This window comes from Streptomyces sp. NPDC102406 (assembly GCF_044765725.1).
GTDB lineage: Bacteria > Actinomycetota > Actinomycetes > Streptomycetales > Streptomycetaceae > Streptomyces.
Genome location: NZ_JBIWKP010000013.1, coordinates 1 through 87,134, shown reverse-complemented (window position 1 = coordinate 87,134; position 87,134 = coordinate 1). Strand labels below are relative to the sequence as shown.

At 72.4% G+C, this 87,134-nt stretch carries 70 protein-coding genes and 1 pseudogene; 39 read left to right on the top strand and 32 right to left on the bottom strand.

The genetic code is table 11. From position 1 onward, the window contains the following. The first annotated feature begins 233 nt into the window (after positions 1-233). Positions 234-1,262, top strand: coding sequence for an N-acetyl-gamma-glutamyl-phosphate reductase (gene argC, locus ACIRF8_RS33615; RefSeq protein WP_404221238.1), 1,029 nt, complete (start codon positions 234-236; stop codon positions 1,260-1,262). Beyond that, positions 1,259-2,410, top strand: coding sequence for a bifunctional glutamate N-acetyltransferase/amino-acid acetyltransferase ArgJ (gene argJ, locus ACIRF8_RS33610; RefSeq protein WP_404221236.1), 1,152 nt, complete (start codon positions 1,259-1,261; stop codon positions 2,408-2,410). The genes argC and argJ overlap by 4 nt, the downstream gene beginning before the upstream one ends. A gap of 49 nt (positions 2,411-2,459) precedes the next feature. Here the strand turns inward: argJ and ACIRF8_RS33605 are convergent, their stop codons facing one another. Together ACIRF8_RS33605 and ACIRF8_RS33600 are read right to left on the bottom strand one after the other, a co-directional pair. Continuing rightward, on the bottom strand, positions 2,460-3,467 hold the full coding sequence (locus ACIRF8_RS33605; RefSeq protein WP_404221234.1) for a hypothetical protein: 1,008 nt from the start codon (positions 3,465-3,467) through the stop codon (positions 2,460-2,462). A 155-nt stretch (positions 3,468-3,622) separates the two neighbouring features. Next, positions 3,623-4,267 carry an FMN-binding negative transcriptional regulator gene (locus tag ACIRF8_RS33600; protein WP_404221232.1) on the bottom strand — a complete coding sequence of 215 codons (645 nt, stop codon included), beginning with the start codon at positions 4,265-4,267 and terminating at the stop codon, positions 3,623-3,625. A gap of 385 nt (positions 4,268-4,652) precedes the next feature. Between ACIRF8_RS33600 and ACIRF8_RS33595 the strand changes: the two genes are divergently transcribed. Beyond that, complete coding sequence (locus ACIRF8_RS33595; RefSeq protein ID WP_404221230.1) at positions 4,653-6,005, top strand: lysine N(6)-hydroxylase/L-ornithine N(5)-oxygenase family protein; 1,353 nt, start codon at positions 4,653-4,655, stop codon at positions 6,003-6,005. Positions 6,006-6,246: 241 nt separating this feature from the next. After that, a complete protein-coding gene (gene argB, locus ACIRF8_RS33590; protein ID WP_404221228.1) occupies positions 6,247-7,200 on the top strand; it encodes an acetylglutamate kinase in 954 nt (317 codons plus the stop codon). 15 nt (positions 7,201-7,215) lie between these two features. On the opposite strand, the gene ACIRF8_RS33585 is transcribed toward argB, so the two are convergent. Further along, complete coding sequence (locus ACIRF8_RS33585; protein WP_404221226.1) at positions 7,216-7,968, bottom strand: thioesterase II family protein; 753 nt, start codon at positions 7,966-7,968, stop codon at positions 7,216-7,218. 290 nt (positions 7,969-8,258) lie between these two features. On the opposite strand from ACIRF8_RS33585, the gene ACIRF8_RS33580 reads away from it, so the two are divergent. Then, positions 8,259-8,723, top strand: a complete 465-nt coding sequence (locus tag ACIRF8_RS33580) for a nuclear transport factor 2 family protein (protein ID WP_404221224.1) — start codon at positions 8,259-8,261, stop codon at positions 8,721-8,723. A 308-nt stretch (positions 8,724-9,031) separates the two neighbouring features. Here ACIRF8_RS33580 and ACIRF8_RS33575 read toward each other — a convergent pair whose 3' ends face one another. Both ACIRF8_RS33575 and ACIRF8_RS33570 read right to left on the bottom strand, forming a co-directional pair. After that, on the bottom strand, positions 9,032-9,628 hold the full coding sequence (locus ACIRF8_RS33575; RefSeq protein ID WP_404221222.1) for a ScbR family autoregulator-binding transcription factor: 597 nt from the start codon (positions 9,626-9,628) through the stop codon (positions 9,032-9,034). A gap of 180 nt (positions 9,629-9,808) precedes the next feature. Further along, positions 9,809-10,966, bottom strand: coding sequence for an aminotransferase class V-fold PLP-dependent enzyme (locus ACIRF8_RS33570; RefSeq protein ID WP_404221219.1), 1,158 nt, complete (start codon positions 10,964-10,966; stop codon positions 9,809-9,811). Positions 10,967-11,381: 415 nt separating this feature from the next. Here ACIRF8_RS33570 and ACIRF8_RS33565 point away from each other — a divergent pair, with 415 nt between their 5' ends. The 6 genes from ACIRF8_RS33565 (at position 11,382) to ACIRF8_RS33540 (ending at position 22,919) form a co-directional block, all read left to right on the top strand. Then, a complete protein-coding gene (locus ACIRF8_RS33565) occupies positions 11,382-11,867 on the top strand; it encodes a hypothetical protein (protein WP_404221217.1) in 486 nt (161 codons plus the stop codon). 223 nt (positions 11,868-12,090) lie between these two features. Further along, positions 12,091-17,382: an amino acid adenylation domain-containing protein gene (locus ACIRF8_RS33560; protein WP_404221215.1), complete on the top strand. Its 5,292-nt coding sequence runs from the start codon at positions 12,091-12,093 to the stop codon at positions 17,380-17,382. Continuing rightward, entirely contained in the window at positions 17,379-18,455 is a 1,077-nt protein-coding gene (gene gntD / locus ACIRF8_RS33555) for a guanitoxin biosynthesis L-enduracididine beta-hydroxylase GntD (RefSeq protein WP_404221213.1), read from the top strand. Before ACIRF8_RS33560 ends, gntD begins: the two co-directional genes overlap by 4 nt. Positions 18,456-18,496: 41 nt before the next feature. Next, positions 18,497-19,792, top strand: coding sequence for an ATP-grasp domain-containing protein (locus ACIRF8_RS33550; protein WP_404221211.1), 1,296 nt, complete (start codon positions 18,497-18,499; stop codon positions 19,790-19,792). Further along, positions 19,789-21,639, top strand: coding sequence for a hypothetical protein (locus ACIRF8_RS33545; protein ID WP_404221209.1), 1,851 nt, complete (start codon positions 19,789-19,791; stop codon positions 21,637-21,639). Before ACIRF8_RS33550 ends, ACIRF8_RS33545 begins: the two co-directional genes overlap by 4 nt. Beyond that, positions 21,636-22,919, top strand: a complete 1,284-nt coding sequence (locus tag ACIRF8_RS33540) for an MFS transporter (RefSeq protein ID WP_404221207.1) — start codon at positions 21,636-21,638, stop codon at positions 22,917-22,919. Before ACIRF8_RS33545 ends, ACIRF8_RS33540 begins: the two co-directional genes overlap by 4 nt. Before the next feature lie 49 nt (positions 22,920-22,968). Here the strand turns inward: ACIRF8_RS33540 and ACIRF8_RS33535 are convergent, their stop codons facing one another. The 13 genes from ACIRF8_RS33535 to ACIRF8_RS33475 all read right to left on the bottom strand — a co-directional run bounded on the left by ACIRF8_RS33535 (position 22,969) and on the right by ACIRF8_RS33475 (position 36,350). Beyond that, positions 22,969-23,439, bottom strand: coding sequence for a hypothetical protein (locus tag ACIRF8_RS33535; protein ID WP_404221205.1), 471 nt, complete (start codon positions 23,437-23,439; stop codon positions 22,969-22,971). Continuing rightward, on the bottom strand, positions 23,439-23,645 hold the full coding sequence (locus ACIRF8_RS33530; protein WP_404221203.1) for a hypothetical protein: 207 nt from the start codon (positions 23,643-23,645) through the stop codon (positions 23,439-23,441). The genes ACIRF8_RS33535 and ACIRF8_RS33530 overlap by 1 nt, the downstream gene beginning before the upstream one ends. Before the next feature lie 14 nt (positions 23,646-23,659). Next, positions 23,660-24,925 (bottom strand): helix-turn-helix domain-containing protein, encoded by a 1,266-nt coding sequence (locus tag ACIRF8_RS33525; protein WP_404221201.1) that lies wholly within the window; start codon positions 24,923-24,925, stop codon positions 23,660-23,662. Positions 24,926-25,344: 419 nt separating this feature from the next. Further along, positions 25,345-26,166 (bottom strand): BTAD domain-containing putative transcriptional regulator, encoded by an 822-nt coding sequence (locus ACIRF8_RS33520; RefSeq protein WP_404221199.1) that lies wholly within the window; start codon positions 26,164-26,166, stop codon positions 25,345-25,347. A gap of 162 nt (positions 26,167-26,328) precedes the next feature. Continuing rightward, positions 26,329-27,195 carry a 4'-phosphopantetheinyl transferase family protein gene (locus ACIRF8_RS33515; protein WP_404221196.1) on the bottom strand — a complete coding sequence of 289 codons (867 nt, stop codon included), beginning with the start codon at positions 27,193-27,195 and terminating at the stop codon, positions 26,329-26,331. Next, positions 27,192-28,907, bottom strand: a complete 1,716-nt coding sequence (locus ACIRF8_RS33510) for a beta-ketoacyl synthase N-terminal-like domain-containing protein (protein ID WP_404221194.1) — start codon at positions 28,905-28,907, stop codon at positions 27,192-27,194. Before ACIRF8_RS33510 ends, ACIRF8_RS33515 begins: the two co-directional genes overlap by 4 nt. Before the next feature lie 12 nt (positions 28,908-28,919). After that, positions 28,920-29,633, bottom strand: coding sequence for a phosphopantetheine-binding protein (locus ACIRF8_RS33505; RefSeq protein WP_404221192.1), 714 nt, complete (start codon positions 29,631-29,633; stop codon positions 28,920-28,922). A gap of 80 nt (positions 29,634-29,713) precedes the next feature. After that, entirely contained in the window at positions 29,714-29,905 is a 192-nt protein-coding gene (locus ACIRF8_RS33500) for an acyl-CoA carboxylase subunit epsilon (protein ID WP_404221190.1), read from the bottom strand. 86 nt (positions 29,906-29,991) lie between these two features. Next, positions 29,992-32,019 carry a condensation domain-containing protein gene (locus ACIRF8_RS33495; protein ID WP_404221188.1) on the bottom strand — a complete coding sequence of 676 codons (2,028 nt, stop codon included), beginning with the start codon at positions 32,017-32,019 and terminating at the stop codon, positions 29,992-29,994. A 133-nt stretch (positions 32,020-32,152) separates the two neighbouring features. Next, positions 32,153-32,995 (bottom strand): 4'-phosphopantetheinyl transferase family protein, encoded by an 843-nt coding sequence (locus tag ACIRF8_RS33490; protein ID WP_404221186.1) that lies wholly within the window; start codon positions 32,993-32,995, stop codon positions 32,153-32,155. Positions 32,996-33,020: 25 nt separating this feature from the next. Then, positions 33,021-34,406, bottom strand: coding sequence for a hypothetical protein (locus tag ACIRF8_RS33485; protein ID WP_404221184.1), 1,386 nt, complete (start codon positions 34,404-34,406; stop codon positions 33,021-33,023). Next, positions 34,403-35,389 (bottom strand): SRPBCC family protein, encoded by a 987-nt coding sequence (locus tag ACIRF8_RS33480; RefSeq protein ID WP_404221182.1) that lies wholly within the window; start codon positions 35,387-35,389, stop codon positions 34,403-34,405. Before ACIRF8_RS33480 ends, ACIRF8_RS33485 begins: the two co-directional genes overlap by 4 nt. 115 nt (positions 35,390-35,504) lie before the next feature. Further along, the gene (locus ACIRF8_RS33475; protein WP_404221180.1) at positions 35,505-36,350 is read right to left on the bottom strand and encodes a BTAD domain-containing putative transcriptional regulator; all 846 of its coding nucleotides are present in this window, start codon (positions 36,348-36,350) and stop codon (positions 35,505-35,507) included. Between the two features lie 346 nt (positions 36,351-36,696). Between ACIRF8_RS33475 and ACIRF8_RS33470 the strand changes: the two genes are divergently transcribed. After that, positions 36,697-37,374 (top strand): ScbR family autoregulator-binding transcription factor, encoded by a 678-nt coding sequence (locus ACIRF8_RS33470; protein WP_404221300.1) that lies wholly within the window; start codon positions 36,697-36,699, stop codon positions 37,372-37,374. A gap of 61 nt (positions 37,375-37,435) precedes the next feature. Here ACIRF8_RS33470 and ACIRF8_RS33465 read toward each other — a convergent pair whose 3' ends face one another. Then, the gene (locus tag ACIRF8_RS33465) at positions 37,436-38,656 is read right to left on the bottom strand and encodes a serine hydrolase domain-containing protein (protein ID WP_404221178.1); all 1,221 of its coding nucleotides are present in this window, start codon (positions 38,654-38,656) and stop codon (positions 37,436-37,438) included. A gap of 335 nt (positions 38,657-38,991) precedes the next feature. Here ACIRF8_RS33465 and ACIRF8_RS33460 point away from each other — a divergent pair, with 335 nt between their 5' ends. Next, the gene (locus tag ACIRF8_RS33460; RefSeq protein WP_404221176.1) at positions 38,992-39,768 is read left to right on the top strand and encodes a MerR family transcriptional regulator; all 777 of its coding nucleotides are present in this window, start codon (positions 38,992-38,994) and stop codon (positions 39,766-39,768) included. Positions 39,769-39,787: 19 nt separating this feature from the next. On the opposite strand, the gene ACIRF8_RS33455 is transcribed toward ACIRF8_RS33460, so the two are convergent. Then, positions 39,788-40,525 (bottom strand): helix-turn-helix domain-containing protein, encoded by a 738-nt coding sequence (locus ACIRF8_RS33455; RefSeq protein WP_404221174.1) that lies wholly within the window; start codon positions 40,523-40,525, stop codon positions 39,788-39,790. A 253-nt stretch (positions 40,526-40,778) separates the two neighbouring features. Between ACIRF8_RS33455 and ACIRF8_RS33450 the strand changes: the two genes are divergently transcribed. Beyond that, entirely contained in the window at positions 40,779-41,447 is a 669-nt protein-coding gene (locus tag ACIRF8_RS33450; RefSeq protein ID WP_404221172.1) for a DUF4097 family beta strand repeat-containing protein, read from the top strand. A gap of 67 nt (positions 41,448-41,514) precedes the next feature. Here ACIRF8_RS33450 and ACIRF8_RS33445 read toward each other — a convergent pair whose 3' ends face one another. From ACIRF8_RS33445 to ACIRF8_RS33435, 3 genes are read right to left on the bottom strand one after another with little or no spacing between them, the layout of a single operon-like run. After that, a complete protein-coding gene (locus ACIRF8_RS33445) occupies positions 41,515-41,916 on the bottom strand; it encodes a DUF6009 family protein (RefSeq protein ID WP_404221170.1) in 402 nt (133 codons plus the stop codon). Further along, entirely contained in the window at positions 41,913-43,451 is a 1,539-nt protein-coding gene (locus tag ACIRF8_RS33440) for a phage/plasmid primase, P4 family (RefSeq protein ID WP_404221168.1), read from the bottom strand. The genes ACIRF8_RS33445 and ACIRF8_RS33440 overlap by 4 nt, the downstream gene beginning before the upstream one ends. Further along, positions 43,448-44,548, bottom strand: coding sequence for a bifunctional DNA primase/polymerase (locus tag ACIRF8_RS33435; RefSeq protein ID WP_404221166.1), 1,101 nt, complete (start codon positions 44,546-44,548; stop codon positions 43,448-43,450). The genes ACIRF8_RS33440 and ACIRF8_RS33435 overlap by 4 nt, the downstream gene beginning before the upstream one ends. A 3,702-nt stretch (positions 44,549-48,250) precedes the next feature. Here ACIRF8_RS33435 and ACIRF8_RS33430 point away from each other — a divergent pair. The 5 genes from ACIRF8_RS33430 to ACIRF8_RS33410 all read left to right on the top strand — a co-directional run bounded on the left by ACIRF8_RS33430 (position 48,251) and on the right by ACIRF8_RS33410 (position 53,653). Next, positions 48,251-49,138, top strand: coding sequence for a ParA family protein (locus tag ACIRF8_RS33430; protein WP_404221164.1), 888 nt, complete (start codon positions 48,251-48,253; stop codon positions 49,136-49,138). Then, positions 49,135-49,749, top strand: coding sequence for a hypothetical protein (locus tag ACIRF8_RS33425; protein WP_404221161.1), 615 nt, complete (start codon positions 49,135-49,137; stop codon positions 49,747-49,749). Before ACIRF8_RS33430 ends, ACIRF8_RS33425 begins: the two co-directional genes overlap by 4 nt. Positions 49,750-50,413: 664 nt before the next feature. Beyond that, on the top strand, positions 50,414-51,541 hold the full coding sequence (locus tag ACIRF8_RS33420; protein ID WP_404221159.1) for a bifunctional DNA primase/polymerase: 1,128 nt from the start codon (positions 50,414-50,416) through the stop codon (positions 51,539-51,541). Then, on the top strand, positions 51,538-53,127 hold the full coding sequence (locus tag ACIRF8_RS33415) for a phage/plasmid primase, P4 family (RefSeq protein ID WP_404221156.1): 1,590 nt from the start codon (positions 51,538-51,540) through the stop codon (positions 53,125-53,127). Before ACIRF8_RS33420 ends, ACIRF8_RS33415 begins: the two co-directional genes overlap by 4 nt. A 148-nt stretch (positions 53,128-53,275) precedes the next feature. Further along, entirely contained in the window at positions 53,276-53,653 is a 378-nt protein-coding gene (locus ACIRF8_RS33410; protein ID WP_404221154.1) for a DUF6009 family protein, read from the top strand. 11 nt (positions 53,654-53,664) lie between these two features. On the opposite strand, the gene ACIRF8_RS33405 is transcribed toward ACIRF8_RS33410, so the two are convergent. From ACIRF8_RS33405 to ACIRF8_RS33380, 6 genes and pseudogenes are all read right to left on the bottom strand, one after another. Continuing rightward, on the bottom strand, positions 53,665-54,936 hold the full coding sequence (locus ACIRF8_RS33405; protein ID WP_404221152.1) for an AAA family ATPase: 1,272 nt from the start codon (positions 54,934-54,936) through the stop codon (positions 53,665-53,667). 112 nt (positions 54,937-55,048) lie between these two features. Then, a complete protein-coding gene (locus ACIRF8_RS33400; RefSeq protein WP_404221150.1) occupies positions 55,049-55,372 on the bottom strand; it encodes a phosphopantetheine-binding protein in 324 nt (107 codons plus the stop codon). A 233-nt stretch (positions 55,373-55,605) separates the two neighbouring features. Beyond that, positions 55,606-55,995 (bottom strand): annotated as a pseudogene (locus tag ACIRF8_RS33395) (RNA-binding protein); the annotation flags it as partial. A gap of 293 nt (positions 55,996-56,288) precedes the next feature. Beyond that, positions 56,289-57,461: an RNA polymerase sigma factor gene (locus tag ACIRF8_RS33390; protein WP_404221148.1), complete on the bottom strand. Its 1,173-nt coding sequence runs from the start codon at positions 57,459-57,461 to the stop codon at positions 56,289-56,291. Further along, positions 57,458-57,865 carry a YciI family protein gene (locus ACIRF8_RS33385; RefSeq protein WP_404221146.1) on the bottom strand — a complete coding sequence of 136 codons (408 nt, stop codon included), beginning with the start codon at positions 57,863-57,865 and terminating at the stop codon, positions 57,458-57,460. Before ACIRF8_RS33385 ends, ACIRF8_RS33390 begins: the two co-directional genes overlap by 4 nt. 106 nt (positions 57,866-57,971) lie before the next feature. Beyond that, positions 57,972-58,460 (bottom strand): hypothetical protein, encoded by a 489-nt coding sequence (locus ACIRF8_RS33380; RefSeq protein WP_404221144.1) that lies wholly within the window; start codon positions 58,458-58,460, stop codon positions 57,972-57,974. 319 nt (positions 58,461-58,779) lie between these two features. Here ACIRF8_RS33380 and ACIRF8_RS33375 point away from each other — a divergent pair, with 319 nt between their 5' ends. The 5 genes from ACIRF8_RS33375 to ACIRF8_RS33355 all read left to right on the top strand — a co-directional run bounded on the left by ACIRF8_RS33375 (position 58,780) and on the right by ACIRF8_RS33355 (position 64,462). After that, positions 58,780-60,006 carry a cytochrome P450 gene (locus ACIRF8_RS33375; RefSeq protein ID WP_404221142.1) on the top strand — a complete coding sequence of 409 codons (1,227 nt, stop codon included), beginning with the start codon at positions 58,780-58,782 and terminating at the stop codon, positions 60,004-60,006. Positions 60,007-60,285: 279 nt separating this feature from the next. Beyond that, entirely contained in the window at positions 60,286-61,314 is a 1,029-nt protein-coding gene (locus ACIRF8_RS33370) for a hypothetical protein (protein WP_404221140.1), read from the top strand. An 11-nt stretch (positions 61,315-61,325) separates the two neighbouring features. Continuing rightward, complete coding sequence (locus ACIRF8_RS33365) at positions 61,326-62,471, top strand: hypothetical protein (RefSeq protein ID WP_404221138.1); 1,146 nt, start codon at positions 61,326-61,328, stop codon at positions 62,469-62,471. 36 nt (positions 62,472-62,507) lie between these two features. Continuing rightward, the gene (locus ACIRF8_RS33360) at positions 62,508-63,788 is read left to right on the top strand and encodes an MFS transporter (protein WP_404221136.1); all 1,281 of its coding nucleotides are present in this window, start codon (positions 62,508-62,510) and stop codon (positions 63,786-63,788) included. Beyond that, on the top strand, positions 63,785-64,462 hold the full coding sequence (locus ACIRF8_RS33355) for a 2OG-Fe(II) oxygenase (protein WP_404221134.1): 678 nt from the start codon (positions 63,785-63,787) through the stop codon (positions 64,460-64,462). Before ACIRF8_RS33360 ends, ACIRF8_RS33355 begins: the two co-directional genes overlap by 4 nt. 22 nt (positions 64,463-64,484) lie before the next feature. Here the strand turns inward: ACIRF8_RS33355 and ACIRF8_RS33350 are convergent, their stop codons facing one another. Next, complete coding sequence (locus tag ACIRF8_RS33350) at positions 64,485-65,972, bottom strand: esterase/lipase family protein (RefSeq protein WP_404221132.1); 1,488 nt, start codon at positions 65,970-65,972, stop codon at positions 64,485-64,487. 20 nt (positions 65,973-65,992) lie between these two features. Between ACIRF8_RS33350 and ACIRF8_RS33345 the strand changes: the two genes are divergently transcribed. The 9 genes from ACIRF8_RS33345 to ACIRF8_RS33305 all read left to right on the top strand — a co-directional run bounded on the left by ACIRF8_RS33345 (position 65,993) and on the right by ACIRF8_RS33305 (position 79,930). Then, entirely contained in the window at positions 65,993-68,134 is a 2,142-nt protein-coding gene (locus tag ACIRF8_RS33345) for an AAA family ATPase (protein WP_404221130.1), read from the top strand. A 125-nt stretch (positions 68,135-68,259) separates the two neighbouring features. Beyond that, entirely contained in the window at positions 68,260-70,611 is a 2,352-nt protein-coding gene (locus tag ACIRF8_RS33340; RefSeq protein ID WP_404221128.1) for a WD40 repeat domain-containing protein, read from the top strand. Positions 70,612-70,867: 256 nt separating this feature from the next. After that, positions 70,868-71,560: an RES domain-containing protein gene (locus ACIRF8_RS33335; RefSeq protein WP_404221126.1), complete on the top strand. Its 693-nt coding sequence runs from the start codon at positions 70,868-70,870 to the stop codon at positions 71,558-71,560. A gap of 542 nt (positions 71,561-72,102) precedes the next feature. Continuing rightward, on the top strand, positions 72,103-72,528 hold the full coding sequence (locus tag ACIRF8_RS33330; protein WP_404221124.1) for an XRE family transcriptional regulator: 426 nt from the start codon (positions 72,103-72,105) through the stop codon (positions 72,526-72,528). 210 nt (positions 72,529-72,738) lie between these two features. Further along, positions 72,739-72,984 carry a hypothetical protein gene (locus ACIRF8_RS33325; RefSeq protein WP_404221122.1) on the top strand — a complete coding sequence of 82 codons (246 nt, stop codon included), beginning with the start codon at positions 72,739-72,741 and terminating at the stop codon, positions 72,982-72,984. Further along, positions 72,981-74,600 carry a helix-turn-helix domain-containing protein gene (locus ACIRF8_RS33320; protein ID WP_404221119.1) on the top strand — a complete coding sequence of 540 codons (1,620 nt, stop codon included), beginning with the start codon at positions 72,981-72,983 and terminating at the stop codon, positions 74,598-74,600. Before ACIRF8_RS33325 ends, ACIRF8_RS33320 begins: the two co-directional genes overlap by 4 nt. Then, positions 74,601-75,176, top strand: coding sequence for a transcriptional regulator (locus ACIRF8_RS33315; protein ID WP_404221117.1), 576 nt, complete (start codon positions 74,601-74,603; stop codon positions 75,174-75,176). It abuts the gene before it with no gap. 221 nt (positions 75,177-75,397) lie between these two features. Then, positions 75,398-78,997 (top strand): DNA polymerase III subunit alpha, encoded by a 3,600-nt coding sequence (gene dnaE / locus ACIRF8_RS33310; RefSeq protein WP_404221115.1) that lies wholly within the window; start codon positions 75,398-75,400, stop codon positions 78,995-78,997. A 144-nt stretch (positions 78,998-79,141) separates the two neighbouring features. After that, positions 79,142-79,930, top strand: coding sequence for a SigB/SigF/SigG family RNA polymerase sigma factor (locus ACIRF8_RS33305; protein WP_404221112.1), 789 nt, complete (start codon positions 79,142-79,144; stop codon positions 79,928-79,930). A 105-nt stretch (positions 79,931-80,035) separates the two neighbouring features. Here the strand turns inward: ACIRF8_RS33305 and ACIRF8_RS33300 are convergent, their stop codons facing one another. After that, a complete protein-coding gene (locus ACIRF8_RS33300; protein ID WP_404221110.1) occupies positions 80,036-80,221 on the bottom strand; it encodes a DUF5302 domain-containing protein in 186 nt (61 codons plus the stop codon). A gap of 141 nt (positions 80,222-80,362) precedes the next feature. Next, entirely contained in the window at positions 80,363-81,322 is a 960-nt protein-coding gene (locus ACIRF8_RS33295; RefSeq protein WP_404221108.1) for a threonine/serine dehydratase, read from the bottom strand. 205 nt (positions 81,323-81,527) lie between these two features. Here ACIRF8_RS33295 and ACIRF8_RS33290 point away from each other — a divergent pair, with 205 nt between their 5' ends. The 6 genes from ACIRF8_RS33290 to ACIRF8_RS33265 all read left to right on the top strand — a co-directional run bounded on the left by ACIRF8_RS33290 (position 81,528) and on the right by ACIRF8_RS33265 (position 86,392). Beyond that, the gene (locus ACIRF8_RS33290; RefSeq protein WP_404221106.1) at positions 81,528-81,842 is read left to right on the top strand and encodes a WhiB family transcriptional regulator; all 315 of its coding nucleotides are present in this window, start codon (positions 81,528-81,530) and stop codon (positions 81,840-81,842) included. Between the two features lie 164 nt (positions 81,843-82,006). Continuing rightward, entirely contained in the window at positions 82,007-82,225 is a 219-nt protein-coding gene (locus ACIRF8_RS33285; protein WP_404221298.1) for an acyl carrier protein, read from the top strand. Then, entirely contained in the window at positions 82,225-83,463 is a 1,239-nt protein-coding gene (locus tag ACIRF8_RS33280) for a beta-ketoacyl-[acyl-carrier-protein] synthase family protein (protein WP_404221104.1), read from the top strand. Before ACIRF8_RS33285 ends, ACIRF8_RS33280 begins: the two co-directional genes overlap by 1 nt. Before the next feature lie 67 nt (positions 83,464-83,530). After that, positions 83,531-84,391 (top strand): alpha/beta fold hydrolase, encoded by an 861-nt coding sequence (locus tag ACIRF8_RS33275; RefSeq protein ID WP_404221101.1) that lies wholly within the window; start codon positions 83,531-83,533, stop codon positions 84,389-84,391. Between the two features lie 845 nt (positions 84,392-85,236). Beyond that, positions 85,237-85,923, top strand: coding sequence for a replication/maintenance protein RepL (locus tag ACIRF8_RS33270; RefSeq protein WP_404221099.1), 687 nt, complete (start codon positions 85,237-85,239; stop codon positions 85,921-85,923). Between the two features lie 52 nt (positions 85,924-85,975). Beyond that, positions 85,976-86,392: a hypothetical protein gene (locus tag ACIRF8_RS33265; protein WP_404221096.1), complete on the top strand. Its 417-nt coding sequence runs from the start codon at positions 85,976-85,978 to the stop codon at positions 86,390-86,392. Positions 86,393-87,134: the final 742 nt, after the last annotated feature.

The window sequence follows — 87,134 nt, the reverse complement described above, 5'->3', positions numbered from 1 at the left end:
CTCCGTCGTGGTTGCGGGGGCCGCGCCGACATCTGCCGGGGGGCGTCTTGTCGCGGGGGGGGGGGGGGGGGGGGGGGGGGGGGGGGGCGGGGGCCGGGGCGGGGGGGGGGGGGGCGGCCGCCCCCCCCCCCCCCCACGGCCACGTCCGCATGCTTGTCATGCGCATGCCGACAACCATTGATGGCCGGCCCGCGCCCGCGTTAGAACGACATGTCTGTCAACGGGGAGGACTCATGACCGTACGAGCAGCCGTGGCGGGAGCCAGTGGATACGCGGGAGGTGAGCTCCTGCGCCTGCTCCTGACCCATCCCGGGGTGGAGATCGGCGCGCTGACGGGGCACTCCGCCGCCGGACAGCGACTGGGCGCGCTCCAACCGCACCTGGCCCCGCTGGCCGACCGTGAGGTCGTGGCCACCACGGCGGACGCCCTCCGCGGCCACGACGTCGTCTTCCTCGCCCTGCCGCACGGCCAGTCCGCCGCGATCGCGGAGCAGTTGGGCGAGGAGACGCTCGTCATCGACTGCGGCGCCGACTTCCGCCTCGCCGACCCGGCCGCCTGGGAGACGTTCTACGGGACCCCGCACGCGGGCACCTGGCCCTACGGACTGCCCGAACTCCCCGGTGCCCGAGCGGAGTTGGCCGGGGCGCGGCGCATCGCGGTACCGGGCTGCTACCCGACCGCCGCCCTCCTGGCCCTCTTCCCCGCCTATGCGGCCGGGCTCGCCGAACCGCAGGCCGTGGTCGTCGCGGCCTCCGGGACCTCGGGGGCGGGCAAGGGCGCCCGGACGGACCTGCTCGGCAGCGAGGTGATGGGCTCGATGCGGCCCTACGGCGTGGGCGGCACCCACCGGCACACACCCGAGATGAGCCAGCACCTGGGCGCGGCGGCGGGAGAACCGGTCACCGTCTCCTTCACACCCACCCTGGCCCCGATGCCCCGCGGCATCCTCGCCACCTGCTCCGCCGCCGCGCGCCCGGGGGCCGGCGCCGACGACGTACGGGCCGCGTACGAGAAGGCGCTGGGCGACGAGGTGTTCGCCCGGCTGCTGCCCGAGGGGCAGTGGCCCGCGACCGGCGCCGTGCTCGGCTCCAACGCCGCCCGCATCCAGGTGGCCCTGGACCCCGTGGCCGGCCGGATCATCGCGGTCGCCGCCATCGACAACCTGGTCAAAGGCACGGCCGGCGGGGCCGTGCAGAGCATGAACATCGCCCTGGGCCTGCCGGAGACGCTTGGCCTTTCCACGATCGGAGTCGCACCGTGAGCGTCACCGCAGCACGAGGCTTCACCGCGGCGGGCATGGCCGCCGGTATCAAGGAGAACGGAAAGCAGGACCTGGCCCTCGTGGTCAACGAGGGGCCGCGGTACGACGCTGCGGGGGTCTTCACCTCCAACCGGGTGCAGGCCGCGCCCGTGCGGTGGACCCGTGAGGGCGTCGCCGACGGCGTGCTGCGCGCGGTGGTCCTCAACTCCGGTGGCGCCAACGCCTGTACCGGCGCCCAGGGCGCGCGGGACACCCGGGCCACCGCCGAGCGGGTCGCGGACCGGCTCGGCGTCGGACCGGCGGACGTCGCCGTCTGCTCCACCGGGCTCATCGGCGTACCGCTGCCCATGGACCGGCTCCTTGCGGGCGTCGACGAGGTCGTCCTGCGACGGTCGAGGTCGGGCGGCGAGGACGCGGCCGTCGCCGTCATGACCACCGACACGGTGCACAAGACGGCCGCGGTGACCCGCGACGGGTGGACCGTGGGCGGCATGGCCAAGGGCGCGGGCATGCTCGCGCCCGGACTCGCCACCATGCTCGTCGTGCTCACCACGGACGCCGTCGCCGAGGCCGCGGACCTGGACCGGGCGCTGCGGGCCGCCACCCGCACCACCTTCGACCGGGTCGACTCGGACGGCTGCATGTCCACCAACGACACCGTCCTGCTCCTGGCGTCCGGCGCGAGCGGGACCACCCCGGAGCACGGCGCGTTCGCCGAGGCGGTCCGCGAGGTCTGCGCCGATCTGGCCCGGCAGCTCGTCAAGGACGCGGAGGGCGCCGACAAGGAGATCCGCATCGAGGTGGCGGGCGCCGCGAGCGAGGACGACGCCGTCGAGGTGGGCCGCTCCGTCGCCCGCAACAACCTCCTCAAGTGCGCCCTCCACGGCGAGGACCCCAACTGGGGACGCGTCCTGTCCGCCGTCGGCACCACGTCGGCCCGCTTCGACCCGGACCGGATCTCCGTCGCCATCAACGACGTGTGGGTCTGCAAGGACGGCTCGCCCGGCGAGGACCGCGCGCTGGTGGACATGGGCGGCCGGGAGGTCGGCATCCGCGTCGAACTCGGCGCGGGCACGGACTCCGCCGTCATCTGGACCAACGACCTCACCGCCGCCTACGTGCACGAGAACAGCGAGTACTCCTCATGACCCCGGGCAGGGGGGCGCCGACCCGGCACCGGTAGGACGGGCCGCGCCGTCAGGTGCGCCGCGCCTCCAGCTCGTTGGCCAGCCGCAGCCAGTGGTCGGCGCAACGGCGGGCCGCCTGGGCGAGGAGGTCGGCGCGGTGGCCGGGGACGCTGCGTGCCAGGCGGAGCCACTTGGCCTCGTCGCCGATCGAATGGGCGCTCAGCATCCGCAGCAGGGTGCGTCCGGCCTCGGTGCGCAGGGACGGGTCCTTGCAGACGCTCGGCAGGAGCGATCCGATGGCCGCCGCCGGGACGCGGGCCGTGGCCCGGCCCGCGCCGGTCGCCACCGGCGCCTCGGGCAGCGCCGCGCCGGGGTGGCCCGGCGCCCGGCCCGCGGGCAGCGGGCCCTGGCCCTGGCGCATCCGGTCCCGTACGTCCTTGGCCGTGGCCGTGGCGATCCCGGCGACCGCGGCGATCTCCCGCAGCGTCGCCGTGGGGTTCGCGGCGATCACCTGACTGGCCCGGAGCCGTCCCTCGGTGGCCCGCAGCGGGCGGACCCGGCCGTCGCGGCCGATGCGCGTGTTCAACTGTTCGTCCCCTGCGGTCGAACGGCGCCGGATGGCGGCGACGGTACCGGCGGAGAGACCGGCGTCGGCGGCGATCCGCCGGTCCGACCAGGACGGACGCGCGCGCAGCAGCCGCTCGGCCGCGGCGGCGCGGTCCGCCTGGGTCAGCGGCAGCCCGTGCGCGATGTTGAGCCGGGTGGCGAGCGCGAAGGCGTCGGTGTCGTCGCCGTCGTCGCCGTCGAAGAACTCCGCCTCTATGGTGTCGTCACCGCGCAGGCGTGCCGCCCTGACCCGGTGCATGCCGTCGATGACGCGCAGCGTCGCACTGTGCACCAGGATCGGTGGCAACGGCGCGTCCAGCTCGGCGAGTTGCCGGACCCGCTCAGCGTCCTCGCCGTCGAGCCGCGGCGAGTCGGAGTCGAGCAGCGTGTGCAGCGCCAGAGTGGCCCGTCGGCGGCCGGAGCCGTCCGGAGCCCGAGTGATGTGCGCCGTGACCGGCCGAAGCCCCGTCAAGAGACCCTCCTCCGTTGTGGCGCCGGCCCAGGCCGGTCCGCGCGGGCTGTCCCGCCGAGAAAAACATACCGGGTCACTGGTTTGCAACGAGGGCGGGCGGCAGGTCAGGGCGGTCTCCAGCGCGGCTCGGGCGCCGCCCGAGTTCGGGCGGCCGGCTACGGCAGACGGCTCATCAGACCGGCGGTCTCCCGCTTGTAGGTGCAGGCGCTCTGCCCGAACGACTCGCGCACCCGCTCGCGCACCTCGCCGGGCTGTTCCTGGCTGAGCTTGAACATGCCCTCGGCGCCGGTCACGGTGAACCGGAAGGCGCCCACGGCCGGCACGATCTTGCGGAAGTAGTCGAGCGAGCGGGTCATGTCCCAGCCGTCGCCGAAGGCCCCCTCGAAGGCGCGCACCGTGGACTGCACCACGTCCAGCGTCTCCTCGATCGAGGAGATCTTCTCCACCACGCCGCGTACGTGGACCGAGGTGAAGTTCCAGGTCGGCGCGGCCGGGCTCTTCTCGTAGACGGTGGGCGACACGTAGGAGTGCGGGCCGGTGAACGTCAGCAGCAGGACGCCGCCCGTCTCCAGCGCCGCCCAGTGCGGGTTCGCCCGGTTCATGTGCCCGAGCAGGGTGACGCCCGGCAGGTCGCCGACCGGGTCGGCGGAGGTCTCCGGGTCGAAGATGACCGGCAGGTGCGTGGCGAACGGGCCGTCCTCGGCGGCGCCGTTGGACACGGCGAGCGCCAGCGGATTTCCGCGTATCAGGTCCACCATCCACGAACTGTCCGGTTCGCGATAAAAGCTGGGAACGAACATCCGGATGCATCCTTTCGGCCATGCGCTCACGGCACGGCGCTGCCACGGGAAATGACGGATCGCATTCTGTGCGGGCGCCTGTTCCACAGGTCGTGCCACGCGGGGGAGCCAAAGGCCCGGGCCGACCATATCGCCCGTCCGTGGACAGGACAATACCCGGCCATTTCTCGTGGCTCGGCAGAGTGCGTACGGCGCAAAAGGCGCGCTTTCACCTGGGACTCCACCGCCGCTCGACCATCCCTGGACGAACTCTCTGGAATTTGTTGCCACTATCTTGGCAAGCTTTTGCCAAGCCTCCGCCACACCCATCACGCGGAAAACGGCGAGAGCACGCCTCTTTCGGCCAACCAGTCGAGCAATCCCGACGCAATGGGGGAGAATTTCCATGGACACACCGGGCAGCCTCAGCCAGGAGATCTACGACGTGGTCGGCATCGGGTTCGGCCCGTCCAACCTGTCGCTCGCGGTAGCCCTGGAGGAGCAGGGAGCCGGCTCCGCGCAGCATCCGGTCACCTCCCACTTCTTCGAGCGGCAGCCCAGGTTCGGCTGGCACCGGAACATGGTGCTTCCGTCGACCACCATGCAGATCTCGTTCCTCAAGGACCTCGCGACCTTCAGGAACCCGCAGTCCCGGTTCAGCTTCATCTCGTTCCTGCACGCCTCGAACAGGCTCGTGCAGTTCGTGAACAACCAGGACTTCTTCCCGACCCGGCAGGAGTTCCACCAGTACCTGGAGTGGGCCGCGGCCGGTCTGAGCGACCGCGTGACCTACGGTGCCGAGGTCACCGCGATCCGCCCGGTCGCGGAGCCCGGCGCCGCGTCGGCCGGCCTCCTGGAGGTCGAGGCCCGCGGCGCCGACGGCACCGTCAGCGTGGTCACCGCCCGCAACGTGGCCATCTCCACCGGCCTCGTCCCGCGCCTGCCGAAGGGCGTCACGGCGGACGACCGGGTCTGGCACAGTTCGGAGTTCCTGAGCAGGTTCGACGCCCGGGACCCGAAGGAACTGCGCAGCGTGGCGGTGGTCGGCGCGGGCCAGAGCGCCGCCGAGATCACCCGCTTCCTGCACGACTCCCTGCCGCACGCCCAGGTGTGCGCGGTCGTCCCCTCGTACGGCTACTCCGTGGCCGACGACACCCCCTTCGCCAACCAGGTCTTCGACCCCTCCGCGGTCGACGACTACTACTACGGCACCGAGAACGCCCAGGACGCCTTCTGGCGCTACCACCGCAACACCAACTACTCGGTGGTCGACTCCGACGTCATCCGCGACCTGTACCGGCGCTCGTACGACGAGCAGGTCGGCGGCGTGCGACGCCTGCACTTCCGCAACCTCACCCGGGTCGCCGAGGTGCGGCGGACCGGTGACGACACGCAGGTCGTGCTGCGCTCGCTGCTGGACGACAGCACCGAGGAGCTGGCCGTCGACGCCCTGGTGTTCGCCACCGGGTACGACGGCCTCGACCCGTCGCGCCTGCTCGGCGACTTCGACCGGTACTTCCTGCGCGACGCGGCCGGCCGGCACCGGGTGGAGCGCGACTACCGCCTGGTCAGCACGCCGGAGTTGAGCAGCGGCGTGTATCTCCAGGGCGGCACCGAGCACAGCCACGGCCTTTCCTCGTCCCTGCTGTCGAACATCGCGGTGCGCAGCGGCGAGATAGCCGACTCGATCGTGCTCCGCCGCACCGAGCGCGAACTCGACCGTCCGTTGTCCGATGACATCTCGACCTCGGTCGTGTGAGAAAGCGCGGCTCCATTCCCGCTCAAGCCCCTCACCGGTCATTCTCGATCGCGCGTCGAGCGCATCGCGCATTCCGGCCCTGGTGTCCCCCTTCCACGTATCAATGGAATTCCCTTCCGCTCGCCCGCGACAAAGCGCGATGATGCGGCACAGCCGAATCCTGGCCGACAGGAATTCAGGCTCCGGGGAAACGCGTCGAAGTCGAGCGTTTCGTTCTGTACCCAGCGCAGAAGAGGTCCTGATGTCCCTCAGCACACACCCGGCCCTGTTCAAGGCCCAGTCCGTCGGCGACGCGCTGCCCTGGCTGGCTCAGCACCAGGGACGCACCGTCGTCATCAAGCTGGGCGGGCACGCCATGGTCAACGAGGACCTGACGGCCGCCTTCGCCCGCGACATCGCCTTCCTGCGCTACGCCGGGCTGCGCCCCGTGGTGGTGCACGGAGGAGGACCGCAGATAGACGCCGAGCTCGCGCGGCGGGGCCTGAGACGCGAGTTCAAGGGTGGCCTGCGGGTCACCACCGAGGCCGCGATGGACGTGGTGCGGATGGTCCTGGCCGGTCAGGTGCAGCGCGAACTGGTGGGCCTGATCAACCGGTCGGGGCCGCTCGCCGTCGGCATGACAGGCGAGGACGCCGACACCGTGCTCGCCGTACGGCACCGGCCATGGATCGACGGGGAACCGGTGGACGTGGGCCGCGTCGGCGACATCACCGGCGTCAACACCGGGGCGCTGGACAGCCTGTTGGCGGACGGCCGCATCCCGGTGGTCTCACCGCTGGCCCGCAGCGTCGAGGACGGCCGGGTCTACAACGTCAACGCCGACACCGTCGCGGCGGCGCTCGCGACCGCGCTGGGTGCCGAGCGGCTGGTCATGCTGACCGACGTCGCCGGCCTGTACGCGGGCTGGCCCCACAGCGAGGAGGTCATCGCGCGACTGACCGCCGGGGAGCTGGAGAAGCTGCTGCCCGAACTGCACGACGGCATGGTGCCCAAGATGACCGGCTGCCTGAACGCCGTACGCGGCGGGGTGGGCGCGGCCCGCGTGATCGACGGACGGATCCCCCACTCCGTACTCCTGGAGATGTTCACCGACGAGGGCGTCGGCACCGTGATCCTGCCGGACCCGGACGAGACCCCCTCGGCCGCGGCCGACGAGCGCCGACTGCTGCGCCATCAGGTCGCCGACGCGGCCTAGCGATGCCCGCAGGCGTCAGAGCGCCGCCGCCGCGCGGTCGGTGAGCGCCGTCGCCCGCCGCACCTCCCGCTGGATGCGGGCGGCCACCTCCGGCAGCCGGTCCTGGAAGTAGAAGTGGCCGCCGTCGAAGAGGTGCAGGCCGAGGAAGTGTTCGCAGACGGCCGCCCAGCCCTCCAGCCGGTGCGGCGGCGCGACCTTGTCGCGGCTGCCGCCGAAGACCGAGAGGGGCACCGGCAGCGGCGCGGCGAGCGGCGGCGTGCGCCAGGTCTCGCTGATGCGCAGGTCCGCGCGGATGGTCGGGGCGAACAGCTCCCACAGTTCCTGGTGTTCGAGCACGATCGAGGGGGTGCCGCCCATGGCCGCCAGTTCCCCGCGCAGCTCCTCGTCGGAGAGCAGGTGCCTGCGGTGGGCGTCGCCGTCCGGGTGGAGAGTGCCGCGCGCGGACACCCCGAGCCAGACCGGCGGGGTCCGGCCCGCGTCGAGGAGCCGGCGCGTCAGCTCGTACGCGATCATGCCGCCCATGCTGTGCCCGAAGAAGGCGTAGCGCCCGGTGAGTTCACCGTCCAGCTCGCGCAGGTGGTGGTCGAGCAGGGCCTCGGTGCTCGCCGACGCGGGGCGCCCGTCACGCGGCCCGCGGCCGGGCGCGTCGGGGCAGCGCACCTCCCAGCCGGCCGGGAACTGGGAGGGCCAGTCCCGGTACGCCAGATGCGAACCACCGGAGTGGTGGAACACGAACAGACGCAACTCCGGCTCTTCCGCCCTGGGCATGGCGACTCCCTCGCTGAGGCACTCCCTGCGATGTCCGACGGTCGGGCCGGGACGTTCGGACGATAGCCGGGCGCCCGGCCCCCGGGCGCCACGCACCAGCGGCTCTCCACCGGTTCTCGTCGTATCCTCGCGCGCTCCGTTCGAGGACAGGCTCTCAAGGAGGACTGGACGGGCGTGCGATGCCGGGCCCGGATGCTGTCCGGACCGAGTCCGGTCGCATGGAGCGCTCCGAGCCAGGCTCCGGACTCTTCCTGGCAGTTCCGGTTACGGACGAGAGCGAGGGCCGGACCATGACCGTCGAGTTGGCGAGCGCCGCCCGACACACGCTCGGCGGCGTCGAGTTCGCCGCCCTGTACGCGCAGGCACAGAGCTTCTACGGACAGCAGATGCGGATTCTGGACGCGCACGACACCGCTGCCTGGGCCGCGACCTTCACCGACGACGCGCTCCTGGAGCTGCCGTCCCTGTCCGGGCCGCTCCCGGCCCGTAGCGGGCTCGCGCTGTGGACGCGCGAGAAGGCGGCGGCGCGACGGCTGGCAGGTGACCGGCTCGCCCACTGGATCGGCGTGCTGACCGTACGGCCCCAGGCCGACGCGACGTTGCGCACACGCTGTTCGGCGCTGGTGTACGCGGTGCCGCCCGGCGCGGAGTCCAAGGCCCTGCACGTGTGCGTGATGGAGGACGTGCTGACGCGCGAGCGCGAGGACACGTGGCGCATCGCGCACCGCCGGGTGACCCGGGACGACCTGGCCTGAGAGGACCCGGCCTGAGAGGGCCCGGCCTGAGAGGAGAACTGCCGTGACGCACTCAACGCCTACGCCCACGCCCTCGCCCTCGCCCGGCGAGGCGCCCCTGCCCCGCGGCGCGCTGGTGGCCGCCGCTCTGGAGGCGCATCGCGCGCTGTCGCGCGGTTCCGGTACGAGCGTGCCGCTCAGCGTGCTGGAGCCGGCCTGCGACGCCCAGCGGTTCGCCGCGTTCGTGCGGGTGTACGCCGCGCAGACCGACCAGCCCGACAGAAAAACCGACCGGTCTCGCCGATTCCCGTTCGCGCCCGGCCCCGACGTCACCCGCGAGCCGGAACCCCGTCGGCCCACTGAGGCAGCAGCAACTCCCAGAAACGGTCGATCTTCCGGCGCGTGAGCCAGGCCGGATCCCGGCAGCCCAGCACCTCGAAGCCGACGGTCACCGCGACGACGATCGGCGCGATCTGCGCACAGGACATGCCCTCGGGAAGGTAGCCCTCCCGCTCGGCTCGCTGGAGCGTGCGCTCGACCCACCGCTGCCACTGCTGCCGCAGGTCCACGTCGCCCCGCGCGCGGGCCGGGTCGCCGGAGAGCGCGAAACCGGCGCGCACGACGGCGTCGCCCGCGATCCCGCCCATCAGGCCGTGCGTCGCCTCGACCAGCGCTCGAAGCGGATCGGGCGTCTCGTCGGCCCTGCCGGTCGTCCGCTCCACGGCCACGGCCGCCTCGTCCAGGACGGCGTCGACCAGCGCCCGCTTGCTCGGGAAGTGGAAGTGCAGGGCGCCGGTGCTCACCCCGGCACACCGGCTGATCGTGGTGAGCGAGGCGAGCGCGAACCCGTCCCGGGCGAAAACCTCGGCCGCGGCGCGGACCAGCAACCGCCGGGTCCGGACCGCCCGCTCCTGCTTGACCATCATGCTCCTCCTGGCTGCGGGGCGGTCCCGGCAGGTCCCTCCTCCGTCACCGCCGCGCTCCACCGCTCGCTGCGCCTTCACTGATGCGGGTCGCCGCGACGCACGTCGCGGCAGGTCGGCGTACGGACCCACTCCGGAGAACAGTAACAAACCGCGCATGCGGTTTCTAGGGTCGGGGCGCCGTCACACACCTCCCACCAGCGTCAGAGCGCCACGGGCGGGCACCGTGGCGCGGCGCGGACGAGCGCGCGGGTGCGGTACCTCCTGCGCCAGGATCTCGTGCAGCGCGGCGCCGAAGCGCTCGATGTCCCGCGGTGAGTTGTCCTGGTGGAGGGAGGCGCGCAGCGCGGTGGTGAAGCCGGGTCCCGGCCGGTACAGGGGGGTCTCCTGGGCGACCGTCTTGCGCACGTCGATCCCCCGGGCCGCCAGCCGGCGCCGGATGTGCGCCGCGGGCAGCCGCTCGTGCCGGAAGGCGAGGATGCCGGACTGGAACCGCCCGGGGACGAGCAGTTCCGTACCGGGCGCCTCCTCCACGGCGGTGCGCAGCGCGGCCGTCAGTGTCTCGTCCGGCGTCTCGGCCCGGTGTTCGGCGAGGGCCGCGCTCAGTGCGACGACGGCCGCTCCGTGCGGCGGCACCAGCGGCACGATCCCGGGCGGGGCCAGCGCCTCGCGCAGCCTGCGGGAGACGTGGGCGAACCCGATGAACCGCGGTCCCCGAAGGAACCGCCAGCCGTCGCCGGTCAGCAGATCACAGCCGATGCGCTCCACGTCCACCGGCAACTGCCCCACGGCGTACGACGCGTCGACGGCGTACAGGCAGCGATGGGGCGCGAGGATGCGGCCGATCGCCTCGACGGGGTTGATGATGCCGAACCCCGCCGGCACCTGGGGCACCGAGACGAACGCGACGTCGTCGTCGATGTGCGCGGCCATCCACTCCGTGTCGAGGTCGCCGTCCGGACGCAGCGGTACGACGTCCAGGCCGCACCGGGTGCGATCGCGTGCCGCGTGGAGGGCGGTCAGGTTGGCGACGCCCTCGTAGGGCGTCGTCCAGATCCGGTCGTGCGGGCCGAGCGGCAGGCGTGACACCACGGTGGAGAAGGCGTCGGCCGAGCCGGTGAACAGCACGGTGTCGCCGGTCGGCGCCCGCAGCAGGTCGGTCAGGCGCGTGCGGAGCTGGTCGTGCACGACATCGTCCAGGTACTCCTCCAACTCGTAGGGACCGTAGCGGTCTTCGTGACGCGTCCACTCGATGAGGGCAGCGCGAGCGGTGGTGGGCATGGGGCCCAGTCCGGCCGCGTCCAGGTGGACCCTGGGGTCGCCGTGGGCCGTCGCAGTCATGTCCGGGGCCTCCCCCCGTTCCATGGGGCAACTATGTGCCAATGAGTTGGCAGCACCTTGCCAACTCCCCTTGCGTCTTGGCAACATGCGCTCCGGTGGCGCTCTAGCGGAACGACCGAAAAGGGATAACTCGGTTCGGCCCCCCTCGCCCTCCCGATGCGTGCCGGATGCGTTCTCCAGCGGTTGCCCAGTCTTGCCAAGGCGTTTCCCGCCGGGTCATCGATCGGCTACTCCGCAGGCCAGACGCGGTTCACCAGCGCTTTTCACGCTTTCTGGGCCATGTGTACAGCGACTCTGGCGCCCAAGTCGAGCCGTAATTGACCGATTTGCGAGCGATTCCCGAGAACGCCTTGCCAATCTTCTTGGCAGAAGGTTGCCAAGCGGAAAATGCAGAGTTGTCACAGAGGAGTCAGCCATGAACCGCATCGCCCGGATCGCCGTCACCACCGCCGCCGTCGCCGCCACCGCCTTCACCGGCGTCGGCATCAGCACCACGGCGGCGTCGGCCCTCGGCCACGACGCGACGGTCTCGGCGATCACGGCGATCACGGCGGCCCCGGCGGACGACTGGCCGGTCGCCCCCGCCGACGACTGGCCGGTGGCCCCGGCTGCCGCCCCCGGCGACGACTGGCCGATCGCCCCGGCCGTCGCCCCGCGCGACGACTGGCCCGTCGCCCCCGCGGTCGCCCCCGGCGACGACTGGCCGATCGCTCCCGCCGTCACCCCGGCCGTCGCCCCGCGCGACGACTGGCCGATCGCCCCGGCTGCCGCCCCCGGCGACGACTGGCCCGTCGCCCCCGCCATCGCCCCCGCCGTCGCCCCGCGCGACGACTGGCCCGTCGCCCCCGCGGTCGCCCCCGCCGACGACTGGCCGATCGCCCCCGCCGTCGCCGCCGTCTGATCCGCCCGCCCGTGCGCGACGGGCGCGCCCTCGACAACCCCCGCCGGCCGCAGGCCGCAGCGGGGGTTTCGGCTGTCCGGCGCGTGGTCGCGGCGCGAGACGCCCCCGTGACCAGCCGCTCCACCACCGCTCAAGTCTTCCGAGACAGGGCCTCCAAGCCCTGTTGCCACCATCTTGGCAAGAAGTTGCCAAGCCCAGAGCGCCCGTCGTTAGGAGCTAAGTGATGTCGGTCCTGTCGGTCTCCGACCTCGTCGAGCAGCACGTCCACCTGCGGCCCGACGCGACCGCGGTCACCTACCCGGCCGGCGCCGGTGATGTGTCCCTCACGTACGGCGAACTGAGCGAGGCCGCCAACCGCCTCGCCGCGCACCTGCGGGCCAAGGGCGTGGGCCGCGGGGACCGGGTGGTGACCTCGGTCGCGCCCGGCCCCGCCATGGTGACCGCGTTCCTCGCCGTGGTGCGGACCGGCGCGGCCTACGTGCCGGTCGACCCGGCCAACCCCGCCGAGCGCCGCCGCCTGATCGTGCGGGACAGCACCGCACGGGCCGTACTGACGCAGAGCGCGGCACCGGAGGACTACCGGGGCCTCGACACGGTGGTGGTCGACCTCGACGCCGAGGCCGACGCGATCGCCGCGCGCCCCGCCGCCCTGCCCGAGCCGGCCGCGGGCCCCGACGACGCCGCCTACGTCTGCTACACCTCGGGAACGACCGGCACCCCCAAGGGAGTCGTCGTCCCGCACCGCGCCGTCGTCGACTTCGCCCGGTCCTACGACTACCTGCGCCTGGACCCGACGGACGTGGTCGCCCAGGCCGCCAACCCCGCCTTCGACGCCGTGACGTTCGAGATCTGGACGACGCTCGCCGCCGGGGCCCGCCTGGTGGGCCTGGCCAAGGAGTCCGTGGTCGACCCCGGGCGCTTCCAGGAGGCGGTCGCCGCCCACGGCATCACCACGATCTTCCTGACCACCGCCCTGTTCAACCTCATCGCGCGGGAACGCCCCGCGGCCTTCGCCCCCCTGCGCACCGTGCTGTTCGGCGGCGAGGCCTGCGACCCGCGCCGGGTGCGCGAGGTGTTCGCGGCGGGTGCGCCCGAGCGGCTGCTGCACGTGTACGGGCCCACCGAGACCACCACCTTCGCCACCTGGCACGAGGTCGACGCGCCCGCCGAGGACGCGCGGACCATCCCGATCGGCCGGGCCCTCGGCACCACCGTCGCCGTCGTCGTCGGCACCGACGGCGCCCCGGTCGCGCCCGGCGCCACCGGTGAACTCCTCCTCGGCGGCCCGGGCCTGGCCACCGGCTACCTCGACCGCCCCGAGCTGACCGCGCAGCGCTTCGTCGAGGACACCTTCACCGGCGGCGGCGGCAGGCTCTACCGCACCGGCGACGTGGTCCTGCTGCGCGAGGACGGCGCGCTGGAGTTCGTGGGCCGCGTCGACAACCAGATCAAGCTGCGCGGCTTCCGCATCGAACTCGGCGAGATCGAGGCCCAGTTGACCGGCCACCCGGGCGTGTCCGCCGCCGCGGTCACCCTGCACGAGACGCCGGACGGCGACAAGCGGCTCGTCGCCCACGTGGTGCCCGCGCCGCCGGCCGCCGCCGCGGCCGAGCCCGACGCGCAGATCACCGAGTGGAAGGAGATCTACGAGACGCTGTACGACGACGCCGGATCGGAGGGGCTCGGCACCGACTTCGCTGGCTGGAACAGCAGTTACGACGCCCGGCCCATCCCCCTGGAGCAGATGCGCGAGTGGCAGGGCGCCACCCTGGAGCGGGTCAGGGAGCTGCCCCGCCGCCGCGTCCTGGAGATCGGCGTCGGCACCGGCCTGCTGATGGGCCACCTGGCCAGGGACCCGGAGTGCGAGGAGTACTGGGGCACCGACTTCTCCGAGCGGGTCATCACGGCGCTCACCGCCCAGACCCAGGCCGACCCCGAACTCGCCGCGAAGGTCCGCTTGCTCCGCCGCGGCGCCGAGGACACCAGCTCCCTGCCCACCGGCCACTTCGACACCGTCGTCATCAACTCGGTGATCCAGTACTTCCCCGGCCTGGACTACCTGCGGACCGTGATCGAAGGCGTCCTGCCGCTGCTCGCCCCGGGCGGCGCGCTGCTCCTCGGCGATCTGCGCAACCTCGACCTCGCCCGCTGCTTCCAGACCGGTGTGGAGCTGGCCTCCCCCGGCGGCGCGGACAAGACCCGCGACGCCCTGCTGCGCTCCGTCGACGAGCGCGTGGAGCTGGAGACCGAACTCCTTCTCGCCCCGGCCCTGTTCGACGCGCTCGCCCGTGAACTGCCCGCGGTGCGCGCCGTGGACGTACGCGTCAAGCGGGGCCTGCACCACAACGAGCTGACCCGCTACCGCTACGAGGCCGTGCTCTCGACCGCCGCGCCGGTCGCCGACCTCGCGACCGCGCCCGTCCTGCGCTGGGGCCAGGACATCGCCTCGGCCGCCGCGGTCACCGCCCACCTGGAGGCGGTCCGGCCCGCGACGCTGCGCCTCGCCGCCGTGCCCAATCGCCGGGTGCACGAGGAGAACACGGCGCTCGCCGAGCTGGAGGCGGCGGCCTCGCTGCCCGCCCTCGCGCCGGACCCCGAGGAGCTGTGCGCGGCCGGTGAGCGCCTGGGCTACCTGGCGCTGCCGACCTGGTCGGGGCAGGGCGCCACCCTGCTCGACGTCGTCTTCGTCGACCCGGACCGGGTGCCGGCCGGTGCGCTGACCGGGGTGCACACGGCCCCGGTCGCCGCCGCCGAGACCTGCGCGAACACGCCGAACGCCTTCGACCGCACCGTGGGCCTCGACGTCACCCTCAACGGCTACCTTCAGGAGCGGCTGCCGGACTACATGATCCCGTCGGCCCTGATGCTCCTCGACGCGCTGCCACTGAACGCCAACGGCAAGGTCGACCGCAAGGCGCTGCCCGTACCGTCGTTCACCGCCGAGCCGACCGGCGGCCTGCCGGGCACCCCGCTCCAGGAGATCGTGCGCGATCTGTTCGCCGAGGTGCTGGGGCTGCCGCGCGGCCAGGTGCACGCCGACTCCGACTTCTTCCACATCGGCGGGCACTCGCTCGCCGCGGCCCGCCTGCTGTCCAAGGCCCGTACGACGCTGGGCGCCGACCCCGGAAGCAGGGCGGTGTACGAGGCGCCGACCCCGGCCGCGTTCGCCGCGCTGCTCGGTGACGCCCCCGCCCCCCGCACCGGGCCCGGCGGCGCGGACGGCTCCGTCACCCTGCCGCTGCGGCTGCACGGCGCCCTGAACGAGCGGGCCCTCGACGCCGCCCTCGACGATCTGGGCCACCGGCACGAGGCGCTGCGCAACTCGCGGCTCGGCGTGGCCGGGACCCTGCTGCACGCCGTCTCCGCCGACGAGCACCTTCTCGAACTGTCCCTGCCCGCCGACGCGGTCGACCTGTGGTCGCACGTGCCGCTGGCGGCGGAGTTCGCCCGGGCCTACGGCGCCCGCGCCACCGGCGACACCCCGCACCGCTCCCCCGCCGTCCGCTCGTCGGCGCCCCGCGCGAGCCACGGCGACATCGCGCCCACCGCTCTCACGGACGCTCCCGCGGCGGCACCGGCCGACCCGCGCTACAGCACGCTGGAGACCGAACTGGCCGCGGACCTGCACGCCCGGCTGACCGCGTTCGCCGCCGAGCACTCCGTCACCGCGTTCATGGTGGCGCACGCGGCGCTCGTCGCCCTGCTCACCCAGGTCGGCGCGGACACCGGCCCGCGCGGCGAGATCACCGTCGCCGCCCCCGTCCCGGCCCGCGACAGCGAAGCCCTGCGCGACGCCGTCGGCCCCTACGGACGCACCCTGGCCCTCACCGTGGACGCGGCGGCGGACACCAGCTTCACCGAACTGCTGCGCCTGGTACGCGAGACGGACCTCACCGCCTACCGCCACCCGGGCCCGCTCGCCCTGCCGGGCGGTGTCGCCCTCGCCGTGCTCCAGGAGACGGACGCGCACTTCGAGGCGGCCGGACTGACCGTGCGCCCCGAGCCGCTGCGCCCGGTGCTGCCCGGCGCCGACCTGGGCCTCACCCTGACCGAGCGGCAGACCACGGCGGGCACCGGCGCCGGGATCCGCCTCACCACCGCCTACCTGGCCGCGTCGGTCGACGAGGCCACCGCCGCCTCCCTCACCGACCGCTTCGTCGCCGTACTGGAGGCCGCGCTCACCGACCCGGCGCTCCCCCTCGGCCGGCTGCGCCCGGCACCGGACCGCACCGGCGCGGAAGGCACCTGGGCGGGCGCGGACGCCGCACTGCCCCCGGGCGATCCGGCCGCGCTCATCGCCGCCCAGGTCGACCACGCCCCCGGCGCGGAGCTCCTGCCCGGGCTCACCTACGGCGAACTGGGCGCCCGCGCCGACCTGTTGGCGCACGCGCTGCTCGAACACCGGGCGGGCCCCGGCACCTCGGTGCTGACCGCGCTCTCCTCGCCGGCCGCCTTCGCGGTGGCCGCCCTCGCCGTCGCCAGGACGGGAGCGGCGCTGCTGCCGGTGAACCCCGCGCAGCCGGTCCCCGCACTCCCCGCGCACCTGCGGCCCGTGGTGCTGCTCCTCGACGGACCCGCCGACCTGCTGCTAGCGGACGTGCCCGGCGCGGCCCGTCTGGTGCGCGACGAGGCAGCCGAGGCGCCGACGGCCGGGCACTGGCCGTTCACCGACGCCGACCGGCTGCGTCCCGCGTCCGCCGACGACCCGCTGCTGCTGATCCCCACCGACGAGGGCACGGTCGTGTGCGGCTCCGCCGCCGTCGCCGCCGCGACCCTGGCCCGGCCCGCCGAGGCCGCCTGGCTGGTGCACGGCTACCCGGACGGGGACGCGGCGCTCGGTCTGCTCGGCGCCCTGGCCTCGGGCGCCCGGGTGCACGTGGCGAACGCCTCGCTCACCCGGTCCGTGCCGCACGAGGTGCTCGGCTGGCTGCGCGCGACGGGGGCCCGCACCGTCATCGGCGGCGCGGACGAGACGCTGTGCGCGCTCCTCGCCCTGGCCCGCGCCGAGGGCGCCGAACTGGCCGTCAGCGGCGGCTGGGCGGAGGCCCGCCTGGTCGTCGAGCAGACCGGGGAAGGACCCGCCAGGCCCGCTCCCGGCTACCGCGCCCACATCCTGGACGCCGCGCTGCGCCCGGTGGCCCCCGGCGAGACGGGCGCCCTGTACATCGCGGGTGTGGGGGTGGCCCAGGGCTACGCCGGGACGCCCACGACGACCGGGGAGCGGTTCCTGCCCGACCCGTTCGCCGCGCCCGGCACGACGGCCCGGATGTGGCGCACCGGCCAGGCCGCCCGGCTGGAGGACGACGGCCGGCTGAGCGTCCTGGACGGGCCCGCCGAGGACGACCCGTACACCGACGAGTTCGCCACCTTCGTCGTCCTGTCCGACCCCCAGGGCCACCACGCGCTGTGGCCGGCCGCGGTCCCCGCCCCCGAGGGCTGGCACGAGACCCACGCCGAGGACCTCTACGAACTCTGCCTCGACCACCTCGGCAGCCGGCCGGGGGAGCCCCGGTGACCGCCGCCCGCGCCACCGCGCCCGCCACCGCCATCGACCCGCTTCCGGAGAACGCCATGACCCTCACCGCACCGGCTCCCGCCCCGATCGCCGACGACATCCGCACCGCGGCCCACCACCACGCGCTCGACCTGACGCCGCGTGAGGCCCGCGCCGCGCACGCCCTGGCGGCGGCCTGCCTGAAGACGTACAAGGCGGCCGACGACCCGCGCTTCCTCGACGAGGCGCCGGTGCTCGCCCACGAACTGCCGATCGCGGTACGCCGCCACCTCAACAGCGCGCGGCGCGACGAGGCCACGCACGCCACCCTCGTCCGCGGCAACCTCGTCGACCAGGAGACGCTCGGCGCCACCCCGCGGCACTGGAGCGAGGCGGACACCGAGGCGAGCCAGGTCTACGGCTGCCTGCTGGTGCTGTACGCGGCGCTGCTCGGCGACGTCACCGGCTGGGCCACCCAGCAGGCGGGCCGCCTCGTCACCGACATCCTGCCGAGCAAGGGCTACGAGAACAGCCTGGTCTCCGCGTCCAGCGCCCTCGAACTGGCCTGGCACACCGAGGACGCCTTCTCCCCCTACCGCGCGGACTGGGTGGGCCTGCTGGCGCTGCGCAACACGGCCGGGGTCGCCACCACCGTCGCCCACGTCGAACCGCGGCGGCTGCCCGAGCACATCCGCCGGGTCCTGGCCGAGCCCCGCTTCATCGCCCTGCCGGACTCCGCGCACGAGTTCGCCGACGGCGCCTTCGTGCCCCGGCCCGTGCCCATCCTCGAAGGCGCCGCCGATCTGCCGGTGCTCCGCATCGACCGGGACTTCTTCCGCGCCCAGGACGGCGACGCGGAGGCCGCCGAGGCGCTGGCCCACGTCGTCGCCCACCTCGACGCCCACCTCACCGACGTCGTCGTACCCACCGGCGCGGTCTGCTTCGTCGACAACCGCAACGTGGTGCACGGCCGGCGCTCCTTCCGCGCCGGGTTCGACGGCGGGGACCGCTGGCTCAAGCGGGTCAACCTGGTGCGCGATCTGCGCCGCACCCGCCCAGGGCGCCTAGACGGCGCCACCCGCGTCATCGGCTGACCGCCCCCTCCCCCGCCCGTACCGAACCCAGGAGCCTGATCATGAACGCCACCCTCACCCTCGTCCCCGCGCTCGCCCCCGCCGCCCCCGTCGCCCCGGTCGCGGTGCCCACCGTCCTGTTCGTGGAGAGCCGCCGGGCCACCTTCACCGACCACGTCCTGGACCGCGACGACGTGAACGTGGTCCTGCTGCGCTTCGACTCCGTGGAGCTGACCGACGCGTACCGGGAGCGGACCGCGCACGTGCCGACGTTCACCCTGAACACCTCGGCCCCCCTGGAGGACGAGGCCGCCCGCTACCTGCGCTGGGTGAAGGGCACCCCGTCGCTGCCGCGGCCCCGCTTCTTCTGCAACCCCAACGAGGCGTTGCAGGCCGACGCCCAGCGCTTCGCGGAGCTCGTGGACCTGCCGCACCTGAGCCAGGAACAGGTCGGCTGGGTCCGCGACAAGACGACGATGAAGGACCGCTACGCCGAACTCGGCATCCCGCACGCCCGCTACCGCGCGGTCGCCTCCAAGCAGGACGTGGTCGCCTTCGGCGAGGAGTCCGGCTGGCCGGTGATCCTCAAGCCGGTCGACGCCGACTCGTGCATCGGCACCTACCGCCTCGACACCCCGGCCGATGTGGCGGGCGTGCCGGACCTCGCCCCGGCCCTGGAGTGGATGGCGGAGGAGTACATCCAGGGGCAGGAGTTCCAGCTCTGCGCGGTGATCGCGCGCGGCGTGGTCCTGGACGCGTACCTGTCGAAGAACCCGGTGCCGATCCTGGAGGTCCTCGACGGCAAGATCAACGCCAACATCACGTACGCGCCGAGCGAGGAGATCCCCGTCGACGCCCGGGAGCTGGCGCAGCGGCTCACCGACGGCCTCGGCATCCCGCACGGCTATCTGCACGGCGAGTTCTTCCTCAGGGACGACGGCTCGTTCGTGATGAGCGAGGTCGCGGCGCGGCTCAGCGGCTGCGAGGTGCCGATGAACCACGGCCTGGCCTACGGCTTCGACTTCCTCCACGTCATCCTCGACACCTACGTGGACCGGGTGCCGCACCCGCGCTACACCCGCGACCGCGCGGTGGGCGACCTGCTGCTGCCCACCGCGCCGGGCCGGGTGACGCACATCAGCTCCGAAAAGGAGCTGCTGCGGCTGCCGGGCGTCATCGGCGCGCACCTGACGGCCGCCGTCGGCGACGTCCTCGACCCGCCGCGCGCCTCGCACGCCTCCACCGGCTACGTCCACGTGGAGGGGGCCACCGCCGCCGAGGTGGAGGAGCGGATGCACGCGGTGCTGCGCCACTTCGAGCTGACGGTGGCCCAGGCGGGCGAGGGGTCCGCGTCATGAGCGTCTTCACCGCGCACACCGAACTCGACGCCTACGCACGGGCGGTGCAGGCGCTCGGGCCGGACGGGCCGCTGCCGGTGTGGACCGGGGACCGCGCCGACCTGCTGGAGGGCATCGCGCTCGCCGAGCAGGTGTACACCGGCCGCCGCGCCCCCGCCCCGGCCGACACCGGTCTGATCCTGGACCCGGCGCTGCCCGAGGCGCTCCTCGCTCTCGCCCGGCCGCTGGCCCGCCGCTGGGTGCGGGACGCGCGGGAGCTGCCCGCCGAGGGGTCGGTGCTGCTGCTCGGCACGTACGCGCGGCTGCGCGGCGACGAGATCCAGCCCCTGCTCGACGCCGCGCACACCGCGGGGCGGGCGGTGTTCCAGGTGACGGGCCGTGACGTGCACAGTCTCAGTTGGGTGGTGGCCAAGCAGTACGCGCGGGTGGCGGCGGACGCCGAGGTCGGCGTCGTCTCCGAGCTGGACACGGCCGCCCCGGCGGCGGGCGCGGACGTGTGGTGCGGCGCGCAGGACGTGCACCGCCTGGACGTCAGGGACCTGGCCCTCGGCCGGGTGTGGCGCCGGGTCCTCTTCCACGGCAACGGCAAGGACGACCAGTTGAACCTGGGCCAGTTCACGCTGTGCGGGGCGAGCCCGGTCGCGGCCGCCCCCGGGGCCCCGGGCCCCAAGTGCGCCTACGGCCTGGGCTGCACCAAACCCATGGACAAGCTGATCCCGGCCCGCTCGATCCGGGCGGCCGAGCTGGTGCTCGCCAACTGCTTCAGCGGGGCGACGGCCGGGCACGCCATGTACGACCCCAAGTACCTGATCCTGCTGAACGCGCTCGACGGACCGGCCCAGACCGTCCTCGCCACGCTCACCGCCTGCGACGGGCAGCGCCCTGAGAACCTGGTGTGGCTGGACGGTGCCCGCGGCGCCGGCAACACGGCGTCGGCCGTCAACGAGGCGCTGGGCGACATCAATCCGTACCCGGCGTTCACGCAGGTGGGCCTGGAGTCCTCGGGAGCGCCCGCACCGCGGACCGCGGTCGGCGAGGAGCCGGGTCCCGGCGACGGTCCCGACGTGCACGCGCTCGGCGCCCGGCTGACCGGGCTCCTCGACAGCGGACTGCTCGGCCCCGACCACCCGCTGCGGCCCCGGCTGCGCGCTCTCGCGGACACGCTGCTGCACGACGTGGTGCGCACCGTGGCGCTCGCCGCGCCGGAGGCCGCCGAGTCCGCGGCGGCGATCGCCCGGGAGACCACCTCCCTCGACCTGGCGCTCGCCCACCGCTTCGCCAAGCACCACGACGACCCGGTCCTGCGCTTCCCCACCTACTTCGGTGAGCGCAGCGTCGCCGACGCGCCCTACGACCTGGACGTGCCCTGCGCCTGCGGGCGTCCGCAGCGGGCCTACCGCAGGCGCGGCCGGGTGCCCGCGATCACGGACACGGTGCAGGTGGTGTGCGCCCGCTGCGGCGACGTCGCCAACTCCCACGACGGAGCGGCCCTGTTGGAGGTGACGGCGTCCGACACCGTCGTCGCGGGCGGAACCCTGGACGTGGTCGTGGAGACCGTGGCGCGGCGGGCCGGCACGGTCAACCTGGGCATCGTGCTGCCGGTCTACCTGGACGCGAAGGCCGGCCCGGTGCTGCGCCGGGTGGAGGCGAGCGCGCCCGGTGAGCGGGTGCGGACCACGTTCACGCTCGCGGTGGCTCCCGCGGCGACGCCGCAGGCATACTATTTCTGCCCCTACGCGGTCCAGGACCTGGGCATCTCGGTCTCGCGGGTGCACTTCGCCGTCGGCCCGGCGACCGGTACACGGACGATGGCCCCGGGGGCCGGAGCGGAGCTCGCGCGCGCATGAACGGCACAACGGACAGCACCGGCTCCTGGGCTCCCCTGCGGCACCGGTCGTTCCGGAACCTGGCAGCGGGGCGCCTGCTGGTGTACTTCGCCAACGCGATGGCACCGGTCGCCCTGGCCTTCGCGGTCCTCGACACCACGGGCCGGGCCACGGACCTCGGCATCGTGGTCGGGGCGAGGTCGCTGGCGAACGTGGCGCTGCTCCTCGTGGGCGGAGTGGTGGCGGACCGCGTACGGCGCACGCTCGTCCTGCAAGGGTCGGCGCTGGCCGCGGCGGGTGTGCAGGCGGCCATCGCGGTGAGCGTGCTCCTCGACGCGACCTCCATCCCGCTGCTCGTGGTGCTCAGCGTCCTCAACGGCGCCCTCGCGGCCCTGTCGCTGCCCGCCTCCGCCTCGCTCACGCCGCAGACCGTGCCGCACGACATGCTCCGCCCGGCCAACGCGGTGATGCGCATGGCCACCAACATCGGTGCGATCGCCGGATCGTCGCTGGCGGGCATCGTCGCCGCTGTCTTCGGCCCCGGCTGGGGTCTGCTCGGCAACGCGGTGGCGTTCTGCGGAGCCGCCGCCTTCTTCACCGCGGTGAAGGTGGCCGACGAACGACCCACCGCGCCCGCCGAACGGGTCCGCCCGCTGCGCGAACTGGCCGAGGGCTGGAAGGAGTTCACCGCACGCCGCTGGGTGTGGATCGTGGTGGTGCAGTTCATGGTCGTCAACGCGGTGGTCGCGGGCGGCATCCAGGTGCTCGGCCCGGTGGTCGCCGACGACACGTTCGGGCGCGGGGTGTGGGGCGTGGTGCTGGCCGCGCAGATGCTGGGCGCGGTGGTCGGCGGAGTGGTGGCCGCCCGGTCCCGGATCCGGCACGCCCTGCTGGTCGGCGTCGCCCTCGTGGCGATCGAGTCGCTGCCGCTCGTGGTGCTCGCCGAGGCGCCCGGCGCCCTGCTGCTCAGCGTCGCGATGTTCGCGAACGGCGCGGCCCTGGAGCAGTTCGGAGTGGCCTGGGACGTGTCGTTGCAGGAGAACATCCCGGCGGACCGGCTGGCGCGGGTCTACTCCTACGACGCGCTCGGCTCGTTCGTCGCGCTGCCGCTCGGCGAGATGGCCGCGGGCCCGGTCGCCACCCACTTCGGTGTGCGGACCACGCTGCTCGCGGGCGCCGCCCTGGTGGTGGGCGTGACGGCGGCGGCACTGTGCAGCCGCCAGGTGCGGACCCTGACGACGGGCCGCCCCGTCGGCCGGACCGCCGCTCAGGAGCACGCCTCCGAGCCGGCCGCGACGTGAGCACCCCGGGGCATGGCGGGCCCCGGGGCGCTCATGTCATCACCGACACTCAGCCGCTGTGGGCGAAATGGGCGTCGATCTCGTCCGCGGTGGCGGCCGGGTCGGCCACCAGGGCGGAGCGTTCGTCGTCGGTGTGGTGGCGCGTGGACACGGCGGGGCAGCGACGGCAGGCCGCGAGACCCGCCTGCCCCCACCACTTGCAGTCCGCCCGCAGATGGCACCGAGGGACGCTGTGGGACTCCTGCTCGGGAAAGCCCGCCACGACCCGCTCGATCAGGGTGCAGTCGTTCCCGCGCCGGTTGGCGCACGAGGCGACGCAGTGCGAGGCGAACCGGAGGATCCTGCGGGGCTCGATGTCCGGGGGCACCATGCCGAGCGCGGTGGCGGCCGGCACGGGTTCGGCCAGGTAGGCCACCTGTCCGTCCGCGCCGGAGCGCACTCCGAGGAGCACGGACTCCGGTGCGTCGGCGACGCCGCTCGGACACCACGAGGTGCCCGCGCCGTCCTCGGTGCCGGTCATCAGACCCTGCCGACGGTGGTGGGTGCCAGCTCACCCGAGTCGGCGGACCGCTCCGCCGCGACGGCCTGCTGGAGGCTCTGCTCCAACTGCGTCGGCGAGGAGATGCACTGGGGCGCGGCGGTGGCCGACTCCGTGCCCGCGAGGACGAGGCCGGTGGCCAGCGCGGCGGCCGCGGCGATGCCCGCGGTGGTACGGGAGTTCTTCATGGGTGTCCCTCCGTCTACGTGGATGCTGCCTGACCGGGCAGCGTGGCCGACGGCGCTGCAGAGGGGGTCGAACCGTGCTGGAGCTCGGAAAGCGTCTTGGCGAGGATGCGCCAGATCTCGGCGGCGAGGTCGATCATGGCGTCGGCCTGGGCCTGTTCGGCGAGCGCGCGCAGCCCGTCCACGCCGCTCATGTCGCCTGCCAGGACGCGCAGTTGGTGGCGCAGGACGTCGAGCCTGACCTGATCGACGTAGGTCATGCGCAGGGGCCTGCCCTCCAGTTCGGCGAGCAGGACGCGCGCCTCGTCGTACCGTTCGGTCCGGAAGGCGATGTCGGCCTTGAGCGCGGTCAGTTGCTGGCGCAGTCCGTCGCTGCCGACGAAGGCGAGGGCCTGTCCGGCGGCGACGGCGCATCCCTCGGCGGCTTCGGGGTCGGCGGGTGTCTTCAGCAGGTACAGCCGTCCCGCGCTCAGCCGCAGCCGCAGCCACAGCACCAGGTCCTCACTGCTGGGGAAGCGGTCGAGCGCCTGTTCCAGGTAGTGCTGCGCGCCCTGGTAGTCGCCCTGGCGGGTGCGGACGGAGGCGGCGGTCCAGACGGCCTCCGCCCACAGGGTGTCGGTGCGGCCCTCGACGAGGGCGGTGAGTTCGTCGGCGTGCGCGCGGGCGTCCGGCAGCCGGCCCGCCTCGGCCTCCACCGACACCAGCGCGAGGAGCACCCCCGCCCGGTCCTCCACGCCCAGGGAGTGCTCCCGGGCGAGGCGGTGGGCGGTGCCGGCGGCGTCGAGGGCCGCGGAGATCTCGCCCAGCGTGCGCAGGCAGCGCGCGAGCCGGTTCAGGCCGCGCACGCGCAGTGCGGGGACGTCGACCTCGTCGCCGAGGCGGACCAGGTCGTCCAGGTAGGCCCGCTCCGCCGCGTGATCGCCCTGGAGCCTGCGGTGGCGGGCGAGTTGCCACAGGGTCTGCCAGCGCAGCACCGGTGATTCGTGGGCCTCGGCGGCCAGGGCGTCGCGCAGGGTGTCCATGGCGTCGTCGGCGCCGGTGGAGGCGGCGAGGGTGAGCGCGTTGGCGAGGGAGCCGCCCGCGGGTTCCTCGAAGTCCTCGGGCTGCACGCCGAGGCGCGCGGCGAGGTGGGCGACGGCCCGTTCCGTGGGCTGACGGGCGCCCGACTCCAGGCGGGAGAGGTAGCCGGTGGACATGCCGTCGCCGGCGAGGGCGGTCTGGGAGAGTCCCTGCGCGAGGCGCATCTTCCGCAGGCGTCGGCCGAACGCGGGCTGTCGGAGCATAAGCGGCTTCCCTCCGGGAACACGGGCACCGCGGCGGGCGGCGGGCCGCGAGCGGCCGGTGTCTTGATGACCGCGTCGAGCGTAGAGCGGCGGGCAACAGCCGGGCAAACGTTTGCCACGGCCGTGCCCCGGCCCTCGGGCCCGGCTCACCTGTTTCTCCAGCGGAGGTCCAGCGGACGTCCAGCGGATCAGGGCAGGATCTCAAGAACCGTCGGCCGGCGCACGCGCCCGCGCCTCGTCCAGCCTTTCGGGGGTCGCCCATGACGTACTTGTTTCCTGTGCACCGCGATGTGCTCCGGGGCAGCGGCACCTCCCGGGGGGCGGGGCGGTACATGGCATCCGACGACGACTGGCCATGACGCACCGAACCCCCGGCCGGGAGGGGCCGGGGGTCCGGGGGTCTGTGCCGGGCGGCGGTCTCAGGCCGCGAACAGGTCGAAGGTCGAGCTGTTGCGCGGGCCCGCGAGGACGTCCAACTGCGGGTCGACGGCGAGCATGGCCTGGTGCATGCGCTGGAGCTGCGGGGACGGCTCGACGCCGAGCTCCTCGACCAGGGCGCGTTGCAGCCTGCGGTAGGCGGCGAGGGCGGACGCCTGCCGTCCCGAGCGGTACAGGGCCAGCATGGACTGCGAGTGCAGCCCCTCGTGATGCGGGTGACGTACCGTCAGATCAGTCAGTTCGGCGATGAGTTCGGCGTGCCGGCCCAGACGCAGATCGGCGTCGATCCGGCGTTCCACGGTCACCAGGCGACTCTCGCGCAGTCGCCTGACCTCGATGTCCAGGACCGGCCCTGCCTTCACGTCCACGAGGGGGGCGCCGGACCACAGGTCGAGCGCGGACCGGAAGCGGGCGGCGGCCACTTCGTTGTCCCCGGTGGCGAAGGCGGTCTGGCCCTCCCGCGCCAGCTTCTCGTACCGGTAGACGTCGACGCTGTCCTCCGGGATCTGCAGCAGGTAGCCGCCGTGGCGGGTGGCGAGGACGTCGCGGACGCCCGCCGGGGCGCCGGGGCCCATGGCCGTACCGAGCTTGCGGCGCAGTTGCAGGATGTAGGTCTGGAGCGTCGTCAGCGCGCTCGCCGGCAGCGCGGTGTCCCACAGCTCCTCCATGAGCGTGGGCACGGGCATGACCCGGCCCGGATACAGCGCCATGAGCGACAGGATCTGCCGGGGCTTGCCGGCCGTCGGGACGATCGAGGTGCCGTCCACCTCGGCGCTCAACGGACCGAGAATCTTGATCTGCACGGCGTCCTCCACCCTCATCGAGTTCCTGGTCCGAGTTCCTTCCGGCGTCCCAAAACCGCGCCGTCGAGCACGCTAGCGGGGACCGCCGTCCGGCGCGTTTTCCTCTAGCTGCCCTCTAGCCGAAGTCCACGCGCCTTGGTGCCCGTATCCCGTGGGCAGCGCTCACGGGGCGGGGCTGCCCAACGGTTCGGGCAGGTCGATGTGGTGCGGGGCGGCGCGGGACCAGGGGAAGCCGTGGTGGAGTTGCAGGGCGACCGGTTCGTCGGCGCCGGTGCTGGCGGGGACGGCGATCGCGACCAGCACGTCGGGGACCGGCTCCAGTTCCAGGAACCGCCAGCGGGCGAACGGGTCGCCGGGCGGTGCGCGGAAGCCGGTCACGCCGCTGCCGTCGGCGAGGGTGAAGGCGAACTCGTCGAAGGGCAGCCCGAGTCCGAGACCCCGTGCTTTGGAGTAGGCCTCCTTGAGGGTCCACAGCCGCAGCACCCGGCGGTCCCGGTCGCGGCCCGGCGCGGCGTGGGTGACCCACTCCCGCTCCTCGGGCGCGAAGGTGGAGGCGACGGTGTCGAGGGCCTGCGCGTCCCTGCCGAGGAGTTCGACGTCCACACCGACCCGGTGCCTGCGCACGATGCCGAGCAGGTTGTAGCCGTTGGCGTGCGACAGGTTGAAGTCCAGATGGCCGCCGCCGCGCGGCAGCCCGCCGGGCAGCGGTCGCAGGAAGGGACGGCCGCGCGGGGAGCGCCAGATCACCAGCTCCGCCTCGGCGAGCCCGGCCTCCAGCGCGAGCGCCCGCCGGACCAGGGTGTGGGCGACGAGGTACTGCCGGTGGTCGCGTTCGAAGAGGAACTGGCCCGCGGTGCGCTGTTCCTCCTCGTCGAGCCAGTTCTTCGCCAGGACGCTCGCCAGGTCCGGTGGGAGATCGTCGTTCGGGCACAGCCAGATCTTCACGGGCGCGGTGGTCCCGGCGAGCGGCGCGGGCGCGGCGGCGTACGGCTGCTCGGTCACGGTGGTCGCGGTCATGGTCGTGGTCATCGGGCAAGGCCGTCGCTCGTCGGGCGCGCGGCGCCCGGCGGGCCGGGCAGCATCGCGGAGCCGGGCAGGGGCACGACAGGGCGGCCGTGGGTCTCCTCGCCGCGCGTCACGTCGACCCCGGCGAGCCAGAGCCTGGCCAGCGCCGCCAGATGGCCGCCGCGGCGCAGGGCCGCGAGGTAGGACGCGGTCTCGGGCAGCTCCGCGTCGAGGAGGTCGTCCGCGCCGCGTCCCCGCAGATCGGCGCTGTGCGCGGGGTCGCCGGGTGCGCCGTCCGGCGTCCCGGCGAACTCCCTTAGCCTGTCGGCCATTTCGTCCGTCGTACGGCAGATCAGGGCGAGTCGGCAGGGCAGGGCGGCGCGGCCGATACGTAGTTCCCTCGCGAGGTCGGCGAGTGCGGGCAGGGCTGCGGCGGGGTCCCCGGGCGCGCTCAGCCGGTCGGCGAGCCGCCGTGCGGTGGCCGCCAGATGGAGCGGGGTGGGCGCCGACAGCAGGATCAGGTGGGGCTCTGGGGACAGCGTCGTGACGGTGTCCAGGGTCCGGGGGTGGTGCTCGGGCGGCTCCTCCAGGAGTACGTGGGCCGCGGCGCCGTGCTCCCCGCGGACGGCGACGGACGCGCGGCGTGGCAGCGGGTGTCCTTGCGGGTCGCGGGGGCGCGGCCAGGCGACCGCCGCGGCCCGGCCGGGCGCCGGGAGCAGGGTGCCGTGACCGAGCTGGAGGACGGCGCGGCCGAGGGCCGCGAACCCGGTGGCGGCTCCGGCGTCACCGGCGCCGTCCCGTGTCTCGCACACGGCGGCGTCGGTGGGGTCGGTGGGGGCGAGGCCCGCCGCCGTCCGGGCCCGCCGGGTGAGGCGGGCGTCGGTGTCGCCGGGCGCGGCGCGTCCGGCGTGGGCGACGGCGGCGCCGCGCACGACCGCGTGCACCGTGTCCCCCGCGGCCCGCGCCGCGGCGAGGGGCCGGACGAGCACGGCGCCCGCGCAGGCCACGGGGACCGCGTCGACGGCGGCGACCAGGGCCGCCGCGCAGTCGCCGGTGCGCAGCGCCGTGGTCGCGAGGTGCAGGGCGGTGAGGAAGGACGGCGCGCCGTTGTCGACGCAGTGGCTCGGTCCGCGCAGGTCCAGCAAGGCGGAAAGACGTCCGGGCAGGGCCCCGCCGCAGCGTGCGGTGGCGGCGGTGTCGTCGGCGGCGCCGAGGTGGCCGTGGGCGAGGAACACGCCGACGGAGCGGGGCTCGCCGTCCGCCGTGGTCAAGGCGTCGAGGCGGGCGCCGACGTACCCGGCGCCCTCCAGGGCCCGCCAGACCGTCTCCAGCAACGCCCGCTCCTGGGGCGCGAGCCGGGGCGCGGTGTCCGGGGCGATCCCGAAGAAGGGGGCGTCGAACCGGTCGGCGTCCGGCAGGGGGGCGGCCCGCCGCTCGCCGTCACCGGTCAGGGCGAGGCGCCAGTAGGCGTCGAGATCGTCCGCGTGCGGGAACCACCCGTGCAGGGCGGTGATCGCGTACGCGTCCGGCACCGGCCGGCGCGGTTGCGGTACCGGCGCCGTGGGTGGACGGGTGTCGTGCGCGGGGGCGGCGTCCGCCGGCGGCGGCCCGGCCGGTGGTTCTCCGGCGGGTGGTTCTCCGGCGGGGGCGCCGGGGCGCCCGGTCAGCAGGGTCACCGCCTGTTCCCGGGCCAGCGTGCCGCTCTTGAACCGGGTGAGTATCTCGCTGGTGTCCATGGGGGTCCTTGGTCAGGCGGGCCGGGACGCCAGCAGGGCGGTCGCCTCGTCGACGGTGAGCATGTCGGCGCGCACCGCGTCGAGCAGCGCGGTCACCTCGTCCGCGGTGAGGGCCGACGGGGCCGTCGGGGCCGCGGCGGCCACCGGCCGGGGAGCTGCCGGTACGGCGCCGGTCGGGGCGCCCGCGATGTAGGCGGCCATCGCCGCGAGGTCACGGTGCTCGTACAGCGTGGCGGGCCGCTCGGACAGACCGAAGGTGGCGTTGACGCGGGCCACGAACTCGCCCGCGAGCAGGGAGTCGAGGCCGAGCTGGGGAAAGGGCACGGACGGGTCGATGTCGCGCGGGTCGCAGCGCAGGATGTCCGCCAACTGCCCGCGCAGCGTGGCGCGCACCTCGGACTCCGCGCCGGTCCCGGTCTCCGGGCCGACGGGGCGGGGCGCCGGAGCCGTGAGCTGGGCCAGCACGTGGTGGGCCAGGGCGTCGGGGGTCGGGTGGTCGTAGAGCGCGGCGGCCATGACGCCGGTGCCGTAGCGGGCGTTGACGGCCGCCACCAGTTCGGCGATGCGGATGGAGTCGAGGCCGAACCCCTGGAAGCTCCGGTGCGGGTCGATCCGGTCGGTGTCGACGCGCAGGACGGCGGCGAGTTCCCCCACCACGGTGGCGCGTACGTCGGCCGCGGCGCCCTCGAGCGTCTCCTGCCACGTGGTCCGGGACTCGCTGGTCATGCTGGACCCTCCTGGATCGGTGTCGTTCTCCTGCGTACGGGCGGGGCCGTCCGGTGCGGGCCGGGGCCGCGCGGGTCCGCTCAGCGCCAACTGTGCGGTGCCCGGTAGTCGTCCATCCGCGGCTGCCGACGGCGGGGGTCGGAGCGCCGTTCCGCGCGGCTCGCCCTCGCGCGCAGGGCCAGCAGGACGACCGTGAGCACGGCGAGCTCCTCGTCGCTCGCGCGGCCCCGCTCGACGCGGATGCCGAGCCTGCCGTGGTTCACCTCGCCCATGGCCCCTCCTGTGGCGTGGGGGCCAGCGTCCACGCCGCCGCTCGACGTCCGCTCTCGTCCCGCTGGAGCCGGTCGCGCGCACCGCGTCAGCCGTCGCGGGCGCGACGCCTGACCAGGGCGCGGGCGAGCGCGTCCGCGCTGCTCTCGGCGTCCCCGACCCCCGTCATGACCACGGTCGTCGCGGTGGTGGCCGAGGCCTGGGCCCGGCCGATCGCGTACGCCACGCACGCGGCGGGCCCGCTGCCGCACACCACCAGCCGGCCGCGCGGGCCGAGGAGCCGCGTCACGGCCGCGGGCAGGGCGTCGGCCGGCTCCCCCGGGCTCAGCGTCACGACGTGTTCCGGTCCGTCGTAGGCGCGTACCAGTGCCTCGTGGGTGCCGGGCGCGACACCGGGCACCGTGATGAGGCAGATGACGTCCGCGTGCGGTCCGCCGCGGCGCAGCACCCGTGCCTCGGCGCCCGGCGCCACGGGCGAGTGCCGGGCCACGCGCGGCACCTCGGAGTTCTCGAGGAGGGCGAGGACCTCGCCCACGGTGCCGCCGGGACCCGACCGCTCGGACAGGCTGCGCAGCAGGTGCACGCACTGCGACAGGGTCTGCGCGGCGTCGGCGTCGGAGAGTTCGGCCCGGTCGTGCGTCGCCGTCAGCAGCAGTCCGCCGACGGCGTCGTGCTGGGCGACGAGCGTCACCGGCAGGCTGGTGTCCGTGCCCACTTCGCGCGGCACGTCCACCTCGATGTCGCGGGCGGCGAGTTCGGACAGCAGCGCGGGCGGCAGCTCGGGCCGGCTGTCGAACCGTACGAGGGTGTCGGTCAGCCGCGGGTCGTCCCCCCGCCCGCTCCAGCCGCGGACCCGGTCGCCGGAGACCCAGGCGTACGCGCTCAGGTCGAGCACGGCGTCACGGACCTGCCACAGCAGCTCCTCCACCGGGGTGGCCGGGTCGACGGTCACGGTCATCGGGAGGGCGCTGCCCAGGAGTCCCGGTACGGCGGCGGCGTCCCGCAGGGCCAGGTCACGGCCGGAGAAGTGCACGTCGAAACTGACGAGGGAGGGCCCACGGGTGCCCGCCGCGCGGTACAGCAGCAGCGCCCAGACCGCGTGCAGCACACTGCTCTCCCCCGCGCCCTGCAGCGCGGCCCAGTCTCGCAGCCGTGCCGTGTGGTGGGGCCGCAGCCTGCGCTGGACGCGGCCGGTGCCGCCCTGGTGGGTGACCCCGCCGGGCCTGCCGGGGCTGACCGCGGCGTGGCGCGGCGGGCCCGCCGCCGTCCAGAACCGCCGTGCGCCGTCGATGCCGCGGCCCGCGACCCAGTCGGCGTGGTCGCGGATGTCGGGCCGCCGCTCGCCGCCCGGCACCGAGCCGTCCGCGAGGTAGGCGCGGTAGAACTCCCGCACCAGCAGGTACGCGCCGCGTTCGTCGAGCAGGGCGCGGTGGTAGCTCATGAGGACGCGGGTCGTCGCCCGCGCCGTGTGCGGGCCGTCGAGCAGGGAGAGCCGCAGCAGCCCCGGCCGGTGCAGCGCGAACTCCCGCTCCCGGTCCCTGCGCAGCAGTTCGCTCCAGCCGATGGTGGCCGCGGTGTGCCGGGCGATCTCCAGGGACGCGTGCTCGTGTATGACCAGCCGGGGCGCCGCGGTCCAGTCGAAGGAGGCGCGCAGCACGGCCTCCCGGTCGGCCACGGACTGCCAGGCGGCCGTGAACAGCGGCACGTTCAGGGGCCCCGCCCACGTCCAGCAGAGCTGTTCGACGTGTCGGCCCGGTCCTGCGGGGCTCGCGAGGGCGGCGGTGAGCAGGTCGCGCTGATGGCCCGTCACCGGGATCGACTCGGCGCCCGGCGGTTGCAGCAGATCCGCCAGGAGTTCCTCGACGGCCGACGCCCGTGCCGCCAGGGGCGCGGTGGCGTCCGGGGTGAGGCGCAGCAGGTGGCGGCCGGTGCCGTCGTCGTCGAGGGAGACCGTGCAGCTCCGGTGCCGCAGCGCGAGGCGGGCGGCGACGGCCTCGGCCTGTGCCGCTTCGACCGGTTCGCACAGCTCGAACAGGACCGGCGCGGCGGGCGACGCGCCGCCGGGTTCGTGGAGCACGACGGGCACGGTGTCGGCGTGCGGCTGATGGCTGTTCATGCGCTGCTCCGGACCACGGGCGCCACGGTCGCGGTCGCGTGGTGGCTCCGCTCCCCGCCCTCCTGTTCGTTCCGTCGGTGGGCGCGGTACGTCGCGCCGTGCGGGGACGAGGAGCGCGTGCGGCGGCGGGGCCTCATCGTCCGGCGGGGTCCCCCGGCCCCGGGCACTCTACGGCCGGCAGGTGCGCGGCGAACGGTGCCACCAGTTCCCCCGGAGTCCGTCGCGAGCGGGCTTCGAGGAGCCGGCCGCGGTGGGCCTCGCTCACCAGGTAGCGACCGCCGACCAGATGGGTGGCGAAGGACCAGTCGCGCGCCTCGGCGGCGTGCCCGGCGAGCGTGGCGCGCCCCTCGCCGTCCCAGGTGAACCCCACGGCGTTGAACCGCCGCCGCATGCCCTGCCCGAGCGCTTTCGTGTACGCCTCCTTGAGCGTCCACAGCCGAAGGAAGCGGGCCCGGCGTTCGTCCTCGGGCAGCGCGTCGAGCTCGGCGGCCTCCTCGGCGGTGCACACCTGGTCCCGCAACAGCGCGTAGGAGGCCTGCCGTTCAGTGGATTCGGTGTCGACGCCGACGGGTCCGCCGGTGCTGACGGCGACGACGACCAGCTCCTCCGTGTGGGCGAGGCTGAGGTGGAGCTCTTCGCCGTATCCGCGCAGCACGGGTCGGCCGCCCGGCTGGTAGGCGAGGTCGAGGTCGGCCGGGGCGGCCTCCAGGACGGCGGCGGCCGTGTACTTGATGACCATGCGGGACACGGCGAAGGTGAACCGGCCCGCGGCGGTGGGGCTCTGCCGGTAGCGCGGCCAGTCCTGCCCGAGGATCGTGCGCAGGTCCGGGTCGAGGAGGGCGGCGTACAGCCACTCGCCCCAGGTGGTGTGCACCACGACCCGGCCGGTGGCGCGGGCCCGTTCGTGGACGTGCTCCCAGGGGGCGTCGGGGCCCGGCAGATGCACGGGTGGCGCCACGGACCGGTGCGTGGTCATGTCAGTCTCCCGGTTCACTCGTGCCTCACCACAGCAGCTTCGTGGCGCGGGCGTCGCAGTCGACGCCGCGCCGGGTCCGCTCGGCCAGTTCGGTCCACACCCCGGTGTGCGGCGCGGCCTGGGGTCCGGGCAGCGGGGTGCCCAGCCGGTGTGCGAGGCGTTCCAGCGCGAGCAGGATCCAGTCGGGGCCGCCGAGGAAGGGCTCGCGGCTCCGCGCGGCGGCGCGCGCGACCCCGAGGGCGGCGCCCGCCAGGAGCACGGTGGCGCACCGGTCGGCCAGGGCGCGGGCCGCCGGGTGGGCCGGGTCGTCGGGCTGGGCCGTCGCGCACGCGCGCAGCACCGCGCGCTGCTCCACGGCGAGGCGCCGCGCGGTGCGCGCGAGCGCGGTCACCGCCGGGTCCCGCGCCTCGGCGTCCGCGAGGCGGGCCGTGTCGGGCAGGACCGACAGGAGGGCCCGGCCCCAACGGGCGCCGCCCGCGGGGGCGGTGAGCCGCGCCGCGGGACGGTCCAGCCGGAACAGGTCCGGGAGTAACGGGTCCTGGCCCCCGGCGGCGACGGCGGCACGGCCGGTGCGTTCGGCCGGTTCGGTGGGTTCGCCGGAGTCGGCGGGCTCGGCGGGCTCGGCGAGGGTCCGCACCAGTTCCGCCAGTCGGGTCCGGTGCGCCGCCGCGGCGTCCCGGTCGACGCCCGCCGCGGGCCGTTGCGCGTGGAGTGCCGCGAGGGCCCGGCGTTCGGTGGTGTCCGGGCCGAACCCGGTCTCGTGCAGGACCAGTTCGAGGTCGTCCAGCAGATCGGCGACGAGCTGGGGGACGAGGTGGCCGACGACGGCGACGGGCAGGGTGTCCGCCCCGTCGTCGGGGTGGGTCGCGCGCAGGGCGGTCGCGGTCAGGCACTCGCAGGCCAGCAGGTCGGCGAAGACGGCGGCGAGGGCCGGCTGCCACTGACGCACGGCGGGCTCGTGCGGCGCGCGGGCGTCCACGAGGCGGGCGGTGCTGTACAGCGCGCCTCCCGTCGCCGCGATCAGCGCCGCGGGTCCGAGCAGGGCGCGGGCGCCCTCGTCCGGGCGGGCCGGGGTGGCGGTGAGGAGCCGGGCCGCCCAGGCGTGCCCGAGCGCGAGGTCGCGGCGGAGCAGGGGGCGCAGCACGCGGACGAGCCGGTCGGCGTCGGTGCCCGGGCCCTCGCTCCGGGGCACCGCCCGGGCCAGCACGTCGTCGTGGGCATCGGGGCTCTGCGCGCGCCGCGCGGAGGCGAGCGCGGCGCGCCCGTAGGGGTTGGCGGGGTCGTCGGGGTCGCCGAGCAGCGCCTCCAGGCGCGGCGCGGACGGCGCCGCGTCGCGCGGCTGCCGTCCGGCGGCCCGGGGCGACGGCGTACGGACCATCGTCGGCCTCCCCTCGTCCTCGGTGGTTGTCATCGCAGTCGGCGTACGGGGCTTTCCGCGTGCCACTTGATCAGGGCGAGCGTTTCCCGGTCGGTGCCGGTGAGCCACTCGCCGACGCGCAGGCGGGCCGGTGCGCCGTCGACCGGCGGGCCGGGCGCGAGGGCCTGTGGTCGCAGCAGCACCTGGTGCGTACTGGTCACGGTGAGCCCGGACGCGTCCGGCACGAGGGACCACTCGCCGCTGTGCGCCGCGACCAGTTCGTGTGCGACCTGCTCCTTGTGGACGATGCGGCCTGCGTGGGGGAAGCACAGCCGTACCGAGGTGACGGTGACCGGCTCGCCGGTCGGCGGGGCGCCGAGGCCGAGGGTGACGCGCTGGACGCCGGGCCGGTCCTCGCGCACCGTCGCCTCGTCGACGTGCGGCAGGAGTTCGGGCCAGTCCCCGACGCGGTGGAGGAGGTCGTAGACCAGCTCGGGAGCGCCGTCGACGCGGGCGCTGTTGGCCAGCGACAGCAGCGACTCGTCGAAGGTGTCCCAGCGTTCGGCCGCGGCCTTGATCTCTTCGACCTGGTCGAGCTGGTCGCGCACCTGTCGTGCCACGGCCTGCGGGGTCTCGAAGGGTCCGGGGCCCAGCCGCTCGTAGTGCAGGGTCAGCAGGCAGCGCCCCTCGCCCGCGGGGTCGTCGCGCTCGACGCTCCAGGTGCCGGACGCCTGCGGACCGGGTCCGGACGCCGGGTCGGTGGCGTCGGTGGCGTCGGTGGCGAACTCCTCGAAGGAGACGGTGCGCTCGGCCGGTCGCAGGGTGCGCCGCAGCCGCGCGCCGCGCACCTGATCGTCCGTGCAGGTCCATACGAGGAGTTCGTCCGTGCGGGCGTCCGCGTCCATGCGTTCGGCGTGGACGCAGGACCGCAGGAACAGCGGCCAGCGGGGCGCGTCGGCGAGCAGCCCGTAGACGACCGACGCGGGAGCGCCGACGGACACGGTGTGCCGGGCGGAGCGCCCGCACCGTCCTGACATGAGGGCCCTCCTCCGGTGTGCACAGGTGCTGTCATGCTGGGCGGCTCGCCTGGAGCGTCCTTCGAGTTCCGGCGGAACCACGTCGCACGGCGCGGCCGGTGCCGCGCCCGCTCGGTCAGCCCGCTCGCGTGAGCCCGGCGGCGGAGGTCTGGGCGCGCTCGGCGAGGGTGAGCGGCGCGGCGGCGGTGTCCGGGCCCGAGACCAGGATGGCGCGCTGCAGTTTCACCAGCGGCGCCGACGGTTCGAGGCCGAGCGTGCGCACCAGGGTCGTGCGCAGCCGCTGGTAGGCGCTGAGGGCCTCGCCGCGCCGCCCCGAGCGGTGCAGGGCCAGCATGTACTGGCCGCACAGGTTCTCGTGCGTGGGGTACCGGCTGATGAGGACGGTCAGTTCGGCCAGCAGCCCGCGGTGCCGGCCGAGCCGCAGGTCGGCCTCGATGCGCTGGTCGAGCGCGCACAGCCGGCTCTCCTCCAGCCGCTTGATCTGGGGCTCCAGGTGGACACCGGCCTGGATGTCGGCCAGCGCGGACCCGCTCCACAGGGCAAGGGCCTCGCGCAGGCGCCGGGCGGCCTCGGGGTAGTCCTCGGCGTCCATGGCCCGGTATCCGGCGCCGGCGAGCCGCTCGAACTCCTTGACGTCGCTGGTTCCTTCCTCGCTCCTGAGGAGGTAGCCGCCGGGCACGGTCATCAGGACGTCCTTGGCGCACCGCTGCTCGGTCCCGCCCGACCGCTCAAGGGCCGCGCCGATGAGTTCGCGCAGTTGCAGGACGTAGGTCTGCAAGGTGGGGCGCGCGCTGCGCGGTGGCTGAACTCCCCACAGCTCCTCGGTGAGCACGCTGACCGGCACCACCTGATTGACGTTCAGCGCGAGCAGTGCGAGCACCTGTCGGGGTTTGGGCGCGCTCGGGGTGACCGAGACGCCATGCTCCCGTACGGCGAGTGTGCCGAGTACGTCGATGTCCATGAGGTCTCCCCGTTCGCCTGCCGCTCCGCGCTGGAGCATTCCTCTTGTCGTCGCTAGTAAAAAACGGGCCGGGCGGTTTGTCAACGCATCGGGCCGCAACCCTTCGAGGCCTCGTAGAGCCGTCCGCGCCCAGAAAAGCAGGTCAAACGCGCAGGGGCGAGTGATTCAGACCCCTCAAAACAAACCAGTTTGGCTGTTTTTTTGCCGGTGCCCTGCTCGGAAGATCACAGAGACCGGATCTGCCCCACCCCTGCTGGGGTGTCGACGGAGCGGCTAAGATACGAACTTGACGGTTTTTTTTCTCGACGGGATGCTCCCGGCACGCGCCCTGGAGGTGGTGGATCTCATGGCCAAGCAGGACCGCGCCATCCGCACACGACGGCATATCCTCGCCGCCGCGGCGAGTGTCTTCGAGGAGCGCGGCTACCAGGCCGCGACGATCACGGACATCCTGCGGACCGCAGGCGTGACCAAGGGCGCTCTCTACTTCCACTTCCAGTCGAAGGCGGACCTCGCCTACGGCGTGATGGAGGCTCAGGGGCGCCGCCTGGGCTCCGTCCCCGGGCGCGCCTGCAAGATGCAGGAGCTCGCCGACACCGTGCTGTTGCAGACCTACCGGTTGCAGCACGACGCACTGGTGCGGGCGGGTGTCCGGCTCGCCATGGACCAGCAGGCGGCCGAACTCAACCGCGGCGTCTTCTTCAGCGACTGGAGCAAGGGCACGACCGACCTGCTCGAAGTGGCCAAGGCACAGGGCGAACTGCTGCCGCACATCGTGCCGAAGGAGACGGCCGAGCTCCTGGTGGGCGCCTACGCGGGCGTGCACTCGATGTCGCAGGCCGTCAGCAATTACGCGGACCTCGACCAGAGGACGTCGGTCCTGCTGCGCCATTTCCTGCCCAGTGTCGTGCAGTCGTCCGTGCTCACCACGATCGACCTGTCCGGCGAGCGGGGCGCGGAGGTGTTCGCGGAGGTCGAGGCGATCATCACCGACGCGTACGACGCCCCGGTCCTGACCGCCTGACCCCCGCTGACCGGTCCGCGACCGGGCCGCCGCGGCCAAGGTGGCACGGCGGCCCGCGGAATCAGTCGACGGCCTGGTAGAGCATGGTCCAGAAGTCGGTCATGACACGCGCCGAGTCCGCGGTGGACAGGCCGACCTGGGTGAGCAGAACGCCGGTGACCCGGTGGGTGGGGTCCGCGTAGGCGGTGGTTCCGGTGCCGCCGAACCAGCCGAACTGGCCGACGGGCGCGTAGTCGGGCCAGAGGCGGACCGCCATGCCGAAGCCCCAGCCGCCGGTGACGCCCTGCCCCGACGAGACATGGGCGACCTTGGCGAACATCGCGTCCCGCGCCGCCAGTTGCGCGGGCGTCAGGCGGTTGGTGGTCATCAGCTCGACGGCGGCCCGGGACAGAATGCGTTCACCGCCGTACGTGCCGTGGTCGAGCAGCATCCGGAAGTAGGCGAGGTAGTCGTCGGCGGTGGAGACGAGCCCGCCCCCGGCGCCCTGGAACTCGGGTGGCGTACTGGCCCGTCCGCCCTCCGCCTCGTCCCACACGGCGAACTCGCCGCTGACCGGATCGGGCCCGTACAGGGGCGGCAACCGGTCGATCTTGTCGGCGGGCACGTGGAAGGCGGTGTCCTTCATCCCCAGCGGATCGAGGACGCGTTCGCGCAGGAAGGTCTCGAGGGACTGTCCGGCGACCCGGGCGACCAGCACCCCGAGCACCTCGCTGCTGAGGTCGTACTGCCACCGCGCCCCGGGCTGGTACTGCAACGGCAGTTCGCCGAGGCGCCGCATCCACTCGTCCGGTTCGGGGGCCGGTCCCGACGCCACGCTGTAGTCGAGGCGCTCGACGGTCGCGGCCCGGATCGGTGCGGTCATCGAGTCGAAGTCGACGCCGAGCCCGAAGGTGGAGGTGAGCAGGTCCCGTACGGTGACGGGCCGTTCGGCCGGGACGGTGTCGTCCAGCGGGCCCTCGGGGTCCTTCAGCACCTGCCGGTCGGCGAGTTCGGGCAGCCACGGGTCGACCGGGTCGTCCAGCCGCATCCGGCACTCGTCGAGCAGGATCATGGCGCCCGCCGTCGTGACCGGTTTGGAGGTGGACGCCATCCGGAAGATCGTGTCGCGGAGCATCGGCGGGCCGCCGTCGGGGCGCATGGTCCCGAGCGTCTCGACGTGCGTCCGGTCGCCCCGGCTCATCAGGGCGACGAGTCCGGGGATTCTCCCGGAGTCGACGTGCCGTGCCAGCACCTCGCGCAGCCGACGCAGTCCCGTCTCGGAGAAACCGTTGCCGACGTCCATGTCCATCTCCTGTTCCGGTGCGGGCGTGCGCGGCAGCCCCGTCGGCTGCGCGTCCGTTCCGCCCGACCTTGCGAAGAGCCTGCAAGGTTGACCCGAGGTCAAGGTCAAGGTCGCCATGCGGTCGCCGTCCGGAAATGGCCATACCGCGTCACGCACGGCCCGGGGGCGCGTGGCGGGAAGCCCGGACCAGGGAGAAGGCGGACGCGTATTCTCTGCCGCGTGATCGTCTTCCCGACCGCGCGATCGCCGTGCGATCGCCGTGCGATCGTCCGGCCGACCTGGTCGCGGCGCCCGGGGGCGCGGTCGCCCAGGCTCAGGAAAGGTGCGCCGAACGCATGGCAGAAGGGCTCACGATCGGTCAGGCGGCGTCCTTCGCCGGAGTGACGATCAAGACCGTGCGCCACTATCACCGGCTCGGCCTCGTCGCCGAACCGGAGCGCGACAGTTCCGGCTACCGCCGTTACCGTTCGGGCGAGTTGTACCGGCTGGTGCAGGTGCGGACGCTGGCCGCGGCCGGTGTGCCGCTGGCCGAGATCGGCGACCTGCTCGACAGCGACCCGGCGACGTTCGCGGCCACCTTGGACGACGTCCACCGCCGGCTCACCGAGCGGATCGAGGACCTGACGGCGCGCCGCGACCGGCTGCACCGCCTCGACCACGGCGATCGGGCCCTGCTCCCGGACCGGGCGTGCGCGGTCCTCGACCGCTTGGACGCGTTCGGTTTCAGCCCCGGTTACGTGGCCGCCCAGCGGGAGGCGATGGTGCTGGCCCGGGCGCTGATCCCGGAGCTCTTCGACAACTTCCTGACCCAGTTGGAGCATCTGCTCGACGACCCCGAGACGGTGGAGCTGACCAAGCGTGGCTGGGACGCGCGGTCCTGGGACCCGGACGATCCGCGGATCGAGGAGCTGGCGTCCGCGCTGGCCGACAAGCTGCTCACGAACCGGGGGCTGCTGGCCCTGCCGACCGGCTTCCGCGACCAGTCCGACGCCGTTTCCCGGTACGCGCTGGTCAACCACCACCGCGAGGACCAGTCGCCGTCCATCGCCCGGCTGACCGCCCTGGTCGAGGCGAATCTGCGGGCCGCGGGCATCGCCGTTCCGCACCAGTGACCGCCCCGGACCCGACGGTTCAGGCGGTGCTCTCGGGGGGCGCCACCGGCTGCGAGTGGAGGACGTCGCGGGCCTGGTCGGCGGCGCGGGTGATGCTCTCGGAGACGAAGTCGAGGAAGCGGGCCATGTTCTCCAGGCGGACGGCGGCGGGGGTGCCGGAGCCGAGCGGGGTGACGCCCTGGCGCGCGGTGACGGCGAGTTCGGCGGTGGCCCGGGCGCTCGCGATCATCGACTGGTACATGACGTCGTTGTCGACGACGTAGCGCTCGCGGCGGCGTTCGTCACGCTCTCTGCGCACCAGGCCCTGGCTCTCCAGGAACGCGATCGCCTTGGAGATGGTCGCCGGGCTGACCTGGAGGCGCTGGACGAGTTCGGCCGCGGTGAGGCTGCCCTCGTCGGTGACGAAGAGGCAGGCCAGGACGCGGGACATCATCTTGGGGGCGCCCGACGTCATCATGACGGTGGTGAACACCTCCTCGTACTCGCGCACCGCCTCGGGGTCGCGCCCGTAGGGCAGCGGCGTCGTCTGTGCCCCCCGGGGCGCGGCCGACCGCTTGCGGCGGTGGGCGCGGTGTTCGGTGGCGCGGTGCGCGATCTCGGCACGGTAGGCGGTGGGGCCGCCGTTGCGCATGACCTCGCGGGTGATGGTCGAGGTCGGGCGGTCCAGGCGACGGGCGATCTCCGCGTACGCGGCGCCGTCGGCCAGCCCCAGCGCGATCTGCTGGCGTTCCTGCTGAGTGAGCCTGCCTCCGGGCATCGGGTCGCTCTCCTTCGTGCCTGCGTGTCGTGGACGCCCAGCATAGCTTTCACCACATCTCATTGCAACAGCAACACGGACCGATGTTGCATTCTCCGTAAGACCCATTGCAACGATTAAGCGCCGTCTAACTGCAATTACTCCACAGATACGCAACGATGCTGTTGCCAAGTTCATGAATGCAACGTAGCTTTTCCCTCATCGGAAACAGCGGACCGCGCAGCGGGACGCATCACGGACCAAGGAGAGCGCCATGCAGAAGTTCGCCACCACCGCCCCCGTCGCCGCCGTCCTCGACATCCCCGCGGGCCGCATCCAGTTCATCGCCGCCGACCGGGCCGACACCAGGGTCGAGGTGCTGCCCGCCAACGCCGCCAAGAGCCGCGACGTGAAGGCCGCCGAACAGGTCACCGTCGGGTACGAGGACGGGGTCCTGCGGATCGAGGCCGCACCGGCGAAGAACCGGCTCCTCGGCACCCCTGGTTCCGTCGAGGTCACCGTCCAGGTGCCGACCGGTTCCCGCGTCGAGGCGAGGGCCACCGCCGCCGAGTTCCGCGGCGTGGGCCGGCTCGGCGACGTCGTCCTCGACGGCGGCCACGGCACGGTCAAGATCGACGAGGCCACGAGCGCCCGCCTCAGCGCTCTCGACGCCGACATCACGGTCGGCCGGCTGACCGGTCCCGGTGAGATCAGCACCATGCGGGGCAACGTGAACATCGACGAGGCCACCGGCGGCGCGCTCACGCTCAGCACCCAGCAGGGCGACATCACCGTGGTCGCGGCTCCCGGTGTCTCCGCGTCGCTGGACGCGGGCACCACACTCGGCCGGATCGCCAACTCGCTGCGCAACGACGGCGGTTCGCCCGCCCTCACCGTCAAGGCGACGGCCACCCAGGGCGACATCACGGCCCGCAGCCTCTGACCGGTCCGAGCACGGCTCCTCCCCCGCCCCTGAGGACCCCTCGGTTCGAAGACGGGCGCTTAAGGCCTCACAGCGGCAGCGAGACTCCCCGCACATGGCGGCGCGGGGAGGGAGGGCTGCCCTCCGACCGCTCGGTCTTACGGCCTTTACTGCCCGGCGACAGCGTGCGCGGGTCGACGGCCTCGGCCGGGGCGCCCGTGGCGTAGAGGCCGTCGGGTGCCGCGTCCCGGTCGTGCGGCAGCAGCCAGAACACGCGGCGGCGGAAGGTGCCCGACGAGCGGGACGGTTTGGCCTCGGGCCCCAGCAGCGCGTACCCGACCATGCGGCCGTCGCGGTGGTACGCGGGCCGTCCCTTGCGTGTCGGCAGCCGGTCCAGGCTCTGGCGGACGTAGTCGAGGCCGCCGATGTCCTCGAGCCAGACCAGGCCGGCCTCGTGGACGATCTCGTCCTCGGCGATGAGGGCACTCATGCTGTCTCCTCGTCGGCGGCCAACCCGATACCCGGGTAGTACTTGCGCTGATTGGACAGGATCATCTCCTTCGGAGACTCCAGCCCCACTGCCTCGCGTACCCGCGCCGCGAAAGAGCGGGACGAGACAGCCGGTGCCCCGTCATTGTGACACCAAGCCTTGTACGCCGCGTAGAGTCCGGCCTGTTCCGCCCTCAGGGCCGGCTCGAGCCGACAGGACTCGGCCAGGAAGCGTCCGACGTGGTCCTCGGTCTCCGCGTACGCGGTGGTGGCGATACGCACCCGCTCCGGGCCCAACAGGCCCTTCTCCCCGCCGAGATAGCGCCGGGCCCCCGTGATCAGCCAGTTGAGGATGCCGGGCCCCTCCTCGCTCACCAGGACGTCCGCCAGGTTGTCCACCTTTCGCTCGTCGGCCACCACCCGCTCGAACGGGATGAGCCGCATCCGGCGCCAGAACGCGAAGCCGCCGGTGCCGACCTCGGGCCGGTGGTTGCCGAGCAGCCAGAGCTTGTGCGTGGGCTGGAAGCTGAAGAAGTCCTGCCGCATGCGCCGCGCCTTGATGCGGTCGCCGCCGGTCAGATGCTTGATGCGGGCCTCGTCGAACCGGTCCCCCGGCTTCACCTCGCTGCACACGATGACCCGGCGGCCGTGCAGTTCGGCCAGGTCGGTGGGGTGGCCCTCGAAGGGGCGGGCCATGAGGAAGCCGGGCGGGGCGGCGTCCGCGTAGTCACCAACGAGGCGCATCACCACGTCGAGGAGAACCGATTTGCCGTTCTTGCCGGAGCCGAAGAGGAACGGCATGACCTGGGCGCCGACGTCACCGGTGATGGAGTAGCCGAGCAACAGGTGCAGGAAGCCGATCATCTCGGCGCCCTCGGGCCCGGCCCCGAAGGTGTCGGTGAGGAACCGGTCCCAGCGCGGCGTACGCATCGGCTCGGGCGCGACGGTCGTGGACCGTGAGTGGAAGTCCCGGGTGGGGACGGGCGCGTGGATCGCTCCGGTGCGCAGGTCGACGACGCCGCCGGGCGTGCACAGCGCGTACGGGTCAGCGTCCAGGAGCGCCGAGTTGAGGACCATGCCCGGGGCGGTCCTGGCCTGCGCGAGCATCGCGTTGATGCCGCTGGTGCTCAGCGCCCGGCGCCGGTGCTGCTGCAACGCGTTCGCGCTGTACACCCCGCGCGGATCGGTGGTGGCGACGGCCTCGGCCAGGTCTCCCGCGGCCCACAGCACGGTGTCGTCCTCGTCGATCTGCCAGCGGGTGCCGTCCCAGCGGAACCAGCCGAGGCCGGGGACGTGCCGGTAGTCGCGGGAGTAGAGCTTGACGAACAGCTTCGCGTTGCCCCGGTCGCTGAGCGAGTCGGGCAGCAGCCCTTCGGCGGTGGCCTCGCCGCCGCCCGGCCGGGCGGCGGCGTGCGAGGCCGTACGCCGGGAGGCCTGGGCCGGGACGGGCTCGGTGGGCTCCGCTGGCCGGGCGAGGATCTGGGCGGCCACCGCCTCCGCGTCGAAGTCGAACAGGGTCCTTTCGTCCGGGCTCATCCGCGGCCTTTCGGGGTCAGCGGACGTAGCCTGCCCGCGCGCAGACCACCTCGGATGATGGCGGCGCACCGCTGGTGCTGCCCCGGGCGCGCGCCTTCGGCCGCCTCTTCGAGGAGCTGCCGGGCTTCGTCCGCGCCGATGTGCCCGGCGGCGACGAGGCCGCCCGCCGTGTACGCGGCCCGGTTCAACTTCTCGGAGAATCCCGCCCCTTCGGCCACGGCGGCGCAGGACGCCACCTCGGCCAGTACGGAGGCCAGGGCGCCCCTGGCCGCTCCCCGGCCACCTCCCGCGGCCGCGACGGCCTGCAGGGCGCGCGGGGGCACCGGGCGGGGCGCGGAGGCCGGAGCCTGCGGCAGATGCCCGGTGCGCTCGAGGTCGCGGGCCAGCCAGTCGGGCAGCGGGGCGGGTTCGCGGACCGGTCCGACGGGCTCGTAGGGACCGGCGTCGGTCACCGTTCCCGGCGCGACGATGTAGCCGCCGTACGCCCGTACGTCGACCTGCCAGGCCAGCGCGCGCCCGGCGCCGGAGCCGGTGGAACACTGCCAGCGGATTCTGCCGGCGGCCCGGTACCACACGTGCAGGCCTCCTGAGGGCGTGCGGACACGCAGGGTGCCGGTGTCCTGCGCCGGGCTGGTGACGCCGCGCAGGGCGGCCAGCACGCCGAGGGTGTGGAACCCGTTGGTCAGTCCGGTGAGGTCGATGTCGTCCTGGATAGCGATGCCCGGTAACAGGCGGTCGCGGGCGGGCAGTTCGCGTATGTGCGCGTCGATGTCGATGACGACCAGGCCCGCGGCACCGCACGCGACGCCGACACCGAGGCCCGGGTGGTCGCCCCACCACTGCTCGATCCTGTCGAAGTCGAGCGTGGCCGCATGGAACCCGTGACACCAACGGCCCGCCGCCGCGCAGGCACACCCCTGGTAGGAGTGTCCTGCCTCCCGGCAGGCACCGCAGTTGGCCGCGGGCGTCTTGCGTCCCGGCGCCAGCGGGTGAACCGGCCATCCCTGACTGGCGCACCATCGCGCGGTCCTCAGCGACCGCGCGGAAGACACGCTCCGGCCTGAGTAGCTGGGCGAGTTATGCAGCTCAGAGGCCATCTGCACCCCCCGTTAGCGACCGAAGCGACCGAGCAACGGAGACAGCGTAGCGAAGCTGGTGAGCCGGGTGAGCTTCATGGGAAAACAAAGATTCGACTTCGGAGAGAGGTACAGCGACCCACGGTGAATCAGCCAGCGACCCACGGAAGTTGGGTCGCTGGGAGAGTAGCTGAGAAACCCCCAGCTCAGAGCCGCATCCACCCCCGTAAAGCGACTGAAGCGACTCAAGCTCTGTATATATGAGCCGTACGCGCACACGCACACACACGCCAATGGCTCCATATACCCAAACCTTCGGTCGCTTCAGTCGCTGCGCCCGCCATGACCCCCCTCTGACCTGGGATTCTTTCCCGTCCTCACCGAGCGACCCGACAACCGCACGGTCGCTGCCCCTCAGTCGCTCGCTCGGGCACGCACTCCGGCCCCTAGAGCGACTCAAGCGACGCTGGACCGGACATGGGCCGACAGTCGTTTTCGGACACCACTCCCCCGGCGACCCCTTGAGGCCACTCGAACACCCAACTACTTGAAACCTCAATGAATTCTGTGAGAGCCATTCTGCGCGTCGCGGCGGGGTCGCGCTCTTCACCTTCCAGGACGGCTTCTCCCGCCCTCCGAGACGTCCTTCCGCCGCCGATGCCTCGAAGCCTTGCTCCGACGAGTTCCGGGGCAGGCCTCTCCCCCGCCCCCGCCACCGGCCGCTGAGCGCCCTCGCCGAGCCTGACCTGCGCGGCGGCAGGGGCCTTCGGCCAGCAGGCAGAGTCAGAGGGTTCGGGGCTCTCCCCCGCCGGTGCTTGTCGTACGTCTTCAGCACCCGTACAGGGCCCTTGCTCGGCCTTTCGGGGCACCTAAGTGCCCTGACGCTGACGAGCCGCGCGGCGGGCGGCTCGAACGTTGGGCGGCAGGACGACAGAGCACCCCAGGAGTCCGCCCCCTGTATGTCTGGCCGTCCGCTGAGCCAGAGACGATCCAGGACCGGTAATCCATCAGGGGGCGACTCCAGCCGGCTGCAAGGCGAGGCGGGCGCTATGAACTCCTCCGGGGTCTGGGTGCGCCGCCGCCTCGCTGCCGAATCGCGCACCCCGCTACCGACTTGCCGGGGACCTGCGAGATCCCTCCTCATCGGCCCCGGGGGCAAGCCCGTCCGGTTGGAGCCCTTGCTGCGGCTTCTGAGTCACTTCCTGGTCTACGTTCCCGATCGGCGGAGGGGGCAGAACTGCTCGGCGTAGATGTGGCTGAGTGCCGCGCGGGGAGGTGACTTAGACGCGCGGAGGAGGGCGAGTGCGGGGCCGACTTGGTGGTGATGAGGGAGGGCTGAGCTGTCTCGACTCGGCGGCTTCAGCGATGTCGGAAAGCTCTGGGATGGCGGCTGTTTTCGGCACACTGGGAGCCGTCGGGATGACTGTTCCATCTCGCACTTGCCGCGTTCAGGACGCCGTTCGGGCCCGCTGGCGCCTCCCGAAGTTCGACGTGACGAGTCCATGAAGGCGCCAGAAAGCGCATAGGTGAGCAGGTCAGATTCCAACTTCAATAGCCGCCTGGGCCAGGACCATCACTGCCACTGCGGCGACTCTCAACGCCGAGCTTACTGCTTGCGTTTCGACGCAGTCTGATGCCTTTCTCTGAGGTAAAGCTGCGGGAGACAAGTGGTCCCATGGACGCCACAAGGGCACAGCCAGAGAGACCTGGCAGATGCATGGTTACGTGTGGAAGTCCGGGTACAGGTCGGGGCTACTTCCCTGTCAGTACGGCCGCAAGCATCCACACTTCGCGGCGCGGGAGACATGAGAACCACGGCAGGCCAGGCCACGAGAACGACCACAGAACGACATCTCAGCCGACATGCACCACGGCCTCTCCTCCACTCCGAAACGCCCACGCCAGACGGCGCGCGCTGCACTCACCGTGCCCTGGTCTCTCCGTGCAAGTGACCCTGCGGACGATGCAGGATGCGTCCGCGATCTGCGCTGATTCCGTCTCCGACGACACCAATTTTCGCGCCTACAACAGCTACCAAAGAGCTGGGTTCGACCACCGGATCCCCCATAGATCTGCATGCTCACTCGCCCATCGAGCCAGCCCAGGGAGACCACTTTGGATCACTCAGGAGCTCGACCTGGAGCAGATAAAAGCCTATGATCCACGAAGCTTCTCACGGCAGAAAACCGCCTCTGACCAGGCAAAACAAACATCGCTGCAAACATGGACGCAAGCTTGCAGACAACTAGAGGAGCAAGCATTAAGACACATCGATCACCATGCCCGGTGAGACGCTTGTCTACTCGTTTGTTCCTACGCAGGTCAGATTGCCGGGAGCAAGGCGTGTCTCCCGACGTTGCAGCCTGTAGTAGTTCAGATGGAGAGCACTACCTCACTCAATGCGCGGTTCACTACCCTGGACCCTGCAAGCAGTGCAGCATGGCAACCAGCTACGTACTAAGTTGGGAAGACTACGGGCAAGTCAGCAATGCGAGCAGCCAGGAGGCACACATATTTGCAAGCAAGTTACTCAGTAAGTCGACTTACGGGGCGGCAAGCGCAGTAAGTGACTTGCATGCGGACACACTTGTAGGCAGGTCTACCTACGGGCCTGCAAAGGGGTTTACTGACCGATCTGCAAACCTGCCTGGTAGTGGATACGCCACCAAGCAGAGCAACAGGTCTGCAAATAAGTTGCTCAGCCAGCTTGTAAGTAGACTGCTCAACAAGTACACAAACCTAGTTGTCGGCAGACAGAGCAGTAAGTTTGCTCATCGGGTAGTTCATAAGCGCCAGTACAAAATGGCTTACTGACCCTGCAACAGGTTCGTTCACTTACTTGTAAGCAGGACGACCCACAAATACGCAAGCAAGTTGCTAAGTAGGCCCGTCTATCAAAGTGTCTGCCAGTTTGCAGACGAGCCTGTCCACACGTTCGTAAGTCCCTCGGACCACAAGGGACGTAGCAGGCTTGTGAGCAGCTCTGCTAGTACGTATGCCGACAGGCCTGTAGGTCAGCAAGCAACTCGATGACCAAGCAAGCAGACCCACAGGTCGGCAAGTCAAGTCCCATGCGCACCCACCCACCAATGCACACACGGACCAGCAAGTCTGCTTACACACAGGCCAACCAGCCAGCCCACCCATCGGCAGCGCCACCAGTAACCAGGCAGGCTAGCCAACACATCCCCAACCTCACCTGCCCACAAGCTGCCCCACCACCCGACCAACCAGCCTGCCCACTCACCCAAAACCTTGTTGAACTGCATGTATGTCGGCGTGTGGGTTGATGAGTGACCATGCCTGCCTGCTAATGTGATCCCCGACTTGCGACACAACTGCTCTGGAGGTGACTGCTCTTGTGGGGGCGTCAGTTGATGTCTCTGCTTGGCAGTCGGCAGGCATGAATGTGGAGTGCCAGACGTCTTGAGCGGTTGGACGAACGACGTGGATGCATGCTGGGGCACCTGCCGGTCTCCCAACCCGCCGATCCGCAGTGAGCTGCGGGAAAGGGGACCGAGTGGCCGTTTCAGGGGCCCGGACAGCCGCTGCGGGCCCTACCTGGACCTCTTATGGGGCTCTGCCGAGCGCAGGATCGTTCTGAGCGAAGTTTGACCATCCATACCGACCCGAAACGGGCATGTCTCGCCCCCTCTTCGGATCTGAACCAGAGTGAGAGGACCCATGGCCAGTCCCTTCGATGCGCCTGACGCTCAAGCGCAGATGTCCGGCATCCCCTGGGAGTCGCTGTCGCACATCTTCATGTTCGGCAACGGCAAGGGAGGCGTCGGCAAGTCGTCCGTCTCCGCGAACGCCGCAGGCAAGGCCGCGCGCAGCGGACTGCGGACGCTCATCATCGACTGCAACGCGCAGGGCAACATCGCGCGCGAACTCGGCTACAAGCGCGCCGAGTGGAACGACGGGGGAGCGGGGCTGCTCGAAGCGCTGCGCACGGGAGCGCCGCTGAACCCCCGGCAGAACGTGCGGGAGAACCTCGACGTCGTCATGGGCGGCCCCGCGCTCGGCGACGAGTTCGGCATCTTCTTCCACACGCTGCTGGCGAAAGAAGGCCCGCACGCCTACCTGCGGCTGCTGATGTGCCTGCTGCCGATCGCGCACCAGTACCAGATCATCATTCTCGACACCCCGCCGGAGAACCCCTCCCTGCAACGCCTGGCGCTCTCCACGGCGCGCTGGCTGGTCATCCCCGTCAAGAGCGACGGCGGGGCGGAGGACGGGCTCGCACAGATCGGCCTGGAGTTCTCCTACGTCAAGTTCGTCAGCCAGATCAACCCGCACATCGCGCTGCTCGGGGTCCTGCTCTTCGACACGGGGCGCAACTACACCGGCATCCACGCCGACGTGCGGCTCCAGGTGCAGAAGGTGCTGGGCGAGGAAGCCCATATGTTCAAACACCTGATCGGGCACACCGAGTCGGTGGCACGGCTCGTACGCAAGCGCGGTCTGCTGGTGCAGGAGCTGGCGGACCGGCGGGCGGGCGGGGACCGGTCGATCCCCGAGACCGCCGAGGGCCTCGCCGCCGACTACGAGGGATTCACTGAAGAGATGTTCGCCAGGGCGCTCGAACTGAGGAAGGAAGCCGCAGCATGACACCGCCGAAGAGCAAGAACACGCGGGCCGACGAGAACGACGAGCAGAACATGTCGGACGAGGGCGTCGGCAACCTGTTCAGCGGGGGAGCGGCCCCGTCCACGGCCCTCGCCGGCTGGGCCACGCCTCCGTCCCCGGCGCCCGCCGCGCCCGTCCAGCCCGTGGCCCCGCGCCCCGTCGCCGTCGTCCCGGCCCCGGCCCGGGAGGCCGTCGAGGAGCCCGCACCCGCCCACGACGACTCGGCCACCGCCAAGCCGGTCGGCTTCTACGTGTCCTCGAACGTAGCGAACCGTTTCCGCAAGCTGGGCAAGCAGAGCGACCTGACCCACACCCAGATCGTGTTCCTCGCGGTCGAGGCCGCCGTGGAGAAGGGGCTCGCCCAGGTCGTCGAGGACGCGCGGCGCGCGCCGAAGTTCCAGTCCAAGCTGTTCGCCGTGGCGCCGGACAACAGCGACCTGCGCGGGCTCGGCCCCGTCCAGCTCCAGTACAAGCCCACCCGCGCGCAGCGGGCGGTCATCGACGGGCTCGTGAGCGAGGCCGGGCTTCCCGACCACACGAAGTTCCTGGCGATCGTGCTCGACCAGTACCTGCCCGGGCGCCGCGACGCCTGAGGGAGTGCGCCCGAGGGACCGAGGGACCGAAGCGTGTCACAGCAGCGCCGGTGCGAAGACCTCGCACCGGCGCTGCTGCGTGCTCGCGAGAGGCCGGAAGGCCGCCGCAGGGACGGGACCCAGGGACCAGGGACTGAAAACGCAGGGCCGGGAAAGGGCCGGTCCCTCTTCAGTCCCTGAGGTAAACGTGCAGGTCAGCGCGTTGCCCAGTACCTCAACAGGGACTGAAGGGACTGAATCTCGCAATTATGAGCTGTACACGTACTTTTACTTGTGTATGCGTACGCGCGTACGACTCACATACATAACTGGCTCATAATTGCCGAGTTGAGTCCCTTCAGTCCCTGTCTGGACTAACGCCCCCCTTCTGACCTGCGGAAATACCCAGGGACTGAAGGCAGGGACGGACGGTCCCCAGCCCTCTGGTTCAGTCCCTGGTCCCTGCCGACCCCCTTCCGGGTGCTTTTTCGGGCCGCCGGAGGGGTCAGGGACTCAAGGGACCGAGGACCGGACAAGTGCGGCGCGCGCCGGGAGGTGCACCGCCGGAACTTCCCAAACGCCTAGACTCTTTCCGGAAACACAGTCCCTTCGGTCCCTGGCGTGGCGTCACCAGCCCGCTGAGCAGGCGCTTGTCGACAGGAACCGCCGATTACGAAGGATCCGCGTGCCGCGCTCCGGTGAGTCTTCGGCCCCCGCCCTCGCGGGTAGGCAGGCCACGCCGCACGCCGCCGCCCGCTGGTGCGCCGCGCAGGGCTGGCCCGTCCACCCCCTGGCGCCGGGCAGGAAGACCCCCGCCGCCAACTGCGCCCGCTGCAGGCTCAGTCCTCACCCGCCCCGAGAATGCCCCTGTGTGCCCGCTGGACGGCCTTGCCACGGTTTCCACGGGGCGACCACCGACCCGGCCCTCGTGGACGCCTGGTGGGGCTCCAGCCCCTCCAGCGGGGTCGGGGTCGCCACGGGCCCGGCCCGCCTCGTCGTCCTGGACATCGACGCGCACCACGCCCAGGCCCCCGACCGCAGCCGCCTCCTGCCCGGCATCGCCATCCCCGAGCAGGTCAACCTGACGGGCCTCGCCTCCGGCTTCGACACCCTCGCCCTGCTCGCCGCCTACCGGCGACGGCAGGACCCCGCCCACGACACCGGGACCCTGCGCGTGCGGACCCCCTCCGGCGGCCTGCACGTCTGGTACCGCCTCACCGACCCCGGTACGCGGCTGCGGTGCTCGACCGGTTCCAGCCCCAGGGTCGCCCTGGCCTGGCAAGTCGACGTACGGGCCGACGGCGGCTACATCGTCGCCCCCACCACGCGCACCGCGCAGGGCACCTACGTGGCCGAGGGCGACACCCGGCTGCCCGCGCCGCTGCCGCGCTGGTTGCACGACGAGCTCGTCCGCACCGGCCACCTCGTCGAGACCGGCACCGGTACGGGGACCACCACCGGGGCCGCCCCCGACACCGGGCCGCCCCCGACGCCGGTTCCCACCCCGCGCAGACGGAACAGCCCCCGCCGGGCCGCCGGGGCCCAGCGCATCCTGGACCCGCTGCTCGCCGAGGTCGCCGCCTGCGCCGCCGTGCCGGAAGGGGCCGCCTTCACGGAGAAGCTCAACCGGGCCGCCTTCACCGCGGGCGGTCTGGCCGCGGCCGGGCACCTCGACGAGCAGCAGGCCCGCGCCCTGCTGGAGGAGACCGCCGCGCGCGCCCGCCCGCACCAGCACGTTCGTAATGCCCGCATCATCCGCGACGCCCTGACCGCAGGGGCCGCCCGACCGCTTGACCCCCAAGGACGTTCATGAGCAGCGCCGAGAGCACGCCGCCGTTCGACGCCCACGCCGCGGCCCAGCAGATGCTCGACCTCGAGGCCGTCCCGACCGGGCAGTCCGGCCCACACGGTCAGTCGGGCCAGGGTGGGGCGGTCGCGGCCCAAGGCACCACCCTGCTCCCGGCGCAGTCCGGTGCGGTCCTCCAGCAGGTGTCGCAGCCCGCGCGGGTCACGTCCGCGCTCCTGCCCAGGACGCTGTCCGACCGCGGCAACGCACGCCTGTTCGTGCAGCTCTACCGTGACCAGTTCCGCCACGTCGAGGGCCTGGGCTGGTTCGCCTGGGACGGCTCCCGCTGGAAGCGCACCGGCGGCGAGAAGGCGGCCCTGTGGGCGGCGGGGGAGATGGCCGAGGACCTCGCCGACACCGACCCGAACGGCACTTTCAGCAACCGCGAACTCCAGAACCACAAGCGCCGCAGCCTGTCCACCACCGGCATGAAGGCCCTGCTCACCCAGGCCAAGGCCTCCCCCGACCTGTCGGTGGACCCCGACACCCTGGACGGCGACGCGTACGCCCTGTGCACGCCGGGCGGCGTCGTCGACCTCACCACCGGCGCCCTGCGCAAGCCCGACCCCGCCCGCGACTTCCACTCCCGCGCCACCAGCGTCGCCCCGCAGCCCATCGAGACCCCGCGCTGGCACCGCTTCCTGGCCGACACTTTCGGCGACGACGCCGAGGGCCGGGAGATGATCGACTTCCTGCACCTGCTGCTCGGCTACTCCATCACCGGCGACGTCGGCGCCCAGGTCCTGCCGTTCCTGCACGGCCAGGGCAAGAACGGCAAGTCCGTGCTGCTCGACACCATGATCCAGATTCTGGGCGACTACGCGGACGCGGCCCCGCCCGGCTTCCTCATGGACCGCGGCGCCTTCTCCGAGCACTCCACGGAGCTGACCGAACTCCACGGCCGCCGCCTGGTCGTGTGCAGCGAACTCAAGCCCAACGACAAGTTCGACGAGGCCCGCGTACGCCTGCTGACCGGCGGCGACAAGATCAAGGCCCGCCGGATGCGGCAGGACTACTTCTCGTTCACGCCCACCCACCACCTGTGGCTTCTCGGCAACCACCGCCCGGAGGTGTCCACCGGCGGCTTCGCGTTCTGGCGGCGTATCCGGCTGCTGCCCTTCGAACGCGTCGTCCCCGACGAGCGCAAGATCGACAACCTGGCCTTCGAACTCGTCCGCGACGAGGGCCCCGGCATCCTGCACTGGCTCATCGACGGCGCCCGCCGCTATCTGACCACCCGCGACCCGCTGCACGGCCCCGACCGCGTCCGCCTGGCCACCACCGCCTACGCCGCCACCGAGGACCACATCGGGCGCTTCCTGGCCGAATGCTGCACCGCGTCCCCCGACAGCTCGGACCTGCGCGTCGAACAGGGGCTGCTGTACGCCGAGTACAGCGCCTGGTGCCACGCCAGCGAGGGCATCAGGCCCGAGGGCACCCGCGCCTTCGCCAACCGGGTCCGCCAGGAGCTCGGCCTCGCCTCACCCAGCGACATGATCAAATCCAACGGCCGCAAGTACTACCCGAACCTGGCCCTGGTGGTGAGCGAATGACCGCCCGCCCCGCACAATGCCGGGCGCCCCTGCCCCGGCGCCGGGGGCCGCTCTACCATGGAGTGCGTACCCAGCGCCCGCAGGGCCCCACCCCGTACGACACCACGCACACCCGCCGGCACCGGCCGACCATGGAGGGGCTACAGCCATGAGCTCGCTACTGACCGAGAGCGACCTCGCCCACGAGGACGACGTGGTGTGGCTGGAAGACCCCGAAACGCTCGACTACGTGCGCCAGGCCCTGGACAAGACCAAGCGCCGCAACACCAAGCCGCCCTACCTGCGCGACGGCCGGATGGTCGGCTACGCCCGCCTGGGCGGGGACGCCGAACCCGACCCGGACAGCGGCCTGTACAAGCGGCGCGTCTTCTTCCTGCTGCCGCACGACCGCGACAGCCTGCCCACCGGCCTCTACCAGGAGGGCGCCCCCGGCGAGGCCGTCGACCCGCGCACCATCGAGCCCAGGAAGCCCGGCGCGAAGACCGAGCGCTCCCAGCACGGGCCGAGCATCGCCACCACGGGCTGACCCCGCACGCCCTACGCCGGGACGCCCGTGAGGCGGTCGGCCGGTTCGGCGCGGCCGGTGACGCGCGGCGTGTGGAGGTCACCGGCGTACGCGGACAGTCGGCGGGCGGCCCGCAGCAACGCGTCGGCATCGGCCCTGCGGCCCCGCTCGCGCAGCGCGCGCCCGGCCTCGGCCAGGTCCCGCGCGGTGTGCGTGAGCAGGTGCCGGTCGCCCGTGCGTGCCGGTGGTCGCGCGCCGTCCGCGGGCAGGGCGAGCAGGGGCGCCGCCACCGCCACGGCCGGGGCGCCGTTCGTGTGCAGGGTGTGGGCCGCGCGCCACCGCAGCCGGGTGCGTCCCGGCGCGGTGCAGCTCGCCAGGGTCGCGGCCCGCACGGCCGGGTCCCTGCGGCCGAGGCCGTCGAGCAGCCCGCACGCGCGCAGCGCGGCGAGGCCGTCCAGGGCCTTGGAGGCGCCCCCGTCGACGAGTGCGGCCAGCAGCGTCGGATCGACCGGGTGCTCCCCGAGGACGGCGAGGGCGTGGGCGGTCGTCAGGGCCGCCGGTCCGCCCCGGCGCAGGCAGTCGGCCACGGCGCGGGCGAAGGGACCGCCCGGCGCGGGCTGCCGGAGGGCCGCGTCCTCGGCGAGCAGGGCGTGCAGCAGGCGCGGATTGCCGCCGCTGAGACGGTGCAGCCGGGCGGCGGCACGCGCCCGCGGCGGCCCGTCGGGCATGCCTTCGGCCGCGAGGGCCCGCTCGGTGTCGTCCGGGCCGAGCAGCGGCAGCCGTACCCGGTGGACGTGCGGGCCGCGCAGCACGTTCCCGGTGAACAGCTCCGCCCAGCGGTCGCCGTACGTCCCCGTGGTCACCGCCACGATCACCGGTGCCGGATGCGCGTACCGCACCACGTACCGCAAGGGTTCGAGCGACTGCGGGTCGGCGTGCTGGATGTCGTCGACGCACAGCACCACGGGGCCGCTCCCGGCCAGTCGCCGCAGCGCGGCGCAGAAGGCGGCGGCCGTGGCGGCCGGGCGGTGCGCGTCCCCGTCGAGAAGTGCCGATGCGGCCAACTCCGGGCTGCTGAAGGCGAGTTGGCGCAGTATGCCGAACGGCTCCGGTCGTCCGGTGCCGGTCGCGGTGAGCACCTGGGAGCCCGTCGCCGCGGCCTGTCGTGCCACGCGTCCCAGCAGGTCGCTCTTGCCCAGGCCCGGGGCGCCCTCGATCAGGACCGCCCGGGACCGGCCCGGTGCGCAGAGGCCGAGCACGGTCTCCCGGACGTCGGCCGCCGATGTTCTGTTCGTCTGCGTCATACCCCGCCTCTTCGCCACGGTCCACTGGGTCGCCGCCAGGATGGGCGGTGGGCCTCTACGGGGGCTGGAGGACAGGTCGACGCCGCGGCCCGCCCTGCCCGCCGGAGGTCTGTCAGGCCATGATCCAGGGGGCGGCCGGGCCGCGCGGGGCGGCGGCGGGGGAGGGCCTGCCGGTGTCCCAGGACGGCTGGAGCGCGGCCGAGACGATGCCCCACAGGTGCCCGGCGGTCAGGGTGCGTACCGGGACGGCGACCTGACCGGCGAGGCTGACACCGTAGGCCGACTCCAGTGCGCCGACGATCCCGATGAGGGCCATGGAGTCGAGCCCGTACGCCTCCATCGGCACGTCGACGGCGGGCGCCTTGTCGTGGTCCAGGCCGGGCAGGCCCTGGCGGAGAATCGTCTCGAACTTCGCGTGCCACGGTGACTGCGCCATGGGTACGGACTTCCTTCCGGCTGCCGGGACGGGCCAGGCCGCGCACGGTCTGCGCGATCGCCCCCAGGGTGCCCACGCCCGCTCGAGCGGCCGTCCACTGCCGTTCGAACCCGCTGCCGGGGCCCGGTGGTGGTCCGCTCGGAGCCCGGCGGCGGGATGGTGGCGGTCCCCTCGACGACATCGCGGGCCAGGTCGACCGGGCGCAGGTGGTGACGGCGGGCGTGGGCGCGCAGACGGTCGCAGGAGACGCCCGGGTCGGTCCCGTGCCGGGCGGTCAGGAAGCCTTTGGCCTGTTCGACAGCGGTGCGGCTGTTCGGCGCCGTCCGGAGCCGGGCCCGTACCGTGCGGTGCTGGTCGAGGGTGGTCTGCTGGAGCAGCGGGATGGCGGTGGCGTCGGCCGGCGCCCGGGCCAGGTGCCGGTCGGCCTCCAGGAGCGGGCCGGGGACGCGGCGGAAGAGGTTCGGCACGGGATCGGCGTCGAGCGGGTGGTCGACCGGGACGGCGTCGTGGAAGGCGGAGCAGCAGGGCCGTTCGCCGGCGTCGAGTTCGAAGAGTGCGATCAGGCGGACGCGTTCGGAGGAGGCCGCGACCAGGCGCGGCGGTCCTTCGGGCAGGCCCGGCATGACGCCCGCGGCACCGATGCCGAGCAGGTCCATGCGGTGTTGGGTGACCCGGTAGAGGAACTCGGCGGGGTCGAGGCCCTCGCCGAGGAAGTCGGCCAGGTCGATCAGCGCGGCGGTGACCGCGCCCCGTTCGGCAGCCCGTTCTTCGAGGGCGGCCCCCCGGGGGCCGGAAGCACGCTACGGGGGCTGGGCGTGATACCACCCGCCGAGGTCTGACGAGCTGACGGAGAGCCCGCTGTCCCGGCTCCCACGTCAAACGCACGCCCCCTTCGAGGACCCGGGCCAGGGTCCCGTCATGCCCCGGCGAACGGTCCCTCGCCGCGCAGCCGGGCGTTCAGCCGGGCGGCCTGGCGCGTGAGGTGGTCGCGTTCGGGGAGGTTGGGCGCCGACCGGGCGGCCTGGGCGTAGAGCAGGGCCGCCGTCGCCGCGTCACCGTCACGCTCGTGCAGATAGGCGGCCACGGCGGTGTGCCGTGGCAGCGCCGGGTCGAGGGCGGCGAGAGCCGCGAGTCCGGCGCGCGCGCCGTCGGCCTCGCCCACCGCGACGGCCCGGTTGAGGCGGGCCACCGGGCTGCCGGTGAGGCGCACCAGCTCGTCGTACCACTCGACGATCTGCACCCAGTCGGTCTCCTCGGCCCTCGGGGCGTCGGCGTGTAGTGCGGCGATGGCCGCCTGCGCCTGGAACTCGCCCAGCCGGTCACGGGCGAGGGCGCCCTGGAGCAGCTCGACGCCCTCGGCGATCATCCGGGTGTCCCACCGGCCGCGGTCCTGCTCGGCCAGCGGTACGAGCCTGCCGTCCGGGCAGGTCCGTGCCGGACGCCGGGCGTGGTGGAGCAGCATGAGGGCCAGCAGCCCGGCGACCTCCTCGTGCGGTGTCCTGGCCGCCAGCCGGCGGGTGAGCCGGATCGCCTCGGCGGCGACGTCCACGTCACCGGAGTAGCCCTCGTTGAAGACGAGGTAGAGCACGCGCAGCACGGTGGCGACCTCGCCGGGCTGGTCGAACCGGACGCCGGAGACGGTTCGCTTGGCCCTGCTGATCCGCTGGGCCATCGTCGCCTCCGGCACCAGATAGGCCCGGGCGATCTGGCGCGTGGTCAGGCCGCCGACAGCGCGGAGCGTGAGCGCGACCGCCGAGGCGGGGGTCAGGGAGGGGTGCGCGCACAGGAAGTAGAGCTGGAGCGTGTCGTCCACCGCCTCGCCCGGGCCCGGCGGGGGCTCGGCCTCGACCCGCTCCTCGCGCCGCCGGCGGGAGGCGTCGGCGCGGACGGCGTCGAGGTACCTGCGCCAGGCCACCGTGATCAGCCAGCCCTTGGGATCCCGCGGGGAGCCGTCCCCGTCCGGCCAGGTGCGTACGGCCTCGACGAGGGCGTCCTGCACGGCGTCCTCGGCCGCCGCGAAGTCGGCGCCCCGGCGTACGAGGACGCCGATCACCGCGGGCACCAGCTCCCGCAGCAGCGACTCGTTCACTCGGTGACCGGGCAGTGCTCGGCGTAGAACGGGCGCACCTCGAGCCACTCGTGGATCGGCTTGCCGCCCGCGCCCGGCGCCGCGGACAGCTCACCGGCCAGTTCGAGCGCGCGTTCGTAGGTCTCGACGTCGATCACCATCCACCCGGCGATCAGGTCCTTGGTCTCCGCGAACGGTCCGTCGGTGACCGGTGGCCGCCCCTCGCCGTCGTGGCGCACGAACGTGCCCTCGGGGGTGAGCGCTTGGCTCTCGACGAACTCGCCGGTGCCCTCGAGCCGGGCGGCGAAGTCCCGCATGTACTGCACGTGGGCCGAGACCTCCTCGGGCTCCCACTGGTCCATCGGCACGTCGTTGACAGCGGCCGGGGCGCCCCGATAGTGCTTCAGCAGCAGGTACTTGGCCATGATGCGCTCCTTGGTCAGGTACGGCCATTGTGGCCGCGTCCGCCCCTGGGACGGAGCCGGGCGCGCGCTCTCGACATCCCCTCGCGAAAATCCTCGGCCCCGTGCTTCACGCGGCGCGGCAAAGCACCACGGGCCGGGCCACCGGCACCGGAGCCGCGACCCGCGCGTGGGCCCGGGCGAAGACCACGAGGCGCAGCACCGCGAACCGCGCGACACCGGCGAGCGCGGAGGCGGACAGGTAGACGGCTTGCTCGACCACCGCGCCGGGGGACACCACCAGCAGGTGCAGGACGGCCATCGCCACGCAGGTCACCGCGTACGCCGCCGCCGCCGACCCGGCCGACTGCGCGTGCTGGCGACCGGTCGCGCGCCCGCCCTTGCCGAAGGTGAAACGGGCGTGCAGCTCGGTGGCCAGGAGCGTGGAGACCACGGTGATCACGGCGTTGGCCAGCGCCCAGGGGAGCCAGGACGCGAGAGCCGCGACGGCGAAGCTGGAGGCGACGCCCACCCCGCCGCCGCAGAGCACGAAACGGGCGAAGGCGACGAAGGCGCCGGGTGCGCAGGCCTGCTGCCGGCTCTGTGCTGCTGTCTCCATGACCCCACCCCTTTGACGACGCCGTACGGGAAGCGAGGCACGCCCCGATCTGTGGATCAGGGGCGCGCCGCCGATGGCACCATCATGACACATAAATGGTGCCATGTGGAGCCGGAGGCAGTGTCGCCGTCTGCACTGCGCGAGGAACCGCCCTGACGTGCCACTTTGTCGATCACGGCGGATCGCGGCAGATCGCGGCGCAATTTCGGCCTTCCGGTGCCGCGTCGATGGCGCAGATTGGCTCGTGATGGCGCCAAGCATGTGCCATGCTGGGGCCACGTAAGCGGAGCGACGCACAGCACGTACGGAAGGAACCTCGATGAGCCACCTGCCCGACGTCCCCCACGGCCTCCCCACGGAGCGCGATGCGGGCCCCTTCGACCCGCCCGGCGCGTTCTCCCGGCTGCGTGCGGCCCGCCCCGTCAGCCCGCTGGTCTTCCCCGACGGCCACGAGGGCTGGCTGGTCACCGGGCACGGCGCGGCCCGCGAACTGCTGGCCGACACCCGGTTCAGCTCCCGCCAGGACATCGGCGTCCTGCACGTCCCCTACGAGACGCCCGGCATGCCCGCCCCCACCGAACCGTCCCCGCAGATCCCGGGCCTGTTCATCAGCATGGACCCGCCGGACCACACCCGGCTGCGGCGCATGCTCATCGGCGCCTTCACCGTCAAACGCATGAAGGCGCTGGAGGAGCACATCGTCGACATCGCCGAGCGGCAGCTCGCCGGGATGGCGCGCCTGACACCGCCGGTCGACCTCGTCAAGGAGTTCGCGCTGCCCGTGCCCTCACTGGTCATCTGCGAACTGCTCGGCGTCCCCTACGAGGACCGGGAGCGCTTCCAGACCGACACGGCCACGTTCCTGGAGAAGGACGTGGCGCTGGAGGAGAAGATGGCCGCGTACACGGGCCTGACCACCTACCTCGCCGAACTGGTCGCGAGCAAGCGCGCCGCCCCCGCCGAGGACATCCTGTCCGACCTGGCCCGCCGCGACGAACTCAGCGTCGAGGAACTGACCGGCATCGCCTTCCTGCTGTTGCTCGCCGGTCACGAGACCACCGCCAACATGCTGGGCCTCGGCACGTTCGCGCTCCTGCAGAACCCCGACCAGGCGGACCTGCTGCGCGCCGACCCGGAGCTGATGCCCGACGCCGTCGAAGAACTCATGCGCTACCTGTCCGTCGCCGACATCTTCTACCGCTACGCCACCGAGGACATCGAGCTCGGCGGCGAGACGATACGCAAGGGCTCGACCGTCGTCGTCTCCCTGCTGGCCGCCAACCACGACCCCGAGCGCTTCGAGAACCCCGACACCCTGGACGTCCGGCGCACGGCCCGCGGCCACGTCGGCTTCGGCCACGGCATCCACCAGTGCCTCGGCCAGCAACTGGCCCGCATCGAACTGCGCGCCGGTCTCGCAGGGCTGCTGCGCCGCTTCCCCACCCTCGAACTCGCCGTCCCCGCCGCCCAGATCCGGCTCAGGACCGACATGAACATCTACGGCGTCCACGAACTCCCGGTGACCTGGACGACGACGGCCCCGTAGGCGGGCGCGACCAGCGCCGCTCAAGGCCGTCGCGAGCTGCGTTCCAGGTGGGGCTGGTTGTCTCTCCTTCCACAGCCACCCCCGTGGTGGCACCGAGAGCCACACGCACCCGGAAGGAGAAAGCGACATGAACCTTGAGGTCTCCGAGCCGCTCGAGTCCGAGGAGAACGAGACGCTCGCCGACGCGGACGAGCTTCGCGTGCGTTCCACCGGTGACCACATCTACGAGATCGCTTCCTGACACCAGGAACCAGACGCTGTGAGGTGGGGCTTGTGACCGTGCTCAAAGAAGAAATCGGATACTCCACGCTGATCTGTCGGAGCAACGAGCCCCATCACACGGTGTTCCTGCACGACTTCCCGCTCTCCGACACCATGGTGGCCAGCCTGCGCGGCGATCTCGCCGACGCGCCCACCACCGTCCACTTCGTGGCACTGGGCGACGACGCCGGCACCCTCCTCGCCGCACTGCGCGAGGACGGCATCGACCTCGCCCACCACTACGTCTCCCTGCAACTGCTCACCTCCTCCTTCGAGCGCGCGGAGGCGGCCCGCGCGGTCTTCGACGAACTGCCGCACGCCGACCTCGCCAAGATCGACCTCCCGCTCGGCGACGAGTTCGCCCCCGAACGCGCCGAGTACCTCATCGACGTCGTCCGCCGCGGCGACTACCTCGAACAGGCCGACGTGGCCGAGCGGTTCTACCGCCTGCTGCGCTCCAGCAGGCCCTACCGGGTGGCGATCACCACCCGCGAAGGCAGCATGGAGATCACCGACGACGCGGGCTGGTTCCAGCTCGCCGGGCCGCTCACCCCGAAAGAGGCGCGCCTCGTGCCCGGCGGCGAGGTCGCCTACGTCGGCGGCGACGTCTCCGGCACGTTCACCGTCGACGGCGCCCTGCTCGCCACCCCGCAGCGCCCCGAGGCGGCCGAGGCGGCCACCGCCATGGCCACGCTCGGCGGGCGGCTCGCGGAGGACCCCGTCACCCTGCACATCGAGGCGGGCCGCGTCACGGCCGTCACCAGCCGCGGCAGCCTCGCCGAGGAACTGCTCGCCCTGACCCCGCTGGACCGCTACGGCACCGTCACCGAGGTCGGCATCTCCTTCAACCGGGCCTGCCACCCCTTCGTCCACGGATGGAACGCGGCGTCCAACGAAGGGCGGCCGGGCGTCCACATCGCCATCGGCGGCGACCCCGACCCCGAGCGCAAGGACTTCGCGCGCGAGGCGAAGCTGGTCCACCTGGACCTGATGGCCGCCACCACCCAGGTCGAGATCAACGGGCACGCCTTCATGCGGACCGAGTGAAAGGGACCCCCATGACCGCACACTCCGCACCGTCCCTCGACCCCACGCACCGGCCCCTGCGCGCCCCGGACGTCACCCGCTTCGTCCGGGCGGCGCTGCCCCGCTTCACCGACGGGCGCCGCGTCACCGTCGTCGGGTTCTACGACCGGGAGCTGCCGGAAGCCCTGTGGCAGGGCATCTCCGCCGTCCCCGACCTCACCCTGATCGCCTACGACCTGCGCGAGGGCGACCCCACGGACCATCTGGAGAAGCTGCTCAGCGCGCCGGACGCGGGCCACTTCTCCTTCCACGACTTCTGCCAGGTCCTGTCCAGGCCGACCTCCCGCTTCGCCAAGGGCTACGCCAAGTCCCGTACCGCGACGGGCGACGAGCCGGGCGCGGGCGCCGACTACACGTCGTACGAGTTCCCCCGCAGGGACCTGGAGTCCTGGCAGGTGGAGACGGTCCTCGCGGGCCACTTCGCGGGCGACCCCGCCGAGCAGCGGCGGAGCGCCGACCGGTTCTTCTCCCTGCTGTCCCGCGGCGACGGCGCCGACTACACGGTGGAGGTGCTCAGCGGCCCGGCCTCCGAGCGGCGCCGCCTCACCGTGACCGGCAAGAGTCCGTGGATGGAGCTGTGCGGCCCGTCCGTCGTCGGGGACGTACGGTTCGCGCCCGGCTGCGAGCTGTTCTGGAACGGCGCCGAGGTCGACGGCGACTTCCACTGCACCGGCGCCCTCAACCTGCTCCCCCTCGGCAACGAGTTCGACGACGCCCCCTACCGGCGGCTCCTGGAGCTCGGCGCGCTGCTGCCGGACGAAGCGGTCGACCTGCGCCTGAAAGCGGGACGGCTCACCGGCATCGACTCGCCCGGCCCGCTCGCCGCGGCCTTCGCCGAGGTCTTCGCGAGCGACGTGGCGTACAGCCATGTCGTCGAGGTCGGCATCGGCCTGTCGCCCGCCGCGCTGCCGCTGATCACCTCGTGGGCCTCGCCCACCAACGAGGCCGTCTCCGGCGTGCATGTGGGCCTCGGCGCGGACCCGGCCCACATCGACCGGTTCGCCACCCGCATCCACCTGGACTTCGTCGCCCCCGACGTCACCGTCCTGGTCAACGGCGAACTCTTCTACGACCAGGGGCGGTTCACCGCCGACACCACGGCCGCGGTGGCCGCCTGAGCACGGGGCACGAGGACGGAAGGCCGGACAGACAGCATGAGTACATCGCAGACCGGCGTCCGCACGGCACGGGCGTCACGGGACCGGCCGGGCAGGAAGCGGTTCCTGTGGCTGTGGGGCGGGCAGAGCGCCGGGCTGCTCGGGGACCAGATGGTGCCCGTCGCGCTCGCCGCCTGGATCGTGCAGAGCCCGCACCACCACGCCTCCTCCCTCGGCCTCGTCCTGGCCGGACGCGCCCTGGCCCTCGCGCTGTTCGTGCCCCTGGGCGGCGTCGTCGCCGACCGCCACCCGCGCGCCCGCATCATGGTCGCCTGCGACCTGGTCCGGTTCGCCGGGGTCGGTGGGCTCGTCCTCGTGCCCACCGACACCCCGGCCGTCGCGCTCGCCGCGTGCACGTTCGTGCTCGGCGCGGGGGAGGCGTTCTTCCGCCCGGCGTTCCGTGCGCTCGTGCCCTCGCTCGTCGCACCGGACCGGCTGCCCTGGGCCAACTCCATGACCAGCATCGCCTCCACCAGCAGCCAACTGGCCGGACCGGCGCTCGGCGGCCTGCTCGTCGCCTTCGCCACCTACCGGGCCGCGCTCGTGGTCGACCTGATCACCTTCGCCGTGTCCACCGCCACCCTGCTCCTCCTCGCCGGCGGCCCGGCCGCCGCCGACGCGAAAGCGGCCCGCGCCTCCGTCGTCCACCAGGCGCGGGAAGGCGTCCGGGTGGTCGTCGAACGCCGCTGGGTGCTCACCGTGCTCCTCGTCGACGTCGCCCACGTCCTGCTCGCCGTCGCGCCCTGGCTGGTGCTGCTGCCCACCATCTCCGTACGGGAGTTCGGACCGCGCGGCTACGGCTTCCTCCTCGGCGCCTTCGCCCTGGGCGGCCTGCTCGGCGGACTCGTCGCCATGCGCCACCGGCCGCGCCGCCCCGGCCTCACCTCGCTGGGCGCGCAGGCCCTGTTCATCGGGCCGCTGCTGTTCCTGCTGGCGCCGGACATCGGCCTCGTACCGCTGCTCGTCGTCTACGCGGTGGCGGGCGCGGGCAGCGAGTACAACACCGTGCTGTGGACCGGCGCCCTGCAACGCGCCTACCCCGACCGGCTGCTGGGCCGCGTCATGGCGCTCAGCTCCCTGGCCAGCACCGTCCTCATGCCCCTCGGGCTCGCCCTCACCGGCGCCGTGGCCGCCCTCACCGGACCCGCGCCCCTGCTGGTCACCGGGGCAGTGGTGATCGCCGTCACGACCCTGCTCGCCCTGCCCGTCCCCGGGGTGCGGGAGTTCGCCGACCCGGACGACGCCACACCGCGAGCCCCTACCGGAGCGCTGTCATGACCACGGCCCTGACCGACCTGCTCCACCCGCGCCTGCTCGCCGACGCCGACACCACCGCGGCCCAGCTCGCCTCCCCCTACCCCGTGCCCGGCGTCGCCCTCGCCCCGGCCGTCCTCGCACCCCCCGCACTGGCGGCGCTGTCCCGGGCCGCCGCGGACCACCGGGACGTACGGTCCTACTGCGTCTACTCCACGCCCGACGAACCCCGGCGGATCAGAGCCGAGTTCCACACCCCCCTGCCCACCGACCTGGTCCGCTCCCACCATCAGCGCCCCCACGGCGAGGCCCCCGAACTCGACCGCGTCAAGGCCGAGTTGGCATCCCCCGACGTGCTCCGGGCGTTCGCCCGCGTCAGCGGTCTGGCACTCACCCGCCTCAAGTTCGCCTCCCTCGCCTACTGGGGGCCCGGCTCGTTCGCCACACCGCACAACGACTACGGCGACGGCACGACCCGCCTCGTCGCGGTCGTCTCCCTGACGGACGGCTGGCGCGCGGCGGACGGCGGCATGACCAAGTACTGGGACCCGGCCGCGGGCGGCTGGTTCGGCTACCGGCCGCGGCGCAACTCCGCCGTGCTGCTGCGGCCCACCCCGCAGGCCCGGCACTGGGTGGAACCGGTGGCGCCGACCGCCCCCGAACGCCGCCGCCTCACCTGGACCCTGGGCTTCGCCTGACCGCCTGCCTTCGCCGCCCCCGTCAGTCGTCCGCCTCCGCCACCGGTACCCCCGGCTCCGTCACCAGGACGAGCTGGCTGATGGTGTACCGGTCGTAGGTGTGCAGTTCGACCCGGTACAGGCCCGGCGTCCGCGCCGTGATCGTGGCCGTGGGACGGCCGTCCTCCATCCGCACCGGCACCGGCCTCTCCACCCCCGTCTCCGTGTCGGTGAGGGTGCAGGTCAGACCCTGCGCCGAGTCGATGTTCTCGGCCGTCGCCCGCCAGGGCACCCCCGCCTCGGCCAGGTCCGGGACGGCGAGCCCGCAACCCGGCTCGCCCAGCGGAATGCCGTGCGGCAGATCCTCCAGGAGGATGTCGGCGACCGCGTCCAGGGCGCTGTCGGCGCGGGCCAGGTCGCCGTGCTGGACCGGGACCGTGGAGACGTGCCCGGACAGGGCTGCGGCGGCGCGGTAGACCGTGCCGTCACCGTGCACCGCGAAGTACCGGACGCGGTCGTCGCGGTCGCGGATGAGGCTGCCGTCGCTGTTGGGCTGGGGACCGTCCTCGTACGCCGTGACCCGACCGGACGACAGCGACAGGCTCTGCCAGGTCGGCTGGCGGGTGCCGACGACCGTGCGGTGGTCGGGCAGCGGCACGTGCTGCTGCCGGGCGTGGAAGGCGAGGGAGTCGCGGGCCAGCTCGGGATGGCCGCCGAGCGCGGCGATGTCGCTCACGTCGAGGCGGCGCACGTCGTCCTCGGTGCGCAGGCAGCGGTACAGCGGCAGCAGATCGTGCAGGCCCGGCATGGTCGCGCACAGGGCGCGCAGCCGGGCGTGGGGGAGCGGCACCGGGGCGCCGCGCCCGCTGTTGAGGATGACGGTGGCCTTCACGGAACCGTAGAACGGTGTGCCCAGCGTGATGACGGTCCGGGTGTCGGCGGCCAGGTCGTCGGAGTGGGTGCCGTCCAGGGCGCTGCGCGTGACCAGCCCGCCCATCGAGTGGGCGATGAAGACCAGGCGGGCCGGTCGCCGGTCGGCACGGTGCTCGACGGCGGCCCGATGGGCGGGGTGCGCGCGCCAGGCGGTGAGGTGTTCGCGGGCCCGCGCGGCGAGCAGCCTGCCGTTCGTCGCGACCGGCAGCCGCCAGTCGTAGGGGAAGGGCAGCACGGCGGCGGGGTCGGCGACGTAGTCGCGCACGGTGTCGATCAGATCGGTGTAGGGCTCCTGGCCGCGCAGGTACGGCGTCCAGGTGCCGTGCCGCAGGAGCTGGGTCGCCCGGACGCGGCCGGTCTTCCCGGCGAGTTCGTCCTCGGTCAGGTGCAGCGCGGCCAGACCGTCGCGCCGGGTCCACGCCCTGAGCAGCCAACGGGCCCCCGACAGACCCCACAGGACGTCCCCGGTGGCGGTGGAGCGCAGTTCGCTTCCCATGATGCCGGGAACGATGACGACCGCGTCCTGCGTCACATGGGGGGACACCTCGTGCTCCGCTGAGGCGTGCCGGTCCGTGCCGGCCTGTCGCTGAGGGCTCATGGACGGGAACAATAGGGAAGATGAGCAAGCAACGGGGGCCGGTCGTGGCTGTCGCTGCCGAACCGGACGGATTGCCGTGGCCGCAGGGGCCGTTGGAGAACGGACCGCGCGGGCTGCTGGTCGGCCTCGTCGTCCCGGACGGCGACCCGCGCTTCGACGAAGCGCTCGAACAGCAGCTCGCCGCGCTTGAGTTGTGGTGGCCGCGCGGCGGCGGCGAGTTCGACTGGCGGCTGTCCGAGAACCCGGACGGTACGCCGCTGTCGACACGGCACGAGGTCGAGATGTACCTGGCGCACAGCGGGCTGCGCGACGCCGACGCCGCCACCCCCCTGGTCCTGTTCGTCAGCGGGCACGGCCTGGCCGCCAGATCCACCCGCCACTACCTGCGCCTGCCGGACACCACCGACGAACGCCTCCTTGCCACCGCCGTGCCCACCTCCGCCCTCGCCTGCGCGGCCCTCGACTCGCACGCCCAGGACGTCCTGGTCATCCTCAACATGTGCGAGTCCGCTGCCGTGCAGAGCGAACTCCTCGCCCTCCAGGACGACTTGGCGCCCGCCCGCAAGGAGGACGCCCGCCTCAACGTCCTGGCCACCACCGAGCGGGGCCGCCCGGTACTCGGCTACGAACTGGCGCGGGTGCTCTCCCGCGCCTACCTCCTTGCCACCACCAGCGAGCAGATCGCCCACCCGCACCTGACGATGAGCGAGTTCACGCACCTGCTCAACCGCGCCGCGAAACTCCTGGAGGACGAGCGGCCCGTGCGCCGCGGCCCCCGCCGCGCCCGCGCCCGCGTCAACATCCCCCAGCCGCTCCTCACCCAGTGGCAGCACGAACGCTCACCGGCGCTGCCCAACCCCGGCTACGAACCCGCCCCGCGCGTCGCCAAGGCCGAGGTCAGCGATGTCGCCGCGACCTTCGACGAGCTGGAGTACTGGCTGGAGAAGGCCAGCGGCCGCCTCGACAAGGCCGACGGCGGCTGGTACTTCTCCGGGCGCACCAGACTCAACCGGCTCCTCGTCGAGTTCATCCAGCGCCCCCGCGGCACCGTCATCGTCACCGGCAGCGCGGGCACCGGGAAATCCGCCCTGCTGGGGCGCATGGTCACCCTCAGCGACCCCGTGTTCCGCGGCGAGGAGCGCTACAAGACCGCCCTCGACGGACCGCCCGAGACGATCCCGCCGGCCGGCGCGGTCACCGCCGCCGTCTCCGCCCGCAACCACACCGCCCTGTCCGCGCTGCGCCGGCTCTGCGAGGCGCTCGGCTGCCGGCCCGCCGCCGACACCGACGAACTCGGCGACTGGCAGACCGCGCTGGAGAAGTTCCTGAACCGCCCCGGCCCCCCGGTCACCGTCGTCGTCGACAGCCTCGACGAGGCGTACGACCCGACGCACTTCATCACCACCGCCCTCGCCCCGTTCGTCACCGCCACCCGCACGCAGCGCCGCACCGCGGGCGGCGTCCCCGCACCCGCCGGACGACGGCCCGCGGCCCGGCGCCGCGGGGTGCGGCTGATCCTCGGCGTCCGCAGCGCCCGCCCCACCACCCACCACGGCGCGCCCCGCCCCGCAGCGGACGACCTGCTCGCCGAACTCACCGACCGGTTCCCGCACGCCCGCACCCTGCGCTGCGACACCGACCCCGCCGCCGACATCGACGCCTACGTCCGCGTCCTGCTCCGCGACCAGGAACAGTGGGACGCCGCCACCGTCTCGCGCGCCGCCCACCTCGTCGGCACCCGCGCCGCGGGCTCCTTCCTCCACGCCCGCCTCGCCGTGGAACAACTCCGGGCCGCCGGACCGAAACTGCTGGCCGACCGGGACTGGCTGCACCGCGTCGGCGAGGGCATCACCGGCCTGCTGCGGACCGACATCGAACTCGCCGTCGCCGCGGGCAGCGGCCTGACCGCCGCCGAGGCCGTCGGCCTGCTCCGGGCGAGCGCCTTCGCGCTCGGGCGCGGGGTCGCGTGGGGGGACGTATGGCCCGCGCTGACCCACGCCGTGCTCCGAGCGCCCCTGCGTGACCCCGACGAGAAGATCCGCCGGCTACTGAAAAGCCGTCTGGCCGGGTATCTCACCACTGACCACGAGGACGACCGCGTGGTCTACCGCCCGGCCCACGAACAACTGGCCCAGATCCTCCGCCGCTGGCCGACCCCCTGACGCGCACCCCCGACGCGCACCCCCGACATGCCCCGGAAAGGTCCCGCCGTGACGCCCACCCCCGCGCCCGCCCCGACCGACGGCCGCCCGGCGCCCGGCTCGCCCCACCACCCGGAGCGCACCCCGTGACCCGCCGGCCCGACACCGCACGCGGACCCGAACGGGAGGACGACGGCAACAGCGAGGCCGCCGTCCACGCGCGGATCACCGAGCGGCTCGCCGCCCTGAGCACCGACCCCGACCAGCCGCCCCCGCCCTACGCCCGCCGCCACCTCGCCCGGCACGCCGCGCTCGGGCACGTCCTCGACGACGCACGCGTCCCGCCGCAGGCCCTCGCCTGGGACACCGGCGGCGGCATCCGCGCGCTGCTCCACGACACCCCGGCCGCAGGCCCCCGGCACTGGCTGACCGCCTGGTCCGCCATAGAGCCCTACCTGCGCGAGGCGTCCCTGCCGTCCCGGATGGCCAGCCTCCACCTCGCCCACACCGCCCTCACCTACCCGGACACCCCACGCACCCGGATGCCGCCCGAGGCCGCGCCGCCCGCCGACAGCCCCCTCACCGTCCACTTCGCCAACTGGCGCCTGTCCGCGAACATCTGGGCCACCCTCCCCGCCCCGCCCAGCCGCCTGCTCACCCTGCACCACCCCCGCCGCGGCCTCCAGGTCGCCGTCGCCACCACCACCGGCACCCTGGAATTCCTCGACGCCGCCACCGCCCGCCCGGCCGGCGCCCCGCTCGCCGCGCACACCGGCGAGATCCGCGCCCTGTACGTCAGCCCGCCGGGACCTGACCTCCGCCAGTACCTCGTCACCGCCGGCACCGACGGCACCCTGCGGCTGTGGGACGCGCACCGGCACGCCTCGCTCGGCTGCCACACCGACGCCACCTGGTTCGACGACGCCCTGTGCTGCTTCGACGACCGGGGCGACCTCACCGTCTGGTCGGTCAACGGGCGCAGCGAACTGTCCGGCTGGGCCGACCCCGCGCCTCCGCGCACGGTCGCCACCGCGCCCCGCGTGCTGCGCGGTGCCCTGGCCACGCTCATCGACACCGACGGCGAACGCGTCCTCGTCCACACCGCCAAGGACCTCACGGTGCACCGCCTCGACGGCACCGTCCGCGCCGTGCACCCCCTGCCCGCTCCCGTCCGCGCCGTGGCCGCCGACATGGAACCCGGACTCTTCCACTGCGGGCACGCCGACGGCAGCATCACCTCCTGGTCCGTCGGCGAAGGACGGCTGCCCGCCACCGCGCCCGGCCACGGAGAACCCGTCAAGGATCTGTGCCGGCTCGCCCTGGACGACGAGAACACCGTCCTCGCCGCCGCCCGCGGACGCACCGTCACCCTGTGGGAGCCCGCCACCGGCACCACCGCCGAACTGCGCGGCCACACCGACACCGTCACCGCGCTCACCGCCCTCCCCGAGAACCCGGACCGCCCCGGCGCGCTCCTGTCCGGAGCCACCGACGCCACGCTGCGCCTGTGGACCGCGGCCGACATCGAACGCGCCCTCAGCGCGGGTCACACCCCCGCCCCCCGCCGCGCGGCCGGCACCGCGCTGTGGCACAGCGACAGCGGCCCGCTCATCGCGACCGCCCACGACACGGCCGTACGCCTCACCGCCACCCGCACCGGCCAGGTGACCACCGCGCTCACCGGCCCCGAACCCGTGCTCGCCGTGGCCTGGGCCCGCCGCGCCACCCAGCACCTGCTGCTGTGCGCCGACACCACCGGCACCGTCCGCGGCTGGGACCCGGCGGCGCCCGGCACCCCGCCCCTGCCCCCTCTCGACTGCGGCGCCCCCACCCGCCACCTCGCCGCCTGCACGAGCGCGGACGGCGCCCTCGCCCTGCTGCTGACGGCCTCCGACGACTACCGCATCCGGCTGTGGGACCTGCACACCGCCAGCCTGCTGCGCACCTGGAACGGCCACACGATGAGCGTCAAGGCGCTCGCCGCGGCCTGCACGGACGAGGGCCGCCCGTGGCTCGCCACCGCGGGCACCGAGAGCGTCGTCCGCCTGTGGGACCCCGGGACACCCGACGGCAGCGTCGACGAGATCCGCTGCGACCAGGGCATCATCCACGCGCTCGCCCTCAACACCGACCCCGCCGACGGCCTCCCGCCGTTCCTCGTCACCGCGGGCGACCAGGCCGACGTCCGGCTGTGGGACCTGGCCACCACCCAGCCCATCGGCCCGCGCCTGACCGGCCATCACGCCCCCGTCCACGCCGTGGCCACCTTCACCGCCGAACACCGCACCTACGTCGTCAGCGCCTCCCGCGACGGCATCGTCCAACTGTGGGACGCGGCCACCTCGCGGCCCCTGCTCACCGTGGCGACGGCGACCCCCCTGACCTGGCTGGACACCACACCCCACCCCGGCACCGCCACCGTCGACCTGGCCCTGGCCGGCCACGCCGGAACAGCCCTGACCACCCTGGACCTCACCCACCCGGCCCTGGCCCGCTGAAAGCCTGTCTTCGAAGCCCGCTCCGCACATGCTCACGGCCTATGCGCCCCCCGGAATGCCTCGTGCGCCCCCGGGATGTCTCGCAAGTGACTCGCGTCCCGGGCGCGCGGGCACCACAATTGATCAATTGGCCGCTGTCCTGCCCCTGTCCAGGGCACGCGGCGCAGCAGACCACCCCAAGCCCGCCCGGGTTCGGAGCCGGCGGGCCGCCCCGTTCAGAGGGCCTGAACGGACGACGACCGGAGCCGCGAAACCCATGACCCCCACCCCAGCAGCCGACGTCAGACTGATACCGGCCCCCGCCGAGGGCGTATGGCGACTGGGAAAGACCCCTGACCCGCTCAGCTACGACACCCTCGCCCCCGCGGACGAGAACAGCACCGCGGGCAACGCCTGGAGCGCCAGCACCTACGGCACCCTCTACTGCGCCTCCCAGCAGGACGGCTGCTTCGCCGAGGCGCTGGCTCCGTTCCGCGTCCACCCCGACATGCGCGAACTCGTCGACCTCGACTGGCACGAGCCGTACTTCGTGGGGCCGGGGAAGATGGTCCGCGACTGGAGCGCCAAGCACACGCTGCTGCGATTAGAACCCGCCAAGGAGAGCCGCTTCCTCGACGTCGACGACGACGCCACCCTCAAAGCGCTCACGGCCCTGCTGGAACCGCGGTTGCCGGAGCTCGGCGTCACCCGCTCCGAACTCACCCGCGAACACACCCAGGGCTACCACCGCCGCCTGACCCGGGCCATCGCCCGCTGGGCCCACGCCCAGCGCACCCCCCAGGGGGCCCCGAGCATCCACGGCATCGCGTACAAGTCCCGCTTCGGCATGCGCCAGTGCTGGGCGGTCTTCGACAACACCACCGTGGAACGCCTCGAATCCACCTACGTCTTCCCCGAGTCGGAACCGCTGCGCACGGTCGCCCACGAGTACGGCCTCCAGATGTTCTGACCCTCGAACACACCTGAATCCCACCCTAAAAGGGGTCTGCCAATCGATGGAAAGCAGCCAAATGCGGTGAGGGGGCGCGTGGCCGAAAACCCTCGAATACCCCGAGAACCAGCAGGTGAGGGCCGCTATGACCAGCTAGTTGATCACCTAGTGTGGCATATGACCCTTCCTCAAAGTCGACGCCAACAGGTGGAGTTGACCTACCACAGTGGGTACGCTTTTGGTTACAGACCTAGGAGGGAGGGCGTCATGAAGCAGTACCGGCAGTGGTCATCGCATCGGACCCAGCGACCGGCCGTGCTGCCCGCGCACCGCGCGCAGCCCTCCACCCCTGCCGAAGAAAACCGTACGAGCGGCCGTACCGAGCCCCGCAGCGGTCACGCTTCCCCGCGGGTACGCACGCCTTCCCGAAGCGTTCTCATCTCGCCGGCCCGCACCGCCGCCAAGGCGCCGCGCCGACGAGCCTTACCACTTGTCGCCCGCCGCGCGCTCACCCCCTGGTTCGCCAGGTGACGCTCGCCGGGTCAGCGAGGGAGACCGTCATGCCCGCGACCCAGACCAAGCCCCGTAGCGCTTCCGCCGCCCTGAAGGCCCACAGCGCCGCCGTCAGCACGCCCATCGCCGACATCGCGCGTTTTCTCCAGGACAACCTCGGGCAGCGGCTCACCGCGCGGATGGCCGGTATCAGCGATGCCAAGCAGGTGGGCCGGTGGGCCGCCGGCACCAGCAGGCCCAGGCCGGAGGCCGAGGCCCGACTGATCGACGCCATCCAGATCTTCCATCTGATCCAGGCCGCGGAGTCCGTGTACACCGCCCGTGCCTGGATGATCGGCATGAACCCGCAACTGGAGGACATGGCCCCGGCCATGTGTATCGCCGACGACCGCGCCCGCGACGTCATGGTCGCGGCCCGTGCCTACGTGGAGGCGACGGAGAGCGCACAGGCGCCCGTCCCCGCCGAGTCCTGACCACGCACGGAACACGATAGTGAACAGCGCACCTTGAACAGCGCACCGTGAACAGCGCACAGCGCCACGCTCGTACGACAGCCGTCCTCGCCACCCCTTCCCGGGTCGCGGGGACGGCTGTTCGCTGTGCGCCCCGCGACCGCTCCGACACCACATTTCGCTGACCGTCCACGAATTGACTTCGGTCCGGGAACTTTCGACAATGCGGGCGTGACGGACAGGGACGACGAGCGGGAACTCGCCGACGCGGTGGCCGCCTTGCGGGCGGCCGAGGAACGGGTCGCCGAGGCCCTGCGCGGCTTCCTGTCCCGGGACCCGGTGACCGGCCGCCCCGCCCACGGCCGAATCGGACGCGCCGCGCGTCTTACCGGGTGGGGTGAGCAGCGGGTGAAGGAGACTGTCACCCCGGCCCTGGCGGAGCGTCGCCGGGCCAAGCGAAAGGCGACCGGTTCATGAGTGCCCCCGACAGCGCTGCCGGCGATTTCGGCGCCATCGACTCGCTGCTCGACTCGGTCGCCCCCGAAGCCGCGCTGCCCGCCCCCGACGTCCGTCGTGACCTGCGCGAACAGGCCCGCCTTTCGAAGGCCCAGGTGGCGCGGGCGCTCGGCGTGAGTCCGTCCACGCTCACCGGCTGGGAGACGGGCCGCGACCCGGTGGGCGAGGTCCGCAAGAAGTACGCGTACTTCCTGGACGGCCTGGCCGCCAAACTCGTAGGGACGACCGGGACGACCGGGGCGACCACCGGCGAGCAGGCGCCCGCCGCGGAATCCGGCGAGCCGGAGCCCGCCACCCAGCAGCCCGCACCGGCCGCCCCCCAGGCCGTCGACGGCACTGGCAGCACCGACGCCACCGAAGCCACCGAAGCCACCGACGCCACCGACGACGTCGAGGCGCTGGCCGTGCCCGAACCCTGCGTCCTGTGCGGGCAGCCGGCGGCGCAGCGCGTGGCCGGTTTCACCCAGCACCTCGACCCGGCGGACTGCGGCCGGACCCCCACGCCCCCGGCGCCGACGCCCGCCGCCCCGGCCCCCCCTGCGCAGCCGCCGAAGCGAAAGACACGCGACACGTCCAAGCCGCCGACGCGGCGCGCCTTCCAGCCCTCGAACGAGCCGGGTGACCTCATCGGGCAGGCCGTCCAGGCCGCGCTCGCCGCCCACGAGGGCGATGTGGAGGCGGCGACGGCCGCGCTGGTCAAGCGGGCGATCCCGGACGCGATGGCGTTGCTGGACGAGACCCGCAAGGGCGCCAGGTACGACGTGATCGCGCACCCGTGGATGCCGGACATCCTGAAGAAGCAGACGTCTCGCGGCGCCGACCAGATCTGGGAGGCCCGGCCCAAATGGACCCGGCCGACGCTGCCGCCCGGCGAGCACGAGGTGACCGCCCTCGACATCAACGGCGCCTACCTGTCGGCCCTGAAGACCCATCTCCCCATCGGCCAGTTGGAGCACTCCACCGGCTTCGACCACGACCGGCGGCGCGCCGGCGTCCACCTGATCACCCCGGCGCCCTGGGTCCACGACGACGTCCTGCCCAACCCGCTCGGGCAGCGCGACGAGCCGGGCCCGCTGTGGGTCACCGAACCCACCCTCCGCCTCCTGCAACGCGTCTCGGGGCCGAAACACGCCCTGTGCGACCCGCCCGAGATCCACGAGTCGTACACCTCGGGCGCGACCGAGAACCTGCTGGAGAAGTTCCGGATCGCGCTCAAGGACGCCCGCGACACCGCCCTCGCCGAGGAGGACGACGTCACTCTGGAGTACGTGAAGGCGATGTACTCCAAGTTCGTCTCCACGATGGGGGAGTCGAACTACAACCGGGAGCTGTACCGCCCGGACTGGATGCACCTCATCCGCTCCCAGGCGTTCGCCAACCTCTGGATGAAGGCGCTCAAGGCGTACGAGGAGGGGCTCACCGTCGTCCGCGCGATGGGCACCGACGAACTCCACCTCATCGGCGACTGGCGCCGGGTCTTCCCCGAGGGACGCGGCGTCACCGAGGTGAAGGTCAAGGACGTCTACACCGCCGGAACCGCCCACGACGACGAGCCGAACGATCCGGAGGGCGAGTAAGTGCCGCAGAGGAACAGGGAGTTCGGCAAGTTCGGTGCCCAGGGCATCAAGGGGCACGAGGCCGTGGCCCGTCAGCTCGACCGGCTCGCCGGCTTCATCGCGACCCCCGTCACCCAGCGCCGCGGCCTGCTGGCCCGCCTGCACTACCTGACCCGTACCGACCACGCGAAGGCCGCCGCCCGCCAGGCCGGGCTCACCGTCACCGACCGGACCCTGAAGGCGTGGCTCGAAGGACGCCGGTCGCCGACGAAGAGGAATCTGGAACGCATCGACGCCGCCTACCGCACGGTGCGCCGCGCCAACGTCTCCCGCCACCTGCTGGCCCGCCTCAATCGCCAGGGGCGGGGGACCCGGGTCGAGTTCCATCCCCTCAACCAGTCCCAGGTGCCCCGCCCGCTCCAGCGCGTCGTCGACTACCGCACCCTCAACGTCCGCCGCTGGGACCGCATCGTCGCGGCGTGGGCGGCGGACGACGGCGCGACCCTGGACGACGTGTGGATCAACGATGTCGTCGTCGATCTCGGCTCGCAGTGGGGCGAGTACGAGTACGTCACGAACATCGGCTTCGCGGCCTGAGAGCCCGACCTCGAACCCGCCCGCGACACCCGCCACGACACCCGACACGACGCCACGCCGAAGAGCGCGCCGACTTCGCCGCGTGAGACCCCGAGGTCACCCGGGCCACGCCGGGAAAGCACGGTCCGGGGGCCGTCCGCGGGCCGGATCCGATCATCGTCCGGGGGTTAGGGTGCAGCCTCGTACTGCTCGCACCACGACCCCGCGGAGGTGCCCGGCCTGTGCCGAATTCCTTTGTTCACCTGCACAATCACACCGAATACTCCATGCTCGACGGCGCGCAGAAGCTCAAGCCGATGTTCGCCGAGGTCGAGCGTCAGGGCATGCCCGCCGTCGCCATGAGCGACCACGGCAACATGTTCGGTGCGTACGAGTTCCACACGGTGAGCAAGGGCTTCGACGGCGTCAAGCCCATCATCGGCATCGAGGCGTACGTCGCCCCGTCCTCGCGCCGCAACCGCAAGCAGGAGTTCTGGGGCCCCGGCGGCCAGCGGGCCATGTCGGACGACGGCGAGGGCTCCAAGGACGTCTCCGGCGGCGGCCGGTTCACGCACATGACGATGTGGGCGGAGAACGTCCAGGGATTGAAGAACCTGTTCTCCCTGTCGACCGAGGCCAGCTACACCGGCCAGTTCCCGGCCGGTAAGCCGCGGATGGACCGGGAGCTGATCAGCGAGCACGCTTCAGGCATCATCGCCACGACCGGCTGCCCCTCCGGCGCGGTCCAGACGCGGCTGCGCCTCAACCAGTACGACGAGGCCCGCGAGGTCGCCGCCGCCTACCAGGACATCTTCGGCAAGGACTCCTACTTCCTGGAGCTGATGGACCACGGCCTGTCCATCGAACGCGACGTCCGCGAGGGCCTGCTGCGCCTCGCCAGGGACCTGAACCTCCCCCTCCTCGCCACCAACGACGCGCACTACGTCCACGAGGACCAGGCCGACGCGCACGACAACCTGCTGTGCATCGGCGTCGGCAAGAACAAGGCGGACGAGAAGCGGTTCCGCTTCAACGGCAGCGACTACTACCTGAAGACCGCCGCCGAGATGCGCGAACTCTTCGCCGAACTGCCCGCGGCCTGCGACAACACCCTCCTGATCGCCGAGCGCGTCGGCTCGTACGACAGCGTCTTCGGACACGTCGACGAGATGCCGCAGTACCCGGACGTGCCGGAGGGCGAGACGCAGGAGTCCTGGCTGCGCAAGGAGTGCCTGGAGGGCCTCGCCATGCGCTACGGCTCCCCGCTCCCGGCCGAGGTCATGGAACGCTTCGAGACCGAGATGACGGTCATCGGCCCGATGGGCTTCTCCTCGTACTTCCTCGTGGTCGCCGACATCTGCCGCCACGCCCGCGAGAACGGCATCCCCGTCGGCCCCGGGCGTGGTTCGGCCACCGGTTCCATCGTGGCGTACGCGACCCGCATCACCGAACTGTGCCCCCTGGAGCACGGGCTGCTCTTCGAGCGGTTCCTCAACCCCGAGCGCATCAACCCGCCCGACGTCGACCTCGACTTCGACGACCGCAGGCGCGACGCCATGGTCCGCTACGTCACCGAGAAGTACGGCGACGAGTACACCGCGATGGTCAACACGTTCGGCAAGATCAAGGCCAAGAACGCGATCAAGGACAGCTCCCGCATCCTCGGCTACCCCTTCCAGCACGGGGAGCGCATCACCAAGGCGCTGCCGCCGGACATCATGGGCAAGTCGATCCCGCTCGACGGCATCTTCGACTCCGCCCACCCGCGCTACGGCGAGGCCGGCGAGATCCGGCAGATGTACGAGAACGAGCCCGACGTGCGCAAGGTCATCGACACCGCCAAGGGCGTCGAGGGACTGACCCGCGGCACCGGTGTGCACGCCGCCGCGGTGATCCTGTCCAAGACGAAGCTGACCGAGCGCATTCCGCTGCACATGCGCGCCAAGGACGGCGTCAAGATCACCGGCTTCGACTACCCCAGTTGCGAGAACATGGGGCTGGTCAAGATGGACTTCCTGGGCCTGCGCAACCTGGGCGTCATCGACCACGCGCTGACCAACATCCGCGAGAACCGGGGCGTCAGCCTGGCCACCGTCGACCCGGGCACCGGCGACGACAGTGTCACCGTCATCCCCCTCGACGACAAGAAGACCTTCGAACTCCTCGGCCGCGGCGACACGTTCGGCGTCTTCCAGCTCGACGGCGGCGGCATGCGCGCCCTGCTGAAGCTGATGGAACCCTCCCGCTTCGAGGACATCGCCGCCGCCCTCGCCCTGTACCGGCCGGGCCCGATGGCCGCCAACGCGCACACCAACTACGCGCTGCGCCAGAACGGCAAGCAGAACCCGGACCCGATTCATCCCGAGCTCAGGGAAGTCCTCGACCCGATCCTCGGCTCCACCCACCACCTGCTCATCTTCCAGGAGCAGATCATGGCCATCGCCCGCACCCTCGCCGGGTACACCCTCGGCGGCGCCGACATGCTGCGCCGCGCGATGGGCAAGAAGAAGCCCGAGGTCCTTGCCGCCGAGTGGCAGAAGTTCCACGACGGCATGGAGACCAACGGCTACTCGGAAGAGGCCATCAAGGCCATCTGGGACGTCATGCTCCCCTTCTCCGGCTACGCCTTCAACAAGTCCCACACCGCCGGCTACGGCCTCGTCTCCTACTGGACCGCCTACCTCAAGGCCAACTACCCGGCCGAGTACATGGCGGCCCTGCTCACCTCGGTGGGCGACGACAAGGACAAGGCGGGCATCTACCTCGCCGACGCCCGCAAGCTCGGCGTGACCGTCCTCGCGCCGGACGTGAACGAGTCGCTGGCCGAGTTCGCGGCCGTCGGCGACGACGTCCGCTTCGGCCTGCTGTCCGTGCGCAACGTCGGCGACAACGTCATCGAGTCGGTCATCGCCGCCCGCAAGGCGGCGGGGAAGTACACCTCCTTCACCGACTTCCTCGACAAGGTCGACCTGCCCGCGCTGAACAAGCGGGCCGTGGAGTCCCTCATCAAGTCCGGCGCCTTCGACTCCCTCGGCCACACCCGCAAGGGCCTGTCCGCCGCCCACGAGAGCGCCATCGACGCGGTCGTCCCGCTGAAGAAGGCCGCCGCGTACGGTCAGGACGACCTCTTCGCCGGGCTCGGCGGCGGCGCGGGCGACGGTGAGGCGGGGTTCAGCCTGGACGTGCCGATCAGCGACGACGAGTGGCCCCGCAAGCAACTCCTCGCCACCGAACGGGAGATGCTCGGCATGTACGTCTCCGCGCACCCCCTGGACGGCACCGAGCACATCCTCTCGGGCCACCGCGACACCACGATCGTGGACCTGCTGGCCTCCGGTCGCACCGAGGGCATGGTCCGCCTCTCCGGCCTGATCACCAGCGTCCAGCCGAAGATGACCAAGCAGGGCAACGCCTGGGCCATCGTCGACCTCGCCGACCGCGACGGAACCATCGAGGTCCTCTTCTTCCCCGCCACCTACCAGCTCGTCGCCGCCGCCCTCGTCGAGGACAGCGTCATCACCGTCCAGGGACGTATCAACGACCGCGACGGAGCCCTCAGCGTCTTCGGCCAGGAACTCCAGGTCCTCGACGTGAGCTCCGCCGAACGCGAGGGCGCCGCCCCGGTCCGCCTCCACCTGCCCTACCACCGGATCACCGAGCGGTTCATCCACGAACTCAAGCGCATCATGGGTGCTCACCCCGGCCAGAACCCGGTCCACGTGGCGGTGCGCGGCCCCCGCAGGACCACCGTCTACCAGCTCCCCTCCCTGGTGAACGCCGCCACCATCGCCTCCGACATCAAGGGCACGTTCGGCCCCGACGCCTGGCGGGGCGTGGCGTAGCCGGAGCGCCCGTAAATCCGGCATATGCATCATCAAAGGACCAAAGTCCCGATACAGCCCTACGTGTCCGGGGGCAGACCGTAGGGCAGAAAGGGCTCCGGGACCGCGGGAGCCGGATGGATGGGTGAAGGAGAGCAGAGCCCCATGGCCACCCCAGTGGACAACCCCCCGACCGCACGGCACCACGACGCCCCGGACACCACACAGGCCTTCCAGCGCCTGGCCACATGCCCCCCGGGCCCCGAACGCGACGCGCTGTGCGAGGAACTGGTCACCGCCTGGCTGCCGATGGCACACCGCCTGGCGACCCGGTACCGCAACAAGGGCGAGGACCTGGAGGACCTCAGGCAGGTCGCCGCCATGGGCCTGGTCAAAGCCGTCCACCGCTACCGCCCCGACCGCGGCCCCTTCGCCGCGTACGCCGTGCCCACCATCACCGGCGAACTACGACGCCACTTCCGCGACCACGCCTGGGACGTCCGGGTGCCCCGCCGCATACAGAACCTGCGCAACAAGGTCCGCGCCGCCCGCCGCGAACTCCTGGACCGGCCCGGCCACCCGGGCGGCGAGCCCAGCCTCGCCGACCTCTGCACCCACACGGGCCTGACCAGGGACGAGGTGCTGGACGGGCTGGAAGCACTGGAGAGCTACACCGCCCTGTCCCTCGACGCCCAGGCGGGCACGGCCGACGAGACATTCACTTTCGCCGACTCCCTCGGCGCCAACGACCCCCGCTACGACCTCGTCGCCCGCCGCGAAGCCGTCAAAGAAGGCCTGAGCAACCTCCCCGAACGCGAACGCCGCATCCTCTACCTGCGCTTCTTCGAAGACATGACACAGACCCGGATAGCGGAGAAAGTCGGCCTGTCCCAGATGCACGTCTCCCGCCTCATCACCCGAAGCTGCGCCGAGGTCCGCCGCCTCGCCGCCTGAGCGCCTGCCTTTGCACCCGCCCGCGCCCGGAACACACAAAAAGGAAAGGGCCGCGACACTCCATGGCGGGATGTCGCGGCCCCGGCGCTCTCACAAGCCCGGTACTCAGCCCGTCTTGCGGCGGAAATCGCGCTTGCGACCGCCCGCGGGGCCACTCATGCTCTTGACCTTGCCCCGCCCCTCCTCGTGCGCCTGCTGGGCCTGCGCGGTCTGGGACTTGCGCTCCAGAGCCTCCTTGAACTTGGCGCGCATGTCGTCCTCGGGGCGTTCTTCCTTCGGGACTTCGCTCATGTGGTCCTCCTTGCCGTAGGGAAAATCCTGGCGGCTCTCACGGGAAGCCGTGCGGACGCCGGTCATGAAGACCCGCCCCCAGGCTACGTCGTCGGCGCGATCTCCGTTCTCGGTCGCTTCGGTCGCTGACCAGCGCCTGTCTCAGCGCAACCCGAAACGCTCGGCCCACAGAGCCACATCGGCGGTGCTCGCGTTGCCGCCGCAGACGACCAGGCCGATCCGCGCCTCCTCCCCGACCCGCTCGACCACCTGGCGCGCGGCGGGCAGCAGGCACCCGGCGGCGGGCTCGGCCCAGACCTTCGCATGGTCGGCCAGGTCGAGGACGCCCCGCACGGCCTCGGCGTCGGTGACCGTGAGCACGTCGGTGACGAGCGCCGCGACATGCTCGTAGGTGAGCTGCGAGGCGCTCGGCGCGCTCAGCGTCGAGACGATCGAGGACAGCTCGACCGGCACCGGCCCCCGAGCGGCGAGCGCCGCCGACATGGCCAGGGCGCCCTCGGTCTCCACACCCCAGACCCGTACCCCAGGACGGCGGGCGCGCAGCGCGGTGGCGACACCGGCTATCAGCCCGCCGCCGCCGATGCTGACGAGTACGTCGGTGAGCTCCCCGGCGTCCCCCGCGAACTCCAGACCGACCGTGCCCTGGCCGGCGATCACGACCGGGTCGTCGAAGGGGTGGACCAGCGTGAGCCCCTGGCCGCCCAACTCGTCGGCGAGAGCGAACGCCTCGTCCATGGAGTCGGTGACCTGGACACTCGCCCCGGCGGCCCCGGCGATCTCCACGGCGCGGGCGGGAGCGGAGCGCGGCATCACGACGGTCGCCTTGATGTCCAGCGCTCCGGCCATCACCGCCAGCGCGATGCCGTGGTTGCCGCCGCTGACCGCCACGACCCCGGCGGCACGCTCGGCCTCGCTCAGCGTGAGCAGCTTCGCGGTCGCGCCCCGCGCCTTGAACGAGCCGGTGCGCTGGAGCAGCTCCAGCTTCACGGTCGTCGGCACACCCAGCAGCGCGGACAGCCCGGGACTCGACACCGTCGGGGTCCGTACGACATGCCCGGCGATCAGCTCGGCCGCAGCTTCCACGTCCGCGACAGTGATCATCAAACCCGTCTCCTCACACGTTCCGAGCGACACGATCTTCGTGCCGCCACGCCTCACGGTGCCCTGCCGCCGCCGGTGATGTCGAGCGCGCCCCGTCCGGTAACTCCCCGTTCAACCAATGGTGATGGGCTGCTCGCACTCCGGTAGGTGGCGTACTGTCACCCGCCAATCACCTTCGGATACCAGAGAAACAAGGGGCGGGACTGTGGCTGACAGCCGGGACACCTGGTGGGAACGAGCGGCGTGCCGGACGGCGGACCCCGAGGAACTCTTCGTCGAGGGCGCCGCCCAGACCGGCGCCAAGCGGATCTGCTCCGCCTGCGCGGTCAGGACCGAGTGCCTCTCCCACGCGCTCGACCAGCGCATCGAGCACGGCGTATGGGGCGGCATGACCGAACGCGAACGCCGAGCGCTGCTGCGCCGCCGCCCGACCGTCACCTCCTGGCGCCTCCTCCTGGAGACGGCCCGCGCGGAGCACGCCCGCCGCCCGACGCCCCAGCGGGACGCGGCGGCTTCCTGACCGAAACGGCCACCCGGCCCCGCACACGGCGAGCTGCCCATCCGACAACCATCCCGGTGACCTGCACGCCGTAACTTCCGGCCCGGCGTCAACGTTGTTCAGTCTCGTGGGCGTTGACCATGTGCTATGCAAGGAGCGGTATTTTGAACATTGCTGATCGCGTCATCGGCCTGCTCACCGACATGTTCAGACTCCCCGCACACACCGTGCTGCCTGAAGTCCCGTTGTGCCAACTGCGCATCGACTCACTGGCGTTGGAGGAGCTGAGGCTGGTGATCGAGGACGAGCTGCACGTCGACCTGGAAGACGTGCACCTGACATCCCGGGACACCGTGGGACAACTCGTGGCCGCCGTGACCCGACAGTCGGCAGCGGCGCAGTGATGCGGGCGGCACAGAACCGTTTCGCGGCCGCGATCACCGGCATCGGCCTGGTCACCGCGGCCGGAACCGACACCAAGCAGACGTGGAACGAGATCACGAGCGCCACCGTCCCCTCGGCCGTACGCCGACCACCCGTCCTCCAGGGCCTCCCCTGCGACTTCATGTACACGATCGAGGACCTGGACACCGACGAACACCTCGGCGCGGACATCCGGCTGATGGACCGATTCGCCCAGCTCGCCGTGATCGCGGCACGCGAAGCCGTCGCCGACGCCGGACTCGACCCCGAGACCTGGGACGGCACCCGCGTCGCCGTCGTCATCGGCTCCGCCCACGGCGGCCTCAACTTCTACGACGAGCAACAAACCGTCCTCACCGAGCGCGGCGCCCGCAGAGTCTCCCCGAAAGTCGCCCCGCTGAGCGTCCCCAACAACGCCACCAGCAGCGTCTGCAAAGACCTCGGCGCACGCGGCCCCAGCCTGGCCGTCAGCACCGCCTGCGCCTCCGGCACCGACGCGATCGGCACCGCACTGGGCTGGCTGCGCGCCGGACGCTGCGACATCGCGGTCGCCGGCGGAGCCGAGTCCCTCACCTCCCGCCTCGTCTTCGCCAGCACCTGCCAGATGAAGGCACTCTCCACCCGCGTGGACGACCCGGCGACCGCGTGCAGGCCCTTCGACGTCGACCGGGACGGCTTCGTCGTCGGCGAAGGAGCCGGACTGCTGGTGCTCGAACACCCCGACCACGCCCACGCCCGAGGAGCCACCCCCCGCGCCCGACTGGCCGGATACGGCTCCTCCAACGACGCCTTCTCCTGCGTCGCCCCCGACGAGTCAGGCACCGGTATCGAGACGGCCCTGCGCGCCGCGCTGACCGACGCCGACCTCTCCGCGCGGGACGTCGGCCACGTCAACACCCATGGCACATCGACCGTCATGAACGACCTGGTGGAAAGCGCCGCCCTGCACCGCGTCCTCGGCGAGGCCCCGCTCCTCACCTCCACCAAGGCCATGACCGGCCACGCCCTGGGAGCGGCGGGCGGCATCGAGGCCGCCCTCACCGCCCTCACCCTCGAAGCCCAGCTCATCCCGCCGACGGCGAACCTGACACGGCAGGACCCGGGCGTGCCCCTGGAAGTAGTGGCCAAGGCCGCCCGCCGAGCACACCTGGAGTGCGCGGCGACCTCCTCGCTCGGCTTCGGCGGACACAACGCCGTCCTCCTCCTCACCCGCACCTGAACCGGGCGGACACCCCGGACCCCTGACGACCGGCCACTGCCGACCCGACCAAGAACAAGGAGCATCCATGCCGGACGAGGTGGTCCGCCCCCTGACCGTGGACGGCGTCCAGTACGTCTACCGCAGGCTCCGGCGGCCCGCACCGCAGACCCCGCCGATCGTCCTGCTGGGCGGCGTGTTCCAGGGCCTGTACGGCTGGCACCCCGTCGACGAGAAGCTGAACCAGGTGGCGGACGTCATCACCCTGGACTATCTCGGCGACGGCACAGGAATCTCCGCCGACCACATCTCACCGGACCAGGTGTGCCGGGCCGTGGAAGAGACCGTGGACGACCTGGGCGCCCAACAGATCAACCTGCTCGGCTACTCCTACGGTTCCATCGCCGCCCACCAGTACGCCCTCAAGCACCCGGAACGGATCGCGCGTCTCATGCTCGGCGGCGTACCGACGGGCCCGACACCGGAGCAACAGCTCCTGGTCGGCAAACTCGCCGCGACCGTCGCACAGGGACAGGTGGAGGAGATCGCCTCCCTGATGGCGGCGGCGATGCTGTGCCAGGACCCCGACGTGCAAGTACTGCACCGGGACCTGGTCTACCGATGCATCCGGCGAACCCTGCTGAAGCACCTGCGCAACCCCAACGCCCTGCTCGGCCTCCAGCGCTCCCTGAACGCCAAGGTCACCCTCACCGAGGGCCGCCTACCCGCCGTACCCACCCTCGTCTTCAGCGGCGCACACGACACCCTCACCCCTGTCGCGCGCCAGTGCTCGTTCGCCGAGACCATCGAGGGCGCCGACTTCACCGTCATCGACTCCGCCGACCACCTCGTGGTCGTCGAGCGCCCCGCAGAAGTGGCAGCCCTGGCCCTGCACCACTTCACGGCACCCCACCAGACGCCCGTCGGCGCGACGGTGACGGCACGATAGGACCGCCTGCTCCCACGCAGGTCGACATGGGTCGCCTTGAACGAGCAGGAACCGGAGGGGCTGAACTCTCGCAGAGCGCTCACCGCCCCTTACCATCCCTCACTGCGAGCGCTCTTGTACGCCTACGGGTCGCGACATCCTCGGCCCCGGGGGCCTGCGGTGCCACGACGGGGCCCGCGGGCTGCGCGGCGGCCAACTCACCGCTGGACTTCATGAACAGCGTGGCTGATGTCCAGGCGTGGCTGAGACGGCACACGTGACGGGTGGTCAGTCGGCTGCCGGTGCATCGTGGCGGGCTTTCGGCGGCTGAGGCCGGGGAAGTCGATGTTGTGCTGTCCCGGGACCGATGAGAGCGGTCAACCCCCTGCGCGCCATGGTGTGGTGTTCAGATGTCAGGCGCCGAACCGTGAACCGGCTGACGCTCTTAACTACAAGAGGCCCCGCACAGAAACACGGCTCTGACCTGCGTAAATGTGATCTGCGATGTGTCGGTGGCAGCACATTTGGGCCAGCGAAATGTGCTCCGACGCCGACAAGTGCCCATGAAATACAAGTGCTGCTTGTGCGACCCGCCTTCGGTGAACGCGCAGGTCAGAGCGGTGCACCTCAACAGGGCGAGGGCGCGAAAGGCGCTGCGAATGTGCCGCCTTCGACACCCGAAGACAAGCGCCACTTGTAAAACGAGGGGTGAGGGCCTCCAGACACAAGCACCATTTGTACTTCGGAGGGTCCCGGCGGCAGACCCACAGCGCGACCGACACACCTGTGCGGCTCGACCCCAAAACACAAGTGGCAGTTGTCTTTTGAGGTAGTGTCGGCCGCGCCTGAGGAGAGAAGGAGGAACCGTGACATCAGATCCGCCGGAGGTGGAATACCACCGTCCGCGCGCCCTGCCCGCCGAACCGTCCGCGCTCGCGTTCGGCGACATCCTGACCGTGCTCGGCCAGCAACTCGGCGAGACAGTCGAAGACCAGCAAAAGGGCCGGCGCCGCAAACTCAAAGGCGTCTCCTTCGAGTACGACCACGAACCGCGCACCGTCCACGACATGGCCGGCGACGCCGGATACAGCATCACCAGCAACTGGTTCGTCCAGCGCTTGGCCCAGCTCGCCATCGCCAAGCAGGTGACCAAGAGCGAGATGTGCGTCTTCCTCTACGTCGCCGGCGGACAGATGCGCGGCACCGGCATCGCCCACTTCACCCAGCAGGAAATCACCAACGGCCTCAACGTCGAAGCCCGCCGGGTCAAGGGCGCAACCCAAATCAGCCGCTCCACCGTGACCCGGGCGATCAAAGCGCTGTGCGAGTACGGCTGGCTCGAGCGGCACGGCAACGGCGCCATCCGGCTGAACGTCCGACTCTGGTTCAACGGAAACAGCTCGGCACAACAAGACGTCCTCGCCGACATCCAGAAGGACCACGGCGACACCCCCCAGTCCTTCGGCAACTACATCGGACCGGTCCCGCAGCAGGAACAGCTCACGATGAACTTCGAGGACGAGGAGCTCTCGCCCCAGGAGCGCGCAGGGTGAACCAGGCCCCATACTGTTGTTCGCAGCCCATCAACTTGAAGGGACGCCCCTGATGGCCGAGGTCATGTCCCCGATCGTCTCCGAGAGGATCTGGGCCCTGCCGCTGTCCGGCAGCGCCGTCAAGTTCCTCCAGTACCTGCTGTTCCGCAGCGAGTTCGGAGGCCACCTGCCCGTGAAACAACGGGAGATGGCGAAGGAGTACCACGACAAGACCCAGCAGGCCATCAGCGCCCTGCTGGCTCCCCTGTGCGACCTGGGCATCGTGCTGCGCCCCGACGGCGGCGAGCGAAAAGGGAACAGCTACCGACTGCATCCCCTCGCCGCCAAGTACGAGAGCCACGACGCCATGGAGCAGGCGTTCCGCAATGCGCTGGTGGACATGAAGGCCGGCGCCCTTCCCACCCTCAAGCTGCCGCAGTACACAGTGGCACCGCCCACCGAGGGCAGGCCCAAGTTGCAGGTGGCGTAGCAGGCACAAAAACATGGGGCCCACCAGAAATCTGGTGGGCCCCATGTGCCTGAGTAAGAAGTACTGCTCACTATACCCAGCCCATGCGGCGTGATCGAAGTCTGGGCCCAGCCCCGCGCCACCCGACCGGTCGAGAGGGGACTGAAGGGGCTGACCACCAGGGGCCGAGCCCCCTCAAAGCCCGTTGCGAATCACCGCAGGTCAGACAGGGTCTTTTCGGCGAGAAGGGACTGAAGGGGCTGAACTTTCGATTAGCGCTCGCTGGTGTGGGCGTTGTGGTGGATGTCGTTCGCTGCGCGCTGGGCGAGTCTGGCATACCGTGGTTGTCGCGCAGCCGGTTCTGGTGGAGATTCAAGCTCGGGTCAGGGGAGGCAGGCCGGGCTGGTCTTTGCTGGGACAGCGGGCCGGGTCTGTGGCCTCAGCTTGGGGATCGGGAAAATCGGGGTTTATTTTCGCCCGGATCAAATTGACCTGGTCTCAAGGGATCTGACGGGTAGTTAGGCAAATCGGGAGGGAGCCAAAGGGGGCCTCTTTCCCAGTAGCTAGCTTGAGGAATTCGCGGAGCGAATTTCTGCAGGCCGAATTGCGGAGCAATTCGAGCCCCGGACAACGGAGTTGGCCGGCACCGGGCGGCGGAGCTGCCCGGCACTGGACGGCGGAGCCGGCCGGTGGGCAACGCGGAGCGTTGCCGTTTTCCGCCACGTAGTGGCGGCGCGTCGTGTCTGCGGAGCAGACCGCGCGC

Bases quoted from the DNA above. Each gene is read 5' to 3' on its own strand.
- ACIRF8_RS33275 (WP_404221101.1), top strand. From the start codon at position 83,531: ATGCCGGACGAGGTGGTCCGCCCCCTGACCGTGGACGGCGTCCAGTAC.
- ACIRF8_RS33475 (WP_404221180.1), bottom strand. From the start codon at position 36,350: ATGGACATCGACGTACTCGGCACACTCGCCGTACGGGAGCATGGCGTC.
- ACIRF8_RS33335 (WP_404221126.1), top strand. From the start codon at position 70,868: ATGACCCCCACCCCAGCAGCCGACGTCAGACTGATACCGGCCCCCGCC.
- ACIRF8_RS33400 (WP_404221150.1), bottom strand. From the start codon at position 55,372: ATGGCGCAGTCACCGTGGCACGCGAAGTTCGAGACGATTCTCCGCCAG.
- ACIRF8_RS33350 (WP_404221132.1), bottom strand. From the start codon at position 65,972: ATGAGCCCTCAGCGACAGGCCGGCACGGACCGGCACGCCTCAGCGGAG.
- ACIRF8_RS33465 (WP_404221178.1), bottom strand. From the start codon at position 38,656: ATGGACGTCGGCAACGGTTTCTCCGAGACGGGACTGCGTCGGCTGCGC.
- ACIRF8_RS33380 (WP_404221144.1), bottom strand. From the start codon at position 58,460: ATGGAGACAGCAGCACAGAGCCGGCAGCAGGCCTGCGCACCCGGCGCC.
- ACIRF8_RS33300 (WP_404221110.1), bottom strand. From the start codon at position 80,221: ATGAGCGAAGTCCCGAAGGAAGAACGCCCCGAGGACGACATGCGCGCC.
- ACIRF8_RS33580 (WP_404221224.1), top strand. From the start codon at position 8,259: ATGACCGTCGAGTTGGCGAGCGCCGCCCGACACACGCTCGGCGGCGTC.
- ACIRF8_RS33415 (WP_404221156.1), top strand. From the start codon at position 51,538: ATGAGCAGCGCCGAGAGCACGCCGCCGTTCGACGCCCACGCCGCGGCC.
- ACIRF8_RS33355 (WP_404221134.1), top strand. From the start codon at position 63,785: ATGACCACGGCCCTGACCGACCTGCTCCACCCGCGCCTGCTCGCCGAC.
- ACIRF8_RS33305 (WP_404221112.1), top strand. From the start codon at position 79,142: ATGGCCACCCCAGTGGACAACCCCCCGACCGCACGGCACCACGACGCC.
- ACIRF8_RS33440 (WP_404221168.1), bottom strand. From the start codon at position 43,451: ATGAGCCCGGACGAAAGGACCCTGTTCGACTTCGACGCGGAGGCGGTG.
- ACIRF8_RS33500 (WP_404221190.1), bottom strand. From the start codon at position 29,905: ATGGGCGAGGTGAACCACGGCAGGCTCGGCATCCGCGTCGAGCGGGGC.
- ACIRF8_RS33490 (WP_404221186.1), bottom strand. From the start codon at position 32,995: ATGACCACGCACCGGTCCGTGGCGCCACCCGTGCATCTGCCGGGCCCC.
- ACIRF8_RS33575 (WP_404221222.1), bottom strand. From the start codon at position 9,628: ATGATGGTCAAGCAGGAGCGGGCGGTCCGGACCCGGCGGTTGCTGGTC.
- ACIRF8_RS33570 (WP_404221219.1), bottom strand. From the start codon at position 10,966: ATGACTGCGACGGCCCACGGCGACCCCAGGGTCCACCTGGACGCGGCC.
- ACIRF8_RS33320 (WP_404221119.1), top strand. From the start codon at position 72,981: ATGAGTGCCCCCGACAGCGCTGCCGGCGATTTCGGCGCCATCGACTCG.
- ACIRF8_RS33515 (WP_404221196.1), bottom strand. From the start codon at position 27,195: ATGACCACGACCATGACCGCGACCACCGTGACCGAGCAGCCGTACGCC.
- ACIRF8_RS33560 (WP_404221215.1), top strand. From the start codon at position 12,091: ATGTCGGTCCTGTCGGTCTCCGACCTCGTCGAGCAGCACGTCCACCTG.
- ACIRF8_RS33445 (WP_404221170.1), bottom strand. From the start codon at position 41,916: ATGAGTGCCCTCATCGCCGAGGACGAGATCGTCCACGAGGCCGGCCTG.
- argC (WP_404221238.1), top strand. From the start codon at position 234: ATGACCGTACGAGCAGCCGTGGCGGGAGCCAGTGGATACGCGGGAGGT.
- ACIRF8_RS33480 (WP_404221182.1), bottom strand. From the start codon at position 35,389: ATGTCAGGACGGTGCGGGCGCTCCGCCCGGCACACCGTGTCCGTCGGC.
- ACIRF8_RS33265 (WP_404221096.1), top strand. From the start codon at position 85,976: ATGGCCGAGGTCATGTCCCCGATCGTCTCCGAGAGGATCTGGGCCCTG.
- ACIRF8_RS33435 (WP_404221166.1), bottom strand. From the start codon at position 44,548: ATGGCCTCTGAGCTGCATAACTCGCCCAGCTACTCAGGCCGGAGCGTG.
- ACIRF8_RS33510 (WP_404221194.1), bottom strand. From the start codon at position 28,907: ATGGACACCAGCGAGATACTCACCCGGTTCAAGAGCGGCACGCTGGCC.
- ACIRF8_RS33360 (WP_404221136.1), top strand. From the start codon at position 62,508: ATGAGTACATCGCAGACCGGCGTCCGCACGGCACGGGCGTCACGGGAC.
- ACIRF8_RS33280 (WP_404221104.1), top strand. From the start codon at position 82,225: ATGCGGGCGGCACAGAACCGTTTCGCGGCCGCGATCACCGGCATCGGC.
- ACIRF8_RS33565 (WP_404221217.1), top strand. From the start codon at position 11,382: ATGAACCGCATCGCCCGGATCGCCGTCACCACCGCCGCCGTCGCCGCC.
- ACIRF8_RS33450 (WP_404221172.1), top strand. From the start codon at position 40,779: ATGCAGAAGTTCGCCACCACCGCCCCCGTCGCCGCCGTCCTCGACATC.
- ACIRF8_RS33345 (WP_404221130.1), top strand. From the start codon at position 65,993: ATGAGCAAGCAACGGGGGCCGGTCGTGGCTGTCGCTGCCGAACCGGAC.
- ACIRF8_RS33585 (WP_404221226.1), bottom strand. From the start codon at position 7,968: ATGCCCAGGGCGGAAGAGCCGGAGTTGCGTCTGTTCGTGTTCCACCAC.
- ACIRF8_RS33455 (WP_404221174.1), bottom strand. From the start codon at position 40,525: ATGCCCGGAGGCAGGCTCACTCAGCAGGAACGCCAGCAGATCGCGCTG.
- ACIRF8_RS33375 (WP_404221142.1), top strand. From the start codon at position 58,780: ATGAGCCACCTGCCCGACGTCCCCCACGGCCTCCCCACGGAGCGCGAT.
- ACIRF8_RS33365 (WP_404221138.1), top strand. From the start codon at position 61,326: ATGACCGCACACTCCGCACCGTCCCTCGACCCCACGCACCGGCCCCTG.
- ACIRF8_RS33495 (WP_404221188.1), bottom strand. From the start codon at position 32,019: ATGAACAGCCATCAGCCGCACGCCGACACCGTGCCCGTCGTGCTCCAC.
- ACIRF8_RS33505 (WP_404221192.1), bottom strand. From the start codon at position 29,633: ATGACCAGCGAGTCCCGGACCACGTGGCAGGAGACGCTCGAGGGCGCC.
- ACIRF8_RS33330 (WP_404221124.1), top strand. From the start codon at position 72,103: ATGCCCGCGACCCAGACCAAGCCCCGTAGCGCTTCCGCCGCCCTGAAG.
- ACIRF8_RS33485 (WP_404221184.1), bottom strand. From the start codon at position 34,406: ATGACAACCACCGAGGACGAGGGGAGGCCGACGATGGTCCGTACGCCG.
- ACIRF8_RS33460 (WP_404221176.1), top strand. From the start codon at position 38,992: ATGGCAGAAGGGCTCACGATCGGTCAGGCGGCGTCCTTCGCCGGAGTG.
- ACIRF8_RS33530 (WP_404221203.1), bottom strand. From the start codon at position 23,645: ATGAAGAACTCCCGTACCACCGCGGGCATCGCCGCGGCCGCCGCGCTG.
- ACIRF8_RS33295 (WP_404221108.1), bottom strand. From the start codon at position 81,322: ATGATCACTGTCGCGGACGTGGAAGCTGCGGCCGAGCTGATCGCCGGG.
- ACIRF8_RS33540 (WP_404221207.1), top strand. From the start codon at position 21,636: ATGAACGGCACAACGGACAGCACCGGCTCCTGGGCTCCCCTGCGGCAC.
- ACIRF8_RS33405 (WP_404221152.1), bottom strand. From the start codon at position 54,936: ATGACGCAGACGAACAGAACATCGGCGGCCGACGTCCGGGAGACCGTG.
- ACIRF8_RS33525 (WP_404221201.1), bottom strand. From the start codon at position 24,925: ATGCTCCGACAGCCCGCGTTCGGCCGACGCCTGCGGAAGATGCGCCTC.
- ACIRF8_RS33535 (WP_404221205.1), bottom strand. From the start codon at position 23,439: ATGACCGGCACCGAGGACGGCGCGGGCACCTCGTGGTGTCCGAGCGGC.
- ACIRF8_RS33595 (WP_404221230.1), top strand. From the start codon at position 4,653: ATGGACACACCGGGCAGCCTCAGCCAGGAGATCTACGACGTGGTCGGC.
- ACIRF8_RS33600 (WP_404221232.1), bottom strand. From the start codon at position 4,267: ATGTTCGTTCCCAGCTTTTATCGCGAACCGGACAGTTCGTGGATGGTG.
- ACIRF8_RS33545 (WP_404221209.1), top strand. From the start codon at position 19,789: ATGAGCGTCTTCACCGCGCACACCGAACTCGACGCCTACGCACGGGCG.
- argB (WP_404221228.1), top strand. From the start codon at position 6,247: ATGTCCCTCAGCACACACCCGGCCCTGTTCAAGGCCCAGTCCGTCGGC.
- ACIRF8_RS33425 (WP_404221161.1), top strand. From the start codon at position 49,135: ATGACACCGCCGAAGAGCAAGAACACGCGGGCCGACGAGAACGACGAG.
- ACIRF8_RS33430 (WP_404221164.1), top strand. From the start codon at position 48,251: ATGTCCGGCATCCCCTGGGAGTCGCTGTCGCACATCTTCATGTTCGGC.
- ACIRF8_RS33410 (WP_404221154.1), top strand. From the start codon at position 53,276: ATGAGCTCGCTACTGACCGAGAGCGACCTCGCCCACGAGGACGACGTG.
- ACIRF8_RS33470 (WP_404221300.1), top strand. From the start codon at position 36,697: ATGGCCAAGCAGGACCGCGCCATCCGCACACGACGGCATATCCTCGCC.
- ACIRF8_RS33550 (WP_404221211.1), top strand. From the start codon at position 18,497: ATGAACGCCACCCTCACCCTCGTCCCCGCGCTCGCCCCCGCCGCCCCC.
- ACIRF8_RS33385 (WP_404221146.1), bottom strand. From the start codon at position 57,865: ATGGCCAAGTACCTGCTGCTGAAGCACTATCGGGGCGCCCCGGCCGCT.